Origin of the sequence: Streptomyces sp. CA-251247 (assembly GCF_050952975.1) — a bacterium.
GTDB lineage: Bacteria > Actinomycetota > Actinomycetes > Streptomycetales > Streptomycetaceae > Streptomyces > Streptomyces achmelvichensis.
This window is the reverse complement of sequence record NZ_CP191861.1, coordinates 4486905-4600116: the sequence shown is the minus strand read 5'-3', so window position 1 is coordinate 4600116 and position 113212 is coordinate 4486905. Positions and strand designations below refer to the sequence as shown.

Sequence of the window (113212 nt, the reverse complement as noted above, 5' to 3'; positions counted from 1 at the left end):
CGGCGGGAGGGCTCGGGTTGCACGTCGGGAAGACGGTTTTCCGTGGAACCACGGAGGGGTGAGGGCTGTCCTATCGCTCGTGACCGAGGAGGAGTTCGACACCTTCTACGCGACCGCTTTCCCCCGGTTGGTGGGGCAGCTGTACGCGCTGACGGGTGATCACGGCGAGGCGCAGGATGTCGTCCAGGAGGCGTTCGTCCGTGCCTGGGACCGTCGTGCCTCCTTGCTGGTGGACGAGGCTCCCGAGGCGTGGATCCGTACGGTCGCGATGCGGCTCGCGGTGAGCCGGTGGCGCCGGGCGAAGCGGTGGGTGGAGCTGGTGCGCCACCAGGCGCCTGCGGACCGGGTGCCGGGCCCCGGTCCGGAACACACCATGCTGGTGCAGGCGTTGCGGCAGCTGCCGGAGCCGCAGCGGCACGCGGTGGTACTGCATCATCTGTGCGATCTGAGCGTCGAGCAGATCGCGGCCGAGACGGGGTCCCCGACGGGGACCGTCAAGGCCCGGCTGTCGCGTGGGCGTGCCGCTCTCGCCAAACTGTTGTCTCCGGGTGAGCCCGCGGACGAGAGGGAGGGCAGCCGTGTCTGAGCACGAGCCGGACGAGCTGGGTTCCGCGCTGCGGGTGCTGGCCGCCGACGCTTCGGTGCCGCCGACGCTGTCGGGCGGGCAGATCCGGCGGCGCGGTGAGGCGCGCGGGCGACGCCGGCGGGCTCTCGTGGCGACGGCCGCGGTCGTGGTGCTGGGCACGGGTGCCGCGGTGGGGGTGCCGTGGGTGATGGACGGGAGCAAGGAGGGCCGGCGGCCGGTGGCGATCGATCCGTCGATCCCGTCGTCGGCTCCCGTGTTTGTGTACGCCCCTCCCCGCATCGACATCCGTACGAAGGTGCTGACGCTCCGGCCGGCCGGTGAGAAGGCCCGGTCCTTCCGTCTGACGATGAGTGACGACGTCACCGCGGGCAAGGCGAAGGTCGCGTTCAAGAATCCGAAGATGAAGCTCCCTGCGTTGCTGTCGACCCCGCCGGAGACCGCGTACGAGGTCGAGGTGAGCTGGGCGGTGAATCTCTCGCTGCCGAACGGTGAGGCGCTGTATCTGGTCGCGGACCACGTCTCGGGCATCCGCATGCACCCGAGCGTGCTGCGGATGCCGGCCGCCGATGCCAAGTGGGTCTACGACCGGCTGAAGGTCGGCGACACCGTCACTCTGACGTAGGAGCGTCAGGCCGTACGGCGGCGCAGCGTGGCCGCGCCGAGTGCCAGCACCAGGACCGCGCAGGCCGCCACGATCAGCACGTCGCGGATGAAGTCGCCGGTGGCGTCCGGGTGGTGCAGGACCTCGGTCATGGCGTCGACGGCGTACGACATGGGCAGGACGTTCGAGATTCCTTCCAGGACGGGCTGCATCTGGTCGCGCGCGGTGAACAGACCGCAGAGCAGCAGCTGCGGGAAGATCACCGCCGGCATGAACTGCACCGCCTGGAATTCGGAGGCGGCGAAGGCCGAGACGAAGAGGCCCAGTGCCGTGCCGAGCAGGGCGTCGAGCAGCGCGACGAGGAGCAGCAGCCAGGGCGAGCCGACGACGTCCAGGCCCAGCACCCACAGCGCGAGGCCGGTGGCGAGGAGGGACTGGACGACGGCGACGAGGCCGAAGGCCAGGGCGTAGCCGGCGATCAGATCACCCTTGCCGAGCGGCATGGCGAGCAGTCGTTCCAGGGTTCCTGAGGTGCGCTCGCGGAGGGTCGCGATGGAGGCCACCAGGAACATCGTGATGAGCGGGAAGATGCCGAGCAGCGAGGCGCCGATGGAGTCGAAGGTCCGCTCGCTGCCGTCGAAGACGTAGCGCAGCAGGAAGAGCATCACGCACGGGACGAGGACCATCAGGGCGATGGACCGGCGGTCGTGGCGCAGTTGGCGCAGGACGCGGCCGGCGGTGGCGAGGGTGCGGGCGGTGCTCATCGGGCGTTCTCCTGGATGGCGTCGGTCTGTGCGGTCCCCTGCCGGGCGTCACCGGCGGGCCCACGGGCGTCGGCCTGGTCGACCAGATGCAGGAAGGCGGCCTCGACCGTCTCGGAACGGGTACGGAACCGCAGGTCGTCGGGGGTGTCCTCGGCGAGGATCTCGCCTTCGCGCATGAGCAGGAGGCGGTGGCAGCGTTCGGCCTCGTCCATCACATGGGAGGAGACGAGGATCGTCGTGCCGCGTTCGTCGGCGAGGCGATGGAAGAGGTCCCACAGATCGCGGCGCAGGACGGGGTCGAGGCCGACGGTCGGTTCGTCGAGCACCAGCAGTTCGGGGGTGCCGAGGAGGGCGACGGCGAGCGAGACGCGGCTGCGCTGGCCGCCGGAGAGCCGTCCGGCGAGGGAGTCGGCGTGGGAGACGAGGTCGACGTCGGCGATGGCCCGGCCGACGTGCTCATGGCGGGCGTCGCGGTGCCGGCGCCCGGGTTCCAGGACGGAGGCGAAGTACTCCAGGTTCTGGCGCACCGTCAGGTCGTCGTAGACCGACGGTGCCTGGGTGACGTAGCCGATGCGGGAGCGGAGGGCCGCGTCGCCCGCGGGCCTGCCGAGGACGTCGAGCGTGCCGGTGACGTGAGCCTGTGTTCCGACGAGTGCGCGCATGAGAGTCGATTTGCCGCAGCCGGACGGTCCCAGAAGGCCGGTGATCCGGCCGGGCGTGACGGTGAAGTCGATACCGCGCAGGACGGTGCGGTCCCCTCGTACGACGGTGAGGCCGCGGGCCAGTACGGCAACCCCAGAAGAATTCATCATGTGATGAATAATGCTCGCGGCAGTGCCCTCCGTCAAGAGACCGGGAGCGGCCGCCACCGAGAGATGGGGGGCGGGTCAGGGCGATCCCTTATGGCGATTCGGGGGAAGGGCGGACGACCGTGGGCATATGAGCCACAACAGTGAGATCTCCAGGGCCGAGCAGCGGCGGCTCGCCGTCGCCTCGGCGACACTCGGGCCGTGGCGTGCGGCAGCGGCGGTCGGCGGACTGGGCGGCGGTGTCGCGCTCGCGCTGGGCGCGATCAGCGACGGCATCGGGCTCGGCCTGGTGGCCGGCTCGCTGTCGGTCGGGCTGATGCTCTTCTTCATGGTCGGCGGGGCGGGCGCGGTGCTCGGCGGCCGACCGGAGACGGGCCATCCGTCCGACCGGCGGATACGGCGCTGGGCTGCGGCCCACCCGTGGCGGGTCGCCGTCGTGCCCGGCGCGCTGATGGCGGCCACCGATGTGGTGGTGCATCAGGCGCTCACGTCACAGGGGTTCTTCTCCGGCGTCTGGGACAGCCTGTGGAGGGGCCTGCTGGTGACGGGAGTCGTGGGACTGGTGGGGCGGTTCTCGCACCGGAAGGGGTGAGGAAGCGGGCGGGCCCGCTGGAAACGTGCGGCTGACCGCCGGGGCCCCTGCGTGGCGGCCTCCTGCCGGCACGGCCGCGTACTGCCTGTGCGCCTTCGCCCCTACCGGCGGCGGGGCTTGCCGCCCTTGCTCTTGCGGGCGGCAGGGTTACCGGTGCGCGTGGCGCGGCGCTTCTCGTACTGGGCGCGGGCCGTCTCGTACTCCTCGCGGTGCAGCTTCTCGCCCGGCGCCTCGACGAGCGAGCGGAGGAAGTACGCCAGGAGGACGCCGACGAAGCCGATCGCCCGGAGGCTGCGCAGCGCGTCCGGGGTGGCCGCGCCGGTGGGCCGGCTGCTGAAGCCCTCCCACGTCTTGCGGAACGCGATGGCGCTGCAGACCGCGAACATGACGACGACCAGCATGTTCACGAAGCCGCCGACCGCGGCGATCTCGAGGCCCTGGTAGGCGAACCGCAGCACCAGACAGGCGGCGACGGCGGCGAACAGCGAACCGGCGGCCGCGCCGACCCGGCGCAGCCCGTAGCCCCCGTCGTGGCAGACCCAGGTCGTGCCGAAGAAACGGATGGGCTCGGGCTGCGGACCGGCGCCGGCCTGCACACTGCTGTCATCCTGCATGCCGCCGCCGGTCTGCACGCTGCTGTCGCTCTGCTCGCTCACGAGGTCGATTATCCCCTCGGATCCGCGCGGTCAGGAGCAGCGGATGGTCACATATCCGTCGCTGCCAGTCCGTACATAGGCGTCGGAGACGAACTGGCCGTTGGCGATGTTGTCCCAGAGGTTGGTGGTGCCGTAGGGGCCGCTGATCCGCTCCCCCGGCTTCTGGCAGTTGATCGGGACGCTGGCGCCGAGCGGCAGCACCTTCACGAGGCGGTAGTTCGTGCCGGGGCCGCTGCGGACGTTCACACGGTGGCCGGGCGCGACCGGGTAGCGCTTGGCGGACCGGGCACCGGCCGCGTCCCCTTCGGCGTCCGCCTCCGCGTCCGCGTCTGCTTCCGGTGCCGACGGCGCCTCCGGCGCTTCCGTGCCGAGCGCGCCGAGGCTCACGACCGTGTCGAGGCCGGCGACCGCCGTGGTGGTGGTGTCCGACGGCGTCTCGGCAAGATCATCGATTTCAGGACGTACTTCCTCAAGTGCCATGAAAATATCCCCCGTTGCTGTATGTGCACTGTTCGGGCACTGTACGCCGCGCAGGCTAACAAGCCACACCTGTATCGCACGCACCATCGACTAGGCTCCGTGAGTCGCGCGTGCGCACCACGAACACGGGGGTGGGAGATGCCACCGCTGCGCAGCACCGGGCAGTCGCCGGAAGCGGAGCATCCGGAGTATGCCGGGCAGTACCGCCTCGAGGGATGCCTCGGAACAGGCGGCATGGGGGTGGTACATCTGGCCACATCCGCATCCGGGCTGCGGCTCGCCGTCAAGGTCATCCATGCCGAGCATGCGTCCGACCCGGAGTTCAGGGCCCGCTTCCGCCAGGAGGTCGCCGCCGCCCGCAGGGTCAGCGGTGCCTTCACCGCGCCCGTCGTGGACGCCGACCCGGAGGCCGAACGGCCGTGGATGGCCACGCTGTTCATCGACGGGCCCACCCTCGCCGAGCAGGTGAAGCGGAACGGTCCGCTGAGCGCAGACGAGCTGCGCAGGGCCGGGGCCGGACTCGCCGAGGCACTGCGCGACATCCATCGCGCCGGTGTGGTGCACCGCGATCTCAAGCCGAGCAATGTGCTGCTCGCGCCCGACGGACCGAAGGTGATCGACTTCGGGATCTCCCGACCCTCGGACAGCGATCTGCGGACGGAGACCGGGAAGCTGATCGGCACGCCGCCGTTCATGGCCCCCGAGCAGTTCCAGCGGCCGCGCGAGGTCGGCCCCGCCGCGGACGTGTTCGCGATGGGCGCGGTGCTGGTGCACGCGGCGACCGGACGCGGGCCTTTCGACTCCGACAGCCACTACATCGTCGCGTACCAGGTGGTGCACAACGAACCCGAACTGGCGGGGGTGCCGACCGATCTCGTACCGCTGTTCCGGCGTTGCCTGGCGAAGGATCCGGCGGACCGGCCGACGCCGTACGAGGTGATGGTCGCGCTGCGGGAGTCCTCGCCCTCCTCGTCGTGCGACACCCAGGCGTACATTCCGGGGCCGCGCACCCCGGACCCCCGCGAGAGCGCGCCGCAGGTCGCGGACGGGGTGCCGCCGAGCGCGGACGAGCGGCCGGAGGCTCGGCGGCCCGGCCGCAGGCTGCGGTGGGCGGCCGCGGGCCTGGCGGTGCTGGTCACGGCCGGGATCGCCGTCGTGAACGCCGTGGCGGACGACGACCCGTCGCCGCCGGTGTCCACCACGCCCCGCGCGGAGCAGGCCTTCCGGGCCTGGAGTGTGCCGCTGGCCGGCGGTGACGCGGAGAACAAGACCCCGGCGTGCGGTGCGGCAGGCGGCCTTCTGTACTGCGCGGCTCCCGGCATCAGGGCCGCTCGTCTCGACCCCGCCGACGGCACGAAGGACTGGTCGCTGCCGGCCGGCAAGGCGTCCGCACAGACCGACGAGGGCATGACGCCCGTGGCCGCGGGCGGGCTGCTGCACGTCGTCGCACCCGGCGGGGACCGTCTCTACGCGCTCGACCCGGCATCAGGTGCGGTACGGCGGCAGACCGACATCTCCCGGTACTCGACCGTGCGGTACGCCGGTGACGTGGTGATGCTGGTGACCGACAGCGGACTGGTGCGGGCGGTCGACGCCGCGACGGGTGCGGAACGCTGGACCCGCAAGCGCGGCGGTGTCGGCACCCAGTGGGTCTCGTCGCCGGGCGCGAAGGGCCCGGCGATGTCCGCGACCCCGTCGGCGGACGGGACGTCCACGCTGGTGGCCGCGGTCGACCCGGCGAGCGGCGACCAGCTGTGGGAGAAGCGGATCAAGGGGTCGCTGACGCCGGTCCAGACCGTGGACGGCGTCCTGTACCTGCTCTCCGCCGACCTCGACGGCTTCACGGACGCGGTCGTACGGGTGGGGGTGGGGGCCGGCGAGAACCGCACGGTCCGCCGTGTGCCGCTGGGCGCCCCGGTCGACCAGGCGCAGGCGTCGGTCCACGGCGGCTCGGTCTACGTGAGCGGGTCAGGCGGTTCGCTGCTCGCGGTCGGCGAGAAGGGGGTGCGGTGGCGGCTGGAGACGGCGGTGACGCATCTGTCGCGTCCGGCCGCGGACGGGCGCGGGGTGTACGTCTCGGCCGGGGACGGGCGACTGCTGGCGGTGGACGCGGCACGCGGGGTACTGACCGGTCAGACGAAACCGCGGATGGACGACGGGCGGTTCACGTTCGCCTCCGCCCTGCCGGCGCCGGTCGTGATGGCGGGTCGGGTGTTCGCGACGGCGCCGGACGGGTCGGTGTTCGGGGTGAAGGCGGGGGACGCGGGGCGGTGGTGAGGGGCCTGCGGCCGTGTCCTCGAACGCCGGACGGGCTGGAGTAGCTCTCCGCGGCGCCGGATCAGCCGAGGCGGCAGAACGCGAGCCGGCCGCGGCCTGGCATGCGGTTGTCGGCATCACCCGCGTACGGCCACAGACCCGCCGTGACGGTGCACGGCCTGCGGCCGCGCCTTCGAACGCCGGACGGGCTGAGATGGCTCGCCCCGCACTGCGGGTTCAGCCCGGTCGGAAGACGTTCCGGACCCTCAAACGCCGGACGGGCCGGAATGGCGCGCCCGGCCCGCGCTGAGGCAGAAGACGTCCTCCCGAACCGGGGCGGGGCGGGCTGAAGTGCCCGCCCGGCACCCAGACTCAGCCGAGGCGCGAGACGTCCCGGACCGCGCCCTTGTCCGCGCTGGTCGCCATCGCCGCGTACGCCCGCAGCGCCGCCGACACCTTCCGTTCGCGCTTCTTCGGCGCGTACGTGCCGGCCAGGGCCTCGCGGCGGGACGACAGTTCCTCGTCCGTGACCAGCAGGTCGATCGTGCGGTTCGGGATGTCGATGCGGATGCGGTCGCCGTCCTCGACGAGCGCGATCGTGCCGCCCGACGCCGCCTCGGGTGAGGCGTGGCCGATCGACAGGCCCGAGGTGCCGCCCGAGAACCGGCCGTCCGTCACCAGCGCGCAGGCCTTGCCCAGGCCGCGGCCCTTCAGGAACGACGTCGGGTAGAGCATCTCCTGCATACCCGGGCCGCCCTTGGGGCCCTCGTAGCGGATGACGACGACGTCGCCCTCCTTGATCTGCTTGGTGAGGATCTTGTCGACCGCGTCTTCCTGCGACTCGCAGACGACGGCCGGGCCCTCGAAGGTCCAGATCGACTCGTCCACGCCGGCGGTCTTCACGACACAGCCGTCGACAGCGAGATTCCCCTTCAGCACGGCGAGACCGCCGTCCAGCGAGTACGCGTGCTCCAGGTCGCGGATGCAGCCGCCGGCCGCGTCGACGTCCAGCGAATCCCACCGCTCGGACTGCGAAAAGGCCTCCGCGGAACGCTTGCAGCCCGGTGCCGCGTGCCACATTTCGACCGCTTCCTCGGACGGGGAGCCGCCGCGCACGTCCCAGGTGCCGAGCCATTCCTTGATGCCCGGGGAGTGGACGGTGTGCACGTCCTCGTTGAGCAGGCCCGCCCGGTACAGCTCGCCGAGGATCGCCGGGATGCCGCCGGCGCGGTGCACGTCCTCCATGTAGTACGTGCCGCCGGGCGCGACGTTCGGCGCCACCTTGGCCAGACAGGGCACACGCCGCGAGACGTCGTTGATGTCGTCGAGGTCGTAGTCCAGCTCGGCCTCCTGCGCGGCGGCGAGCAGGTGCAGGATCGTGTTGGTCGAGCCGCCCATGGCGATGTCGAGCGCCATGGCGTTGTCGAAGGCCGCGCGGGTGGCGATGTTGCGCGGCAGGACGCTCGCGTCGTCCTCGGTGTAGTACCGCTTGGTGATGTCGACGACCGTGCGGGCGGCGTTCTCGTACAGCGCGCGGCGGGCCGTGTGGGTGGCGAGCACCGAGCCGTTGCCCGGCAGGGAGAGGCCGATCGCCTCGGTCAGGCAGTTCATCGAGTTGGCGGTGAACATGCCGGAACACGAGCCGCAGGTCGGACAGGCGTTCTCCTCGATACGGAGGATGTCCTCGTCCGAGACGTTCTCGTTGACCGCGTCCGAGATCGCGTTGATCAGGTCCAGCTTGCGGACCGTGCCGTCGACGAGCGTCGCCTTGCCGGCCTCCATCGGGCCGCCGGAGACGAAGACGGTGGGGATGTTGAGGCGCAGGGCGGCCATCAGCATGCCCGGAGTGATCTTGTCGCAGTTGGAGATGCAGATCAGCGCGTCGGCGCAGTGCGCCTCGACCATGTATTCCACGCTGTCGGCGATCAGGTCGCGCGAGGGCAGCGAGTAGAGCATGCCGCCGTGGCCCATCGCGATGCCGTCGTCGACCGCGATCGTGTTGAACTCACGCGGCACCGCGCCCGCCGCCAGGATCGCCTCGGAGACGATCCGGCCGACCGGGGCGAGGTGGGTGTGGCCGGGCACGAACTCGGTGAAGGAGTTGGCGACCGCGACGATCGGCTTGCCGATGTCCGCGCTCGCTACGCCCGACGCCCGCATAAGGGCGCGGGCACCCGCCATGTTGCGGCCGTGAGTGACTGTGCGGGACCTCAGCTCGGGCATCGTCGCTCGCTCCTCAATAGGGGTAGGACTCATTCGAGCGTACGCCGCCGATCCAAGATCTGGACACACCGTCCGCTATGCGGGACGCACGGCTCACGCTTCGGTCAGATACCGCTGCAGCGTGGGAGCCACCATCTCCACGATGGTCTCGGGATCGGCCGAGGCCAGGGGCTCCACCTTGATGACGTAGCGCAGGATCGCGATGCCGATCATGTGCGAGGCCGCGAGCTCCGCGCGGAACTTCGGGTCCGGCACGTCGAGCTCCCCGGCGATCTTCTCCAGCAGCCGCCGCAGCAGGAAGCCGCGCAGTACCGTCGCCGCCGCGTCATGGGTGAGCGCGGAGCGGATGATCGCCAGCAGCGGACCCCGGGTGGCCGGGTTCTCCCACACGCCGATGAAGAAGCGGGCGAGCCGCTCGCCGATGCCGTCGGTGCCCTGTCCCAGGATCACCGGGACGACCAGGCTCGGTTCGAAGGACACCTCGATGGCGGCCGCGAAGACCTCGTCCTTCGTACCGAAGTAATGATGGACCAGGGCCGCGTCCACGTCCGCCGCCCTGGCGATGCCGCGGACGGTCGTCTTGTCGTAGCCGCGTTCCGCGAACTCGGTGCGGGCGGCTTCCAGGATCCGCTCCCGGGCCCCGGGGCCCTCGGCCGCCTCCTTACGGGCCGGGCGGCCGCGGCGCCGGGGCGCCGTCGGGTCCGTCATGAGCCGCGCACTCCCGACGAGGTGGCGGACGCCAGATGCAGCCGGGTGAAGGCGAGGGCCTCCGCGAGGTCGGCCTCGCGTTCGGCCGCGGACATCGCGCGCCGGGTGTTGACCTCGATGACCACATGACCGTCGAAGCCGCCGCGGGCGAGCCGCTCCAGCAGCTCGGCACACGGCTGGTTGCCGCGGCCCGGCACGAGGTGCTCGTCCTTCGCGGACCCCTTGCCGTCGGCCAGGTGCACGTGTCCGAGCCGGTCGCCCATGCGGTCCACCATCGCCATGGTGTCCACGCGGGAGGTCGCGGTGTGCGAGAGGTCGACCGTGAAGTGGCGGTAGTCCTCCTTGGTGACGTCCCAGTCGGGGGCGTACGCGAGCATCTCGCGGTCGCGGTAGCGCCACGGGTACATGTTCTCGACGGCGAAGCGCACATCCGTCTCGTTCGCCATCCGCCAGATACCGCTGACGAAGTCCCGGGCGTACTGGCGCTGCCAGCGGAACGGCGGGTGCACGACGACCGTGGACGCGCCCAGCTTCTCGGCGGCGGCCTGGGCGCGCTGGAGCTTCACCCAGGGGTCGGTGGACCACACCCGCTGCGTGATCAGCAGACACGGGGCGTGGATCGCGTGGACCGGCACCTGGTGATAGTCGGAAAGGCGGCGCAACGCCTCGATGTCCTGACTGACGGGATCGGTCCAGACCATGACCTCGACGCCGTCGTAGCCCAGGCGCGCGGCGATCTCGAAGGCCGTCGCCGTCGACTCCGGATAGACGGAAGCCGTCGACAGGACAACCTTCGCATCCGGGATGCGCACCACTGGTTCTGCCACGGAGACAGGGTACGGGCCCTCACTAGGCGGTGGGGAGATGATCCAGACGCCGCAGGATCACGCCCTCGCGCAGCGCCCAAGGGCAGATCTCCAGCACCTGCGCGCCGAAAAGCTCCATCGCACCCTCCGCGACCAGGGCTCCCGCCAGCAGCTGAGGGGCGCGGCTCTCGGAGACCCCGGGCAGGGCGCAGCGCTGTTCGGCGGTCATCCCGGCGAGTTTCGGGACCCATTCCTGCAACGATTTATGACTTAGTTCACGCTGCACGTACAGACCCTCCGCGGAGCGCGCGGCTCCCGCGATACGGGCCAGCTGCCGGAACGTCTTGGACGTCGCCACGATGTGGTCGGGCTTGCCGAAGCGGCTGAACTCACCCACCGTACGGGCGATTTCAGCACGCACATGGCGACGCAGCGCTCGAACATCCTCGGGGTCCGGCGGATCTCCCGGCAGCCGCCCGGCAGTGAGCCGGCCCGCGCCGAGCGGCAGCGACACCGTGGCGTCGGGCTCCTCGTCGATCCCGTAGGCGATCTCCAGCGAGCCCCCGCCGATGTCGAGGACGAGGAGCTTGCCGGCGGACCAGCCGAACCAGCGGCGAGCGGCCAGAAAGGTGAGCCGCGCCTCTTCCTCGCCGGTGAGCACCGTGAGGTCGACGCCCGTCTCGGCCTTGACCCGGGCCAGCACCAGGTCGGCGTTGGTGGCCTCCCGTACGGCGGAGGTCGCGAAACTCAGCACCTGCTCGCAGCCCTGGTCCTCGGCGGCCTGAGCGGCGGCCGCGACGGTCTCGATCAGCCGGTCCACACCCTCGGGGCCGATGGCGCCCGCCTCGTCCAGCAGCTCGGCGAGCCGCAGCTCCGCCTTGTGCGAGTGGGCGGGCAGCGGACGGGCACCGGGGTGCGCGTCCACCACCAGAAGGTGCACCGTGTTCGAACCGACGTCGAGAACTCCGAGTCTCATGGACTGAACGCTACTGCCGGTGCGCGCATACGCTGGACCTGTGCCAAAGACGAAAAAGGCGAAGCAGGGCAAAGCCCTCCCCCCGAAGAAGATCCAGGCCGACGAGAAGGGTCTGGACTTCGCTCGCGCATGGGTGGAATTCCCTGATCCCGCCGACGACGAGCAGGTGTTCCGCTGTGACCTGACCTGGCTCACCTCCCGCTGGACCTGCATCTTCGGCAGCGGCTGCCAGGGCATCCAGGCGGGCCGCGCGGACGACGGCTGCTGCACGCTCGGGGCGCACTTCTCCGACGAGGACGACGAGAAGCGGGTCGCGGAGCATGTCGCGCGGCTCACGCCGGAGCTGTGGGAGTTCCACGACGTGGGGACCGAGACGGGCTGGGTGGAGGTCGACGACGACGGCGAACGCCAGACGCGCCGCTGGAAGGGCTCGTGCATCTTCCAGAACCGACCGGGATTCGCGGCGGGGATGGGCTGCTCGCTGCACATCCTGGCGCTGCGGGAGGGCCGGGAGCCGCTGGAGACCAAGCCGGACGTGTGCTGGCAGCTGCCGGTGCGCCGTACGTACGAGTGGATCGAGCGCCCGGACGACACGAAGGTGCTCCAGGTCTCGATCGGCGAGTACGACCGCAGGGGCTGGGGCCCGGGGGGCCACGACCTGCACTGGTGGTGCACGTCGGCGACGTCGGCGCACGGGGCGGGGGATCCGGTGTACGTGACGTACGGGCCGGAGCTGACGGAGCTGATGGGCAAGGAGGCGTACGGGGTCCTGACGGAACTGTGCGAGGCGCGGCTGGCTTCGCAACTGCCGTTGGTGGCACCGCATCCGGCGGATCCGAAGTAGGGGGCGGGTTCTTGGGGTGCGGGTTCTTGAGCGGGCGCCGGGGGCTTGGGGCGCGGGCTCTTGAGCCTCGGGCCCTTGTGCGGCGGCGGGTGCCTGGGGCGCGGGGGGCGCGGGCTCTTGAGCCTCGGGCCCTTGTGCGGCGTCGGGTGCTTGAGGCTCGGGTCCTTATACGGCGTCGGGTGCCTGGGCGCGGGTTCTTGAGCCTCAGGCCCTTGTCCGGCGTCGGGTCCGGGGGCCCTCCGGGCTCGACTCCTCGGGGTCGGCGGCGTACAGCTGTGTTGTCTTGGTCACCCGGGTCCTGCCGCCGATCCCCTGCGGGGACGACCCTGCACGCCCCCTCCCGAGCGGTCGAGGACCCCTTCCGCGGCAGCGTAGGACCCGAACCCGTTCGGGGGCCGGGGACCTTGAGCCCCAGGCCCTTGTCCAGCGTCGGGTCCGGGGGCCCTCCGGGCTCGACTCCTCGGGGTCGGCGGCCTACAGCTGTGTTGTCTTGGTCACCCGGGTCCTGCCGCCGATCCCCTGCGGGGACGACCCTGCACGCCCCCTCCCGAGCGGTCGAGGACGCAACTCGCCGGCGCGCCCCCGGAAGCGAACCCGAGCCTGTTCGGCGCAGGTGCCCGGGCCTTCGCGGCGCGTAGCTGCCGCCCTGGGGGGCCTGGGGCGCCAGCCCCACGTGAACCTCGTCTTCTCACCCGCACCGGACAGGTGCGCGGGTCCGGACGGCGCCGTAGCTGCCGCGTTGGCCTGGCCGTGGGCCGCAGCCCTACATGCCCCTTGGTCTTCGCGGCGCGAAGCTGCCGCAGGTGAGGGGGCGTGGGGCGCCAGCCCCACGTGCACCCCTCTCCTCACCCGCACCGGACAGGTGCGCGGGTCCGGACGGCGCGTCGCTGCCGTAGCCAAGGGGGCGTGGGGCGCAGCCCCACCAACGACTTCTCCCCACCCCACCGGACAGGTGGCGTCATCCACCCCGGGCCGGCCTGCAACCGGCAGAACGGGCCCGGCGGCGGGCAGCGGCGCGAAGCTGCCGCAGGTGAGGGGGGCGTGGGGTGACAGCCCCACATGAACCGGTCACCCCCGTCCACCCGCCCCGCGTAAACGCCCGCGCTCTCAGGAGCTCGGTGGGGAGTCCGACAGGGTCGGGTCCGGTGGGGACGAGGGCGGCGGGGTCGGGGACGGGGTCTCCTCCGAGGGCGTCGGGGACGGGGGGTCCGACGGTGGTGGGGTCGAGGGCGGCGTCGGCGGGGGCTCCGATGTCGGGGGGTGCGGCGTCGGCGGGTGGGGGCGGCCGTGGCCGCGGACCGAGATCACCGCTCCGGACGGGTCCACTCCCACCCGCGCGCTCCACGCCCCGACCGGCTCCCGCGCCCGGTCCACCGTCACGTAGATCGTCACCGATTCGCCCGGGCGCAGGGTGCCCGAGGTGTGGCTCACGTAGAGCCAGCGGGCGTTCGTCCAGGCGGACCAGGTGACGGGTGAGCCGCCCGAGGCGCGGAGGGTGATGCGGGTCGTGTCGCCGGAAGGTTCCGCCTCGACCGTGAGGCGGCCCGGGGCCGGCATGCCGGGGCGGGACGGCGGCGGGGGTGTGCCCGCGCTGATGACCTCGACCGAGACGTCCGGCGACGTGGAGGGCGCCGTGAACGGGGACGCCGGTTCGGCCTGGGCGTTGCCCGCGTTCTCGTAGTGGTCGTAGGGCCGGCCCTCCAGCCCCCCGTCCTCCGCGGCGTCGCTCGCGGTGACCGCGGTTGCGCCGTGTTCGCCCTCGCCCGTCACCGGCGCCCCGCGGTACGCCGCCCACAGCGCGAGGACCGGCGCGGCGACGACCGTCGCCACGACGGTGGTGGTCACCGCGCGGGCCCGCAGCCGGTCGCGCCGCGCGGCGTGGTCCTTCGGGTCGAGGGGGAAGCCGCTGGGCCCGAAGCGCGGTGCGGTCGCTCGCGCCCGGGGGACGTGGAGCATCGCGATGTACGCGGCGGCCCGCGGTGCCTCGACCAGGGGCAGCGTGGCCGGGCTGACGGCCGACCCCGGCCACGGCCCGCCCGCGCCGGCCCGTTCGGCGGCGCGGCGGCAGCGGGGGCAGTCGTCGACGTGCCGGACGAGTTCGGTGCGCAGCGCCGCGGAGAGCAGCACCCGGTGGTCGCCGGTGAGACGGGCGACGGAGGGGCAGTTGCCGCTCTCGACCACCGCGAGGGCCGCGCGGGTGCGCTCGACCTCGCAGGCGGCGGCGGCGAGAAGTTCGCGGGCGGCGGTCGCGTCCATACCGAGGACCGCGGCGACCTCACGCGCGCCGAGCCCGTGGCGTACGGCGAGTTCGAGTGCCTCGCGCTGTTCGGGCGTGGTGCCGGCTGCCTCCGGCCAGGCCAGCAGGGCCAGTTCGGAGCGGCGGCGCTCCGCGGCCTCCTCGGAGACCCGGGGCCGCTCCTCGGAGACGGCGGGTCTGCCGGTGTGCGCCCCCTGCCGGCTGCGCCGCTGTTCGGCCAGCCGGCGCAGACACGCCCAGCGCGCCAGCGCGTACAGCCACGCCTTGCGTCCGGGCTCGTCCGCCGGGCTGCGCCCGTACTGCCGCTCCGCCATGGCGAGCACATCACCGAGCAGCGCGGTCGCGGCGTCGTGGTCGCAGAGCACGGAGAGGCAGTAGGTGAACAGGCCGTCGAGGTACGGCTCATAACGCGCGGGCGGCTGTTGCGTGAGGGTGTGGGGCGTGCGCCGGTGCGCCCGTCGTGCGCCGGTGGTGTGGGTGGGTGGTTCCAGCCTGCTGCTCGTCACGCCGTGACCGTAGGCGCAGGAACACACCCACTTCGTACCCCTTGAACACTTTTAATCCTTACGGGTGAACAGTTCGCTCGAAGGGGGACAGGAATCGTTTATTCATCTCGGGACGGACGGGCGTGTGCCGATGGGTTCCGCCGCTGTCCGCGCGGCCGTTCGCGCCCGGTGCGCGGCAGCCCTCCGGGGACGGCGGTGACCTCGTTGTCAGTGGCCCCCGCTACGGTTCACCGCATGGCTGCCCGTACGAAATCCGCGAAGGACCGGCCGTCCTACCGCTGCACCGAGTGCGGCTGGACGACCGCCAAGTGGCTCGGCCGCTGCCCCGAATGCCAGGCCTGGGGCACGATCGAGGAGTACGGCGCGCCCGCCGTCCGCACCACCGCCGCCGGCCGCGTCTCCACCGCCGCGCTGCCCATCGGCCAGGTCGACGGACGACAGGCGACGGCCCGCTCCACCGGGGTGGACGAGCTCGACCGGGTGCTCGGCGGCGGGCTGGTGCCCGGCGCCGTCGTGCTGCTCGCCGGTGAGCCGGGCGTCGGCAAGTCCACCCTGCTGCTGGACGTCGCCGCCAAGGCCGCGAGCGACGAGCACCGGACCCTCTATGTGACGGGCGAGGAGTCGGCGAGCCAGGTCCGGCTGCGCGCCGACCGCATCGGCGCCCTGCACGACCATCTCTATCTGGCGGCCGAGACCGATCTGTCCGCCGTTCTCGGTCACTTGGACGCGGTCAAACCGTCGCTGCTGGTCCTCGACTCCGTCCAGACCGTCGCCTCCCCCGAGATCGACGGCGCGCCCGGCGGCATGGCCCAGGTCCGCGAGGTCGCCGGCGCGCTGATCCGCGCGTCCAAGGAGCGCGGGATGTCCACGATCCTGGTGGGCCATGTCACCAAGGACGGCGCGATCGCCGGACCGCGGCTGCTGGAGCACCTCGTCGACGTCGTGCTCTCCTTCGAGGGCGACCGGCACGCGCGGCTGCGTCTCGTACGGGGCGTCAAGAACCGTTACGGAGCGACGGACGAAGTCGGCTGCTTCGAGCTGCACGACGAGGGCATCACCGGACTCACCGATCCCTCGGGCCTGTTCCTCACCCGCCGGGACGCGCCCGTGCCCGGCACCTGCCTGACGGTCACCCTGGAGGGCCGGCGCCCGCTCGTCGCCGAGGTGCAGGCGCTCACCGTCGACTCGCAGATCCCCTCCCCCCGGCGCACGACCTCGGGTCTGGAGACCTCCCGGGTCTCGATGATGCTCGCCGTCCTGGAGCAGCGCGGCCGCATCACCGCTCTCGGCAAGCGCGACATCTACAGCGCGACGGTCGGCGGCGTGAAGCTGTCGGAGCCCGCGGCGGACCTGGCGATCGCGCTCGCCCTGGCCTCCGCCGCCAGCGACACCCCGCTGCCGAAGAATCTGGTCGCGATCGGCGAGGTCGGCCTCGCGGGCGAGGTGAGACGCGTCACGGGCGTGCAGCGCCGGCTCTCCGAGGCCCACCGTCTCGGCTTCACCCACGCCCTGGTCCCGTCCGACCCGGGCAAGGTGCCCGCGGGCATGAAGGTGACGGAAGTGGCCGATGTGGGAGACGCTCTGAGGGTGCTGCCGCGCGGGCGGCAGAGGGGTTCGGAGGGCGCTCCGGTCACGGCACCGCGCAAAGAGCGTGCCGAGGCCCCACGGGACGACGACACGCGCCGGTAGACTTTGCCCTGGTCTCGCCCATCCGTACGAGCCGGAGGAGTGCAGTGGCAGCCAACGACCGGGCAGCAGCACCCGGAAAGTCCGGCGGAGGCTCCGGCAACGAAGCACTGATCCGCGCCGCCCTGAGCGCGGTGGCGCCCGGCCAGGCCCTGCGCGACGGCCTGGAGCGGATCCTCCGCGGCAACACCGGCGGCCTGATCGTCCTCGGCATGGACAAAACGGTCGAATCGATGTGCACCGGCGGCTTTGTGCTGGATGTCGAGTTCACCGCGACCCGGCTGCGCGAGCTGTGCAAGCTGGACGGCGCGCTGATCCTCGACAAGGACATCACCAAGATCCTCCGGGCCGGCGTGCAGCTGGTCCCGGACGCGTCCATCCCCACCGAGGAGACCGGCACCCGCCACCGCACGGCGGACCGGGTGTCGCGCCAGTGCGGCTTCCCCGTCGTGTCCGTGTCGCAGTCCATGCGTCTCATCGCGCTGTACGTGGACGGGGAGCGCCGGGTCCTGGAGGAGTCGGCCGCGATCCTGTCCCGTGCGAACCAGGCCCTTGCGACACTGGAGCGCTACAAGCTCCGCCTCGACGAGGTCGCGGGCACGCTCTCCGCGCTGGAGATCGAGGACCTGGTGACGGTCCGGGACGTCACGGCCGTGGCCCAGCGTCTGGAGATGGTGCGCCGGATCGCCACCGAGATCGCCGAGTACGTGGTCGAGTTGGGCACCGACGGACGGCTGCTCTCCCTCCAGCTCGACGAGTTGATCGCGGGCGTCGAGCCCGAGCGCGAGCTGGTCGTGCGTGACTATGTGCCCGAGCCCACCGCGAAGCGGTCCCGTACGGTCGACGAGGCCCTGTTCGAGCTGGACTCCCTGACCCACACAGAACTACTGGAACTACCCATAGTCGCCAGGGCATTGGGCTACAGCGGCTCGCCCGAGACCCTCGACTCCGCGGTCTCCCCGCGCGGCTACCGACTGCTGGCGAAGGTGCCGAGGCTGCCGGGCGCGATCATCGAGCGGCTGGTGGAGCACTTCGGCGGGCTGCAGAAGCTGCTCGCGGCGAGCGTCGACGACCTTCAGACGGTCGACGGCGTGGGCGAGGCACGCGCACGCAGCGTCCGCGAGGGCCTGTCGCGGCTCGCGGAGTCCTCGATCCTCGAGCGGTACGTCTAGGGCCTCGCGTCTGGATCTCGCCGGGGCCTGTCGTCGAAGTCTGCTTGCGGGCAGGCGGCTACTCCGAAGCCTGTCGTTCAGCCTGAGCCGAACGGCAGGCTTCAGTCCTTCTCCAGGCGGAACGACGCCGGCAGCACGGTCACGCCCGGGAACTTCGCCTCCACCAGATACGTGCCCGCGGGCGCGGCCCCCGGCCGCGGCGTGGCGCACTGAGGCTCGCTCTGCCTGCGGTCCCACGGCACGGTGTACGTGATCGTCTGACCCGCCGGCACCCTCAGCAGCACACTCCCCGCACCCGAGGGGCAGTCCTTCGACGACCACACCTCGTCGTCACCGTTGTCGGTGACGGTGAGCACCGCTGCCCGGGGACCGAAGTCCGCCTTGCACGTCGCGGACGACGAGTTGGAGGCGACCAGCTGGAACATGGGCTTCTCGCCCGGCTCGTACGACACCTTGAGGCTGCGCAGGGTCAACTTCAGTGCACCGGGGGTGCAGTTGGGCAGGGTCGAATCGGCCGGTACCTGCTGGCCCGTCGAGCCGCCCGCGGCTCCGCCGGCACCGCCCGCGCCACCGGCACCACCCGCGGCGTCGCCTCCACCGGTTCCCGCGCCACCGTCGCCGCCGGCTCCGCCGTCCGCGCCCGTACCGCCGGTTCCGCCACCGCCGTTGCTCTCACCGGTTCCGCCGGTGTCGCGGCCACCGGGCTGTTCACTGATCGCGGGACCCGAGGACGTGGGCCCAGGAGTGATCGAAGTGGCGGGCGAGGGACCGCCGTTGGCGCCGTCGTCCTGGTCTCCGCCGCCTCCGCCCGATGTGAGGGCCCATACGACCAGGAGCAGGAGCAGCGCGACCAACGACAGCGCGACTGCCCTCCGTCGCCAGTAGATGGAGGAGGGGAGTGGCCCGATCGGATTGCGCAGAGATCCCACGACCCAAACTCTACGAGAGATCCGGGCCAACTCCCGTCCCACCCGCCGCTCTACTTGCAAGTTCTGCGGATCATCATCACGGCAGGACGTTTCGGCGCGGCCCGCAGTCGTCGGTCCCGCTCGGGGCCGGTAGCAGCGGGTGACCGACCCGCCCGAGAGGCGCACGCTGCGTGACCACCGGTTGCGGAGGCCGGCGTCGCGGTCAACTCGGCGCTGTGGCAGGGGTCCTGGCCTACGGACCGCCTCCACCGCTTACAGACAGCGGGAGTTGGCGTGCGTTACGGAGAGGCCGGCCCTCGCCACCCCGCGGCTCTTTCACCGCCGTCACGACCGACGGTGTCCTGCGTCGGCCGCGACCCGCCGCCGGAGGTCTGGACACCACGGGCGGAGACGGTGCCCGGTCCGGGCGCCCCGCCACGCACGAGCGGCGGCCGGACCGGGCCGGGCCGGACCTGGAGGGAACACGCCACCCGGCCCGGCCCGAAGAACCCGTCTCCCGGGAGCTCCGCCACCCCCGCCTCCCGCCGGCACCACCACCGCCCCCGCGCCGGGCCACCGGTGGATGCGCCCTCCGTCCGCTCGGACGTGCCAGGATCGGAGTGCCATGACTGACACCACCACACACACCGCCCGCGCCGACGCGGCGTCCCTCCACTCCCCCGTCATCGACTGGTTCGACGAGCACGCCCGTGATCTGCCCTGGCGCCGCCCCGATGCGGGAGCCTGGGGCGTGATGGTGAGCGAGTTCATGCTCCAGCAGACTCCGGTCAGCCGGGTCCTGCCCGTGTACGAACAGTGGATGGCCCGCTGGCCCCGGCCCGCCGACCTCGCGGCCGAGGCGCCCGGCGAGGCCGTTCGCGCCTGGGGCCGGCTCGGCTACCCGCGGCGCGCGCTGCGGCTGCACGGAGCCGCGCAGGCGATAGCGGAGCGGCACGGCGGCGATGTGCCGAGCGACCACGGGCAGCTGCTCTCTCTCCCCGGGATCGGCGAGTACACGGCGGCCGCGGTGGCCTCCTTCGCCTACGGCCAGCGCCACGCCGTCCTCGACACCAATGTGCGCCGGGTCTTCGCGCGGGCGGCGACCGGCGTCCAGTACCCGCCGACGGCGACCACCGCGGCCGAACGCAAGCTGGCCCGCGCACTGCTGCCCGACGACGAGAGGACGGCTGCCCGGTGGGCGGCAGCCTCCATGGAGCTCGGCGCGCTGGTGTGCACCGCGCGGAACGAGGACTGCTCCCGCTGCCCGATCGCCGGGCAGTGCGCCTGGCGGCTGGCCGGCAAGCCCGCACACGAAGGCGCGGCCCGCCGGGGCCAGACCTATGCGGGCACCGACCGTCAGGTGCGCGGCAGGCTCCTCGCCGTTCTCCGGGAGGCGCTGACGCCGGTGCCCCAGTCGGCGCTGGACGCGGTCTGGCACGAGCCCGTGCAGCGGGCACGCGCCCTCGACGGACTCGTCGCCGACGGGCTCGTCGAGCCACTGGACGACGGTACGTACCGACTGCCGGGTTGAGCACCGGCCGACCGGACGGGGGGCTTTCCCACCCGAACCGGACCTGAAACATCGGCTGTTACACAACCGATGGATGGCCGTGCGCCGTCCGACGGCTGCTCCGCACAGGCCCGTGACAACCGCTCCGTAGCTTCTGTGGCGTAACGGAACACGGTTGCTTGTCACGGGGACGGAGGCGGTTGGAATGGCGCACGGCGAGGTGCTCGAATTCGAAGAGTACGTACGCACACGGCAGGAGGCTCTGCTGCGCAGTGCCCGGCGTCTCGTGCCCGACCCGATCGACGCCCAGGACCTGCTGCAGACCGCTCTGGCCCGTACCTACGGCCGCTGGGACGGCATCGCCGACAAGTCGCTGGCCGACGCCTACCTCCGCCGCGTCATGATCAACACGCGTACCGAGTGGTGGCGGGCCCGCCGCCTCGAAGAGGTGCCCACCGAGCAGCTGCCCGACGCCAGCGTCGAGGACGGCAGCGAGCAGCGCGCCGACCGCGCCCTGCTGATGGACATCCTGAAGGTGCTGGCTCCCAAGCAGCGCAGCGTCGTGGTGCTGCGACACTGGGAGCAGATGAGCACCGAGGAGACGGCTGCCGCCCTGGGGATGTCGGCAGGTACCGTGAAGAGCACACTGCACCGGGCACTGGCCCGCCTCCGTCAGGAGCTGGAGAGCCGGGACCTGGACGCGCGCGCTCTGGAGCGCGGCGAGCTGCGGCGTGACGGTGAGCAGCTGAAGCATCTCCCGTGCCCGAAGGGCAACGGGGGAGATCGGGGGCAGGAGAGGTGCGCGGCCTGACAACCAGGGGCGGCAGGGCATCACTGGCGGCGAGCGGCACGGCGATTGCCGGGCTCGCCGCCGTCGGCCTGTTCACCGTCGCGTGTTCCACCGGCGGCACCGGAGTGCAGGACGAGGGCGCGGCACACGCGGACGCCGTCGCCAAGGCCACCCCGTCCGCCGGGGCCTCCTCGACGGGCGAGACGCAGTTCGCCAAGACCGTGGACGCGGTGGAGCTGATCAAGAGCGACCCGAAGGTCAGCGAGCGGGTGAAGGCCGACCTCAAGCCCTGCAGCCGCGACTCGTACCCGGTGGACACCTCGTACGGGAACCTGACCGGCGGCACTGTGCCCGATGTCGTCGTCAACGTGATGACCTGCGGCGACGCGGTGGGCATGGGCACGTATGTGTACCGCGAGAACGGCAGCAAGTACGAGAATGTCTTCGCGGCCGAGGAGCCCGCGGTGTACTCCGCGATCGACCGGGGCGACCTGGTCGTGACCAAGCAGGTGTACGCCAAGGGTGATCCGGTGGACGAGCCGTCGGGCGAAGAGATCACGACGTACCACTGGACGAGCGGCAAGTTCACCCAGCAGTACTGGGTACGCAACGAATTCAGCAGAGCGGTGGGCGAGGGCGACGTGGTCGCCACCGAGGCGCCGCAACCGGACGGGAACTGAGAGCAGCGGATGGCCGACACCCATGTCCTCTTCGTCGAGGACGACGACGTCATCCGTGAGGCCACCCAGCTGGCCCTGGAGCGCGACGGCTTCGTCGTCACCGCCATGCCCGACGGACTGCTCGGACTCGAAGCCTTCCGCGCGAACCGGCCGGACATCGCGCTGCTCGACGTCATGGTGCCGGGACTCGACGGGGTGAGCCTGTGCCGGCGCATCCGCGACGAGTCGACCGTCCCGGTGATCATGCTGTCGGCGCGGGCCGACTCCATCGACGTGGTGCTGGGCCTGGAGGCGGGCGCCGACGACTACGTCACCAAGCCGTTCGACGGCGCGGTGCTGGTCGCCAGGATCCGCGCGGTGCTGCGCCGCTTCGGTCACGCCGGTGGCGCGGCGGGCGGCGAGCTCGCGTCCGGCGGCCAGGACGGCCAGGACGCGGTGCTGACCTTCGGTGAGCTGGTGATCGACACCGAGGGCATGGAAGTGCGGAAGGCCGACCAGCCCGTGGCGCTGACACCGACGGAGATGCGGCTGCTGCTGGAGTTCTCGTCCGCGCCGGGCACGGTGCTCTCCCGCGACAAGCTGCTCGAACGCGTCTGGGACTACGGCTGGGGCGGTGACACCCGCGTGGTCGACGTCCATGTCCAGCGCCTGCGGACCAAGATCGGCCAGGACCGGATCGAAACGGTCCGCGGCTTCGGCTACAAGCTCAAGGCATGAAGCGTTTCGCCCTGCGCACCGGGGTCCGCTGGAAGATCAGCATCGCGATCGCCGCCGTCGGCGCGCTCATCGCCATGGCCCTGAGCCTCGTCGTGCACAACGCCGCCCGCGTCTCGATGCTGGACAACGCGCGCGATGTGCAGATGGACCGTGTCCTGCTGGCCCAGCGCTGGTACGAGACGTCCAAGAACAAGGACCCGCGCTTCAGCACCAAGATCAACGACCCCGCGCTGCCCAAGGCCCTCCAGAGGCTGATGCACGAGAAGCGCCGCGGCAGCTATGTGCAGGACCACCACGACGGGCCGCCCGAGATCTGGGCGGCCGTTCCGCTCTCCAACGGCGACGTGCTCTCCCTGCACTCCCAGTTCGCCGGCCGCAGCGCCACCGTGATGAAGGACCTGGACCGGGCGCTGATCATCGGCTCGGTCTCCGTGGTCTTCGGCGGCTGCGCCCTCGGCGTACTGATCGGCGGGCAGCTCTCACGGCGGCTCCGCAAGGCCGCCGCGGCGGCCCATACCGTCGCCCAGGGCAATACGGACGTCCGCGTCCGGGACGCGATCGGCGGTCTCGTACGCGACGAGACCGACTCGCTCGCACGGGCCGTCGACGCCCTCACCGACGCGCTGAACGCGCGCATCGAGGCCGAGCGCCGCGTCACCGCCGACATCGCGCACGAGCTGCGCACCCCGGTGACCGGGCTGCTCACGGCGGCGGAGCTGCTGCCGCCCGGCCGCCCCACCGAGCTCGTACGCGACCGGGCCCAGGCCATGCGGACGCTGGTCGAGGACGTCCTGGAGGTGGCGAGGCTCGACAGCGCCTCGGAGCGGGCCGAGCTCCAGGAGATAGCCCTCGGCGAGTTCGTCGGCCGCCGGATCACCGCGCTCAACCCCGACGTGGTCGTACGGATCGTCCACGAGTCGTGGGTGAGCACCGATCCACGGCGGCTCGAACGCATCCTCCTCAATCTGCTGACCAACGCCGCCAAGTACGGCAAGGCGCCGATCGAGGTCACCGTCGAGGGACGGGTCGTGCGCGTACGGGATCACGGCCCCGGATTCCCCGAGGCGCTGCTGCGCGAGGGCCCGAGCCGCTTCCGCACGGGCGCGAGCGACCGCGCCGGGACGGGCCACGGCCTGGGCCTGACGATCGCGGCGGGCCAGGCGCGGGTCCTGGGCGCCCGGCTCACCTTCCGCAACGCGGCTCCGGGGGGCACGACGCCTCTCGGGGAGTCGGGCGGCGCGATCGCGGTGCTGTGGCTGCCCGAGCACGCGCCGACGAGCACGGGCAGCTTCCCGATGCTGCTCGCCGACTAAGGGCTGTCGGCAGGCCCCGCTAGCAGGACCAGTCCTTGTCGACGTCGAGTGCGCCCTCGCGCCGCTGCGTGAAGGAGTACCAGTTCCCCGAGTCGTCGCGCAGGATCGCCTCGATGCCGTACGGCCGCTCCTGCGGGGCCTGGAGGAACTCCACACCCCGCTCCTTCAGCTTTTCGTAGTCCCCGTGGATATCGTCCGTGGCCAGCACGCCCGCGCCCATGACCCCCTTGGACACCAGCGTCTTCAGCGCCTCGGCCGCCTCCGGGTCCATCGTCGACGGGTCCGGGACCATCAGGGTCAGCTCCACGTCGGGCTGATCCTTCGCGCCCACCGTCAGCCAGCGCATCCCGCCCTCGCCCATCGTCATGTCCGTGCGGACCTCGAGGCCGAGCTTCTCGGTGTAGAACTCCTTCGCCCGGTCCTGGTCCAGGACCCAGACGGTGGAAATGGCGAGACCTTTGATCATGAGGTGCTCCTCGAGCGGTGATTCCTGCTTGCCCTGCCACCGTAGGCAGCGGCCCCGTCAGCCGGCTTCTTCAGAATTGCGCAGCTTGCGGGGGTCGTCGCGGGAGTCGTCCGCGGAACCGTCGCAGGAGGCGGAGCCGGAGCCGGTGTCCGCGCCGCCGGAATCGCCGTCGGGCCCCGTGGCGCCCCCGCCCGGCCCGCTGTCGGTCTTCCTCCCCGGGAAGCCGCCGGCGTACAGCAGGGCGTAGCACCCGGGGATCAGCGCGGCTCCGCGACCGACGTGCTTGGCGCGGTACTCGCTCGGGGTCAGCCCGGTCTGCTTCTTGAACCGGGTCGAGAAGGTGCCCAGGCTGCTGAAGCCGACGAGCGTGCAGATCTCGGTGACCGAGAGGTTCGCCGAGCGCAGCAGCTCCTCGGCGCGGTCTATGCGTCTGCGGGACAGGTACTGACCGGGCGTCTGCCCGTACACGGCCTTGAAGGCGCGGACGAAGTGATAGCGCGAATACCCGGCATGCGCGGCCACCGCGTCCAGGTCGAGCGGCTCGGCCCAGTCGCGGTCCATGGCGTCCTTGGCGAGGCGCAGCTGCCGCAGATGGGCAAGGCGCGCCGGCGCCGCGGTGGTGCTGTCCACATCCCCGATGCTGGCACGCGCCACTGACAACGGCCCCCGGTGTGCACACACCGGGGGCCGTGAGCCGGGCAGCGGGCCGGGCGGAGTCTCAGCCTCACGCCGGGCCGGCCGCGATCAGACGCTCTCCGCGACCTTGTCCTGCGGCGCCGGGTCCTTCTCGGGGGCGGCACCGCGCAGCGGTACCTCCTTGACGAAGAAGGCCGCGACGAAGCCGAGCACGGCGACCGACGCTCCCAGGAGGAACGCCCCGTGCGTCCCTGACGACACCGCGAACTCGTACGCCTCACGGAGCTTGTCCGGCAGTTTGGCCAGGCTGGCCGCGTCCAGCTGGGCGGAGTGCTCGGTGAGGTCCGCGTTGCCGCCGGCGGACATCTCGTGATTCACCCGGCTCGTGAACAGGGCGCCCATGATCGCGACGCCGAAGGAGCTGCCGAGGGTACGGAAGAGGGTGGCCGCGGAGGAGGCGACGCCCATGTCCTTGAGCTCGACGCTGTTCTGCGCGACCAGCATCGTGATCTGCATCAGGAAGCCCATACCGGCACCGAGGACGGCCATGTAGACGCCGGAGGCGAGACGCGAGGTCTCGGTGTCCATCTGGGCGAGCAGGAACAGACCGGTCACCATCAGTCCGGCGCCGATGATCGGGAAGATGCGGTACCGGCCGGTGTTGGTGGTCACCCGCCCGGCGATCATCGAGACGACCAGCATGGACATCAGCATGGGCAGGAGCAGCAGGCCGGAGTTGGTCGCCGAGGCGCCCTGGACGGCCTGCTGGTACAGCGGCAGGAAGAGGACCGCGCCGAACATGACGAATCCGGCGATGAAGCCGATCACCGACATCAGTGTGAAGTTGCGGCTGCGGAAGATGTGCAGCGGCATGATCGGCTCGGCGGCCTTGGTCTCGACGAAGAAGAAGCCGGTGAGCGCGGCAACGCCGATCGCGATGAGCTCCATGATCACGGCGGAGCCCCAGGCGTACTCCGTACCGCCCCAGGTCGTGACCAGCACGATCGAGGTGATGCCGACCGTCAGCAGGGCCGCGCCCAGGTAGTCGATGCGCGGCTTGGTGCGCTCGCGCTTCGGCAGGTGCAGGACGGCGGTGACCATCGCCAGCGCGACGGCGCCGAGCGGGAGGTTGATGTAGAAGGACCAGCGCCAGCCGAGGTGGTCGGTGATCGTGCCGCCGACCAGCGGTCCGCCGATCATGGCCACCGCCATGACGCCGGCCATCATGCCCTGGTACTTGCCGCGCTCCCGGGGCGGGACGAGGTCACCGATGATCGCCATGACGCCGACCATCAGACCGCCGGCGCCGAGGCCCTGGACGGCCCGGAAGCCGATCAGCTGGCCCATGTCCTGGGCCATGCCGCTCAGCACGGAGCCGATCAGGAAGATCACGATCGACAGCAGGAAGATGTTCTTGCGCCCGTACAGGTCGCCGAGCTTGCCCCAGATCGGGGTCGAGGCCGCGGTGGCCAGCGTGTAGGCGGTGACGACCCAGGACAGATGCTCCAGACCGCCGAGGTCGCCGACGATGGTCGGCATCGCGGTGCCGACGATCATGTTGTCGAGCATGGCCAGCAGCATCGCGATCATGAGCGCGAAGATCACGATCCGTACGCTGCGCGGCTCTTTCTCGGCCCGCCCCTGGTTCTTCTCGGGCTCCTCGGGATCCCGCTTGCTGGTGTCCATCGGTTCCACTCCCCCACGCACTTACTTGCCGCCCGGCTAGCTGACTACACTGGGGAAGGTAGACCGCGCGCTAGCCGGGCGTCAAGTAAGTTTGAGCGTTCTTGGGGAGAGACCATGGCCAGAGGCAACACACGCCAGCGCATCCAGGACGTCGCCCTCGAACTCTTCGCCGAGCAGGGTTACGAGAAGACCTCGCTGCGCGAGATCGCCGAGCGGCTCGATGTCACCAAGGCGGCGCTGTACTACCACTTCAAGACCAAGGAAGACATCGTCATCAGCCTCTTCGAGGACCTGACGAGCCCGATCGACGAGCTGATGGAGTGGGCGCAGGCGGAGCCGAAGACCCTCGCCACCAAGAAGGAACTGCTGCGTCGCTACAGCGAGGCCCTCACCCAGGCCGCTCCCCTGTTCCGCTTCATGCAGGAGAACCAGGCGACGGTCCGCGAGCTGAGCATCGGCGAGACCTTCAAGAAGCGCATGCTCGGCCTGCTGGACCTGATCAAGGAGCCGGGCGCCCCGCTGCCCGACCAGGTCCGCTGCGCCAGCGCGCTCTTCACGATGCACGCGGGGATGTTCTTCCTCCAGACGATCGAAGGCGACCTCGAGGACAAGCGCCAGGCTGTCCTCGAGGTCGCGATCGATCTGGTGAGCCAGGCCCACCGCGTCACCGGGTGACGTACCGCGGAGCGGATGTCAGAAGGTGACACCCACAGTGCGCAGGAACGAGGCCGGGTTGAGCGCCGAGCCGTAGTTCGGGGTCGTACGGATCTCGAAGTGCAGGTGCGGGCCGGAGGAGTTTCCGGTGTTGCCGGACTTGGCTATGGCCTCGCCGGTCTTCACGTGCGAACCGACATTCACGTCGATCTTCGACAGGTGCGCGTACTGCGAGTACTTGCCGTTGGCGTGCTTGATCACGATGGCGTTGCCGTACGCGGAGCCGTCGCCGCCGCCGTACGGGCCGGCCTTCACGACGGTACCGGCGTTCGCGGCCTTGACCGTGGTGCCGACCGGGACGGCGAAGTCCTGGCCGGAGTGCTTGTGCGCCCACATGGCGCCGCCCTGGTTGAAGCTCGCGCTCAGCGTGTACTTGCCGACGGGCTTGACCCAGGCGACCTTCTTCGCGGCCTTCGCCTTGGCAGCCTTCGCCGCGGCGGCCTTCGCGGCCTCGGCCTTGACGGCCTTCGCGTTCACAGCGGCCTTCGCCTGGGCGTCGGCCTGCGCGGCCACGGCGGTCGCGGGGTCCGCGGCAGCAGTGGTGCCCGCAGTCGCGGAGGCGACACCCGCACCGGCTCCGACGACCATCACGGCGCCGAGTCCGGCGGCCACGACGGTGCCACGGGTACGGAGCACGGACGGACGGAGACGGTGGTTGATGCGCTTCGACATACGGGAGAACCTCCGGGCGTGAATGGACCCGGCACTCTCGCACCGGGCTGGCTCCACATTGGTAACCGAAGCGCCCATCCGTCATCAAACCCCCCATCTACGACATTGCGTCGTAGCTCCGGCGCCGGGAATCGGACTCTTGACACCCCTTGAGCATGATCGAGAAGTGCGCCGGAAACAGGGGGAGATATCCCCTCGAAAACGGGTTTAACCGCATGTACCGGCGGAGCGGGGGCCCCATGGGGACCGGATCCGACCCATTCGTCCGCCGATGGGCCGAAGGTCCCCCCGCCGCCAGGACCGACGGGCCCGGCCGGGTGGCGCACCACGCTCCTATTCCGGCTAGTAGAGCCGGATGGGCCTGTGTGCCTTGTCACGGGCGAGGGGCCCTCCGGGGCCTGCGAATGTTGCCCAGGCCACACCAACACCCAAGTCCCGCATGTCCGTTTCGCCCATAAAACGCCCCTCACAAGGGGGCTCACCGGGCCGACCGGCCTCCTTCCCGCGCGAGGCCTCCTCCGGGATGCTCCTGTGCCATGAGTAGACCCGTGATTCGCTCGAACCGCCGCGGACAGCGCCGCGCCCGGATCCGGCCCGTCGTCATCGGGCTCGCCTGCATCCTCACGTCCACACTCACCTGGAGCGCGCCCGCCGGAGCCGGGCCCTCGGACGACGGCCTCAAGGGGGCCATCGACACGATCCTCGCCGACGCCCGGATGGACGGCGGCGCCGCGAGCGTGGTGATCGCCGACGCCACCACCGGCGAGCGGCTCTACCAGCGCACCGGCGCGGACCGTCTGATGCCCGCGTCCAACACCAAGCTCGCCACCTCCGTCGCCGCGATGGCGCTGCTCGGGCCCGACTACCGCTACCGCACCGACGTGCTCGCCGGCGGCCCGCGGTCCGGCTCCACACTCCGCGGCGACCTGTATCTGCGCGGCAGCGGCGACCCCACCGCCCTCGCGCAGGACTACGACCGGCTCGCCGCCGATGTCGCCGCGACCGGCATCAGACGCGTCACCGGCAGGCTCGTCGCCGACGACACCCGCTTCGACACCCAGCGGCTCGGGCGCTCATGGGCCTCGGACGACGAGTCCTCGTACTACTCCGCGCAGATCTCACCCCTCACGGTGGCCCCCGACACCGACTACGACTCGGGCACGGTCATCGTGGAGGCCCTCCCGGGCTCCCGGCCCGGCGCCCGGCCCCGGATCAAGGTGACACCGCCGACGGACTACGTACGCCTCGACGTCCGCGGCACCACCGTCCCCGCCGGGCAGCCGGACACCCTCGCCGTCGAACGGCAGCACGGCACCAACACGATCACGGTCAGCGGCAACATTCCCGTCGGCGCCGGCGCCACCAAGGAGTGGATCACCGTCTGGGAGCCGACCGGCTACGCGGCCGCGGTCTTCTCCGACGCGCTCGCCCGCCACGGCGTCCGCGTCGCCGGATCGCCCCGGCTGGGCCGGCCGACGCCGGCCGGCGCGAAGGAGCTCGCCTCCCACCGATCCATGCCGCTGCGGGAGTTGATGATCCCGTTCATGCAGCTGTCCAACAACATGCACGCCGAGACGCTCACCAAGACCATGGGCTGGGAGACGTCGGGCCGCGGCACCTGGGCAGCCGGTCTGGCGGCGGTGGACGGCTATCTGAAACAGGAAGGCGTCGCTACGGCGGAGCTGCGCCAGGTCGACGGCTCCGGTCTGTCCCGGATGAACCTCTTCCCGGCCGAGCAGCTGACCACCCTGCTCCTGTCCGTCCGCGACGCTCCCTGGTACGCGGACTGGTACGCCTCCCTGCCCCTGGCGTGCCACCCGGACCGCTTCACCGGCGGAACACTGCGGACCCGCATGTGCGGCACCGCCGCGGCACTCAACGCCCGCGGAAAGACCGGCTCGCTCACCGGCGCATCCGCGCTGTCCGGCTATGTGAAGGACGCGGCCGGCCGTGAGCTCACCTACAGCGTCGTACTCAACAACTACCTCGCGTCCTCGGTGAAGAGCATCGAGGACGCGATCGTGGTGACGCTGGCGAAGTCCGACACGGCCAAGGACACGGTCACGGCCGTGCCTCCGAAGCCGCGCCGCGCCTCGGAGGCCCCGGCCGATCTCGAATGCTCCTGGCGGAAGCCGGCGCTCTGCTGACACCCGCCCCGGGGCGGCAGACCCCTGAGCAACGCACGGAAAAGGGGCTGCCCCGGACCTCAATGGTCCGGGGCAGCCCCTCTGTCAGGCCTTCGGGCGCTTACGCGTCCTTCGACAGGTTCGGGCCTGCGCCGCCTGCCGCCTGCTCGATCGGCGGGACGTCCGGCAGAGCCGACTTCTCCTCGCCGCGGAAGGTGAACTTCTTCTCCTCACCCTCGCCCTCGGTGTCCACGACCACGATGTGACCGGGGCGCAGCTCACCGAAGAGGATCTTCTCGGAGAGGATGTCCTCGATCTCGCGCTGGATCGTCCGGCGCAGCGGCCGGGCGCCCAGAACCGGGTCGTAGCCCTTCTTGGCGAGCAGCGACTTGGCCGTGGGGCTGAGCTCCAGACCCATGTCGCGGTCCTTCAGGCGCTCGTCCACCTTGGCGATCATGAGGTCGACGATCTGGATGATGTCTTCCTCGGTCAGCTGGTGGAAGACCACGGTGTCGTCGACACGGTTGAGGAACTCGGGCCGGAAGTGCTGCTTGAGCTCTTCGTTGACCTTGGTCTTCATCCGCTCGTAGTTCGTCTTGGTGTCACCCTGAGCGGCGAAGCCCAGGTTGAATCCCTTCGAGATGTCCCGGGTCCCGAGGTTGGTCGTCATGATGATGACCGTGTTCTTGAAGTCCACGACGCGGCCCTGGGAGTCGGTCAGGCGACCGTCCTCCAGGATCTGCAGAAGGGAATTGAAGATATCGGGGTGGGCCTTCTCGACCTCGTCGAAGAGGACGACGGAGAACGGCTTCCGGCGCACCTTCTCGGTGAGCTGGCCGCCCTCTTCGTAACCCACGTATCCGGGCGGGGAACCGAAGAGACGCGAAACCGTGTGCTTCTCGCTGAACTCCGACATGTCGAGGGAGATCAGCGCATCCTCGTCGCCGAAGAGGAATTCGGCGAGCGTCTTGGAGAGCTCGGTCTTACCGACACCGGACGGGCCGGCGAAGATGAACGAGCCACCGGGGCGCTTCGGGTCCTTCAGACCCGCTCGCGTACGGCGAATGGCCTGCGAGAGCGCCTTGATGGCGTCCTTCTGACCGATGACGCGCTTGTGGAGCTCGTCCTCCATGCGCAGCAGGCGGGAGGACTCCTCCTCGGTGAGCTTGAAGACGGGAATGCCGGTCGCCGTGGCGAGGACCTCGGCGATGAGCTCGCCGTCGACCTCGGCGACGACGTCCATGTCGCCGGCCTTCCATTCCTTCTCACGCTTGGCCTTCGCGGCGAGCAGCTGCTTCTCCTTGTCGCGGAGAGAGGCCGCCTTCTCGAAGTCCTGGGAGTCGATCGCCGACTCCTTGTCGCGGCGCACGCCCGCGATCTTCTCGTCGAACTCGCGGAGGTCCGGCGGCGCGGTCATCCGGCGGATACGCATCCGGGAACCGGCCTCGTCGATCAGGTCGATCGCCTTGTCCGGCAGGAAGCGGTCCGAGATGTACCGGTCGGCCAGCGTCGCGGCCTGGACGAGCGCCTCGTCCGTGATGGAGACCCGGTGGTGGGCCTCGTACCGGTCGCGCAGACCCTTGAGGATCTCGATGGTGTGCGGCAGCGACGGCTCCGCGACCTGGATGGGCTGGAAGCGGCGCTCGAGGGCCGCGTCCTTCTCCAGGTGCTTGCGGTACTCGTCCAGCGTCGTGGCGCCGATGGTCTGCAGCTCGCCTCGCGCCAGCATCGGCTTGAGGATCGAGGCGGCGTCGATCGCGCCCTCGGCGGCACCCGCACCCACGAGGGTGTGGAGCTCGTCGATGAACAGGATGATGTCGCCGCGGGTGCGGATCTCCTTGAGGACCTTCTTCAGACGCTCCTCGAAGTCACCGCGGTACCGGGAGCCCGCGACCAGCGCGCCCAGGTCCAGGGTGTAGAGGTGCTTGTCCTTGAGGGTCTCGGGCACCTCGCCCTTGACGATGGCCTGCGCCAGGCCCTCGACGACCGCCGTCTTGCCGACGCCGGGCTCGCCGATGAGCACGGGGTTGTTCTTCGTACGGCGGGACAGCACCTGCATGACCCGCTCGATCTCCTTCTCGCGCCCGATGACCGGGTCGAGCTTGGACTCACGAGCGGCCTGGGTGAGATTCCGGCCGAACTGGTCCAGGACGAGCGAGGTCGAGGGGGTGCCCTCGGCCGGGCCGCCTGCCGTGGCGGCTTCCTTGCCCTGGTATCCGGAGAGCAGCTGGATGACCTGCTGCCGCACCCGGTTGAGATCGGCGCCCAGCTTCACGAGGACCTGGGCTGCGACGCCCTCGCCCTCGCGGATCAGGCCGAGCAGGATGTGCTCGGTGCCGATGTAGTTGTGGCCCAGCTGAAGAGCCTCGCGGAGCGACAGCTCCAGGACCTTCTTGGCACGGGGCGTGAAGGGGATGTGCCCGGACGGGGCCTGCTGGCCCTGGCCGATGATCTCCTCCACCTGCTGGCGGACCGCCTCGAGCGAAATCCCGAGGCTCTCCAGGGCCTTAGCGGCGACACCCTCACCCTCGTGGATAAGGCCCAGGAGGATGTGCTCGGTGCCGATGTAGTTGTGGTTGAGCATCCGGGCTTCTTCCTGAGCCAGGACGACAACCCGCCGCGCGCGGTCGGTGAACCTCTCGAACATCGTTAATCGCTCCTCAGAGCGGTCAGGCAGTAAGGGGTCGGTCCCCTCCCTGTCCTTCCGCAGCTTAGTCCCGCAAGCGGGGACCGCTCATTCCAACTGCCGACACCCGTAAGTGGCCTCCTGACCCCAGAACGCCGACAACTGCTCCAACCCGATGGTGCGAGACGATGTTCCCGCAGGCCAGGCAGATACCCTCACCTTGACTACGCCGATGGCGAACGTGAGACGGCCTGGCGAGCGTGTCGCCCCTCCCCACTAGGAATGTCTTACCCGCAAGCACTGACACTCCATGCGGCGCGCACGGGTTCCCTCAGCTACGGGCGAACAACCTTGCGCCCCCGACTGCGCCCGGACGCCCCCGATGCTGCTACCAGGCGCATTCGCACGCACACTCTGCGTAACTCTCGCACCGTCCCGGGAGTTCCCGGGGTATGGCCCTCACCGTTCCGCTCCCCCGCACGCCCGCCGACGACGGCCGCGCCCAGTGGTACGAGACCGAACTCGGCTGGGCCGCGGCGGACTGCTTCCCCGTGCAACTGCTCACCGGGCTGCGCTTCGACGTACTGGAGCTGCCGGCCGATGCCGGGGCGGCCGCCCTGCGCCGCACGGGCCTCGCGAGCCCTGTGGCCCTGATGGGGCACAGGATGCGCCTCCTGGTGGCAGCGGGGAGCGCGGACGAGGTGCCCGGACTGCTCGACTGGCTGGGATGGGGCGGAATCGCCCTGGACCTCACGGCCGCCGGCACGGGAGGACGGATGACCGCCCCGCCGCCGCCCGGATGGCCCGGCTCGCGGGGGGCCGCTGTGTGGCTGCGACCCCCCGTGCCCGGGCGCGAGGTGGAACCGACACTTCCGGCACTGGCGCCCTTCGGACGCAGCGCGGGAACCGGCCGGGGCCCCAGCCCCGATCTCGTACGGCTCCTGGACACGATGGCGACGCAGTGCCACCGGGCCCGATTGCTGCGCAGGAATACGCAGCGGGTGAATGCAGGGCCGTTTACTCAGCCGTTGGCCTTCTCGTAGGCATCGCGCACCGTGGCGGGCACCCGGCCGCGGTCGTTGACCTCGTAGCCGTTCGCCTTGGCCCAGGCCCGGATTTCCGCCGTGTCCTTGTTGCCGCTCGCGGCCGCACGGCCCTTGCCACGGCCGGACGCGGCGCGGCCGCCGGTACGCCGGCCGTTCTTCGCGTAGGGCTCCAGCAGGCCGCGGAGCTTGTCCGCATTGGCGGTGGTGAGGTCGATCTCGTAGGTCTTGCCGTCCAGCGCAAACGTCACGGTCTCGTCCGCCTCGCCGCCGTCGAGGTCGTCGACAAGAAGGACCTGAACCTTCTGTGCCACCGGATTTCCTTTCATCGAAAATGCAGTACGCGGAAAGGAAACCGCTTTTCCTTGGAAAACACAAACCCTTGGCAGAGGTTCAGAACCTCGAGAACGCGGGAAACGTGCGCGATTCGGACATAGGGTTCCGGCTCTTCCCGGTGATCACAGGTGCAGAAGCATCCGGCTGTTGCCCAAGGTGTTCGGCTTCACTCGTTCGAGCCCGAGGAACTCGGCGACACCCTCGTCATAGGAACGCAGCAGCTCGGCGTAGACATCTCCGTCGACCGGAGTCTCACCGATCTCCACGAAGCCGTGCTTGCCGAAGAAGTCCACTTCGAAGGTGAGACAGAAAACCCGTCGCACCCCCAGCCAGCGGGCGGTGTCCAACAGCTTGTCGAGCACCAGATGCCCGATGCCGGCGCCCTTGTGGGCGGGATCCACCGCGAGAGTGCGGACTTCCGCGAGGTCTTCCCACATCACGTGGAGCGCACCGCAGCCGACGACCGTGCCGTCCTCGTCGTGTTCCGCGACCCAGAACTCCTGGATGGCTTCGTAAAGAGTGACCGTCGCTTTGTCGAGGAGGATGCCTTCACTCACGTACGGATCGACGAGACGGCGGACCTCGGGCACATCGGACGTCCTGGCCCGCCGGACGGTGATGGCATTTGCTGGGGCATAAGGCATGTCATGACGCTATCGCCCCGCGGAGGTACCGCCGTCGGCGACCTCGTCGCCCTGAACGATCCGGACGGCGGCTTGCAGGGACTCCCGCTGCTCGGACGACATCATGCCGAAGAAGGCGACAAGTGCGGCCGCGGGGTTGTCGCTCTTCGACCACGCCTCGTTCATCAGGGCGGCGGAGTAGGCGGCTCTGGTCGAGACGGCCGTATATCGATAGGCGCGGCCCTCGACTTCCCTCCGGACCCAGCCCTTCTGATGGAGATTGTCCATTACGGTCATGACGGTCGTGTAGGCGATGGACCGTTCCTGCTGAAGGTCTTCCAGGACTTCCCGGACGGTGACCGGCCGGTTCCATTGCCAGACGCGTGTCATGACGGCGTCTTCCAGGTCTCCCAATTGGCGGGGCACATCGCCACCATAGTGGGAGAAGCAGGAATGAGCGGTAATGACGTACAAAAAGGACGTACGGCTGGAGCTCTGCCGTACGTCCTGGTCGCGCGGGTGCGCGGGTGCTGCGTCGGGCCGGGTCAGACGTCCCGGCCGGCCTGGCGGGTGGACTCCGCACGAGCGATCGCGGCGTCCACGATCGCGTCCTCCTTGGCCTTGTTCGGGCCGCCCTGGCTCTTGACTATCGTCACGACCAGGACGGTGAAGAAGACGGCCATCACCACGGGGGGCAGGAGCGCGGATACGTAGTCCATGCCTCCCAGAGTAGCTAGCCGGCCGCGAGCTGTTCCGGCGGGGGCATCGGGCGGCGGCGTGGCGGAAACACCTCGGACGGCTTGGGCACCGGACGCTCCCCCGGCTCGGGCTTGCTGGGCTGCGGCTTCCTCGGCTCCGGCCGGGGCTGCTGCTTGGCGTCCCCCGAGGCACGGCCGCCGGGGAGAGCCAGCAGACGGGTACGCGGCGCGGGGGTGCTGCGGCCCGCCAGCCTCGCCCGTACGGACTGCTCGGCGAGCGCCTGACAGCGGTGCAGCACGGCCACGCCGACCGGATTGCCGCGCAGGGTGCGCAGGGCGGCGAGGTCCTCGGGACGCGGGTCGTAGCCGGTGGCCAGAGCGTCCTGGAGGAGTTCCAGATAGCTCGCCGCGGTGCCGGGGAGCGCGGAGCGGTACCGGCCGAGGTCGGCGAGGAGGAAGGCGCGCAGCCGGCCTGCCTCGCAGGACGCCTCGTCCACCGAGTCGGCCAGACGCAGGCAGTCCTGGACGTCCTCGTCGGGGAGGGGGACGGGATGGAGGGCAACGGCGAGGGCGCGTCGGAGCACACGCAGCTCGTCTGCGCTGAAGGCCATGCCGCCGCGGGAACCGTATGGCGTGGGCATGCACTGACGATACGTGCGAAATCGCTCAAATCGGTTTATTCACCCAACCCGGGCGTGCCACTGTTCTTGTGCGGCTGCGCTTGGTCCGGTGGGTGGGTGCGGGGGCCGGGTTCTCCGGAGGGGGGTGTCCGGACTGCTTTCTCACCGCGCTTCGCGCGAGTTGCTGAAGCTCTGACGTCCGGACACCCCCCTCCTGCGCCCCCGTCCCCCTCCCGCCCGTCAGCGATCCCCCGACCGTTCGGGACGAGGTCCAGTGGACCGGGGTGCGCTGCGAGGGTGCGGATACGGGTCCGGCGGGAGCGAGGGCTCGGGTTCAGGGACGGGGACGTGCAGGGGTCGTGTCCGGGACGTCAAAGCGCCCGCAACTCGCGCGAAGCGCGGTGAGGACCGCAGTCCCGGACACGACCCCGGAACGGCACCGGGACAGCAACCGAACCAGGGGCTGAGCCACAACCACCCGCGGCCGCGCCACAAGGGCCCGGGCCGAACAACCGGCTGAGCCACAAGCACCCGCGGCCGCGCCACAAGGGCCCGCACCGAACAAGCGGCCCAGCCACAAGCACCCGAGCCACAAGCACCCGCACCGAACCAGGGCCCGAGCCGAAGGCGCAACCCGCACTACATTCGCGACACGTTCCGCTCGTACACCAGCCGCAATCCGATCAGCGTCAGCCACGGCTCATGCTCGTCGATCTCCGACGCCTCGCCCAGCACCATCGGCGCCAGACCTCCCGTCGCGATCACCGTGACCTCGTCCGCCTCGTCCGCCAGTTCGCCCTTCATCCGGCGCACCACGCCGTCCACCTGGCCCGCGAACCCGTAGACGATGCCCGACTGCATCGCCTCGACCGTGTTCTTGCCGATCACGCTGCGCGGCCGGGCCAGCTCGATCTTGCGGAGCTGCGCGCCCTTGACGCCCAGCGCCTCGACCGAGATCTCGATGCCCGGGGCGATCACACCGCCCGCGTACTCCCCACGCGCGCTCACCGCGTCGAACGTCGTCGCCGTACCGAAGTCGACCACGATCGCGGGCCCGCCGTAGAGATCGACCGCCGCGACCGCGTTGATGATGCGGTCCGCGCCGACCTCCTTGGGGTTGTCCATCAGGATCGGCACACCGGTCTTGATGCCGGGCTCGACGAGGACCGCGGGCACGTCGCCGTAGTAGCGGCGGGTCACCTCGCGGAGCTCGTGGAGGACGGAGGGGACGGTCGAGCAGATCGCGATGCCCTCGATGCCGTCGCCCAGCTCGTCCCCGAGCAGCGGGTGCATACCCATCAGGCCCTGGAGGAGGACGGCCAGTTCGTCGGCGGTGCGGCGGGCGTCCGTGGAGATGCGCCAGTGCTCGACGATCTCTTCCCCGTCGAACAGCCCCAGCACGGTGTGGGTGTTGCCGACGTCGATGGTGAGCAGCATCAGACGTCAGCCTCACGGAGGTCGAGGCCGATGTCGAGGATCGGGGAGGAGTGGGTCAGGGCGCCCACCGCGAGGTAGTCGACGCCCGTCTCGGCGTACGCCCGGGCGTTGTCGAGGCTGAGCCGGCCGGACGATTCGAGCGCGGCGCGGCCGGCGACGATCGCGACGGCCTCCTCGGTCTCCGCCGGGGTGAAGTTGTCCAGCAGGATGAGGTCCGCGCCCGCGTCCAGGACCTCGCGGACCTGGTGGAGGGTGTCCACCTCGACCTCGATCGCGAGGTCCGGGTAGGCGTTCCGTACGGCCTTGAAGGCCGCCGCGACGCCGCCCGCGGCCACCACGTGGTTGTCCTTGACCAGGGCCGCGTCCGAGAGGGACATGCGGTGGTTGACGCCGCCGCCGCAGCGGACGGCGTACTTCTCCAGGGCCCGCAGTCCCGGGGTGGTCTTGCGGGTGTCACGGACCCGCGCCTTCGTGCCCTCCAGCGCGTCCGACCACGCCCGGGTCGCGGTCGCGATGCCGGAGAGGCGGCACAGGATGTTCAGCGCGCTGCGCTCGCCCGTCAGCAGGTCACGGGTGTCGGCGGTGACGGAGAGCAGCTTCTGGCCGGCCTCGACGCGGTCGCCGTCGTCCACGTGGCGCTCGACGGTGAACGCGTCCGAGCACACCACCGACAGCACCGCCTCGGCGATCTGGAGTCCGGCGACCGTGCCGGCCTCGCGGGCGGTGAAGTCGCCGGTGGCGACGGCGTCCTGGGGGACGGTCGCCAGACTGGTCACGTCCGCGCCGCCGTCGAGGTCCTCGCTGAGGGCGAGGTGGGCGATGTCCTCGACCTGTACGGGGTCCAGGCCCGCGTCGGCGAGCATCGCGGCGAGGGCGGGGTCGAGCCCGCACTCCAGCTCGTCGTACCCCTCCTCCCCGCCGGCACAGCCGCAGGCGTCCCCGCAGCCCCCGGAGGACTCGGCCGGGGCGCCGATCTGGATCAGGGGTACGTCCACGGGACGCGGACGTTCTTCGGGCGTGCTCACGGTTGGTGCTCCCTGGGGGCATCGGGGACGGTGGCGGCGGAGGTGGCGGGGAACGCGGTGCTCTCGGTGCGGCGGACGACGAGGCTGCGGTCGGGCTCGATGCGGATCACCAGATGGCGGCGCCAGGTGGTGTCGTCCCGGTCGGGCCGGTCCTCGCGCCAGTGGCAGCCGCGGGTCTCCTCGCGTTCGAGGGCGGCGGCGGTCAGGACGCGGGCGACGCACAGCAGGTTCGAGGTCTCCCAGGACTCCACGCCCGGCTCGGCCGTCTTGGCGGGGCCCTCCTGGCCCTCGACGGCCGCGCGGTGGACACCTTCCAGCGCGGCGGCCGCCTCCGTCAGGCTGGCGGCGGAGCGCAGGACGCCCGCGCCCTGCGACATGATCCGCTGGATCTCGACGCGGGCCTCGGGGGCGATCAGCGGCAGTTCCGACGGGCTGGCGGGGGCGACGGGCTCGCCGGCGGACAGCGGTGCGCGCGAGGCGATGTCGGCCGCGATGCGCTCCGCGAAGACGAGGCCCTCCAGCAGGGAGTTGGAGGCGAGGCGGTTGGCTCCGTGGACGCCGGTGCAGGCGACCTCGCCGCAGGCGTACAGCCCCGGGACCGTGGTGCGGCCGCGCAGGTCGGTGCGTACACCGCCGGAGGCGTAGTGGGCGGCGGGGGCGACCGGGATCGGTTCGGTGACCGGGTCGATGCCGTGGGCACGGCAGGCCGCGAGGATGGTCGGGAAGCGGTGCTCCCACATCCGGGCCCCGAAGTGGCGGGCGTCCAGATACATGTGGGCGGCGCCCTGTTCGTGCATCCGGCGCATGATGCCCTTGGCGACGATGTCGCGGGGCGCCAGTTCGGCGAGTTCGTGTTGGCCGAGCATGAAGCGGGTGCCGGCGGCGTCGACGAGGTGGGCGCCCTCTCCGCGGACGGCCTCCGAGACGAGCGGCTGCTGGCCCTCCGAGTCCGTCCCGAGGAACAGCACCGTCGGGTGGAACTGGACGAACTCCAGGTCGGAGACCTCGGCCCCGGCCCGCAGCGCGAGTGCCACACCGTCGCCGGTGGAGACCGCGGGGTTGGTGGTGGCGGAGAAGACCTGGCCCATACCGCCGGTGGCGAGGACGACGGCCGGGGCGTGGACGGCTCCGACGCCGTCGTGCTGGCCCTCGCCCATGACGTGCAGGGTGACTCCCGCCGTACGGCCTTCGGCGTCCGTGAGCAGGTCCAGGACCAGGGCGTTCTCGATGGTGCGCAGGCCCCCGTCGCGGACGGCCTCGACCAGTGCGCGGGAGATCTCGGCGCCCGTCGCGTCGCCTCCGGCGTGCGCGATACGGCGGCGGTGGTGGCCGCCCTCGCGCGTGAGCTCTATCTCGCCGGCGGCGGAGGTGTCGAAGTGGGCGCCGGTGGCGATCAGCCGCCGCACGGCGTCCGGGCCTTCGGTGACCAGCGCGCGCACCGCCTCCTCGTCGCACAGACCGGCGCCCGCGACGAGGGTGTCGTCCAGGTGCTGGTCGGGGGTGTCGCCCTCGCCCAGCGCGGCGGCGATGCCGCCCTGCGCCCAGCGTGTGGAGCCGTCGTCCAGGCGGGCCTTGGTGACCACGACCGTGGAGAGCCCGGCGGCGGCGCAGCGGAGCGCGGCGGTCAGGCCGGCGACGCCCGAGCCGACCACGACGACATCGGCGGCGATGGCCCAGCCGGGCGCGGAGGCGTTCAGCCGTATGCCGGTCACGTGGAGACTCCGAACGTCAGGGAAATGTTGTCGATCAGGCGGGTGCCGCCGACCTTCGCCGCGACGGCGATGATCGCCTCGCCGTGGTGGTCGTCGGGGATCTCGGCGAAGGTGGCCGGGTCGACGAGGGCGAGGTAGTCGAGGGCGAGCGGAGGGGAGAGCCGCGCGGCCTCGTCCAGGACGGTGCGCGCCGCGGTCCGTACGGCGTCGGCGCAGCCAGGACCGGCCTGGGCGACGGCCGCCGTGTCGGCGGCGGCGCGCGCCTCCCCTATGGCCGAGAGCGCGGCGGCCCGGGCGAGCGTGCCGGCGGTCGCCTCGGCGCGGGCGTGCAGTGCCTGCTGGGCGGCGAGGCGGTCACGGGCCGCGAACAGGGCCCGGGACAGGGAGAGCGCGGTGACCCGCTCGGCCGAGGAGAGGTAGCGGTTGCGGCTGGAGAGGGCGAGACCGTCCTCCTCGCGCACGGTCGGTACGCCGACGATCTCGACCGGGAAGTTCAGGTCCCGCGCCATCCGGCGGATCAGCGCGAGCTGCTGCGCGTCCTTCCGGCCGTAGAGAGCGATGTCGGGGCGCGTGAGGTGGAGGAGCTTGGCGACGACGGTGAGCATGCCGTCGAAGTGGCCCGGGCGGTACGCCCCTTCGAGACGCTCGCCCATGGGGCCGGCGGAGATCCTGACCTGGGGCTCTCCGCCGGGGTAGACCTCGTCGACGGAGGGCGCGAAGACGATGTCGGCACCGGCGGCCTCGGCGGTCGCGAGGTCGGCGTCGAGCGTGCGGGGGTAGCGGGCGAGGTCCTCGCCCGCGCCGAACTGGAGCGGGTTGACGAAGACCGTGACGACCACCGAGCCGGCCGGGCCGACGAGGTCGCGGGCGGTGCGTACGAGGGAGGCGTGGCCCTCGTGCAGGGCGCCCATGGTCATCACGACGGCGCGGGTGCCGGTGACGGCCCTCAGCGCATGCAGTTCGTCCGCGGTCGTCACCATTCGGAAGCTCATCGCGCGTCGTCCTCCGCCAGCACACCGAGGAGGTCCTCGGCCAGCTCCGGCTTGAGCAGCCCGTGGGCGAGCGCCCGGTCGGCGGTGGTGCGGGCCATCGCGAGATAGCCGGCGACGGTGCCCGGCGCGTGCTTGCGCAGCTCCGCGACGTGCGCCGCGACAGTGCCGGCGTCTCCGCGGGCTACGGGGCCGGTGAGGGCGGCGTCACCCGATCGCAGGGCGTTGTCGAGGGCCGCGCCGAGCAGCGGGCCGAGCATCCGGTCGGGGGCGGCGACCCCCGCCGTACGCAGCAGCTCCATCGACTGGGCCACCAGGGTCACCAGGTGGTTGGCGCCGAGGGCGAGGGCCGCGTGATAGAGCGGGCGGGCCTCCTCCTCGATCCACTCGGGCTCGCCGCCCATCTCGATGACCAGCGCCTCGGCGGCGAGCCGCAGCTCCTGCGGGGCGGTCACCCCGAACGAGCAGCCGGCCAGCCGCTGGACGTCCACGCTCGTGCCGGTGAACGTCATCGCGGGGTGCAGGGCGAGGGGCAGCGCGCCGGCCCGCAGCGCCGGGTCCAGCACGCCCACGCCGTACCGCCCGGAGGTGTGCACCAGCAGCTGGCCCGGCCGGACGGCGCCGGTCTCGACGAGGCCTTCGACGAGGGCGGGCAGTGCGTCGTCGGGGACGGTCAGCAGGACCAGATCGGCGCGGGCGAGGACGTCGGCGGGCGTCACGATGGGCACGTCGGGCAACAGGACGGCGGCTCGTCGCACCGAGGCGTCCGATACTCCGGAGACCGCTACCGGGCGGTGCCCGGCGAGCTGGAGCGACGCCGCCAGCGCCGGTCCGACACGGCCCGCTCCGACGACGCCGACGGTCAGGCGTGCGGGGCGGTCCCGCGGGTCGAGCGGTTCCTGTGGTGCTGTGGCATTCACGCGGTGGGGGCCTTCCGTTCCAGTCCGCGGGGGGTACCGGACGATTTCCCGTCATGCTACGCCAGCAGGGCCCCCACCCTTCCGGGTTGTCCACAGGCTGTGGGGAATGATCGAGGGGTGACTGACACCGGCGAACAGGACGAGCGGCGGCGCAGGCTGGCCGCGTGGCGCGGATCGGACCGGGTGCTCTGGCGGGCGTCCGCCGACCACCGGATCCAGGAGCGGCTGACGGCCCTCGCGGCGGACGCCGGCCAGGTCTACGACCTGGACGACTGGACCGATGTGTACGGCAACGGGGTGGTCGCCGAACTGGAGCGGCGGGTGGCGCGGCTGCTCGGGTTCCCCGAGGCCGTGTTCTTCCCGACCGGGACGATGGCACAGCAGGTCGCGCTGCGGTGCTGGGCGGGCCGGACGGGGAACAGCACGGTCGCGCTGCATCCCACGGCCCACCCGGAAATGCACGAACGCGGCGCCTTCACGGCGGTGAGCGGGCTGCGGACGGTCCACCCGACGACGGAGCCGAGGCTGCCGACGGCGGAGGAGGTCCAGGACTTCGAGGAGCCCTTCGGGGCCCTGATGCTGGAACTGCCGCTGCGGGAGGCGGGCTTCGTCCTCCCGTCGTGGGACTCGCTGGTCGATGTGACGGAGGCGGCGCGTGAGCGGGACGCCGTCGTCCACTTCGACGGCGCGCGGCTGTGGGAGTGCGTGACGCATTTCGGCCGCCCGCTGGACGAGATCGCCTCGCTCGCGGACAGCGTGTACGTGTCCTTCTACAAGTCGCTCGACGCGCTCTCGGGCGCCGCGCTGGCAGGCCCCGCGGACCTGATCGCGGAGGCCCGCGCCTGGCGGCACCGGTACGGGGGCCTGATGTTCCAGCAGTACCCGGCGGTGCTGTCGGCGCTGCTCGGGCTGGAGCGCGAACTGCCGCGGCTGCCGTCGTACGTGGCGCACGCGAAGACCGTCGCCGCGGCGCTGGACGAGGGCCTGCGCGAGAGCGACGCCCCCTGGTTCCGTGTGCACCCGCAGATCCCGCACACGCACCAGTTCCAGGTCTGGCTCCCGTACGACGCGGACACGCTGAACGAAGCGGCCGTGGCCCAGGCGGAGGAGACGGGGGTGACGCTGTTCCGCAGATGGTTCTCGGACGGCTCTCCGCCGGGGCTGTCGGTCACGGAGGTGACGGTGGCGTCGCAGGGGCTGGAGTGGTCGGCGCAGGACGTGAGAGAGGCGCTGAAGGGGTTTCTGGGGCGGGTGGGGTAGGAGCGGCGGACGGCACGCTGCCGCGGGGCCTCAGACCGGCCCGAGTGCCCTGCGGCGGACGGGTCCGCGGCCAGGCCCGGGCGCCCCTGCGGCGGAGGGAACCGCCCGCGACGCCCGGTACGTCAGCCGCTCGGTGTCCCCGGCCGCTCCGCCGCCCGGTGGAGCCTCGCCCGCAGGGTCCGAAGGAGTCCCGGACCGCGGGCCATCTCCGCTCCCAGTTCACGGGCGACCTGCCAGTCGTGGACGCCCGGCTGCGGCGGAAGCGGGGTGCCGAGGACGGAGGCGCGGTAGCTGTCGATCATGTGCTGCTGCATGGCGTTCATGTCCTCAACGCTGCGCCGGGCCCCCACCGCCCGTCGCGTCGATTGACGAGCCGCGTCAACCGGCGGTCCGCCGGTTGCGCGGACCCCGCACCATGGGACCTGTGAGCGTGACCATCGACATCAGCGGGCTCCCTCAGGAGCGCATCGTCTTCGACATCTCTCCCCTCGCCGAGCTCGGCGTCGCCCTGCACGCGCTGGCCGAGCCGGCGCACCATCCGGGTCTGCACGGCTGGGCCACGGCCACCGCCGCCGGGCTCAAGCCCGATCTCGCGGACCGCCTGCACGAGGCGGACTTCCTGTGGCGGTCCACCTTCTCCGACGTCTTCATGCCGTTCGCGGGGCTGCCCGCGACCCTCGGCGGCGCCGCCGGCCGCACGGGCGCGACGATCGCCGAGGAGCTCGACCTGCTCGACCGTCTCGACGACGAGCGGTTCGTGTCGGCGGCGCTGGAGTTCACCTGCGCCAGTACGTACGGAATCGCCGGCCCGTCCGCCCTGACCGACCCCGCCCGGCGGGAGCGGGCGCTCGAACTCGCCGCCACCCGCGGACCCAAGCAGCTCGACTTCACGCGGCGGCTGCTGGACGACCCGGCGTCCGTACGCGCCTGGGTGCGCAGGCTCTTCGAGGACTGCGACCAGGCCTTCTTCGCCGACACCTGGCGCCGCGTCGCACCGCAGCTGGCGGCCGACGCCCGGCACAAGACCGAGCTGCTGCGCCACAAGGGCCTCGCCGAGGCGCTGTACGACGTCTCCCCGGCGCTCACGGTGGACGAGGACCGGACCCGTATCAGCGCCGACAAACTGGCCGAGGGACGGACGACGGCCGTCGACCCCTCGGTGGGCGCCGGACTCTCGTTCGTGCCGTCGAGCTTCGGCTGGCCGCATCTGATGGTGCTGCACGCGCCGGGCTGGCGGCCGGTGATCCACTACCCGGTCGGCTCGCCCGGACTGCCCGGCCCCGCACCCGTCGAGCTGCTGAAGCTGCGGATGGAGGCGCTGGCCCACCCCATGCGGATGCGGCTGTGCCGCAACCTGGCGCGTGCCGCGTACACGACGAGCGAGCTGGCGGACGCGTACGACATCACCGCGCCGGAGGTCTCACGGCATCTGTCGGTGCTGAAGAAGGCCGGGCTCGTCTCCACGCGCCGGCGCGGCCGGTACGTCCTGCACCAGCTGGACGTCGCCGCGGTGGCCCGGCTGGGCAGCGACTTCCTGGAGACGGTGCTGCGCTGACACGGTCCGGGCCGTGCGGCAGCGGCGTCCTGCCGCCGCCGAACGGGCCGTTGATCCACAGCGGCATCGCGTCAGGAAGCTGCTCCGCCGCCCGCGCGCACCAGGCCCGTCTCGTAGGCCAGCACGACCACCTGCACCCGGTCGCGGAGGTTCAGCTTCGTCAGGATGCGGCCCACATGGGTCTTCACCGTGGCCTCCGACAGCACCAGCCGGGCCGCGATCTCACCGTTCGACAGGCCCTGGGCGACCAGCAGCATCACTTCGCGCTCCCGCTCCGTGAGCCGCTCCAGCTCCTTGTGCTGCGGCTCGCTGCCGCTGCTCGGCAGCATCGGGGAGAAGCGGTCCAGGAGCCGGCGGGTCGTCGAGGGTGCGACGACCGCGTCACCGCTGTGGACCGAGCGGATCGCGCCGAGCAGTTCGGCGGGCGGCACGTCCTTCAGCATGAAGCCGCTCGCGCCCGCCTTCAGCCCGGAGAACGCGTACTCGTCCAGGTCGAAGGTGGTCAGGATCAGCACCTTCGGGGGGTTGGGCGCGGCACAGATCCGCCGCGTCGCCTCGACACCGTCGAGCCTCGGCATACGGACGTCCATCAGCACCACGTCCACGGCGGTGGCCCGCAGGTTCTCGATCGCCTCGGCCCCGTCGCCCGCCTCCGCGACGACCTCCATGTCGGGCTGGGCGGCGAGCACCATGCGGAATCCCGTGCGCAGCAGCACCTGATCGTCGACGAGCATCACACGGATGGACATGGCAGCGGGGTCCTCGGTCTCTCGGGGCTGTGGGTCTGGAGCGGGCCGGTGCGGGTCGGGCGGTCGGGGCGTTCGGCTCAGGTCGGGTCGCGGAGCTAGTGGGCGGGCTTGAGAGGGAGCAGGGCGCTGATCCGGAAGCCGCCGCCGGGCCGCGGGCCGGCGTCCAGCGTGCCGCCGACCATACCGACGCGCTCCCGCATGCCGATGAGCCCGTGGCCGCGCCCGTCGGCGCCACCGTCCTCGTACAACTCGTGCGCCGAGCCCCGGCCGTCGTCCTCGACCAGCAGTCCGAGACCGTCGTCGAAGTAGACCAGCCGCACACTGGCTCCGGCCTCCGGGCCACCGTGCTTGCGCGTATTGGTCAGCGCCTCCTGCACGATGCGGTACGCGGTGAGCTCGACGCCGCTCGGCAGCTGCCGGGCCGTTCCTTCGATCTTGAAGTCCACCGTCAGGCCCGAGTGGCGCACCTGCTCCACGAGGTCCTCGATCTGCTGCACATCGGGCTGCGGGACGTACTCACCGCTCTCCGGGGCGTCCCCGGTCCGCAGGACTCCCAGCAGCCGGCGCATCTCCGCGAGCGCCTGACGGCCGGTGGTCGAGATCGTCTCCAGCGCCTGTTTGGCCTGGTCGGGCGCGGCATCCAGCACATAGGCCGCGCCGTCGGCCTGGACGACCATCACCGAGACGTTGTGCGCGACGACGTCGTGCAGTTCACGGGCGATCCGGGCGCGTTCCGCCGCGACCGCGACCTTCGACTGCGCCTCGCGTTCCTTCTCCAGCCGCGTCGCACGCTCCTCGAGCTGGTCGAAGTACGCGCGACGGGTGCGTATCGAGTCGCCGAGCACCCAGGCCAGCGCGAACGGCACGCTCAGGACGACGGTGAAGAACACCTTGCCCCAAGTGCCGGTCTCCTCCATCGGCCAGCGCAGCTGCGCCAGGGTGGCCGCGGAGAGCCCGCCGACGAGGGCCAGCCGGGACGCCCAGGGCGACCGGTCGTGCGCGGCGACGGTGTAGATGATCACCAGCATCGCGAAGTCGGCCGGGTTGACCTGGATGTCCAGCGCGAGCTGGGCGACACCCAGCGCGGCGGTGAGGACCAGCATCTTCTCCGGCATACGACGGCGCAGCGCCACCACCAGGCTGAGCAGCAGCACGACCAGTGCCGCCGTCCACTTGTCGCCGACCCCGACCGGAACCGTGGCCGCCCACAGGAGGGAGATCCCGAAGAGCACGACAGCCCAGAAGGTGTCGACGCCCGTCGGGTGTCTGCGGATGAAGTCATAGAGGCGCTGCACGTAACCCAGAGTAGGGAACGTACATAGGTGCGGGGGTCAACCGGCAGAGCGATCCGGTGGGCGGAGGCGTACTCCGCAAGGTGGAGACTTGGGCCCGTGACGGATGAGACGTGTCAGTGGCCGGGCTGGCGGGAAGCCGCGCGGAGCGCGCTCTACGGGCCGGGCGGCTTCTATCTGCGGCCCGAGGGACCGGTGGGACATTTCCGTACCTCCGTGCACGCTTCCCCGCTCTTCGCCTCGGCCGTCGCGGCACTGCTGCGGCGCACGGCGGACGAACCGGGGACATCCGGGGAGCCGGCGTTCGTCGACATGGGCGCGGGCCGCGGCGAGCTGGTCACCGGTGTGCTCGCGGCGCTTCCGGCGGACTTCCCGGTACGGGCGTACGCCGTGGAGAAGGCGCCACGACCCGAGGGCCTCGACGACCGCATCGCGTGGGTGGCCGAGCCCCCGGCCGGTGTCCGGGGCCTCCTGTTCGCCAACGAGTGGCTCGACAACGTGCCCGTCGACATCGCCGAGGCGGACGAGGAGGGCGTGCCGCGGCTGGTCCTCGTGGGACCGGACGGCAGCGAGCGGCTCGGCCCGCCGGTCACCGGCGCGGACGCCGCATGGCTGGACCGCTGGTGGCCGTTGAAGGAGCCCGGCAGCCGGGCGGAGATCGGCCGGCCGCGCGACGAGGAGTGGGCGCGGGCGGTCGGCACACTGCGGGCGGGGCTCGCGGTCGCGGTGGACTACGCCCACACCGCCGGGTCACGGCCGCCGTTCGGCACCCTGACGGGCTTCCGGGAGGGCAGGGAGGTACGCCCGGTCCCCGATGGCAGCTGCGACCTCACGGCCCATGTGGCGCTGGACGCGTGCGCCCTGCCGGGCGCGGAACTGACCACGCAACGCGAGGCGCTGCGCACGCTCGGCGTCTCGGGCACCCGCCCGCCGCTGTCCCTCGCCTCGACGGACCCGGCGGCGTACGTGCGTGCGCTGTCGCAGGCGGGCGAGGCGGCGGAACTGACGGCCTACGGCGGCCTGGGTGACTTCGGCTGGCTGCTCCAGCGCGTGCCGTGGGCGGCCGGGGCCGGTGGGGACTGAGGCGCGGGTCCGGGGCGCGGGTCCGGGGCGGCCGGGGACTGAGGCACGGTCCGAGGCCGACGGCTACCGAAGCGCCGGGCGCGGCCGGGCGTGCGGGCGGGATCCGGCCCGTCGGCGGAGGGGATCCAGCCCGGGGCCGCCGGGACTGAGGCACGGTCCGAGGCCGACGGGTACCGAAGCGCCGGGCGGCCGGGCATGCGGGATCCGGCTCGGGGGCGGAGGGGATCCGGCCCGGGGACTGAGGCGCGGGTCCGGGGCGCGGGTCCGGGGCGGGCGGGCCGTCGGCGGAGCGGATCCCGGCCGGGGCCCGGGGACCCGTGAGGTCCCGCACCCCGTCGGGGATACTGGCGCCATGACGGAGACGACGGTCGGCATCGGCGGCGCGGCGGAAAGCACCGACATGGTGCTCAACATCGGCCCGCAGCACCCCTCCACGCATGGCGTCCTCCGCCTCCGCCTCGTTCTCGACGGCGAGCGCATCCAGCAGGCCGAACCGGTCATCGGCTATATGCACCGCGGCGCCGAGAAGCTCTTCGAGGCCCGCGACTACCGCCAGATCGTGATGCTCGCCAACCGCCACGACTGGCTCTCCGCCTTCTCCAACGAGCTCGGCGTCGTCATGGCCGTGGAGCGCATGCTCGGCATGGAGGTCCCCGAGCGCGCCGTGTGGACCCGTACGCTCCTCGCCGAACTGAACCGGGTCCTCAACCATCTGATGTTCCTCGGCTCGTATCCGCTCGAACTCGGCGGCATCACCCCGGTCTTCCACGCGTTCCGTGAGCGCGAGGAGCTCCAGACCGTGATGGAGGAGGTCTCCGGCGGCCGGATGCACTACATGTTCAACCGCGTGGGCGGCCTCAAGGAGGACCTCCCGGCGGGCTGGCTCGGCCGCGCCCGGCACGCCGTCGCCGATGTCCGCTCGCGGATGGACATCTACGACAACCTGGTGCTCGGCAACGAGATCTTCCGCGGCCGTACCCGCAAGGTGGGCGTCCTCTCGCCCGAAGCGGTCCACGCGTACGGCGTGAGCGGTCCGATCGCCCGCGCGTCCGGCGTCGACTTCGACCTCCGCCGCGACGAGCCCTATCTGGCGTACGGGGAGTTGCAGGACACCCTGAAGGTGGTCACCCGTGGCGAGGGCGACTGCCTGGCCCGCTTCGAGGTGCTGCTGGAGCAGACGCACAACGCACTGGCCCTGGCGGACGCCTGCCTGGACCGCATCGACACGCTCCCGCCAGGGCCGATCAACCAGCGGCTGCCCAAGGTGCTGAAGGCGCCCGAGGGCCACACCTACGCCTGGACCGAGAACCCGCTGGGCATCAACGGCTACTACCTCGTCTCCAAGGGCGAGAAGACGCCCTACCGCCTCAAGCTCCGCTCGGCGTCGTACAACAACATCCAGGCGCTCACCGAACTGCTGCCGGGCACGCTGGTCGCGGACATGGTCGCGATCCTCGGCTCGCTGTTCTTCGTCGTCGGCGACATCGACAAATGAGACGGACGGCCGGCGGAAACCGCCGGCCGCCCGTGAGGCTCAGGACCGCGTCGTCAGGAACTGACGGCCTTCCGGAGCTTCGTGATGTCCACCTGTTCCGTCTCGTCGTGCTCGGTCAGGTCGATGACCTTGCCGACCGCGCGGGAGCCGTCCGTGCGCTGCGCGGCGAGGGCCTCCTCGCCCACCACGTCGGCGAGGTCTTCCTGCTGCGCGGCCTCGATCGCCTTCTGCGTGTTCTCGCCGTCGGTCCCGTCGGCCGGCGTGGCCGCGATGGCGTTCCCGAAGAAGTCGAAGCCTCCCTCGGGGCGGCGCTTGCCGGGACGGCGCCTCGGGCCGTACGGCACGATCGCCGCCGCCACCGGAACGGGACGCCTGGCGGGGAGGGCGGACGTCGGACGGGAGTGCTGCTCCCCGCCGGCGGCCGCCGCGTGCTTCCCCTGCGGCTCGTCCGCCTCACGGGCCCGTTCCGCGAGATCCCGCTTGCGGGCGTCTTCGACGGTGCGCTTCGCCTCCTGGGCGGCGGCGTTGCGGGAGAGGTTGTCCAGCGCCATGGAGGCGCGCAGATAGGTCGAGGGGGTGGGCGTGGAGCCGGCCGGCATCAGCGCCTTGGGCGCGGACGCCTCGATCGCGAGCTGGCGACGGTCCTCCAGGACGCCGGCCCGCTCGGTCTCGGCGGTGGCGTAGCGGCGCAGCAGGGCAGCGTGCTCCCCGCGCAGGGCGGCGAGCTCGACGCGTTTGGCGCGCAGCCGCGCGTCCAGCTTGGTGCGCAGATCGCGTGATTCCTCGAGGTCCGCCTCGAGTTCGGCTATCTGCTCCTCGGTGCTCCAGGCATCGCTGGCACGGCCGCGGGTGAGGTCGGCGACCTGTCGGCCGGCCGCGCGGTCCCAACTGCGCATCAGCACCGCACCGGTGATCGCGGCGGCCGTCGCCGCCGTGACCAGGGTGCGGAGCACGACGGGCTCCGTCAGAAACCACGCGCCGGCGGCACACAGCACCGACGCTCCGGCGACGGCCGACGGCGGCAGCAGCCTGTGAAGGGGCGGGGAATGGCGGTGGCGTCCACGTGGCATGGCCTGAAATTTACCGTGCGTAGACGCCGAATGGGGTGTCGGCCCGGCAAATCTCTCGTTCGAGAACGCCGGGCCGCCCACGGCCTACTTCGTGAGGAGTCCCTTGGACTCCAGGTAATCCTTCGCGGCGTCCTGCGGCTTGGCCCGCTCGGCGTCCACCTTGCGGTTCAACTCCGCGAGATCCTCGGTGGTCAGCGCCTTGGTGAGCTTGTCGAGAGCGGCCGCCACCTCCGGTGCGCCGGCGTCCTTGGCATTGACCACGGGCAGGACGTTGTCGGCGTTCTGGAGCTTCTTGTCGTCCTCGAGGAAGACCAGGCCGTCCAGTACGGCGTCGGTCGTCGTGGTCAGCACCAGCTGGTCGGTGCCGTCCTTGACCGCCTGCTTGGCCTGCGGGGTGCCGACGCCCTTGGGGTCGATACCGGTGACATCGATGCCGTACGTCTTCTTCAGACCGGGCGCGCAGAACGGGCGGACCTCGCACTCGTCGCCCGCCGCGATCTTCACCTTCAGCTTCGACTTCCCGAGATCGGAAAGGGTCTTGAGCTTGTTCTTCTCCGCGAATTCCTTGCTGACCGCGAAGGCGTTCTGGTCGACCGCCCCGCCGGCGGGGAGCACCTTCAGACCGCGCGGCTCGGCGAGCTTGGTGAGCGCGGCGACGGTGGCCGTGACATCGCTGGAGGCGACGGGCTTCTCGTCGGGTGCCTTCGGCCCGTTCACCTTCGCGTTGAGGAATTCGGCGATCGTCGCCGCGTATTCGGGTACGACGTCTATTTCGCCCTTCTCCAGCGAGGGCTGATACAGCTCACGGTTCTTCACCGTGGTGACCGAGGTCTTGTATCCGGCGTCCGCCAGGATCTGCGCATAGAGCTCGGCGAGGACCTTGGACTCGGTGAAGGCGGCGGCGCCGACGACGAGCGTGCCCTTCCCGCCCGAACCGGCCGGTTTCGAGCCGGAATCGTCCGACTTCTCCAGGCTGTCTCCGCCGCACGCGACGAGGGAACCCGTCAGCGCCGCAACCGCCAGTACTGCTCCCGCGATGCGCGAGGTCTTGCTCATCAGGTTCTCCGTCCAGGGTTCACAGAATGCACAGTGAGGAAGGCACCGCAGTCACAGGGGCGACACGGTCGACACGGACTTGCGGAGGGGATCGATCAGCCGGTCGGCCACCACCAGAGCCCCTTCCACCAGCAGGGCCAGCAGCGCGGCGAGCAGTGCGCCGGCCACCACTTGCGGGGTGTTGTAGGTGTTGAATCCCGCGGTGATGATGCGGCCGAGGCCGCCCTGGCCGACCATCGAGGCGATGGTGGCCGTGGCGACGACCTGCACCGCGGCGGACCGCAGCCCGGTCATGAGCAGCGGGTAGGCGAGGGGCAGTTCGACGCGGAAGAACAGCTGGCCGCCGGACATCCCCATGCCCCGCGCGGCCTCCACGACCGCGCGGTCCACCTCTCGCATACCCACGTAGGCGTTGGTGAGCAGCGGCGGCACGGCGAACAGCACCAGGGCGATGATCGTCGGTGCGTAACCGGCGCTGCGCAGCGGTGTGAGCATGAAGAGGGCGAGGACCGCGAAGACGGGGATGGCGCGGCCCGCGTTGGAGATGTTGACCGCGAGCGCGCCGCCCTTGCCCAAGTGCCCGAGCCACAGCGCGATGGGCAGGGCTATCGCGCAGGCGAGAGCGAGGGCCACCCCGCTGACGTACACATGCTCGCCCAGCCGGTGCCAGGCGCCGCTCTCGCCGGACCAGTTGGCTCCGGTGGTGAGCCAGGTCCACGCGTCGGCCATGACCCCCATCAGACGGCCTCCTTCGCCGTGCCCTGCCGGGCCGTGACCGGATGCGCCGGGCCGGGACCGGCAGTGCCCGCGGGCGCCGAGCCGGGCGACTTCGGGCCCGGGCGCCCGGCGCCCGGCTGCGCCGTGGGTATGCGGGTCCAGGGCGTCAGCAGCCGCTGGACGCCGAGCAGCAGCAGATCGGCGACGGCCGCGAGGAGCACGCAGAGCACGGAGGCGGTGAGCACCTGAGCCTTGAAGACGGTCTGCACGCCGTCGTCTATGAGATTGCCCAGGCCGCCCTTGCCGACCAGTGCGCCGACGGTCGTCAGGGCGATGGTCGAGACCGTGGCGATGCGCAGGCCGGCCATCAACGCGGGGAGCGCGAGAGGCAGTTCGACCTCCCACAGCAGCCGGCCCGGTCCGTATCCCATGCCGCGGGCGGCCTCCCGAGCCTCGGCCGGCACGGCTTCCAGACCGGCCATGATGTTCCGCACGAGAATGGTCAAGGAATAGAGCACGAGACCGGTGACGACCAGCGCGGCCGACAGCCCGAAGACCGGCAGCAGCAGCGAGAACATCGCCAGCGACGGAATGGTGTAGAGCAGGGTCGTCAAACCGAGCACCGGACCGGCGAACGCCGGTTTCGCGCGGGCGAGCAGCGCCAGCGGAAAGGCGACGGCGAGACCGATCAGGACCGATGCCACGGTGATCCAGACGTGCTCGACCGTCGCGTCGGTCAACTCCTGGCTGCGGGTGCGGAGGTATTCCCCGCAGATCCAGTCATTGGCCTCCAGACAGCCCTGCGCGGCCTGCTGCATGCTCATGCACCCCCACCTCCCCACCTCTGCCGAACGTATGTCTGGCGACCATATCCCTGACCACTGACAATCGCCGAGGGCCGCCACATTGCAGCAACATGGCTTTCACACAACACCCGTCACAATGGGGAACCATGATCCGTTTCGAGCACGTAGCCAAGCGATACCCGGACGGGACGACAGCCGTCGACGACCTGTCGTTCGAGGTGGCCGAGGGTGAACTGGTCACGCTCGTCGGACCGTCCGGCTGCGGCAAGACCACCACGATGAAGATGGTCAACCGCCTCATCGAGCCCAGCAGTGGCCGGATATTCCTGGACGGGGAGGACATATCGACCATCGATCCCGTCCAACTCCGCCGCCGTATCGGCTATGTCATCCAGCAGGTCGGTCTCTTCCCGCACAAAACGGTCCTGGAGAACACCGCGACCGTCCCTCATCTCCTCGGCTGGCAGCGCTCCAAGGCCAGGGCCCGCGCCGCCGAGCTCCTCGATCTGGTGGGCCTGGACCCCACGACGTACGGCGGGCGCTACCCGGAGCAGCTCTCCGGCGGCCAGCGCCAGCGCGTCGGCGTCGCACGTGCCCTGGCGGCCGATCCGCCCGTGCTGCTGATGGACGAACCGTTCGGCGCGGTCGACCCGGTGGTCCGTGAACATCTCCAGAACGAGTTCCTGAGACTCCAGTCCCAGGTGCGCAAGACCGTGCTGTTCGTCACGCACGACATCGAGGAGGCCGTCCGCCTCGGCGACCGTATCGCCGTCTACGGGCAGGGCCGGATCGAGCAGTTCGACGCGCCGGCCGCGGTGCTCGGCACCCCCGCGACGCCCTATGTCGCCGACTTCGTGGGCGCCGACCGCGGCCTCAAGCGCCTCTCGGTCACCCCCATCGAGGAGGGTGACCTGGAGCAGCCCCCCGTCGTCCACCTCGACGACACCCTGCCCCGGGAGCTCGGTTCACGCTGGGCCGTCGTCCTGGACGGCGACGACAACCTGCACGGCTGGCTCTCCGCCGAGGGGGCGCTCAGGAAGGGCTCCGTCCGCGAGCACGCGCGCCGGATGGAGGCATGGCTGCCGGTCGGCGCCTCCCTCAAGCAGGCGTTCTCCACCATGCTCCAGCACGACGCGGGCTGGATCGCGGTGATCGACAAGGAGGAGACGGGCCGCTTCCTCGGGGTGCTGACCCCGGCCCGGCTGCACGAGGCGCTGCGCCGCTCGATCGACGCGGACGCGCAGGCCATTCCCCGTACGGAGGTCGACCTGGAGTCGATCGCGACGATCACGGAAGCCGCCAAGAGCTGAGCCGGGACGCGCGTCGCGGCGACCCGCACAGGTCCACCGCGGCGCGCACCCCGAGCCGCAAAGCACCGTCGACGCGCGATCCCGGCCTCGTGAAGCCTTCAGCCGCCCGGCCTCACGAAGCCTTCAGCCGCCCCGACATCCACACCAGCGCGGGCGAAATCTCGCGCCGCCACGTGTTGAAGTTGTGCCCGCCGCTGTCGAGGGTGATCGACGAGACCCGCGCGGGCGCCTTCACCTTCTTGATGAAGTGCCCGGTCGGCTTGAGATTGCCCTCGCCCGACTTCGACGTCGTCACCAGGAACGACGATGCGCCCTGCGGCAGGTGGTCCAGGCTCCACAGCAGATTGGCGCGGTTCTTCGCCTTCTTGTCGCCGTGGAAGAGGTCGCCGGTGGTCGGGTCGTCTGCGGCCTTGTAGTACGCCGAGAGACCGGCGCCCACGGAGAACTGCCCCGGGTGGTGCAGCGCGATCTTCAAGGCGCAGTAACCGCCGGTCGAATTCCCGATGAGGCCCCAGTTCCTGGGCTTGGCCCCGACCCGGTACGTCTCGGAGACCGCCTTCGGGAGGTCCTTCGCGAAGAACGTCTCCGTCTGCGGACCACCGGGAACGTCCACGCACTCGGTGTCCCGCGGCGGGGCGACGGTCGGCCGCATCATGACGAGAACCGTCGGCTGCATCCGGCCGCTCTTCGCCTCCTGCCAGGCGGTCTGCGGATACTTCAGCCCTTTGAGCAGGTTCTCCGCGGTACCCGGATATCCGGTCAGCACAATCGTCGCGGGAAAGGTCTTCTTGCGGAATTCGGGCTGGAAGTACTCCGGTGGCAGATAGACGTACGCCGGGCTGTCGATCTTCGACTTCTCGCCCGAGACGACGATCTTCTGGATCTGGCCGCCGACCGCCGGCCGCGCGCCGCCCGGCACGTCCAGCCGCTTCCGCTCGACCACCTTGATGCGCTTCGCGCCGGCCGAGTGGTCGACCACCACGCCCATGTCCTGCTCCCGGCCGAAGAGGTCGGACCACGAGCCGTAGAAGAGGAAGGAGTTGTTCGCGGCGAGCCCCACCGCCGCGAAGAGAGCGAGCTGGGTCACCAGCAGCATGCCGACCCTTCCCGTGACGGCACGCCAGTTGCGGCCGGCCAGCCGCGGCCACAGCCAGATGGTGGCGGCGAACAGCAGAACGGCCACGAGGACGGCCAAGGCCAGAACTTTGTTACTGGTCAGACCCATGAGTCGCGTGAGCTTTCTTCCTTGAGAATTTCCTGTGAGTGAGTGAACCCGCCCCCTGGAAGTCCCGTCCTAGAGAGCGCAAATCGTCCGGAGCCCACCGACCTGCGGCCCTCGGACACAGGATCTCTCGCGGAGTCACGGGAAGCGATGTCTGCAACGGTAGATGGGGACAAATCAGGATTGGTTCCGAATCGGGTACGCCGCCTCCTGCGCGGCCCCCGGCCGGAGGCGGTCCCTTCGCTGGTCGGTACGGCCTGCACACTCGTCGGCCTGATCGACATTGCCGCCGGGGTGTTCCCCCGGTTCCGGCACAGCCGCATGCACACGCTGGCCGAAGTGCTCCCCGGAGCCACCGGCCCGTTCGCCGCCGCGCTCTCGCTGAGCGCCGGCGTCCTGCTGCTGCTGCTCGCCCACGGGCTCAAGCGGCACAAGCGCCGGGCCTGGCGGGCCGCGGTGATCCTGCTGCCCGTGGGGGCGGTCAGCCAGTTCGTCTACCGGCACTCGGTCATCGGCGCACTGGTCTCCCTGCTGCTGCTGACCCTGCTGCTGCGCCACCGAAGCGAGTTCGCCGCGCTGCCCGATCCGCGCAGCCGCTGGAAGGCGCTCGCCAACTTCGTCCTGATGGGCGCCGGCTCGCTCGGCCTCGGTCTGGTCATCGTCAGCGCGCACCCCGGCAGGACCGTCGGCAGCCCTGGCCTGGTGGACCGTCTGGAGCACGTGCTCTACGGACTCTTCGGCTTCGAGGGCCCCGTCGACTACTCCGGCAGCGTGTCCTGGACCGTCGGCTACTCGCTCGGCGCCCTCGGCCTGCTGACCGCCGTGACCACGATCTACCTCGCCTTCCGGCCCGAGCACCCGGCGGCCCGGCTCACCGAGGACGACGAGCGCCGGCTGCGCGACCTGCTCACCCGGCACGGCGGCCGCGACTCGCTCGGCCACTTCGCGCTCCGGCGGGACAAGGGCGTCGTCTTCTCGCCCAGCGGCAAGGCCGCGGTCTGCTACCGGGTGGTGTCCGGCGTGATGCTCGCCAGCGGCGACCCGATCGGCGACGTCGAGGCCTGGCCGGGCGCCATCGAGCGCTTCATGGACGAGGCCAAGGCGCACTCCTGGACCCCGGCCGTGATGGGCTGCTCGGAGACCGGCGGCGAGGTCTGGACCCGTGAGACGGGCCTGGACGCCCTGGAGCTGGGCGACGAGGCGGTGGTGGACGTCGCGGATTTCTCGCTCACCGGGCGCGCGATGCGCAACGTACGCCAGATGGTGAAGCGCATCGAGCGCAATGGCTACACGACCCGCGTCCGGCGCGCCCGTGACATCTCCGCCGAGGAGCTGGAGCAGATCCGCCGGGCCGCGGAGGCCTGGCGGGGCACCGACACCGAGCGGGGCTTCTCGATGGCTCTGGGCCGCATCGGCGACCCGGACGACGGCGACGCGGTGATAGCCACGGCGCACAAGACGGACGACGAGCCGGGGGCCTACGGCGACCTCAAGGCGATCATCCACTTCGTCCCGTGGGGCACCGACGGCATGTCACTGGAACTGATGCGGCGCGACCGCTCCGCCGACCCGGGCATGAACGAACTGCTCATCGTCGCGGCGCTCCAGGCCTCCCCCGCACTCATGATCGAACGCGTCTCGCTGAACTTCGCGATGTTCCGCTCGGCACTCGCCCGCGGCGAGAAGATCGGCGCCGGCCCGGTGCTGCGGCTGTGGCGCGGACTGCTGGTGTTCCTCTCCCGCTGGTTCCAGATCGAGTCGCTGTACAAGTTCAACGCCAAGTTCCGGCCGCGCTGGGAACCGCGCTTCGTGGTCTTCCGCAACACCCGCGACCTGCCCAGGATCGGCTTCGCCGCGATGCAGGCGGAGGGCTTCGTCACCCTGGCGCTCCCCCGCCTCTTCCCCCGGCGCAGGGCCCCGCGCCCGGCCCGCCCGTGCGCGCACATCGCACCGATGACGCAGGAACGGGAGATCCGCGCGGCATGAGGGGCCCGCGGCGGGCCCCGGCCGGTGCCCCGCGGCACGGCCGCGCGGGGCGAGCCGTCGGCCCGCGGCCCTAGGCTGGGCGTATGAGTACGTTGCGCGGGCTGCCGGAGTGGGATCGCTGTGCCGTCATGGGGGTCGTGAACGTGACGCCCGACTCCTTCTCCGACGGCGGCCGCTGGTTCGACACGACCGCCGCCGTCAAACGCGGCCTCGACCTCGTCACCGCGGGCGCCGACCTCGTCGACGTCGGCGGTGAGTCCACCCGGCCCGGCGCCAGCAGGGTCGACGAGGACGAGGAGCTGCGCCGCGTCATCCCCGTCGTCCGGGGTCTCGCCGCCGAAGGGGTCACCGTCTCCGTCGACACCATGCGCGCCACCGTCGCCGAGCGGGCCGTCGCCGCCGGAGCCGTACTCGTCAACGACGTCAGCGGCGGTCTCGCCGACCCCGCGATGGTCCCGGCCGTCGCCGCCGCCGGTGTCCCCTTCGTGGTGATGCACTGGCGCGGCTTCAGCGAGGACATGAACAGCCGCGCCGTCTACGCCGACGTGGTCGCCGAGGTCGTCACGGAGCTCCGGGAGCGCATGGACACCGTCGTCGCCGGCGGCGTCGCCCCCGAGCAGATCGTCATCGACCCCGGCCTCGGCTTCGCCAAGCAGGCCGAGCACGACCTCGCCCTCGTCGCCCACCTCGGCGAACTGCGGGCCCTCGGCCGTCCGCTGCTCGTCGCCGCGTCCCGCAAACGGTTCCTCGGCCGGGTCCTCGCCCAGGACGGCGACGCCCCGCCACCCGCGCGGGAACGGGACGCCGCCACCGCCGCGATCTCCGCGATCGCCGCCTACGAGGGCGCCTGGGCCGTGCGCGTCCACGAGGTGCGGGCGACGGCCGACGCCGTCCGCGTCGCGCGCGCCGTCGGGGCCGCCCGGTGAGCCGTACCGACATCGAGCTGGTCGAAGAGGCCAACACGACGTTCTACGAGACCATGGAGCGCGGCGACTTCGAGAAGCTCTCCGGCCTCTGGCTGGACGACGAGATCTCGTGCATCCACCCGGGCTGGCCGGTCCTTTCGGGCCGCGGCGAGGTGCTGCGCTCGTACGCCCTGATCATGGCGAACACCGAGTACATCCAGTTCTTCCTGACCGACGTCAAGGTCAACCTGGCGGGCGACACCGCCCTCGTGACGTGCACGGAGAACATCCTCAGCGGCGGCCCGGCCGAGGACGGCGGCGAGCTCGGTCCTCTCGTCGGGCAGCTCGTGGTCGCCACGAATGTGTTCCGTCGCACAGACGAGGGATGGAGGATCTGGTCACATCATGGATCACCCGTCCTGACGGAAAGCGACGACGCGGAGGACGAGGAGTCCCCCTCGTAACTGGGTAGGCGCACCGTTGGAAGCGGGGAACCGGACGCTCCGGCCAGGAGCGGGCGGTCCGGCCTCCGCAGCTCCGCGCGGCCCCATGGGCGAGTGGGGCCGGTGCTCGCAGGTAGATTCGCAGGGGCACCCGGCCCGCCCGCACGCGGCGCCGGTGCCCGCATCCCGCCAAGTACAGGAAGCAGGAGTGATTCGCGTGGATCGTGTCGCGCTGCGCGGCCTCAAGGCCCGCGGGCACCATGGCGTCTTCCCCCGGGAGCGCGAGGAGGGCCAGACCTTCATCGTGGACCTGATGCTCGGCCTCGACACCCGGCCCGCGGCGGAGGCCGACGACCTGGCGAAGACCGTGCACTACGGCGTGGTGGCGGAGGAGGTCGTCGCGGTCGTCGAGGGAGAGCCGGTCGACCTGATCGAGACGCTGGCGGAGCGCATCGCCCAGCAGTGCCTCAAGCACGACGGTGTCGAGGAGGTCGAGGTGGTCGTGCACAAGCCGGACGCCCCGATCACCGTGCCGTTCGACGACGTGACCATCACGATCACCCGGAGCCGAGTATGACCGCGTTCTTCCCGCACGGGACGCAGAGCGACCCGACCGTGCAGCCGGTGCCCGCCTCCGTCGTGGAGCAGGTGGACGCGGCGGACGTCACCCTGTCCAACCCCAAACGGGCCGTGATCTCCATCGGGTCCAACCTGGGGAACCGGCTGGAGACGCTCCAGGGCGCGATCGACGCCCTGGAGGACACGCCGGGCCTACGGGTCAAGGCCGTGTCCCCGGTGTACGAGACGGAGCCGTGGGGTGTGGACCCCGGCTCGCAGCCCTCGTACTTCAACGCCGTGGTCCTCGTGAAGACCACCCTCCCGCCGTCCTCGCTGCTGGAACGCGGCCAGGCCATCGAGGAGGCCTTCGACCGGGTACGGGAGGAGCGCTGGGGGCCGCGGACGATCGACGTCGACATCGTGGCGTACGCGGACGTGGTCTCCAACGACCCGGTGCTCACCCTGCCGCACCCGCGGGCGCATCAGCGCGCCTTCGTCCTCGTGCCGTGGCACGACGTGGAGCCGCAGGCCCAGCTGCCCGGCCGCGGGCCGGTCGCCGAGCTTCTGGACGGCATCGGCCAGGACGGTGTGCTTCCCCGCGCCGACCTGGAACTCCGTCTGCCCGAGTAGTCGTTAGGCTCTGCGGAGCGGTGCACGGTGTGATGCAACAGGTGTGATGCAGCAGGACGGAAGGGCGGCTTACTCGGTGAAGCAACTACGGCTCGGTGTACTGGCCGGTCTCTTCGCCGCGGCCGGAGTGCTGTCCTGGGGCGCTGCCCGCCTGTGGGAGTCGTTCGGCACCCTGCCGAGCGTCCCGCTGGCCGCACCCATCGTGCTGGCGGTGATCGCGGTCGTCCTGACCGCCACCGCCCTCTCCCTGCGGGCCCGCCTCCGCGCCCAGCGCGAGCGCCGCCCCGGCGCCAAGGGCGTCGAGCCGCTGATGGCGGCCCGAGCGGTGGTGTTCGGCCAGGCGAGCGCGCTGGTGGCGGCGCTGGTGAGCGGGATGTACGGCGGGACGGGAGTGTTCCTGCTGAGCTCCCTGGACATCCCGGCGCGCCGTGACCAGGCGGTCTACGCGGGCTTCTCGGTGGTCGCCGGCATCGCGGTGATCGCGGCGGCGTTCTTCCTGGAGCGGGTCTGCAAACTCCCCGAGGACGACGACGAGGGCCCGGCCCCGGCGTAGGGCCTGCCGGCGGCCGCGCCCACGGGGCGGGGAGCAGGTGCCGGCACCTTGTCCCGTGACGGGCAGGTGGGCCGCACCAGATTTCTTGGGGCGCGGCGCCTCGTCCGGTGGCAGGCCCGGGAGCCCTCCGGGCTCGACTCCTCGGGCTCGACTCCTCGGGCTGGGCGGCGTAGCGGCACTTGCCTTGGTCACCCGGGACCTGCCGCCGATCCCCTGCGGGGCCGACCCTGCACGCCCCTCCACCCGAGCGGGGAAAGGGGCCCGCGTGGCGGGGCCACGGGAGCGGCCCAGCGTGGGCGGACTGTCAGCGCGCCATGATCAGGCTCATCGCCTCGTTGCGCGTCGCCGGGTGACGCAGCTGTCCCCGCACCGCGGACGTGATCGTCTTCGCGCCCGGCTTCCGGACCCCGCGCATCGTCATGCACATGTGCTCGCACTCCACGACCACGATCACACCTCGCGGCTCGAGGATCTCCATCAGCGAGTCGGCGATCTGTGTCGTCAGCCGCTCCTGCACCTGCGGCCGGCGGGCGAAGACGTCGACGAGGCGGGCGATCTTCGACAGCCCGGTGATCTTCCCGTCGACGGACGGGATGTAGCCAACGTGCGCGACCCCGACGAAGGGCACCAGATGGTGCTCGCAGGAGCTCATCACCTCGATGTCCTTCACCAGGACCATCTCGTCGTGACCGATGTCGAACGTCGTCGTCAGCACGTCCTCGGGCTGCTGCCACAGTCCCGCGAATATCTCCCGGTACGCCCGTGCCACGCGCGTCGGTGTCTCCCGCAGGCCCTCCCGGTCCGGGTCCTCGCCGACCGCGATGAGCAGTTCGCGTACGGCGTTCTCTGCACGCTTCTCGTCGAATTCGCCGATCGTGCCCTCGCCGTCCAGCGTCACCGGGTCGGTCATCTGTGCCTCGTTCCTCTTGCTCTGGCCTGCGGTCATACGAATGCCGCGCCCCCAGGCTAGAACCTGGTGGGCGCGGCATCCATTCCGGGCTTGGTACCCCGGGCGGGTCAGCTCTCCGGGCGCTCCTCCGGGACCGCCTCCACGGAGGAGGAGTCCGTCGGGACGGCGCCGATGGCACCGACGGCGCCATTGGTCAGCGCCAGCTCCTTCGGCGAGAGCACCGGCGGCCGCGTGGACGGCGTGCGGCGGGTGGAACCCGTCCACGCCGGGCGGGCCGGGCGCCTCACGATCGGGGCGAAGATCTCGGCGATCTGCTCCTTGCCGAGGGTCTCCTTCTCCAGCAGCTGAAGCACCAGGTTGTCGAGGACGTCGCGATTCTCGACGAGGATCTCCCACGCTTCGTTGTGGGCGGTCTCGATGAGCTTCTTGACCTCTTCGTCGACCAGGGCCGCGACCTCTTCCGAGTAGTCGCGCTGGTGACCCATCTCACGGCCCAGGAAGGGCTCGGAGTTGTCGCCACCGAACTTGATCGCGCCGAGACGCTCGGTCATGCCGTACTGCGTGACCATGGCGCGAGCCGTGGCCGTGGCCTTCTCGATATCGTTCGCCGCGCCCGTGGTCGGGTCGTGGAAGACGAGCTCCTCGGCCGCGCGCCCGCCCAGCATGTATGCCAGCTGGTCGAGCATTTCGTTGCGCGTGGTCGAGTACCTGTCCTCGTCCGGCAGGACCATCGTGTAACCCAGGGCTCTGCCGCGGGACAGGATGGTGATCTTGTGGACCGGGTCGGAGTTCGGTGAAGCCGCCGCGACCAGGGCGTGTCCGCCCTCGTGGTAGGCGGTGATCTTCTTCTCCTTGTCCGACATGATCCGGGTCCGCTTCTGCGGGCCCGCGACCACACGGTCGATCGCCTCGTCCAGCGAGTCGTTGTCGACGAGCTTCTTGTTGCCGCGCGCCGTGAGGAGCGCCGCTTCGTTCAGCACGTTCGACAGGTCCGCACCGGTGAAGCCCGGCGTACGACGGGCGACAGCACCCAGGTCGACGTCCGGAGCGACCGGCTTGCCCTTCTGGTGGACCTTGAGGATCTCGAGACGGCCCTGCATGTCGGGACGGTCGACCGCGATCTGCCGGTCGAACCGGCCCGGACGCAGCAGCGCCGGGTCGAGGATGTCCGGCCGGTTGGTGGCGGCGATCAGGATGACGCCGCCCTTCACGTCGAAGCCGTCCATCTCGACGAGCAGCTGATTGAGCGTCTGCTCGCGCTCGTCGTGGCCACCGCCGAGACCCGCACCGCGGTGCCGGCCGACGGCGTCGATCTCGTCGACGAAGACGATCGCCGGAGCGTTCGCCTTGGCCTGCTCGAAGAGGTCACGGACTCGGGAGGCACCGACACCGACGAACATCTCGACGAAGTCGGAACCGGAGATCGAGTAAAACGGGACGCCCGCCTCGCCCGCGACAGCGCGAGCGAGCAGCGTCTTGCCCGTACCGGGCGGGCCGTAGAGCAGCACACCCTTCGGGATCTTGGCGCCGACAGCCTGGAACTTGGCCGGCTCCTGCAGGAACTCCTTGATCTCGTGGAGTTCCTCGACGGCTTCGTCGGACCCCGCCACATCGGCGAAGGTCGTCTTCGGAGTGTCCTTGGTGATCAGCTTGGCCTTGGACTTCCCGAAGTTCATGACTCGGGAGCCGCCGCCCTGCATCTGATTCATCAGGAACAGGAAGACCACGACGATGAGGACGAAGGGCAGCAGCGAGAGCAGCACCGAGACGAACGGGCTCTGCTTCGACGGCGAGACGGTGTAACCCTTCTCGATGTCACCGGCCTCGAACTTCGTCTGCAGCGTCTGCGCCAGATCGGCACCCTGGGTGCCGATGTAGCTCGCCTGGATCTTGTCGCTGCCCTTGACCTTCTGGCCGTCCTTCAGATCGACCTTGATGATCTGTTCGTCGCCAGTGGTCAGCTTGACCTGGTCGACCTGGTTCTTGTCGATCGCCTGGACGACCTCGCCGGTGTCCACCGTCTTGTAGCCGCCGGACGAGCCGACGACCTGCATCAACACGACCACGGCGAGGACGGCCAGCACGATCCACATGACCGGCCCACGGAAGTATCGCTTCACGTCCATCCATACGGAGCGAATTCGCTCCGTCCCTCCTGCCCGTAGTGAATGCTGCTCTGAGACTGCTCTGTATTTAAAGCTAACTGTTCTTCGGACGGTACCCCAGCATCGTCACCGTGACCGCACGGTACGGCTGACACTCCCGCCCTCCCATGCTCCAACGGCGGGAGGGGGGTGAGGGTTCCCGTTGGCGTCAGCCGCCGTAGACGTGCGGTGCGAGGGTGCCGACGAACGGCACGTTGCGGTACTTCTCCGCGTAGTCCAGCCCGTACCCGACGACGAACTCGTTCGGGATGTCGAAGCCGATCCACTTCACGTCGATCGCGACCTTTGCGGCATCCGGCTTACGCAGCAGCGTGCAGACCTCGAGGGAGGCCGGCTCGCGCGATCCGAGGTTCGAGAGCAGCCACGAGAGCGTGAGGCCGGAGTCGATGATGTCCTCGACGATCAGGACGTGCTTGCCCTTGATGTCGGTGTCCAGGTCCTTGAGGATCCGGACGACACCCGATGACTGGGTGCCCGCGCCGTAGGACGACACCGCCATCCAGTCCATGGTGACCGGCGTGGACAGCGCGCGCGCCAGATCCGCCATCACCATCACGGCGCCCTTGAGCACACCGACGAGGAGCAGATCCTTGCCCGCGTACTCCGCGTCGATCTTCGCGGCGAGCTCCGCCAGCTTCGCGTCGATCTCTTCCTTGGTGATGAGCACCGACTGAAGGTCGGTGCCCAAGTCCTTCTCGTTCACGCGGTCGCTTTCTGTCTGCCGGGTCCCGGGGTCGCCCCCGGGGTGACACAGCCTGGTGCTTGCGCCGCTGCGTCAGCCTTGCCGAATGACCAGTCTGCCACCCTGCCGTCGCGCCTCGACGCGGCCGGGCAGATTGATGGCCCCCTGGCCGCGCCAGCCGGTGATCAGCCGGTCGACCTCTTCGACGTGACGGGCGAACAGCGAACCGGCGGGCGCACCGGCCTCGATCACGGCCCGGCGCAGCACCCGGCGGCGTACGGCGGGCGGCAGGGCGTAGAGCTTGGCGCACTCCAGCCGGCCCGAGTCGTCACGCACGGAGGCGTCCGCGTCGGCGGCCCAGGTGTCGAGGGCGTCGGCGTCGTCGCGGGAGAGCTGGGCGGTACGGGCCAGGGCCTCGACGACGCCCTTGCCGAGCGCCTTCTCCAGCGCGGGCAGGCCCTCGTGGCGCAGCCGGGAGCGGGTGTAGGCCGGGTCGGCGTTGTGCGGGTCGTCCCAGACGGGCAGCGACTGGACCATGCAGGCCTTGCGGGCGGTCTGCCGGTCGAGCTGGAGGAAGGGTCTGCGGTAACGGCCGGCCGCCCCCGAGACGGCCGCCATTCCGGACAGCGAGCGGGTCCCGGAGCCGCGTGCCAGGCCCAGCAGGACGGTTTCGGCTTGGTCGTCACGGGTGTGGCCGAGGAGCACGGCGGCAGCGCCGTGGCGTTCGGCCGCGTCGTCCAGCGCCGCATAGCGCGCGTCGCGGGCCGCGGCCTCGGGTCCGCCTTCGCGGCCGACGCGGACGGTGATGGACTCGACGGGATCGAGACCCAGCGAGCCGAGGCGGGCGGCGACTTCGGCCGCGCGGAGGTCGGAGCCGTCCTGGAGGCCGTGGTCGACGGTGATGCCGCCGGCCCGGACGGAGAGCTTGCGTGCCTCGAAGGCGAGCGCGGAGGCGAGCGCCATGGAGTCGGCGCCGCCGGAGCAGGCCACGAGCACGAGGGGCTCGTCGGCGGGCAGGGCGGACCGGCCGGGCAGGTGGGACCCGGAGGGTGCCGCGGCCGCATGGCTCAGGGTGCGCTCGAGCCGGGCTGCGTGTTCGTGTGTCTCGGTGTGCTCGGTGAGTACGTCGTGGAGTACGCGGCGGACCGCCAGGCGTATCGCCGCGACCGCAGGATGGGGACCCATGTCCGGTGCCCTTCGTGGAATTGGGGGGTGCCTCGGTCGGAGTCGGGAGGAGGTTCAGTCACTCAGAGTGCGTCGATGGTGACAGAACCGAGCCGTTCTCCGAGCATTGCACGCCTGCCAACGGCCCACGGTCCCTCGGATGGGTGATTACCAGGGCGTGCGGCTGCCTCCTCTTCAGGACTCTGCTTTACGGTGCACCCGCGCGACCCAGTCCGCCGGTTTGGCGATCTCCGCCTTGGTCGGGAGGGTGTTCGGGGACGTCCAGACCCGGTTGAACCCGTCCATACCGACCTCCTCCACGACAGCCCGGACGAAACGCTCACCGTCGCGGTACTGACGCAGCTTGGCGTCGAGTCCGAGGAGCTTGCGCAGCGCCTGGTCCAGCCGGCTCGCGCCACGCGCCCTGCGCTGCTGGAACTTCTCCCGGATCTCCGCCACGGAGGGCACGACGTCGGGACCCACGCCGTCCATCACGAAGTCGGCATGACCCTCCAGGAGGGACATCACGGCGGTCAGCCGACCGAGGATCTCCCGCTGGGCCGGGGTCTGCACCAGCTCCACGATGGAGCGGCCCTCGTCCTCCTCGCCCTCGGGACGGGCGCCGGACAGCGACTGGGCCGCCTCGCGCAGACGCTCCAGAACGGTCATCGGGTCGACCTCGGTCTCGCCGAGAAATGACTGGATCTCGCCCTCGAGGTGGTCGCGCAGCCACGGCACGCCCGTGAACTGCGTGCGGTGGGTCTCCTCGTGGAGACAGACCCAGAGCCGGAAGTCGTGCGGATCGACCTCGAGCTCGCGCTCCACATGGACGATGTTCGGCGCGACCAGCAGGAGGCGTCCGCCGCCGTTGGACCCGGCGGGCAGCTCACGGGTGGCGGGGGCGAAGGTCTCGTACTGACCGAGGACACGCGAGGCCAGGAAGGAGAGCAGCATGCCCAGCTCGACGCCGGTGACCTTGCCGCCGACCGCGCCCAGGACCGCGCCGCCCGGGCCGCCGGGGCGGCGCTCCTGCATCTTCTCCAGCAGCGGCTTGAGCAGTTCGCGGAAGCCCGCGACGTTCGCCCGCACCCAGCCCGCCCGGTCCACGACCAGGACCGGGGTGTCCTCGGGCTGATGGCTTTCGGGAATCATTTGCGTGAAGCCGCGCACATGCTCTTCCGAGGCCTTGGCATGCCGTCGCAGCTCGGCGACCACGGCCCGCGCCTCCTCCCGGGTCACTTCGGGCCCGGGCCGCACGAAGCGGGTCGCGGTCGCCACGGCGAGGTTCCAGTCGACCATCTCGGCACCACCGATGCTCGTCATGCGTCAACCGTACGTGGTGGGCCCGCGGGACGGTGAGGTGTCGGGAGGCGCCGGTCGGCCACGGACCTCACGTGGCGAGTGCCGCCGCGAGCCGGTCCAGGGCCGGTTGGGCGGAATCCGCACCGGCGGTGCCGCCCGCCATGAAGGCGAACGCGAGGAGTCGTCCGTCCGGGGTGACGACCGTCCCCGCCAGGGAGTTCACCTGGCTCAGGGTGCCTGTCTTGGCGCGGATGAGGCCGGTGCCCGGTGAGGTGGCGCCGTAGCGGCCCGACAGCGTTCCGGTGAAGCCGGCGACCGGGAGGCCCGTGAGTACCGGCCGCAGTCCGGGACGGTCCGGGTCGGCCGCGAGGGCCAGCAGGGCGGTGAGCTGCCCCGCGGAGAGCCGGTCGGCGCGGTTCAGCCCGCTGCCGTCGGCGAAGCGGGCGCCCGCCAACGGCAGCTTCAGCTTCTTGAGTTGTGCGGTCACGGCCCCCTCGGCACCCGCGAAGCTCGCCGGCCGGCCGGTGGCCAGGGCGGTCTGACGGGCGACGGCCTCCGCGAGGTCGTTGTTGCTCTCGGTCAACAGCCGCTCGACGAGGGCGGAGAGGGGATCCGAGAGCACCTTGGCGACGGTCGTCGAACCCGCCGCGGGCCGGCCGGGCGCGGGCTCGGCCGCGACCGTGAGGCCGCGGTCCTTCAGCAACTGCGCGAAGACGCGGGCCGCCTCGCGGGCGGGGTCGTCGAAGCGTTCGGCGTCCTTCGTGCTCCGCTCGTCGATCCGGCCCTCGTGGAGCATCAGCGGGGTGACCGGCGCGAGGTTGCCGTTCTCGCCGATGGGGTGGCGCACCGGGCCCTTGTAGAGCGAGACGTCGTAGGCGAGACGCACCGCGGTGGTGCCGCGCGCCTTCAGCGCACGCGCCGCGCGCTCGGCGAGCGCGCCCAGGCGGGCCCGGTCCAGACTGGCGTCCCCGCCGCCGACCAGGGTGAGCACCTTGCCGTCCTTGGAGGCGGTGACCGTGGTGGGGATGCGGTGGTCGGGGCCGAGCGCGCCGAGGGCGGCGACCGAGGTCGCGATCTTGATCGTGGAGGCCGGGGTCATCTGGGTGGCGGCCCCCTTCCCGTACAGCGCGCGGCCGGTGGCGAGGTCGACGACGGAGGCCGTCTGCACCGTGCCGAGGCCGGGGTCGCCGAGCAGCGGGAGGAGTTCCTCGGCGAGGTCGGCCGGGGCGGCCGCCGGCGCGGTGGCGGGAGCCGTCGCCGGGATGCCGAGCGCCGCGAGGACGCCGGGTGCGCTGGGTGCGGGCTGCGGGCGTCCCGGCACCGGCCTGGGGTGATGTGCGCCACCACCCGGGCTCCGGGCGGCCGCCCACTCCCTCTCGGCCTTACGCTGACCGGAGTCCCAGGGGCCGGCCGCGGCCACCGCCCCGGCAGCCAGGGCGAGCCCGACCACGGCCGCGCCCGCGGTGAGCTGCCATGTCCTGACCACTGGCACCTCGCACCAGCCCCTTTCGCGATCACACACGTGCGTGAGGGACACTTAACCACCAGACCTATGTGTTGATCATGGAGGAGCCACCCGTGGAGTTCGACGTCACCATCGAGATCCCGAAGGGGTCGAGGAACAAGTACGAGGTGGACCACGAGACCGGTCGTATCCGCCTTGACCGTCGACTCTTCACCTCGACCAGCTACCCGGCCGACTACGGGTTCGTGGAGAACACCCTCGGCGAGGACGGTGACCCGCTGGACGCCCTGGTCATCCTCGACGAGCCGACCTTCCCCGGCTGTCTCATCAAGTGCCGCGCGATCGGCATGTTCCGGATGACCGACGAGGCGGGCGGCGACGACAAGTTGCTGTGCGTCCCGGCTTCCGACCCGCGGGTCGAGCACCTGCGCGACATCCACCACGTCTCCGAGTTCGACCGCCTGGAGATCCAGCACTTCTTCGAGGTCTACAAGGACCTGGAGCCCGGCAAGTCCGTGGAGGGCGCGAACTGGGTCGGCCGTACCGAGGCCGAGGCCGAGATCGAGGCCTCCTACAAGCGCCTCGAGGCGCAGGGCGGCGCGCACTGATCATCCGGCGCGCATAACGCTGCCGACAGCGGTCAGAAGACGGCGGGCGGGACACCTCAGGGTGTCCCGCCCGCCGTGCGTGTGCCCGGGGGTCCATGCACATACTGGGTGACAGGCCGGAACAAGAGGGAGCGAGGGCAGCACGTGGTGGCGGAGCCGGAGGGTCCGGAAGACCGGAAGCCTCAGTCCGACGAGGCGCACAGCGCCTTTGCCCCACCCACGGGACTGGGCCAGCCCGATGCGGTCGACGAGGATCCGACCACCACATCGGAATTCGCGGTTCCGGCCGGGTTCGCCCCGGAGGCCCCGGGCGAGCCGGAAGGTTCCGCTTTCGCTCCGCCGCGCACCTACAGAGCCCGGCACTCACCGCCCGCCTTCACGCCCGCGCAGGGCATCCCGATGGTCCGGCTGACCAAGGATGTTCCGTGGCAGGACCGCATGCGGGCCATGCTGAAGATCCCGGTGGGCGAACGCCCGGTCCCGGACACGGTCCAGAAGCAGGACGACGCCGGCCCGGCCGTGCCGAGGGTGCTCGACCTGACGCTGCGTATCGGCGAGCTGCTGCTGGCGGGCGGCGAGGGCGCCGAGGACGTCGAGGCGGCGATGTTCGCCATCTCGCGTTCGTACGGTCTCGACCGCTGCGAGCCGACGGTCACGTTCACGCTGCTGTCGATCACGTATCAGCCCTCGCTGGTCGACGACCCGGTGACGGCGAACCGGACCGTACGCCGGCGGGGCACCGACTACACCCGTCTTGCGGCCGTCTACCGGCTGATCCACGACATCAGCTCGGAGGAGACCGAGGTCTCCCTGGAGGAGGCGTACCGGACGCTCGCGGAGATCCGCAGGAACCGGCACCCCTTTCCCGGCTGGGCGCTGACGCTGTCCGGCGGACTGCTGGCCGGGGCGGCGTCCGTACTGGTCGGCGGCAATGTGCTGGTGTTCCTGGCGGCGGCGATCAGTGCGATGCTCGGCGACCGGCTGGCCTGGCTGTGTGCGGGCCGCGGGCTGCCGGAGTTCTACCAGTTCGTGGCGGCGGCCATGCCCCCGGCCGCGATGGGTGTCGCGCTGACCCTGTCCCCGCTGGAGGTCCGGGCGTCGGCGGTGATCACCGGTGGACTGTTCGCCCTGATCCCCGGGCGGGCGCTGGTCGCCGGCGTCCAGGACGGCCTGACCGGCTTCTACATCACCGCGGCCGCCCGGCTCCTGGAGGTCGGCTACCTCGTCGTCGGCATCGTCGTCGGGGTGCTCAGCGTGCTCTACATGGGGCTGGCGCTGGACGCGGCGCTCAACCCCGAGACGGCCATCCACAGCGTGGAGCGGCCGGTGATCCAGACGCTGGCCGCGATGGCGCTGTCCTTGTGCTTCGCCGTGATGCTCCAGCAGGAGCGGGACACCGTGTTGCTGGTGACGCTCAACGGCGGTGTCGCCTGGGTGGTCTACGGCGCGCTGGCGGACACCGCGAACGTCCCGCCGGTCGCCGCCACGGCCGCCGCGGCCGGGCTGGTGGGCCTGTTCGGGCAGGTGCTGGCGCGCTACCGCTTCGCCTCCGCGCTGCCCTACGTCACCGCCGCGATCGGGCCGCTGCTGCCCGGTAGCGCGACGTACTTCGGGCTGCTGGAGATCGCGCGGGGCGATCTGAACGCGGGTCTCGCCTCGCTGTCCACGGCGGCGGCGCTGGCCCTGGCCATCGCGATCGGGGTGAACCTCGGAGGCGAGGTCTCCCGGCTGTTCTTCCGGCTGCCGGGTGTCGCGGAACCGTCGGAGCGCCGCGCGGCCAAGCGGACACGCGGCTTCTAGCCCGTACGACATTGGGGTGCGCGGGTGGCATGACTGCGCGGCCGGTCCTCATCGCCGGCCGCGCGTTCGGCGCTCAGCGCTTGGCGTGGCGGCCGCCGCGGGCCGGCGGGATGTCCGAGTCGGGCGCGGAGACCGCGGCCTTCTTGTTCTTGGAGCGGGCCCGCAGGAACTCGATCGCGATCGGCAGCACCGAGACGAGCACGATGAGGATCAGGATCGCCTCGATGTGCTGGTGCACGAACTCGACCTTGCCCAGCGCGGCACCGAGCAGCGTCACGCCCGCACCCCACAGGGTGCCGCCGATGATGTTGAAGGTGATGAACGAGCGGTAGTTCATCCGGCTCACACCGGCGATGATCGGCGTGAACGTCCGCACGATGGGCACGAAGCGCGCGAGGACCAGCGACTTAGGGCCGTACTTCTCGAAGAAGTCGTGCGCCTTCTCCACGTTCTCCTGCTTGAAGAGCTTGGAGTCCGGGCGCTTGAAGAGCGAGGGTCCGACCTTGCGGCCGAAGAGATAGCCCACCTGGTCACCGATGATGGCCGCCAGCACGATGAGCAGACAGACCAGCCACAGCGGATAGTCGAGCTTGTTCGTCGTCACCAGCAGACCGGTGGTGAACAGCAGCGAGTCGCCGGGCAGGAAGAAGCCGATGAGCAGTCCGGACTCGGCGAAGACGATGACCAGGACGCCGATGAGGCCGAAGGTCCCGATCAGATAGTCCGGGTCCAGCCAGCTCGGTCCGAGCGCAAGGGTAGTCACGAGGTCCGGGCTCCTGAGTAGGTAGTCGTCGATCGGCTATCGGCTATCGGCATGTCGCCCGCCCAAAACTATCAACGCATCGGGCAGGTTCCGCGTTCCGCCGGTGCGCTCAGGATGCACTGTGCCCCGGCTGGGACAAAGCTGTGCGTCATAGCTCCCGTCACCGGCTCACGAAAGGTGGACAAGATGGGCATCGAGGACTACGGCGGCGGCCAGGGCCCGCACGCGGACGTCATCGTCGTCACCACGAACGACGTACCCGGGTACCAGGTGCAGGAGATCATCGGCGAGGTCTTCGGCCTCACCGTGCGTTCGCGTCACCTCGGCAGCCAGATCGGCGCCGGCCTCAAGTCGATGATCGGCGGTGAGCTGAAGGGCCTCACCAAGACGCTCGTCGAGACCCGCAACCAGGCGATGGAGCGACTGACCGAGCAGGCGCGTGCACGGGGCGCCAACGCCGTGCTGATGTTCCGCTTCGACGTCTCGGAGGCGGCGGACGTGGGCACGGAGGTCTGCGCGTACGGCACGGCCGCGGTGATCGCGCGCCTCTGACGCGCGGGACAGGGAGCGTCCGGGCCCGGGAACGACCGCCGGGTCCGGGACCGCCGGTTCGGGACTGCCGGTTCCGTGACCGCCGGTTCCGTGACCGCCCGGGCCGCGCGAACGCCGATCCGCGACCTCCCGTCACGCATCCGGACCGTCGCCTCACGTTGCGTGAGTGCGTCGCCCGTATGAGCCTGGAAGCCGAGCGCACTGGGCGCGAGACACGAAGGGCGGCGAGCGCATGGCACTCCACAAGGGTGCGGACGAGTCCTCCGACAAGGGCGAGGAACACCGCAGGCTCTCGCTGAACCCGTTCTACGGGACGGCCGACCCGGTCAGTGGCATGACGACGGCTCCGCCCACGCACCGGCTGCCGGACGGCCCTCTGCCGTCCATGACCGCCTACCGCCTGGTGCACGACGAGCTGATGCTCGACGGCAACTCCCGGCTCAACCTCGCCACCTTCGTCACCACCTGGATGGAACCGCAGGCCGGTGTGCTGATGAGCGAGTGCCGGGACAAGAACATGATCGACAAGGACGAGTACCCGCGGACGGCCGAGCTGGAGCGGCGCTGTGTGGCCATGCTCGCCGATCTGTGGAACGCACCGGATCCCGCCAACACCGTGGGCTGCTCGACGACCGGGTCCAGCGAGGCCTGCATGCTCGCCGGCATGGCGCTCAAGCGCCGCTGGATGACGCGGAACGCCGATCGCTATCCCGGGGCGCGTCCGAACCTGGTGATGGGCATCAACGTCCAGGTCTGCTGGGACAAGTTCTGCAACTTCTGGGAGATCGAACCGCGGCTGGTGCCGATGGAGGGCGAGCGTTTCCACCTCGACCCGCAGGCCGCCGCCGATCTGTGCGACGAGAACACGATCGGTGTGGTGGCGGTCCTCGGCTCGACCTTCGACGGGTCCTACGAGCCGGTCGCCGAGGTCTGCGCCGCCCTGGACGCGCTCCAGGAACGCACGGGCCTGGACGTGCCGGTCCATGTCGACGGGGCGTCCGGCGCGATGGTCGCACCGTTCGTCGACGAGGACCTGGTGTGGGACTTCCGGCTGCCGCGGGTGGCCTCGATCAACACCTCGGGACACAAGTACGGGCTCGTCTACCCGGGCGTGGGCTGGGCGCTGTGGCGCTCGCCGGAACTGCTGCCCGAGGAGCTGGTGTTCCGGGTCAACTATCTGGGCGGCGACATGCCGACCTTCGCCCTCAACTTCTCCCGGCCCGGCGCCCAGGTCGTGGCGCAGTACTACACCTTCCTCAGGCTCGGACGGGCGGGCTACCGGGCGGTGCAGCAGACGACCCGCGACGTGGCGCGCCTGCTGGCGGACCAGTTCGAGGCCATCGACGACTTCCGCCTCCTGACCCACGGTGACGAGCTGCCGGTGTTCGCCCTCACGACAGCGCCGGACGTGAAGAACTTCGACGTCTTCGACGTCTCCCGCCGGCTGCGCGAGCGCGGCTGGCTGGTGCCCGCGTACACCTTCCCCAAGAACCGTGAGGACCTGTCCGTCCTGCGCATCGTCTGCCGCAACGGCTTCTCGTCGGACCTGGGCGCGCTGCTGATGGAGTCCGTGCACGACCTGCTGCCCGAACTGCGCCGTCAGTCGCATCCCCTGGAGAGGGACACGACGACGGCGACAGCCTTCCATCACTGAGCCGGATCGCGCGGTCGGGGTCAGTGGCTGAGCCGGCGGAACCTTCCTACGGCCGGCGGGAAGAAGACCCCGACCAGCAGCACCGGCCACAGCACGGCGAGGAGTTGGGCGTGCTCGGCCGCCCACCCGCCGTCGACCGGGATGCCGGACAGGTCGCGTACGGCGGTGGCCGTCGCGGACATGGGGTTCCACTGGACCGCCGCGCCCAGCCAGCCCGGCATCGACTCCGGTGCCGCGAACGCGTTGGAGAGGAAGCCGACCGGCCACACCAGGATCTGCACGGCCTGCACCATCTCGGGTTTTCCGGCGACCATCGCCAGATGGATGCCGATCCACAGCATCGCGAAGCGCAGCAGCAGGAGCAGTCCCAGTGCCCCGAGGAACGCGACGAACGAGCCGTGCCAGCGCCAGCCGATCGCGTATCCGACGCCGACCATCACCAGCAGGCTGAGCGCCGACTGGAGCATGTCCGCCGTGCTGCGGCCGACCAGCACCGCCGAGTCGGCCATCGGCATCGAGCGGAACCGGTCGATCACGCCCTTGTTGAGGTCCTGTGTGACCGCGAGCATCGTCGACTCCAGGCCGAAGGCCATGGTCAGCGCGAGCATGCCGGGGACGAGGTAGTTGACGTAGGCGCCTTCGACGCCGCGCCCGCCGCCGATGAGATAGCCGAACATCAGCAGGAGCATCACCGGGAAGACCAGGCCGACGACGACCTGCACCGGCTGCCGGGCCCAGTGCGCGAGTTCGCGCCGGGTCATGGTCCAGGAGTCGGTGAGGGCATAGGTGCTCATGCCGAGGCCTCCTTCGTCAGATGCAGAAAGACCTCGTCGAGGGTGGGCCGGCGCAGGGCGACGTCCTCGGCCTCGACGCCGGCCGCCTCCAGCGCCCGTACGGTCTCGGTCAGTGCGGCCATCCGGTCGCTGACGGGGGCGCTGATCAGCCGCCGGTCCTCGTCGATGGTGGTCTCGCCGGGCAGCAGCGGTGCGACCCGGGCCAGGTCGGCCGCATCGTGCAGGACCACGTCGATGCGGTCGCCGCCGAGCTTGGCCTTGAGCTGGTCGGCTGTGCCGTCCGCGACGACCCGTCCGGCGTCGATGACCGAGATCCGGTCGGCCAGTTGGTCGGCCTCCTCCAGATACTGCGTGGTCAGCAGAACGGTGGTGCCGCCGCCGACCAGTGAGCGGACCGCGCTCCACACCTCGGCCCGGCCGCGGGGGTCGAGCCCGGTCGTCGGCTCGTCGAGGAACAGCACCTTCGGGTCCGTGATCAGCGAGGCGGCCAGGTCGAGCCGGCGGCGCATACCGCCGCTGTACTGCTTGACCGCCTTGCGCCCGGTGTCGGCGAGCCCGAACCGCTCCAGCAGTTCGTCGGCCCGCACGCCCGCCCTGCGCGCGCCCAGATGATGCAGCCGCCCGAACATCTCCAGGTTCTGCCGGCCACCGAGTTCCTCGTCGACCGCGGCGTGCTGCCCCAGCAGTCCGATCCGCCGCCGGACGGCCGCCGCATCGGTCCGTACGTCGTGCCCCGCGACCCGCACCGTGCCCTCGTCGTGGCGCAGCAGGGTCGCCATGATGCGCACGGCGGTGGTCTTGCCCGCGCCGTTGGGCCCCAGCACGCCGTGCACCGTGCCGCCGGCCACCGTCAGGTCCAGTCCGTCCAGTGCCTTCTTCTCCCCGTACCGCTTGCGCGCGCCCTCGACGACGATCGCGTCCGTCATGCGTCTCCTCCAGCACCCTCAACGCCAGTAGTCAAACTTGACTACGGAATCGACGGTATCCCCGGATCCGCGATTGGTCAAACTTGATTAGCCGATGAACCCTGTCGGCCGGGGCCGTCAGCCCAGATCGCCCTCGTGCGGCTCGCCCGTCGCATACGGGTTCTCCTCACCCTCGGCGAGCACTCCGACGAACGGCTCGCCCTCACCGGCGAAGGTGTACGCACCGGCCTCGATCCGCCGGATCAGACCCCGCGTCCACTCGGCACCGAAGTCGGCCGAGGCGACCCAGAGATTCATGATCTCGCCGATGTGGCCGAGCGACTCGGGCCCCTCCTCCGGGGTGTAGTACTCGGTCACCGCCGAGCGCCACTCCTCCATGCCGCGCACCCGCTCCTCCAGGAGGGCCACGGCCTCCGCACGCTCCAGGTCGACGATGAAGCCGACCGCCGCCGACAGGACGTCCATCTTCTGGTCGTACGAGGTCAGAGACTCCCGCAGCAGCTGAAGGAACTCCTCGGTGCCCTTCTCGGTGATCTCGTACTCGGTGCGCGGCGGGCCGCCGGCCGTGGACGGCGCGATCTCATGGGCGTGCAGCAGCCCTTGCTTCGCCATCTGCTTGAGCGCGTGATAGATCGAGCCTGGCTTGGCGTTGGACCACTCGTGCGCGCCCCAGTACTCCAGGTCGTTGCGGACCTGGTAGCCGTGCGCCCGCCCGTGCTGACGTACCGCACCGAGGACCAGCAGACGGATCGCTGACATCAGCCGGGACTCCCTTCTATTCAACTTTGACTAGACTACGCCGCATGACCGAGAAGACCATCCCGCTCCTCCCGTGCCGGACGATCCAGCCGGTGGTCGACTTCTACACCGCCCTGGGCTTCGAGACGACTTTCCTTCAGAAGAGCCCTTACGCCTACGCGGTCGTCGTGCGCGGGCCCGTCGAGCTCCAGTTCTTCGGCATGAAGGCGTACGACCCGAAGGAGTCCTACTCCGGCTGCTACATCCTCACCGACGACGTCGACACGCTGCACACGACGTTCCGCGCCGGCCTCAAGGAGGCGTACGGAAGGATCCCGCTGCGCGGGCTGCCACGCATCGGACCGCTCAAGGACATGTCGTACGGGGTACGGCAGTTCCTGATGACCGACCCCGGCGGCAACTCCATCCGGGTCGGCCAGAAGACCGACGAGGACCAGAGTCATCGGCCGGCTCCCAAGGAGACGTTCGCCCGGGCCCTGCACATGGCGGACCTGTTCGCCGACTCCAAGGAGGACCTGCCGGGCGCGGCGAAGATCATCGACCGGGTGCTTGAGCTGGACAGCGAACGGCCCACCCCCGTGCAGTTGTTGAGGCTGCTCGTCCTGCGCGGCGACATCGCCCTGCGGCTCGGGGAGGAGGAGACGGCGCGGTCGCTGCTGGAGCGGGCGGCGGCGGTCCGGCTCACCGACGAGGAGAGCGCGTCTGCGCGGGACAGCCTGGAGCGGCTGGCGGAGCTGCGGTCCTGACCTCGATGCTCTCGCGGAGCTGAGGGCTTGACGCTTGAGGCTCTCGCGGCTCTCGCGGAGCTGCGGCTTGGCTGCTTGAGGTTCCCACGGAGCTGCGGACCTCACCGTCCCGGCCGCAGCTCCGGCCCGCCTCTCCCCGCGTGCGGGCTCAGCCCCAGCTCTGGCCGCTCTCCAGCGCCACCAGGTCGAACGCGCCCTTGCCGTCCAGCGATTCGCGGATGATGTCCGCGTGGCCCGCGTGCCGGCCGATCTCCTCCACGAGGTGCACCAGCAGCCAGCGCATCGAGACCCTTCCGTCCGCGGGGAACCAGGGTGCCTCGGGCAGCGGGAAGGTGTCGTCCAGGCTCGGGACCGAGCGGATGAACTCCTCGGTCTCCTTGGCGACCAGTTCCCAGAAGGCCAGCGTCCCCGGGATCGTCTCGTCGTCGACCAGGCGGAAGCTGTCGCCCCACGTCTCCTCGGTGCGCGCCTTTTCGTTCGGGCGCTCCTGCGCCATGCGCAGCCAGTTCAGCTCCGTCTCGGCGACGTGCTTGAGCAGTCCGGAGAGCGTGAGCTCACTGGCGCTCGGGCGGCTCGCGGCCTGCTCCTCCGTCAGCCCGAGGACCGACCGGCGGATCGCGCCACGCTGCGCCTCGACGAAGGAGAGGAGCGCACCGCGCTCGTCTCCACGGACCTCTGCGGGGACGTGAGTGACCATGGTGTCCGCCTTTCCGGCTGCTGCGAGGAGACGGGCGGCGTCCGCCTCCTTCCGACACCCCAGACACTACGGACCCTTGCGGACAGGTTCTGTCCTCAAGGGTCCGCGGGATGGAAGAGTCCTGTACCGGATCACCCGGGCGGGAGGAGGCGACCCGCGCCCGGGCCGGTACTCGCCTAGAACGGGAAGCGCGAGCGCCCGTGCTGCACCGAGATCCACTTCTGGGTGGTGAACGCCTCGATCATCGACTCGCCGTTCAGCCGTCCGCTGCCGGAGTGCTTCTCGCCGCCGAAGGGCACGATCGGCTCGTCGTGCACGGTGCCGTCGTTGATGTGGATCATGCCGGTCTCGATGCGCTTGGCGATCCGCACGCCCCGCTCGATGTCCGCGGTGTGCACGGCGCCGGACAGCCCGTACGGAGTGTCGTTGGCGATCCTGACCGCCTCGTCCTCCCCGTCGAACGGCACGATCAGTGCCACCGGGCCGAAGATCTCCTGGCCCAGGATCGGCGAGTCGGTGGCGATGCCCGTGAGCACGGACGGGGAGACCAGATTGCCCTCGGCGCCGCCGTGCAGCAGAGCGGTCGCGCCGGCCTCGACCGTCTGGTCGACGAGCGCCGTCACCGCGTCGGCCTGCTGGGAGTTGATGAGCGGGCCGATGTGGGTCGCCGGGTCCGCCGGGTCGCCGACCTTCAGCGTGCGCACCTTGGCGACGAACTTCTCGGTGAACTCCTTCTCCACCGAGCGGTCCACCAGCACCCGGTTGGCGGCCATGCAGACCTGGCCCTGGTGCACGTACCGGCTGAAGACCGCCGCGTCGACCGCGTAGTCGATGTCCGCGTCGTCGAGCACGATCAGCGCGCTGTTGCCGCCGAGTTCGAGGATCGCGCGCTTGAAACTGGCCGCGCAGACGGTGGCGACATGACGCCCGACCTTGTCGGAACCGGTGAAGGAGATGGCCCTCGGCACCGGGTGCTCGAGGAGCGCGTCACCGATCTCGGCTATGTCGGTGATGACGACGTTCAGCACGCCGGGCGGCAGACCTGCGTCCTCGAAGAGCTTGCCCACCAGCGAGCCGCCGCAGATCGGCGTGTTCTGGTGCGGCTTGAGGACCACCGCGTTGCCGAGCGCGAGCGCGGGGGCGACCGACTTGATCGACAGCAGGAAGGGGAAGTTGAAGGGGCTGATCACACCGACGACACCGACCGGGAGGCGGTAGACGCGGTTCTCCTTGCCGTCGACCGGCGAGGGGAGGATCCGGCCCTCGGGCCGGAGCGCCAGCTGCATCGCCTCGCGCAGGAACTCCTTGGCGAGGTGGAGTTCGAAGGCCGCCTTGACATGGGTGCCACCGAGCTCGGCGATGATCGTCTCGGTGATCTCCTGCTCACGGTCCTCGATGACGCGCAGCGCCTTCTCGAACACGGTCCGCCGGGCATAGGGGTTGGTCTCGGCCCAGGCCACCTGCGCACGCTCGGCCGCGCGGTAGGCCTGGTCGACCTCGACAGCTGTGGCGACGGGTATCGAGGCGAGCTTCTCGCCGTCGTACGGATTGAAGTCGATGATGTCCCAGGAGCCGCTGCCAGGCCTCCACTCGCCATCGATGTACTGGTGGGCCAGCTCGGTGAAGAAGGACATGTGATCCGATTCCCATCGCAGAAGCAGATGCCTGACGTCACGTCATCGTACTGTCGTTTCAGATCAGTTGGAGTAGACCACGCAGAACGTCACGGCTCTCGGCCGAATCCGGGCTGTCCTCCTGCAGACGCTTCATGACCCGCTCGTACTGGGCGACTTCCTCGCGCTTGTCGAGATACAGGGCGCTGGTCAGCTGCTCCAGATAGACGATGTCCGAGAGGTCCGACTCGGGGAACCGCAGCAGGGTGAACGCACCGCTCTCGCCCGCGTGCCCGCCGAAGCTGAACGGCATCACCTGAAGGGTGACGTTCGGGTTCTCGGAGATCTCGATCAGATGCCTCAACTGGCCCTGCATGACCTCGCGGTCGCCGTACGGCCGGCGCAGCGCCGCCTCGTCGAGCACCGCGTGCAGATGCGGGGCGCGCTCCGAGACGAGCACCTTCTGGCGCTCCAGTCGCAGGGCCACCCGGCGGTCGATCTCCGCCCGCGGTGCGTTCGGGATGCCACGGGCGACGACGGCGTGGGCGTACGCCTCGGTCTGCAGCAGACCGTGGACGAACTGGACCTCGTAGATCCGGATGTGCGAGGCCGCGCCCTCCAGTCCCACATATGTCTGGAACCAGCCAGGCAGCACGTCGCCGTAACTGTGCCACCACCCGGCGACGTTGGCCTCCTTCGCGAGGCCGAGCAGGGGTCCGCGTTCGGATTCGTCGGCGACTCCGTAGAGCGTGAGCAGGTCCTCGACGTCCCTCGCCTTGAAGCTCACCCGTCCCAACTCCATGCGGCTGATCTTTGACTCCGATGCGCGGATCGAGTAGCCGGCTGCTTCGCGGGTGATGCCGCGCGATTCGCGCAGCCTCCTCAGCTGCGAGCCCAACAGGATGCGCCGCACCACGGAACCGCCACCTGGCCCTTCGGCCCACGACTCACCTGCGGTCACGACTCCAACCCTCCCCATCCATCGCCGTTCATCGCGTTCCGTCCCCTACAGCCTGGAGCACCCCCGAACCCCAAGTGCCGGATTCTGCCACCAAAACGCTTCAGCCCGTACTCATTCGATTACGGAAATGAGAAGCCCTTGGGAAGGCCATGGGAGAGATCCGTGGAAGATATGGTCAAGAAACGGCACGGGGTCGGACAGGTCCGGCGCGTGCACGTGCATCTGCCCTTGCATCTGCCGTACGCATTCGGAACCATGGTCCTCGCGCACCTGCGTGCTCGTTCGTGTTGAAGCGTCACAGCCGCGATTCCCGGGAGTGCCTCGCATGGGGACGAATGGATCGACCATGCTCGAGCCGTTACGGCAGGGGCTTCCCCCTTTCGATCCCGCGGCAGTCTCCAGCAGCGCCTCGTGCTCCCTGCCCGCCCGCTACGAAGCGGTGCGCGGCGCACGCCAGTTCACGAAGGCCACGCTCGGGCAGTGGGAGCTGGCGGACCGTTTCGACGATGTCGCGCTGGTCGTCTCCGAACTTGTCACCAACGCCCTGCGGCACGCCCTGCCCGACGAGGCGCCGCGCGAGGTCCAGGACCCGCCGGTACGGCTGCACCTGATGCGCTGGACGAGCCGCCTGGTGTGCGCGGTGCGCGACCCGAGCCACGAGGGTCCCGGCGCGCGCGCCGGCGACGACGCCTCGTTCCCCGACCCCTGCGGCGCGGCCGAGTCCGGCCGCGGCCTCTTCCTGGTGGACTCCTTCAGCGACAGCTGGGGCTGGCACCCGCTCGCCGGAGCCCTGCACGGCAAGGTCGTGTGGGCGCTGTTCCGGCTCGGGTGACACGCGCGGACCGGCGAGACCGGGGGCGGACCCGCATCGGGGGGCGGGCCCGCCCCTGTTTGCTGTGACTCTCCGGGCCGTCCGCTCGTGGGGTACGCGCTGGGGCGTGGCCTAGGCGGGTGCGATCAGGTGGTCGAACTCGCCGTCCTTCACACCGAGAAGCAACGCTTCTATCTCGGCGGGCGTATAGACGAGTGCGGGTCCGTCGGGATGCCGTGAGTTGCGCATCGCCACATTTCCCCCGGGCAGCTTGGCGAACTCGACACAGGAACCCTGGGAGTTGCTGTGCCTGCTCTTCTGCCAGACGACCCCGCGGAGCTCCGTGGCCGCCATGCCGTTGTACGCGTGGTGCACGTGTCGCTCCCGGGGTACAAGGTGCATGTGTCAACTGTCCCGGATCATAGCTCTGTTCATATGCACTTGCATGAGCGCCCGCACGGGCAGATGCACGTGCACGCGGGGTGGCGCTTCGGTTACAGCTCCGAGGACGTCCTCCCCCGGGCCGAACACCTCGCGCACAGGGAAGAGACGCAATCCGCGCCCTTCCGGCTCCGGTGAAACGCCGCCAGTCTCATGAGGTGTGCGTCACGCCCCCGCCGAGGCAGGACTGCGGCCGCGTCGGGCCGCCGGATTGCCGCCGGGAGCGCGGCAGTTGTCCCTGGTAGCTTGGCGCGGTCTTGCAATCGACAAGGGGGAAGTCACGTGCACCAGCGAGTACGCATGTCGATGGCCGCCGCCGGCCTCGTCGCCGCAGCAGCTCTCGTACTGACCGGATGCGGCAGCGACGACAGCGCCGACTCGGGCGAGAAGACGTCGTCCGGCGCGCCGACACCGTCGGGCGGCGGCGACAAGCCGAGCGGTGACATCGAGGGCGCGTGGACCGGCAAGACCGACGGCAAGTCCGTCGACCTCGCCGTCACCGGGAAGAAGGCCGTCCTGATGGCGGACGGACGCGCCTGCACCGGCGACCTGGCGGACATGGGCGGCGAGCCGATGCTGTCGCTCAAGTGCTCCGACGGCAACACCGACCGGACAATGGGATCGATCGAGTCCAACGACGGCAAGACCCTCGTCATCGCGTGGGACGCCGGCAAGAAGGACACGCTCACCAAGTCCGCGAGCGGCAAGCTGCCCGAGGGACTGCCCAGCACGTTCCCGACGGGCATCCCGACTCCCTGACCCCCGCGTCACCGCCACGGGCCGCGGTCCCCGGCCTCACCGGTCACGGGTTCGCGGCCCGGCCCCTCCTCGCACCCCCTCGTCCTCCGGTTCCAGCGCCTCGGTCAGATCGTCCAGCGCCTCCGCCACCAGCCCGGCGCCGGTGCGCAGGACCGTGTCGGGTGCGCTCTCGCGGTCCCAGTGGTCGAGGGCCTCGTGCACCGCGTCCCACTGCGGGGTCCTGCGCTCGCGTACCGCTGTGGCGGCACGCTCGGTGTCGCGGCGCAGCGCCTCGGCCAGGTCCGCCGCCGCGGGCACGGGGGCGGCGCCGCTGTCGGGCAGATGCGCCTCCATCAGCAGGGCGCCACGGCCGAGTTGGGAGATCGCCTCCCCTGCTCTCTCCGCGGCGTCGCGGGACAGCCCGCGGTTCCGCACGGGCTCGTGCTCAGCCCTCTTCACCGACTCCCGCCAGGCGATACGGGCGTCGCGCGCGTCGAGCAGGGTCTGACGGATGTCCCCGCCCGCCCGGCCCGCCGGGTCGGCGTAGTGGTCCACGACGGCTGCCGCGTAGTCGCCGTTGGCGTGCAGCCAGTCGGCGAGGCGATGACGCAGCCGTGGGGTCTCCCAGGCCGGGTAGACCGCGTAGGCGATCATCGCGAGCACTCCGCCGGCGAGGGTGAGCAGGACCCGTTCGGGAACGGTCTGGTTCCAGTCCTCGCCTCCCATGCCCAGCAGGAGGACGACGTAAGCAGAGATGAAGACGCTGGAGGCGACGTACCCGGTCCCCAGGACGAGGAAGGCGCAGAAGGCGCACAGGACGGCGAGACCACCGGAGAGACAGGTGCCGGGGCCGGCCCCCTGGACGACGGCCGTGGCCGCGCCGACCCCGACCAGTGTGCCGCCGAACCGGGCGACGGAACGGGCGTACGTCTGCGAGAAGTCCGGGCGCATCACCATCACGCAGGTCATCGGCGCCCAGTAGCCGTGCCCCAGTGGCAGCACGGTGCCGACGATGTAGCCGACCGCCGTGACGGCCGAGACCCGGCAGGCATGGCGCAGAACCGGGGAGTCCCGGTGGAGTTCCTCCCGCAGGATGCGCAGCGATCCCGGGACGAGCCGGAGCAGCGGGGGCCGGTCGCGGTGCGGGCCCTCGGTGGTGCCGGCACCGCGGGCCGTCTCCGTCACGTCGTCGAGCAGGGCGGCCAGCCGGTGAGCCCCGCGGCGCGCGGGGCCGGTGAGAACCGCGGCGGTGTCCGGGGTCTTGAGCGCGGCCACCGCGGACGGCGGAAGTCGCAGCGGCTTGTTGTGCCGCACGGCGCGGGCGGCCTCGGTCAGTACGGACGCGGCGGCGGAGAGGAGTTCGCGCACCCGGTCGCGTTCGGGGCCCTCGGCGGGAACCCCGACGGCCGGGTCGGCGAGCGCGGCGAGCACCGGGCGGATCCGCTCGGCGACGCCGCGCATCCCGTGCAGTTCGGCCGGGCGGCGGCGGGCCTGCCGACGGGTGACGGCGGCTGCCCGGCGGGCCTGCATGAGGGGTGCGGGATCGAAGGGGGCGGTCGGGTCGTGGCGCAGCCGCCGTGCGTAGTCGGCCTCCGCGGCGAGGGCGTCGGCGAGCGCGTCGCGCTGGGCACCCCAGCGGCGTACGGGCAGCAGGACGACGAGCGCGGCCTGGACGACCCCGCCGGCCGCGATCACGGCGGCATGGCCCGCCGCGGCCGCGATGGACGTCGGGAGGGTGACCGTGACCAGCATGATCGCGACGTTGGAGGCGGCGATGATGCCGACGGTGGGGCCGAGGGCCCAGGCGAGCCCGGCGAGGAAGGTCCACAGCGCGAGCATCGCGACGAAGAACACGAGGTGGAAGGCGGTGAGGTAGCCGATGAAGGTGGACACGGCGAGGCTCGCGCCGGACGCGAGGGCGAGCACCGGACGCGGCCGCCAGCTGCGTTGATAGGTGGCGATGGCGGCCTGGAAGGCTCCGAAGGCCGCGCTGACGGCGACGACGGTCCCGAAGAGGGAGAGCGCACCCGCGACGACGAGGGCGAGTCCGAGTGCGCCCCGCAGCGCGACGAGGGGCTCGAGCCGCTGCCGTTCGAGGGTGAGCCCGGAGCGTGCGGTCTCCTTCAGGGCCCGGAGCCAGGACATGGGGCGAGAGTATCGGCACGACGGGATGATTCAGACGATTCGGGCGACTCAGGCCTTCCGCTGCCGAAGCTGTCGGCGGTCACGCGAGACCTGCGCCCGGCCCGCCTGCGCCTGACGCCTCACCCCGCACGACCGAAGCCGCCCCCGCCTGCGCCTGGCGCCTCGCCCCGCACGACCTGCGCACGGTCCGCCTGCGCCTGGCGCCTCGCGCCGCACGACCGAATCCACCCCCGGCCCGCCTGCGTCTGACGCCTCGCCCCGCACGACCGAAGCCGCGCCCGGTCCGAGCACGCCTCGGCCCTCACTGCCGCAGCTGTCCCCGCTCCCGTGACACCTGCGCCCGGTCCGCCGCCGCCCTGCCGTCGAGCCAGCCCGCCTCGTCCGTCACGCCCCGCACCCGTGTGGTCGTCGTCCGCGGGAACATCTCCTCCGTCCTGCCCGCCACCGCCACATCGCGGGAGGCCAGAACCGGCAGGAGGTCCTCCGGGGCGGCGACGCTCTCGGCGGCCGCGGCGAGGCGTTCGCCGACGCGGCTCGCGTAGGACATCAGGAAGGACTGCCGGAACGTCTTCGTACGCTTCCGGCCGCCCGCCCGCTGGGACGCCTCCGCGCGGGTCATCGCCGCGTGGCCCTGGACCAGCAGCGAGGTGTGGAGCAGCTCGACCGACTCCAGGTCGCTGTCGTAGCCGACCACCGTGGAGAAGCCGAACGCGCCGTTCCAGACGGCGCGGCAGCGGTTCGCCGTGGCCACCGCGTCCAGCAGGATCGCCTTCGCCGTCTCGTAGGGAGCGTCCACCCCGATACGGCAGGCGGTCGGAGCGTCCTTCGCGTGGGTCCGGTGCGACACTGCGGCCTCGTCCACGCTGTGACGCGCCATCAGCTCCTGGGCCTTGGCGGTGAGCGCCTCCGCCTCCTCCGGGAATCCCGTGGCCTCGGCCTTGGCGAGGAGGGCGCGGATACGGCCGAGCATCCGCGGCTCGTGCGGCGACGGCGGCGCCGTGAAGGGCGTGCCCGGTACCGGGCCGACCGGCTCGATCGCGGGCAGCCCGACCAGCAGGCGGTAGAGCTCCAGCACCGCTGTGGCGTACGAGAAGCGGTCCGCGCGCCACTCGGGGCCCGCGAGCTCCGCGAGCTGTGCGGACCAGCGCGGGGGAAGGCGGTCGTAGCGGTGCGACTCCCCGGCGATGAGCCCGGACACCAGCCGCACATGGTGCTCGTCGAGGTCGCGCCGGACCAGCCGTACGACATCCGCCGGCTGCCAGCCGCGCTCCCAGGCACGCCGGACGAACTCCTCGCCGCGCCGGGTCAGTTCACCGTCCGCGCCGGGGTCCGCGGCGAGCAGCGACGCGCCCGTGTCCAGCCCCGCGTCGCCCTGTGCGTACAGGGCGCCCGCGAGCGCCTCGTCCACCGTGCCCACCGGTCCGCCTCCTCCGTCTCCCCCGGCGTCCTCGCCGTCCGTGTCCCCAGCCGGCGTCTTCGCCGCTCGTTGTCCCGCCGGCGTCTCAGTCACTTGCGCCGGTCCATCGCCTGCTCACCGATGATCCCAGGTAGGGCAGGCCCTACCTCCAGGACGCCCCTTGGTGGTCGTGAACCGCGGCCCGCGCCCCGGAAGCCTGGACGCATGACGACGACCTCTTCCGGCGCCGCCGTACGGCTGACCGCCCTGCGCCGCGTCCACCGCGATGTGACCGCTCTCGACGGTGTGGACCTCGCCTTTCCCGCCGGCTCCTTCACCGCTGTCATGGGGCCGTCCGGCTCCGGGAAGTCCACGCTGCTCCAGTGTGCCGCCGGGCTCGACCGGCCGACGTCGGGGAGCGTGGAGATCGGCGGAACGGCGCTCGACGGGCTGAGTGAGCGGCGGCTGACGCTGCTGCGGCGGGAGCGCGTGGGGTTCGTGTTCCAGCAGTTCAACCTCGTCCCGTCGCTGACCGCCGCGCAGAACGTCGCCCTCCCCCTGCGGCTCGCGGGCCGCCGGCCGTCCCGTGCGGAGATCGGCGAGGCACTGCGCCGCGTCGGTCTCGCCGACCGGGCGCGGCACCGGCCCGGCCGGCTGTCCGGCGGCCAGCAGCAGCGGGTCGCGATCGCCCGGGCACTCATCACCCGGCCCGCGGTGCTCTTCGGTGACGAACCGACCGGCGCGCTGGACACCGCGACCGGCCGCGACGTGCTGCGCATGCTGCGGGAGGTGACCGACGCGGACGGTCAGACCGTGGTGATGGTCACCCATGACCCGGTGGCCGCCTCCTACGCGGACCGGGTCGTCTTCCTCGTCGACGGCCGCCTCGCCGGCGAATTGGCCGCGCCGACCGCGGAGCGGGTCGCCGCGCACATGACGGGACTGGAGGCCGTGGCGTGCTGACCGTCGCGCTGAGCGCCCTGCGCACCCGCTGGGTCTCCTTCGCCGGCAGCTTTGTCGCCCTCGCGCTGGGCGTCGGGCTGCTGGCCACCATGGGTCTCGGGCTCGCCTCGACCGTCGGGGCGCCGGAACAGCCGCCCCGGCGCTTCGCCGCCTCGCCGGTGGTGGTGGCGGGCACGGACACCGTCACCGTCGATGGCGCCGGGCCGAAGAAGCTCGACCGTCCACACCCTGTGGACCTCGCACTGCTGCGTGATCTGAAGGCGCTGGGCCCGGTGACCGCGGACAACGCTCCGGACGCCGTCGGCATCGACGCGCCCGCCGACGCCGTGCGGAAGGTCGTCGGCGACCGGGCCCGCGTCCTCACCGGTGCCGACCGACGGCGGGCCGACCCGGAAGCCGCACGGGACGCGGAGGCTCTGACGACCGTCAACGCCCTGCTCGGCACCGCCGGCGGAGTCACCGCCTTCGTCTCGGTCTTCGTCGTCGCATCGACCTTCGCCTTCGCGGTGGCCCTGCGTGCACGGGAGTTCGGGCTGCTCAGGACCGCGGGCGCGACACCTGGCCAGATCCGCCGACTGCTGCTGACCGAGGCCGCCGGGGTCGGCGTGCTCGCGTCCGCCGCGGGATGCGCGCTCGGCGCGTGGGGAGCACCGCGGCTGGCGGAGGTGTTGGTGCGAGGAGACGCCGCGCCACCGTGGTTCGCCATCGGGGACGGGATCGTCTGGCCGTACTGGACGGCGTTCTCGACCGGCCTGCTGGTCGCGCTCTGCGGCGCGTGGGCCGCGTCCCGCCGCGCGGGGCGCATCGGCCCCATGGCCGCCCTGCGCGAGTCGGACGTCGACAGCGGTGTACTGACTCCGGTCCGCCGCATCGCGGGGTGCGCGCTGCTTCTCGTCGGCGCTGGTCTGCTCGTGTGGACCCTCGCCACCGACCCGTCGGAGCTGCTGAAACGCAAGACGTACACCACCCGGCCGATGGTCCTGATCACGGCCGTCGCCCTGCTCGCCCCGCTGCTCGTCCGGCCGTTGGCGCGGGCGCTGCCACTGCCCGGGGCCACGGGGCTGCTCGTGCGGGAGAACACGGCTGCCGCCCTGCGCCGTACGGCCGCCGTCGCCGCACCCGTCCTCGTCACGGTGGGCCTGGCGGGTTCGCTCCTCGGCACGGCGGAGACGGTCACCGCGGCGAAGGCGGCGGAGGCACGACGGCAGACGTCGGCCCATCTCGTCGTGACGGGCGAGGAGTTGCGGCCCGTGCGGGTGCCGGGGGCGACGGTCTCCGCGAGCGCGTCGACCGCCGTGTTCGTACGGGAGGACGGCGCCGCGCTGATCCGGTCCGACGCCCGCGCGGTATCGGACCCGGCCGCCTTCGCCCGTATCGCGCGGCTGCCGGTCGTCGCGGGCGATCCGCGCGACCTCGACGACTCCTCGATCATCGTGAACGAGGAGTGGGAGCGGAACACCGTCGGCGAGCGGGTGACCGTCCGACTCGGCGACGGGCGGCCCGCGTCGCTGCGCATCGCGGCGGTCCTGGCGACCGGAACGGGCAACAACGGGGCGTACATCACCGCGGCCAACGCGACCGCGGCACCCACCGACCGCATCGACGTACGGCTGCGGTCCGACGCCGCCGACCCGGCGGCGGTCCGGGAGGCGTTGCGGGCGAGCGGCGGCGAGGTGCGCACCGTGGACGCCTGGGCTGCGGCGACACATCCTCGCACCAGCCCGAAGACCCGCCTCGGGCTGCTGGTGGTGCTCGGCATCGCCGTCCTCTACACGGTGATCGCCCTCGGCAACACCCTGCTGATGGCGACGGCGGTCCGCTCCCGCGAGTTCGGCTCCCTGCGGTCGGCGGGCGCGACGCGGGCGCAGATCCTGCGGGTCGTGGCGGGCGAGTCGCTGTTCGCCGTCGGGATCGGCGCGTTGCTGGGAGCCGCCGTCACAGCGGTGAACCTCGCCGGGGTCGGGGCGGCACTGGCGTCCCTGTCCGCACCCGTCACGCTGACGGTTCCCTGGGGTACGACCGGTGCGGCGGCAGGCGTGTGCGCGGTCGTCGCGGTGGCCGCGGCGCTGCCGCCCGCGTGGGCGGCGACGCGCCGATGACGCACGGGGCGTGGGGCGAACACGGTCGCGGCGGGACGAGCGCTTCACACCCGGACAGGAACGAGCGCGGACCTGCGCCGGTGGTACGCGACCGCCACGTACACCAGCAGCGGGGGCCAGGCGATCAACGGGAGGTAGCAGACCAGGAGTAGGGCGTTCTGCGCCGGTGAGCCGATGGACCCTTCACCCAGCCCGGCGGCAGAGGCGTAGACCGCCCAGCCGAGCACCGCGATCAGCCCGGCCGCCCCCGCCAGCGCGGCGGTCACCGCCGCCGCCGGACGTACGCGGCGTCCGCCCAGCACGGGGACCCAGGCCGGCACGACCTCGCCCCACGACCGCACCAGTCCGAGCGTCAGCAGAGCAAGCGCCTCGGAGACGACGCTCAGCATGACGACGTAGACCCCCTGCCCCCAGTCGGGCACGGAATCCTCGGCCACCGGCAGCCCGGCGGCGAGGGCCAGCCGCCACAGACCGGACGGCAGAGTGATCAGCGGTACGGCGTGGGCGGCGACGGCGACGCGGTACGGAACATTCGGCAGAGCTCGGATTTTCGGCATGTGTCGAGACTCGCCGGGGCGACCCGTCCGTCGCGTCGGCGCCGAGGAGAGTCCTGATCCGCCGTACGGGGGAGGCCGGGCGGTACCGGAGGCGGGCGTTGTGCACCCCGACGACGAGCCAGGGCCCGAACCGCGCGTGCGTACGCCAAGAACCGGGCCCGGACCGCCTGTTCAGGCACCGGCCCGACAGCGCTTCCTCTGCCCGACAGCGCTCCCTCTGTCCGGCAACCCGCCCCGGCCGCCCGCCCGTTCAGACCCCGTGCACGCTCTTCTTCGCCAGCTCGTACGCCGGCAGCATCTGCTCGTGCTCCTCGCTGTCCATCCCGCCCAGGTGCAGCACGACCAGACCCCGCGGGGCGGCGAAGGCGAGCGCCCGTTCCTTCTTCGGCGCGTCGAGGAACTCGTCGGTGTTGAGGTAGGTCACCTCGGCCGCCGCGAAGCCGCCCACCGTGGTCTTCGTGTACGCGACGTCCTTCTTGCTCTTGGACTCCTCGGCCACGAAGGCCTCCAGCGCCGCGCGCGGATCCGTGGACCCCGCGCCGCCGGTCCACACCCGCAGATAGCCGATGTTCCCGGCCGGCTTGGCGTCGATCTCACAGACGAGGGTCACCGGGCCGTGCTTCAGCGCACCGAACTCGGCGTCGATCCTGACCGCTTCCGGCGACCAGCCGGAGGCGAGGTCGAAGGCGACGGGCAGCACACACGCCGAGCCCGTGCCTCCGATCGAGCCGCCCTTCGCGACGGTTCCCGCCGGGGCGCCCGCCTCGCTCTTCCCTGTCGCCGTGCTCTTCGCCCCGGCCGCGGGCGCCTTCGGCTCCTGCTCCGCACATCCCGTCACCACACCCAGCAGCAGCGCTGCCGGGAGCGCTCTCGCTCCCACGCGCCGCACCACACCTCGTACCACGAATCCCCACCCCTGGTTCCGTTCGGACCGACATGATCGATCCTAGAGAGGCCGTCGGACCGCATGGGATCCGGGAGGCCGGGAGGCCGGACTGCACGGGATCCGGGTGGGCCGGGAGGCCGGGAGGAGCTGACGTGGGCGAGAACAAGGACCGCATGCTGGCCGGTGAGTGGTACCTCCCGGACGACCCCGAGCTGGGGGCGGACACCGAGCGGCGCTTCGCGCTGTGCGCCGCCTACAACGCGAACGGCGGCGCTGCGCCCGCGGACCGGGCGCGGATCCTGGCCGAACTGCTGGGCTCGGTGGGCGAGAACGTGAACATCCGGCCGCCGTTCCAGTGCGACTACGGCCACCACATCTCCATCGGGGACCGGACGTTCATCAACTTCAACGCGGTCTTCCTGGACCCGGCGCCGATCACCGTCGGCGCGGACGTGCAGATCGGCCCGAACGTCCAGCTCCTCACCGCGACCCATGAGATGGACACCGAGCGCCGCCGCGCCGGCTGGGAGCGGGCCGAGCCGGTGACCATCGGGGACAACGTCTGGCTCGGCGGCGGGGTGATCGTCTGCCCCGGTGTGACGATCGGCGAGAACACCGTCGTCGGGGCCGGCTCCGTGGTCACCCGGGATCTCCCGGCCGGGGTGCTCGCGGTCGGCAGCCCGGCCCGGGTGGTCCGCACCCTCACGGACGCTACGGAGTGATCACGATCTTCCCGGGCGCATGACCCGTCTCGCTCAGCGTCTGCGCCTTGGCCGCCTCCGCCAGCGGGAAGGTCTCCACGATCGTGACGCGCAGCGTGCCGTCGGCCGCCAGCCGGGCGTGCTCGGCGAGCGCGGGCTCGGGTGCCTCGACGCTGTTCGCGGAGAACGTCACCCCGTAGGTGCCCGCCTCCGGATCGGCGATGGTGACGATCCGCTCGGTCGTACCGCCGCGCAGCTCGATCGAGTCGGGCAGCGCGCCCTTGCCCGCCGCGTCGAACACGGCGTCCACACCCCGGGGCGCCACCGCGCGTACCCGTCCGACGAGCCCCTCGCCGTACGCCACCGGGGTCGCACCGAGACTCCTGACATAGCCGTGGTTGGCCGGGGACGCCGTGCCGACGACCTCCGCACCCGCCGCCACCGCGAACTGCACGGCCGCCGCGCCGACCACGCCCGCGGCGCCGTGCACCAGCAGGGTCTCGCCGGAACGGACACCGAGCAGGCCCAGTACCCGCCCGGCGGTCTCGGTCGCGACGGGCAGAGCGGCCGCGGCCGTCCAGTCGAGACCGGCCGGCTTGTGCACATAGGACGAGCTCAGGGCGTACTGCGCATACGCGCCGGTCACGGTCCACCCCAGGACCTCGTCACCGACCACGGCGTCCGTGACGCCCTCGCCGACCGCATCGACGGTCCCGGCGAACTCCGCCCCCGGGGTCGCTGGCAGCGGGGTCGGGAACACCGCCTGCATCCAGCCGTTGCGGATCTTGTGGTCGAGCGGGTTGACGCCCGCCGCCGCGACCCGGACCCGCACCTGGCCGGGTCCGGGCTGCGGCTTCGTGGTCTCCACGAGGCGCAGCACCTCGGGTCCGCCGAACTCCTCGAAGACGATCGCTTCCATGTCTGGCTCCTTCCGCCGGAACCAAGCCTTGCTCGCGGGACGGCCGGGCCCGGCCCGCCCTTGGGACGGTTGGACCTGGCCGAAAGGACAGCCGGCCCGGCCGGCCCCGGTCGTACGCTGGCACCCATGGAACTCACCGGGTCCGCGTCCGCCGTGCCCGCGCTGGCCGCCGCCTACGACGTGGTCCGGCAGCCGCTCGGGCAGATCCTGCCCCGCCTGTCCCGGGCGCTGGGCAGTGTCGTCCCCCATGTGGCCGCGGCCGAACTGTCCACGCACTGCGCGCACTCCCCCTTCAAGACGGCCGGTGACAGCGCGCAGGCCGGGCGGATCAGCGTGGCCGAACTGCATCCCCTGGCCGCCTCCGTCACGGCGGGTGAGCCCTGGCAGGGCACCGTCCGGATCGGCGGGGCCGAGCACCCGGTGCTGGCCGTGACGAGCGACGCCACTCCGCGCGGGGCTCTGCTCGTCCTCGTACGCGGCGACGACAGCCCGGTGGCGGAGCAGGACTCCGCCGTCGTCCAGGCCCTGTGGGACCTGGTGACCAGCCACTTCGACCGGCTCGCCACCGAGGCGGTGCCCGGGCCGCTGGCCCAGTCGCGGGCGGCCGCGGGTGAGCGGGCACGCGTGATCGCCGAGCTGACGGAGGCGCACGCCACCGCGCTCTCCGGACTGCTCGGGGTCCTGCGAAGCCGCGGCCTGGACGATGCCGCGGCCCGCGCGGCCGCCGTCGACCTGGCGGTCAACGCCCTGGTCGATCTGCGCTCGGAGCGCGAACTCGACCAGGCCGTCGCCGAGGAACCCGCCGGTCAGGCCTTCGCCCGCCTCGCCGACTCGCTGCGGCCGATGCTCCGCTACAGCCCGGTCCGGCTGGAACTGGGCGCGCCCGACTCGGCGCGGCCACTGGCCAACGACGTGGCTCACGCGGCACGCGCCGTCGTCCGGGCCGTGGTGCTGACCGTGCTGGAACAGGACGGGCTGAGCCGGATGCACGTCGGCTGGACGCTCACCGAGAACGAACTGCGCGCGACGGTACGGGACGACGGCCCGGGCAGGATCTCGTCGTGCACGCTCGGACCGCACCGGGTCACCGAACGTCTGGAGGCGCTGGGCGGCCGGCTGGACATGGACGCGGTCCCGGGCTGGGGCACGACGGTCACGGCGACGATCCCGCTGGGGACACCGCAGTCGTCCCCCGAGGATCCGCTGGGAGCGCTCGGGGCGAGGGAGCTGGAGGTGCTGACGCATCTGGCCCGGGGGCACCGCAACCGGGTGATCGCGCAGGAGCTGCACATCAGCGAGTCGACGGTGAAGTTCCACGTCGCGAACATCCTGACCAAGCTGGGAGTGGCCTCGCGGGGAGAGGCGTCGGCGCTGTTCCACACGGTGGCGTAGGTCAGTCGGGGCGACCTGCCCGAGGGGGGTTCCTCGCGGCGGCCCGGGGGTGGTTCGGGCGCAGGTCGGCCCGGGGGTGGTTCGGGCGCAGGTCGGTCCGGGGGGGTGGTTCGGGCGCAGGTCGGTCCGGGGGCTCGTTCGGGCGGCGGTCGGTCCGGGGGCCGGCTCGGGCGGCGGTCGGTCCGGGGGCCGGCTCGGGCGACGGTCGGTCCGGTCGGGCGGTGAGGCGGGGGCGTCCACTCGGCGGGCCCGGGGGCCCGTTCGCGCGACGGTCCGCCCCGGGCCGCCCCGGGCCGCCCCGGGCCACGGTCCTTCCCGGGCCACGAGTCGATCCGGGTCCGGCCCACGGGTCGATCCGGGTCCGGCCGCTCGGCGGGTCCGCGGCCGTTGTCACACCCGCCTGCCACACTCGAATCCATGAGCGACCGATGGGCTCTGGCGGCTGCGGAAGGCGGCGGGGCGCAGCTCGTGCCCCTCGGCCCCGGCGGCCTGCCCGCCGGGCCCGTCCTCACGGAGCCCGACCTCGCCGAGGCCGTCCGCTCCCGGCCGAAAGTCGGGCGCTGGGTGTGGCGCTCGACCGCCGACATCTACCCCGGTCTGCTGTCCGCCGGCGTCCGGGTCGAGCGGTGCTACGACATCGAGGACGCGGAGCTGCTGCTCCTCGGCCACGAGGGACGGCTCGGGGAGCCCCACTCGGCGGCGGCAGCCCTGGCCCGGCTGCGCAAGGGCCCCGTACCTCCCGATCCGCCTCCGCGCGCCGCCGAACCGGGCTCGCAGTCCTCGCTGTTCGAGCCCCAGCCGGTGCCCGTGCCGCTGGAGTCCCTGCTGGAGGTGTACGCCGACCAGCTGCGCCGGCACGACGCCGCCGAGCACCCCGGCCGGATGCGACTGCTCACCGCCGCCGAGTCGGCGGGCATGCTCGTGGCGGCGGAGATGAACCTCGCCGGGCTGCCGTGGCGGGCCGACGTCCACCGCGGCGTTCTGCATGAACTGCTGGGCGAGCGGTACGCGGGCGGCGGCGAGCCGCGCCGGCTGGCCGAGCTGGCGGACGAGGTGTCGGCCGCGTTCGGCCGGCGGGTGCGTCCCGATCTGCCCGCGGATGTCATCAAGGCCTTCGCCCAGGCGGGCATCAGGCTGCGGTCGACGCGCCGCTGGGAACTGGAGGAGATCGACCACCCGGCCGTGAAGCCCCTGATCCAGTACAAGAAGCTGTACCGGATCTGGGTCGCGCACGGCTGGAGCTGGCTCCAGGACTGGGTGCGGGACGGCCGCTTCCGGCCCGGGTATCTGCCGGGCGGGTCCGTCTCCGGCCGCTGGACGACCAACGGAGGCGGCGCCCTCCAGATTCCGAAGGTGATCCGGCGGGCGGTGGTCGCTGACGAGGGCTGGCGGCTCGTCGTCGCGGACGCCGACCAGATGGAGCCGCGCGTGCTGGCCGCCATCTCGCGCGACCCGGGTCTGATGGACGTCGCCGGCCACGACGGCGATCTGTACTCGGTCCTGTCCGACCGCGCCTTCTCCGGCGACCGCGACCACGCCAAGGTGGCTCTCCTGGGCGCGATCTACGGCCAGACCTCGGGCGACGGACTGAAGAACCTGGCGGCCCTGCGGCGCAGATTCCCGCTGGCGGTGGCGTATGTGGACGATGCGGCCCGGGCCGGCGAGGAGGGCCTCCTCGTCCGCACCTGGCTCGGCCGCACCAGCCCGCGCGCGGCCGGCGCGGCCGAGGCCGACGAGGCGGGCATCCCCCAGGAGACCACGGAACAACCGTCCCAGGAGGGCGAGTTCACCCCGGGCTACGCCTCGTCCAACGCCCGGGCGCGCGGCCGGTTCACCCGCAATTTCGTGGTGCAGGGCAGCGCGGCGGACTGGGCACTGCTGCTGCTCGCGGCCCTGCGGCAGGCGACCGCGGGCATGCGCGCGGAGCTGGTCTTCTTCCAACACGACGAGGTGATCGTGCACTGCCCCGCGGAGGAGGCGGAGGCGGTGGCGACGGCGATCCGCGAGTCCGGAGAGCTGGCGGGGCGGATCGCCTTCGGGCAGACGCCGGTGCGGTTCCCGTTCAGCACGGCGGTGGTGGAGTGCTACGCGGACGCGAAGTGACGCCTCACCGCGGCCGCGCGCCGACTGACCGGCAGCTGGGGGACGGAGGACCGACCGGGAGCCGCTACTTGAGCGTCTGCCACACCTCGTCGGTCGCGATCGCGGACAGCTGGGCCTTGGTGAACGGAGGCACGGAGACCACGGGCGGCTTGTGCGGATACTCCGCGTTGTAGGACGTGACCGTCACCCGCAGGCCCTTCGCGGTCACGGTTTCGGCCGTCCACCCCACGGTGCCCGCGTGCTTGCCGGCCTCGTCCCGGGTCACGACCTTGCCGCCGTCCGGGGCGCCGTGGCCCAGCCGCACCCTGAGGAACGTCTTGGTGTTCGTCTTCTTGTCGCGCACGATCACATAGCCTTCGTCACCGCCGCCGCCCTGGCCGACCGCCGCGTGCCCGGCGGGCACCAGGCCGCTGAGCGTGTCGAAGACCTCCCAGCTGTTCTGGACGGGGCGCGGGCTGGTGAACGCCTCGGCGTCCATGACGCCGTACTTGGTGAACGCCCCCTCCACGCTCGCCGCCAGCTCGTCCAGTTGGAGAGGGCTCAGCGGGGGTTCGTTCCGGGTGGGAGTACCCGTCGGGGAAGGCGCGTTGTACTCGACCGCCTGAAGCACGTAGCCGTCCGCCGAGAGCCGGGTGGACTTCCAGACCTTCACCCCCGCGGATCCGCCGCCCACATGGCCCTGCTCGTTCTTCTCACCGAAGGCATTGACCTTGCACACGGAACCGGGCGTGGTCTTCGGGCACTTCAGCGACTGCCGGACCTTCGGATCCTTGGGGTCGACGCGCCGGGCGGAGATGGAGACGAGCGAGGCCCCGTAGCTGTCGTCGTAGACGAGCGAGGCATCGGCCGCACCGGGACCGCCCATGTTGCTGGTGCCCCGCTGCTTGCTGAACTCCCCTTTCGGAAGGACCGGGAGACTGATCTCGAGCAGCTTGATCATCTGGTCGGCGTGTGCCCGCATGAAGGACGTGGGGTCCTCCTTGGGGCCTTCTCCGCCGGAGGGGCCCGGGGTGCGGGATGCGCCGTGCTGCGGCGCCGAGGAGTGCGTCCGCGTCGGCGCCGCGTCGGCCACCGCCGCGCTGTCGTCCCCGGATCCGCCGCTGACATACACCCCGGCCGTCCCCAGCGCGGCCAGCGTCAGCACCCCTCCGGTCAGGACCGTGGCACAGCGGCGGGCAACCTTGCGGCGGCCCCGGAGTGCCCCCGCGGTGAGCAGGCCCCGCCGGTCGGCGACGAACGTGCCACCGGTGCGCCGCATGATCTCACCGAGGTCGTTCTCGAAGCGGGTGTCGGGTGTGTCTTCGGTGTCGTTCTCGAGGGGCATGGCGGTTCACCATCTCCAGTCGGCGCCGGTGGGCCGGAGTTGAGGGAGGTCTTGGCTGGTAGGGATACGGCGGTGGAATCGTGACGGCGGTGCAGACGGAACACCTGGCCGAGGCATCGACAGCGAAGGCCGGCGAAGGCTCAGGTGGCGGCGACGAGTTCGGCGAGACTGCCGCCGAGCTGGGCCCGTAGCCGTGCCAGCGCCCGTGACGCCCGGGTCCGTACGGCGGCCGAGCTGACGTTCATGGCGTCGGCCGTCTCCTCGATGCTGCGGTCCTCCCAGTAGCGGAGCACCACCACGGCCCGGTCCTTCGGCGGCAGTTGCCCGAGCGCCTGGAGCAGCGCCAGCCGCAGCAGCGGATCGCTTCCCGTGATGACCGGGACGTCGGGCAGATCCGCCACCGGCCGTTCGTCCGCGGAACGCCTGCGCCGGTAGGTGAGGAAGGTCCGCACCAGAACGGTCTGGGCGTACGCGGCGGGGTTGTCCACCTGGGAGATCCGCCCCCACTTCAGGTACATCCGGCCCAGTGTCTCCTGCACCAGATCCTCGGCGAGGTAGGTGTCACCACTGGTGAGAAGGCATGCGGAACGAAACAGATGTCCCGTGAGCCCGCCTGCGAACTCCATGAACCCGTCCTCGCGGGACTGTCTCATGCCTTCCCGTCCCCCCTGTTTCCCACCGCGATCGAAGGGCTCCGGCCCCCCACCTCATCGACGCGCCACCCTGGGCGAAATGTTGCACCGCCTTCTTCCCGGGTGGTGGCGGGGGTGCCTCCATCCGCGGTTCACCCCTCCAGATACGCCTCCGTCACCGCCAGTGCCGCCGCCATGATGCTCAGCTGCGGATTGACCTCCGGGCAGCCCGGCAGTACCGAGGCGTCGGCGATCAGCACGCCCGTCACGCCCCGCAGCATCCCGGTCTCGTCCGCCGGGGCACGCTCCGGGCTGCTTCCCGCCGCGACCGTTCCCGTCGGGTGGTACGCCGACAGATGCAGCTGCCGGGCCGTCACCCCGGCGAGGACGGCGTCCAGCTCCGCGAGGCCGCGGGCCCGGGGCGCGGCGGGGATGCCCGTGAGGACCTCCTCCGCGCCCGCCGCGAACAGGAGCCGGCCCATCGCCCGTACCGACCGCATGAGCCGGCCGGCGTCCCGCCGGTCCAGGTCGTAGCGGATCAGCGTGCGGTCGCGGCCGATGACCCGGCCCGAGGGGCGGTCGGCGATCATCGCGCCGAGGGTGGCGAGGCGGTCGGTGGCCTCCAGTTCGCGGCGCAGTTCGCCGCCGAGGCCCGGGAGGACGAAGGAGCCCATCCCCGGCGGGGTCGCGGTCGCCTCGATCAGGACGCCGCCGTCGTGGAGTTCCTCGACGCCGACGCTCTGGAGGACGCCCTCCCACGCGGTGACCGGCTCGGCGAAGCGCCCGGCCACGCTGGTGGCGGGGTGAACGCTCAGGTTCCGGCCGAGGCGCGGATGTCCGCCGAGTCCCGAGCGGCGCAGCAGCGGCGGTGACTGCAGGGCGCCCGCCGCGACGACCACCAGCGGGGCGAGGATCTCCAGCTCGCCGCCGTCCTCGCGGCGTACGAGAACTCCCGCGGCCCGCGCACCGCCCGGACGGTCGGCGTCCACCAGGATCCGCCGGACCCGGGCGCCCGTGACGATCCGCGCGCCCGCGGCGCACGCATCGGGCAGCACGGACAGCTGCACACTCTGCTTCGCGCCGGTGGGGCAGCCCACCACGCACTGGCAGGAGCCCTTGCATCCGGGGGCGTTGCGCCGAAGCGGCGAGGCCGCCCAGCCGAGGGCCTCGGCGCCGGCGAGTGCGAGCCGGCCGTTGTTGCCGAGGACGTCGAGGGGCTGCGGCGCGACCCGCAGTGTGCGTTCGGCCTCGTCGAGACAGGGACCGAAGCGCTCCGCGGGCGAGAAGCCGAACTCGCTCGTCCAGCGGTCGAGCACATGGTCCGGAGTGCGGTAGCAGGTACCGGAGTTGACGACCGTCGTACCGCCGACGGCGCGGCCCACCGGCAGCAGCAGGGGCGGGTTCCCAAGCGCGACCGTGGCGCCGCCGTCGCGGTAGAGCTCGGCGAACCGGTCGAGGGGGGTGCGGCGGCCGAAGGAGGCCGTGGAGTGGTGGTGCCCCTCCTCCAGGACCACCACGTCGAGGCCCGCGCGGGCGAGTGTCCGCGCGGCGGTCGCGCCGCCCGCCCCCGAGCCGATCACCACGGCGTCGGCGGTCGACCGGGCCGGCCACTCCCCGGCGGGTGTGCAGTCCAGGGGCGGATCCTCGGGTGCCGGGAAGCGCGGCCGGGCGCCCTGGTGCAGCATCCGCTCCGTGCCCGCGGCGAGCAGGACCGGCACCTTCAGGACATCGAGCAGCGGCAGCAGCGCGGGCCGGGCGCCGAGCGATCCCAGCACCGATTCCCGTTCCCTCACGGTCAGTTGGGCGAGTCTGCGCCCGTCCCGTGCCAGGGCGTATGCGTCGAGGGCACCGGCCGCCGCCCGCAGTCCGGCGCGCGCGGGCAACGGCATCGAACCGAGGACGGTCTCCAGCCGCCGGGGCACCCGCGCGGGCCACCCCTCGGTGCCGTCGTCGGCGATGAGCGCGGCCACCAGACCGTCGAGGCTCATCGGGTGCCCACCTCGGCGTGCGCCGTACCGTCGAGGTGCCACTCGCGCTCCGTACGCCAGCCGCCCCACCACCGTTCCAACAGGACGTGGGCGTCGGCGCGTTCACTGTTGCGGCAGACGGCCTGCGCGCCGTCCGGGTCGGTGTACCCGAGCGCGAGGGTGCGCTCGTCGGGCTGGGTGACCTCGACCCGGATACGCCGCAGCCCGGCGCGGCCGGTGACCGTCCAAGTGGGCAGGCCGATCTGCGAGCGGAACCGCCCGAGCCCGCCCCAGCCGACCGCCGAGCGCTCCGCCCGCCGCGGCCAGGTCCGGCCGGCGCGGCGCAGCCGCAGAAAGACCAGCGGCGGCAGCCGGCGCAGACCGGGGCGCCGGGACACGGCGGTGACGATCTCCAGGACGTCTCCGCCGCCGAGGTCGGCATGCAGCCAGGCCCAGCGGTGCGCGTTGCCGTGGCCGTAGATCCGGGCGGACGCCCCGGGTGCGCCGGCCAGTTGCAGGGTCGTGCTCCCGTACGAGACGGTGCCGCCGTACGAGGCGCGCGCGGCCGGGAGGATCTGGGCGGCCGGCAGCAGCGGGCGGCGCCAGGACCAGCGGGGAAAGGTGAACAGGGGTGTGTCGGCCGCCTGTTCCGTCAGATCCCAGCGCAGCTCGCCCGCCGAACCGGTCAGCCGTCCGGGCACGGCCGAGATGCCGTCGGCGCTGAACCCGTGCTCGCCGCCCGCCCACTTCTCGGGGCCGAAGCGGGCGTGCCGTACCGGCTCGTCCTTGGGGAAGACCGCGGCCCAGCCGTGGGCATACGGCTCCGATCCGTCGGCGGGCGCGGTGAGTTCGTGGTGGAGCCACAGTCCGGTGCCGGTGGCCGGGTCGGTCGCCGTGGTGTACCAGACCTCGGTACGGCCGGGCTCGCCCCGCCACCGCGGCGCCATCAGACCGCCCCCGTCCGCAGCGCGGGGGAAGCGGAAGCCGGCGAGGAAGGGCAGCAGGCCGGTCGCCACGGGGAAGCGGAGCGTCCCCTCGCCGACCGGGGCCCCGTCCTCGTGGAGCGTGAGGGGCAGGACGGTCATCGACTTCACCGGGCGGCGCGGATTCACGGACTTCCAGCCGTCGAGGGTGAGGCGCCGGCCGTCGGCGGTGAAGGAGAGCCGGTAGCGGATGCGCCGCCTGGCCAGCGGCGATATCTCCAACTCCCCTGCGGCGGCGGGATCGTCGGCCAGCCCGGCGATGCGGACACGGCCCGAAGCGTGCGCCTCGGTGGTGCCGAGGGGGCGCAGCACGTGGTCGGCCGTGACACGCAGGTCGAGCCGGATCGGGCGGCTGCGGTCCTCGCCGTCGAGGCGGACCGTGCCGAGCATGGTCTCGCTGAACGACGTTCCCCGTGAGCTCGTGCCGGGGGTGCGTGTGGTACCCGTACGAGATGCACGGGTGCCGGTGTGCGGTGTGCTCCTGCGCGGTGTACTCATGCGAGTCCCTCCAGCATGATCCGTTCGGTGGCCGTCAGATATGCCTCGGCCGCCCGCCTGGCGGCACTCTCGTCACCGGCCGCGACGGCCTCGACCACCGGCGCCAGCCGGCCGTGTGCCGCCCGCGGTTCGGTGAACGGGCCGACCAGAGCGGCCCGTACGGGCACATAGGCGTTGAACAGGGTGTTGGTGAGCAGCACATAGACGCGGTTGCCGGTGGCGCGGGCGAGCGCCCGGTGCACGTCGATGTCGGCGAGCTGGACCGCGTCGCCGCCCTCGGCCGTACGCACCGCCTCCAGCAGCTCCCGCAGCTCGGCCCGCTGCTTCCCGGTGGCTCTCCCCGCGGCACGTTCGGCGATCAACGCGCCGATGCTGCGCCGGACTTCGAAGATCTCACCGATCCAGTCGGGACTGTGCCGCACCAGCATCGGCAGCAGATCGGCGCCGCCGAGCCGTGCGTAGTCGCGCACCCGGGTGCCGACCCCGTGCCGGGTCTCCAGCAGCCCGGCCTGGACGAGCCGGCCGAAAGCGTGCTTGAGGGTGGTGCGGGTGACGCCGTACCCGTCGGCGAGCTGCCGCTCGGGCGGCAGATAACTGCCGGCGGGGTGGCGTCCGTCGAGGATGTCCTCGCGCAGCCGGGACTCCAGGACGTCGACGATGGTTTCGCGGGGCAGTGCCTCCACGAGATCCCTCCCCGGGATTGAGTGGCTCAGTGGATGAGCCACTCAACCAATGTCGGGTCACCGCCGTCAATGGCCCGGACAGCACCTGCCGTTGAGGAGCCCTCGGCGCAATCCCCGAATCGGGTACGGATGACCGTCCGGGTGATTCGAACTGTGCATCACGGCCGGCCCGCCCGGACCCCACGGGCCCACCGGCCGCATGATCGAACTTTTGCTCGGCATGCACCCCGTTACGCCTCGCTGATCAGCAGCGTTGGTCAGGCTCCAGCGCAGCACCCGACGGCCGAGGAGAGTTGATGCATCCCTCTACCCCTGTGTTCGGCGTTCACCTGGCGTTCGAGTGGGACAGAAAGGAACTCCTGGGAGCGGGGTGGCGCGCATGAGGCGCCGCTCGGCCCGCACGGCGGACACATCGGCGGGTACCACCGACACCACGGGCACCTCCGACACGGCGGGCACCACGGACACCACGGGCACCACCGACACCACGGGCACCACCGACTCGACGGACGCTTCGTCGGACGGCTCGACAGACACATCGACGGGCGCATCGGCGGACGCGGAGGACGTGTCGGAGTCCGAACGCCTCCTCTTCGGCGGCCCCCTCCGCTACGACATGGGCTGGAACCAGCATCACGGCTCCTTCCTGGAGCTCGGCCTGCGCACGATGGTGGCGCGCATGCCCCGGCTGATCGCCTCCACGATCCGACTGGCGCACCGCGCCGACCCGCGCGCACTGCGCTGGGTCGCCGGCGCGGAACTCGGCGGCGGCATCGCCCAAGCGGTCGGGCTCGTCGCCGTCAGCCAGGTCCTCACGCACGTCCTGAACGGCGGCAGGACCAGCGAACGGCTCACCGATGCCCTGCCCGCGTTCCTCGCCGTCGCGATCACGGCCCTGATCGGCGCACTGCTGCGGTCCGCCTCCACCGCCGGCACGGGCCGGCTGGAGCCCAAGGTCTACCGGGTGGCCACCGAGGAGTACCTGGAGCGGGTGGCGCGCGTCGAACTGGCCGCCGTGGAGGACGAGGAGTTCCACAAACTGCTGGACTCGGCGCAGTGGGGCGCCGAGTCGGCCCGCCGGATGATCAAGTTCTGTACGTCGGTGGTCACCGCGGCCATCTCGTTCATCGCCGCGGCGGGCGTACTGACCGTGCTCCACCCGGCCCTGCTTCCCCTCCTCGCCCTCATGACCCTGCCCAGCGCCTGGAGTTCACTGACGATCGCGCGCCGGCGCTACATCTCCTTCCACACCTGGATCCAGCACGCCCGCGCCGGACAGCTCCTCGGCCGTCTGCTCATCGACGCCCAGGCCGCGCCCGAGGTACGCGTCCACAACATCGGCCCGTTCCTGCTCAGGCACTTCCGGACGATGGCCGAGACGGGCGAGAAGGAACAGACCCGCCTGGCCTCCCTCGCGGCCCGCACCGGCCTGGTCGCCTCCGGCTGGACGGGCATCACCACCGCGGCGACGTACGCCACCCTCGGCGCACTGCTGTGGACCGGAGCCATGGACCTGGCCGTCGCCGGCACCGCGGTCATCGCCGTCCGCACGGGCTCCGCCAACCTCGAAGGGCTGGTTGTGCAGCTCAACTTCCTTTACGAGGAAAGCCTGTTCGTCGCCGACCTCGACCGCCTGTGCCGCGAGGCCGACCGCCGTCTGATCCCCGCGGCCGGACTCCCGCTGCCGGACAAGGTCCGCACGATCCGCTTCGAGAACGTCTCCTTCACCTATCCCGGCACCACCGACGACAAGCCGGCGCTCATGGGCGTGGACGTCACGATCCCCGCCGGCCGGATCGTCGCACTGGTCGGCAACAACGGCAGCGGCAAGTCCACCCTGGCCAAACTGCTCTGCGGCCTGTACGCCCCGGACTCGGGCCGCATCCTGTGGGACGACGTGGACACCACCGAGGCCGACCGGACCGCGCTGTTCGACCGTGTGGCGGTGGTGGCCCAGGACTTCTACCGCTGGCCGTTCACGGCCCGTATCAACGTGGCCATCGGCCGCCCGGAAGCCCCGCACGACGAACCGCTGCTGGACGCGGCGGCCGAGTACGCGGGCGCCGACGAGACGGTGGCCTCGCTCCCGCGCGGCTGGGACACCCTGCTCGCCCGCGGCTACAAGGGCGGCCACCAGATCTCGGGCGGCCAGTGGCAACGCCTCGGCATCGCCCGCGCCCGCCACCGCGACGCCCAGATCCTGGTGGTCGACGAACCGACGAGCGCACTGGACGCGGAGGCGGAACAACGGGCCTTCGACCAGATCCGCGCGCTGTCGGCGAAGGGGCAGACGGTCATCCTGATCACCCACCGCCTGCACAGCGTCCGGCACGCGGACGAGATCTACGTCCTGGACGAGGGCAGCGTGACGGAACACGGCTCGTTCGACGAGCTGATGGCGGTGGAGGAGGGGGCGTTCCGGAAGATGTACCTGATCCAGTCGAGGCAGTACGTGCACGAGGGACCGGCACAGGTCCCGGGGCAGCGGGGGGAGGGTGTGCGGGAGGCGCCGGGGCGGGGGGACTGAGCCCGGCGGGGGCTGAGCAGGCTGGTCCGGCTTCAGCGCCGTGATGTGCTGGTGCGCGCGCGGGAGGACACCGAGCGCCGCCGCCGCAGGGCCCGGACCAGCCGTCGGCACCCCGCTTCAGACGCTCGCGGGCTGCTGGCCGGAACGAGGTGCCCGGCGAGCGGGGATTCCTCGATCCCGGGGAGGAACCCCGCCGGCACCTGCTCGCGGCCATGAGCCAGTGGTGAGCCAGTCGTATGTCAGGCGTTTGTCAGTTGTAGTACTGCTCGCCCGCGACCAGGACCGAGGTCACGTGGATCGGAAGCCCTTGTGCGGTGCGGGGCACCTCTTGGCTGGTCTGCCGGGTGAAGCCGAGGGAGACGCCGGGAATGTAGGGGTACTCGGCCTCCGAGGTGTTGACGGTCCAGCCACGCTCGGCCGCCCGGCGGAACAGGTCCTCGGCGGGGGTGGCGAAGACGTCGTCGCCGTCGAGCAGGACCCGCGCGTCCGCCTCCCGGCCCTCACCCGGCCACCACAACTCGACTGCGGTGACTGCCTTGCCGGAGTCCTCCAGCAGGATGTTGACGCGCACATTGCCGCAGGAGGTGTAGATCGTCCTCTCGTCGTCGTCCTGCTCGACCTCGTGGGGTCCCCACGGGGACACCGCCGCGACCGCTTCGTCGAGGGACATTCCCAGCCGTACAGGGCCGGCGCCGTGGGGCGGGTCCAGAACAATGTCCACAGGTGCTCCTTCTGCGCTCTACTTGAGAATGTCGTAGTCGATCGTCCAGCCGCGCTTCGTGAGCATCTTCTGGAACTTCCGGTTGTTTTCCAGACTGGAGATCATGTCGGCGATGTGTGTGTCGTACTTGGAGCCGAACTTGCGGCGGCATTCGTCGATGTCCATCTTCATCGCCTTGTCCCACCGCCCCGCATCGATCAGCGCTCTCTGATCGGCGCGCCACTTGATCGACTTGTGGCTCGATCCGGTGCTCGTCATTTTACGGTGATCGTCGTACTCCATCCTGATGGCCGGGCCCATTCCGGCGCCGCCACCGTCCGCGTTCGTCCGGAAGCCGGGCTCGTCCAGATGTGCGTAGGCATTCTTCGCCGGGATGTGGTTGATCTCCATGTCGACGTCCGTGCGCCGATTGCCGTCGTCGTCCTTGAGGTTGGCGGGGGTCATCCCGCTGTACCAACCGCCTGACTCGGTGCAGCCCTTGGCGATCTTCAGACCCTCGGGGTCCATCCAGGCATGCGGGTTGGTGACGTAGGCGACCGGGTTCGGCGCCGCTGCGAGCCCGAGCGGGTCGGGGCTGGCATAGCGCGCGGTGGTGGGGTCGTAGTAGCGGAAGCAGTTGTAGTAGAGACCGGTCTCCGGGTCGTCGTACTGGCCCGGCAACCGCAGCGGTGTGTACGCCACGGCATCCCGGTTCCACAGCGTGCTGCCCCACACGGTGGTTCGGGCATGCCATCCGACGTTGCCCTGCTCGTCGACGAGCTCGCTCGGGGCACCGATCAGGTCGGTGACGATCGCGAAGAACCGGGAATCCGTCTCCGCGCCCGCCCCGGGGACGCCGTCCCGACGGGCTCGGCACTCTCGCTGGGCCAGCGGCACGCGCCCGTTGTAGTCCCAGGTGTGCGTGGTGTCGTTCGCGGTGTCCGTCTGCTCGACGAGCCGCGTTCCGTCCCAGGTGAAGAGCACGGAGTGGACGACGCTGCTGCCGTCTTCGGACATGCGGTGCTTGGCGGTTCGCCTGCCGAGCGGATCGTAGGTGTACCGCCACAGTGCCCCGTCGGGGGTACGGCAGGCGACCAGCCGGCTCTCTGCGTCCCAGGTGTAGTGCCAGGTGTCGGGCTTGCGGGACAGGCGCGTCCGTTGGCGCAGCACCGTACGTCCGGCGGCGTCGTACTCGCAGCGCACATTGCCGGCGGCCAGCAGCCGCGTGCCCTCGAAGGTGCGTGTGCCCCGGGCCTCGGTCCGGCGAGCGGCGTCGGGCCACGTGCCCTCGGTCTGGTTGCCTGCCGCGTCGTACGCGTAGGTCTCGGTCCAGTTGTCCGCCGTCACCCGGACCGGGCGTCCCACCGTGTCGAGTGCGAAGTGCGTGCTCGTGTTCCTGACCTCGTCGGTGATCCGCTCGAGAAAGCCGTCCGCGCGATAGGCGAAGGAACGCGCGCGTACGGTCTCCCCGGGCCTGGAGAGCAGGTGCGAGGCCAGCCGTCCCGCCGCGTCCCAGGCCGATGTGAGCGTCACCGCGGGGGCCTCCCGGCCGATGGTGCGGGTCAGTTCCCGGCCGCAGGGGTCGTGGGTGAACGCCAGAGTGTGGCTGCCGCCGCGCAGGACGGTGCGATTGCCCACGGCGTCGTAGACGGACTCCGACACCGCCCCGGAAGGAGTCGTCCGCCGCACGGTTCGCCCCGCGGCGTCGTACTGGAACCGCATGGTCCGCCCGTCGACGGTTTCCGCCACCACGCGGCCCAGCCCGTCCCGTTCCCACACCACCGTCGACGTGGCCGAGGCCGCACTCAGAGGTTCACCGTCGGCGTCATAGGTGTAGTGCGTGACGTGGCCGGCCACGTCCTTGGACACGACCCGGCCGCACACGTCGTACGCGGTGCGGATCTCGTCGCCCTGCGGCGTCGTGTGCCGCACGAGGCGGCCGGCTGCGTCGTACGCGTAGGTGGCGGTCCGGTCGTCGAAGTCGGTCTCGGAGACGGTGTTGCCGGCCGCATCGTAGACGTATGTCCAGGTGAGGCCCTGCGGGTTGCGCACCTCGGTGAGCCGCAACTCGGTGTCGTACACGAACTCGTAGCGTGCTCCGTCCGCTCCGGTGCGGGCGGAGAGAAGGTCGAAGTGGGTGTACTCGAACCGCGTCGTGTCGCCCCGGGGGTCGGTGTGCGAAAGGCAGTTGCCTTCGGCGTCCCAGGTCCAGGACTCCTCCGCGCCGTCGGGGTGGACACGGCGGGAGAGCCAGCCCTCCGCCCGCCATTCCATGACGGTGACGGCCCCGTTCGGGTCGGTCGTGCGCAGGGGGTGGCCGAGGGCGTCCCGTTCGACCGTCGCGCGCTGTCCGAGCGGGTCGGTGACCGCCAGGGCGACGCCGACGCTGTCGTGCTCGATGCGGCGGACCGCGCCGGTGGGGTCGGTCTCCTCGACCACGGCGCCCTGGGCGTCGAGGCGGTAGGAGGAGGACGTGCCATTGGGGGTGGTGAGGGAGATGCGGTTGCCGCGGCCGTCGAACCGCTGCCGCCATACCGCACCGTTGGGATGGGATATCTCTACCGGCAGGTCGAAGTCGTTGTAGACGGCGGAGGTGACGGTGCCGTCAGGGCGTCGGATCGACGTCAGATTCCCGCGCTCGTCCCAGGTGAACTCGGCGACATTGCCCAGTTCATCGGTGCGGGAGAGCAGATTGTCGTACGGGTCCCACTGGCGCAGGACGGTGTTCCCCAGGGGATCGGTTTCCGCGATCACCTGGCCGGAGGCGTTGAGCCGGGAGACCGTCACCGCGCCGGTCGAGTCGGTGAAGCGGGTGACGCGCGCGGTGTCGTCGTAGGAGAAGTGGGAGGACAGCGCGCCGTCCGGACCGATGGTCTGCACGACACGGCCGGCCGCGTCGTAGACGTACCGGTAGGTGTAGCCGTTACGGTCGGTCCACGACGTCACACGCTGCTCGTCGTCATAGGTGAACAGCAGCGGATCCCCGGAGAAGTTCCGTACGGCTTCCAGTCGTCCCTGATCGTCGTATCCGAACGCGGCGACCTCGACCGGTCCGTCCGGCGTCTGCAGACTCAGCCCGGTGATCCGTCCCAGTGAGGCGTCCGACGACACAGCGAGCCGGTACCCGCCCTCGTGCACCACCATCGACGGCAGCCCGTTCTCAGCGCGCCCTATGCGGAAGACATTGCCGTTGCGGTCCTCCACTTCGGACAGCCAGTACAGGCCACCCCCCTTGAAGGGGTTGCCGGTGAACCGCCGCGAGTGGCCCGAGTGCCGGTCCAGGGCTTCATACGTGACGTCACCCAGCGCCGTACGTTCGACGAAGGCGAGCGGTATCCGGTCTCCCTCCAGGGGGAGGACCTCGTCGCCCTCCTCCGCCGGCAGGTGGGGGTAGAAGAGGACCGAGCCGTCCTCGCGGGCCCAGGCTGCGCCCGTGCCGGCCGGCTCCAGGCGTTCGTCCAGGGTGGAGGTCCAACTGGCTCCGAAGCAGTGCCCGAACCGGTAACTCGAGATGTGCGTGCGCTGAAGCACCAGCGGCAGCACTCCCGGAAGCGAGACGTCGGTCTGGGTGAGAACCATCTCGCCCGACGCGACGTCCACGGGGTCGGTCTTGCATCGCCGCTTGAACAGCGAAGCCGCGAGTTCGCGGGCCCGTTCTCCCGCCTCCCGCAGCGACTTGGGACGGCGGCGGCCCTCCTCGGACCTGTCTCTCCGGCCTTCGAGGCCGCCTTTGTCCTTGCCGTCCTTCGCCGCGATGGCTTTGACGCGGTCGCGGACGTCGCCGTCCGTGTCCTTGTGCTTCTTGGAGCCGCCCCTGATCGCGTCGGGGACCTTCTTGCCGACGTGGTCGCCCAGGTCGTTGAGTGCCTTGGTGAGTTTCTCGGTGATGCCTTCGATGGTGGTGTCGAGAACGGCGGTCAGGGAGTCCTTGCCCTTGGCGCGGCCGTGGTGCCCCTTGGCCTTGCCGAGCTTGCTGCCCGCCCGGGTCTTCATGGAGATCTGCACGTTGGCCAGATGCATGCCGGCGTTGCCGTGCGCGTCGTGGTCGATCTTCGGGCCACCGCCGGGTCCGGGGCCGGTGGGGCCGCCGGCGGAGTTGATCTGCATTCCGTCCTTGCCGGCCTGGACGGTCTGGTCGGTGTTGTAGCCGTCCTGTACGCCTGCCACGTTCAGCGCGGTCTGGATGGCCAGGTCGGCGACGATGTTCTCGATCGCGGCGACCGCGGGCTCGGTGAGTGTCGCGACGATCTCGGAGACGGCGGCCTCCACCATCTCCTTCAGAATCCTCTTGAAGGCGATGCGGGTGGCGGCGATCTTCGCTCCGGCGATGAGGGTCGACAGGCCGGCCGTCACCGGTGCGAACGCGAGCGTGATACCCACCGTGGCGCACAGATCGGCCAGTTCGCCGACCGCGGCGATCTTCCGGGCGACGATGATGTCGGCCACCCGGTCGAGCGCGCCCGCGACGAGCCGGGCCGCCTTGCCCAGGTCCTTGTGCTTGCCCTGCACCTTCGACCAGTGCTGGTCCAGAGCGGTCAGCGATTCACTCTGCCCGCTGGAGAGCAGCTTCTGGATGTGCCCGTACGCGGCCCCCGCGTCGTCGTCAGCGTCGTCCGCGAACTCCCGCAACGAGTCCGCCATGTCGCGGTACGCGTCCTCGTCCACGTTCGGCCAGCCCACACCGACCACATCGAGCATCGTGTCGACGCCCTCGGGAATCGTGTAACCCACGACGCACCAGCCCCCGTTCCCACCTGCAAGCTCAAAATCCTATGATCACTCTTGCATGTGACGCCCCGTCGGGTCCCACCGGTTCCCGGCCCTTCGCGGCGCACGCTGGTGCCATGCGCACCGCAGGAAACCCCCTCGCTCGTGGAGTGCGCGCCCTATCCCCCCGAGGGTCGACGACAACTGCACGACAGCTCAACTGCTTTGCGTGGCAGTGGGGTTGGCGCGCTGGGGAGCCCGGACTGCGGGCGAAGAGTGCCCAGCAGCGAGCAGCGGCCGAGGAGTTGGCGACCGTGCCGCGGAAGGGCAGCGAGAACCGGCACCGCCGCAAGGCGAGGAAGGTGGCGATCGACGCGATGTCTCTGCTCGGGGATCCTCCGGCATACCCGGACCACCCGGATCCGGCGATGGGTGCGGGGCGGATCACACCTGCCGAGGGACGCCCTGCGGTGCAAGGGCGAGTGCTTCGCACCCGTTCCCCCGGCCCGTCTCGGGCCCACTGGGACCAGAACGGAGACCACCGACACACGCACGGCCCGCTCCCGCGCCCGCCGCCGCATCCCTTAAAAGCAAAAGCCCCAGGTCACGGCGAGTGAGTCCTGAGGCTTCCACAGAGCCGCCTTCGGGATTCGAACCCGAGACCTACGCATTACGAGTGCGTTGCTCTGGCCAACTGAGCTAAGGCGGCAAGCTGCCTGCGGCGATACCTGTCCTCGCGAGAACACGTTCGCATCAGCAGCGGCGCCAAGTCTACAGGGTTGTTCCGGGTGCCCCGAACCACCCCCGGGAGCCCCCGCCACGGCCCCCGGGTCCCCCGCCCGGCGTCAGCTGCAGGTCTTGTTCTTCGGTGGGGTGGTGCCCTCCAGCAGGTAGGTGTTGATCGCCGTGTCCACGCAGTCGCTGCCCCGCCCATACGCCGTGTGACCGTCGCCCTCGTACGTCAGCAGCGTGCCCGACGAGAGCTGGCCGGCCAGGCCCTGCGCCCACTTGTAGGGGGTCGCCGGGTCGCGCGTCGTGCCGACGACCACGATCGGGGCCGCTCCCTTCGCCTCGATGCGGTGCGGCTTGCCCGTGGCGGGGACCGGCCAGTAGGCGCAGTTCAGCGAGGCCCAGGCGAAGCCGCGACCGAAGACCGGGGACGCCTTCTCGAACTCCGGGAGCGCCGACTGGACCGCCGACGGGCCGCCGAAGGCCGGCGGCAGGTCCACGCAGTTCACGGCGGCGTTGGCGTACATCAGGTTCGCGTACGAGCCGTCGCCCTCACGCTCGTAGTAGCTGTCCGCCAGGGACAGGAGCGGCGCGCCCTGGCCCGCCATCGCGTCGGTGAGGGCCTGGCGGAGCTGCGGCCAGGCCGCCTCGTCGTACATCGCGGCGATCACTCCCGTCGTCGCCAGCGACTCGCCCAGCGCGCGGCTCTCGCCGGTCGGGACGGGCTGGGCGTCGAGCCGGGTGAAGAAGGCCTTGAGCCGAGTGGACGCGTCCGCCGCGGACGTGGTGCCGAGCGGGCAGTCCGGCTGCTTGACGCAGTCCGCGGCGAAGGACTGGAACGCCGTCTCGAACCCGGCGGTCTGGTCGCGGTTCATCTGCCGCGACGGCAGCGACGGGTCCATCGCACCGTCGAGGACGAGACGGCCGGTGCGGTCGGGGAACAGCTCGGCATACGTGGCGCCGAGGAAGGTGCCGTACGAAGCGCCGACGTACGAGAGCTTCTTGTCGCCCAGCACGGACCGCAGGATGTCCATGTCACGCGCCGCGTCCACCGTGGACACATGCGGAAGGATCTTGCCGGAACGCTGCTCGCAGCCCGCCGCGAAGTTCTTGAGCGCCCCGGACAGCTCGGTGGCCTCGGCGGCGTCGTCGGGGGTCTGGTCGACCTGCGTGTACGCGTCCATCTCCTTGCCCGTGAGGCACTCGACGGGTTCGCTGCGGGCGACCCCGCGAGGGTCGATGGCGACCATGTCGTACTGGGCGCGGACCGGCGCGGGGTAGCCGACGCCCGCGTAGCTCTGGAGATAGCCGATCGCCGAGCCGCCGGGCCCGCCCGGGTTGACCTGGAGCGAGCCGAGGCGCTTGCCCGGGCCCGTGGCCTTCTTGCGGGCGACAGCCAGCTTCACGGAGTCGCCGTCCGGCTTCGCGTAGTCGAGGGGCGCCTTCATCGTGGAGCACTCGAAGCCCTCGACTCCGCAGGCCCGCCACTTCAGCTTCTGCGCGTAGTACGGCTGGAGAGCGGCGCTCGGGGCCGCGCCGCCGCTCGGTGTGGACCCGGCGGCGCTGGAGGACGAATTCCCGTCCGTACAGCCGGAGATCAGCAGGCCGGCGGTCGCCAGCGCGAGGGCGGACTTGCGGAACCAGCGCCTTGTGTCCATGCCCGGAGCGTAGGCGACGAGACCGGAAGATGCCCGTCCGCGCGCGTACGAGTGAGCCGGTCAACCACGGACGGCCCCACCGTTCGGGACACGTCGTCCGGTGCGATGACGCGCCACCGTCCCGCCCGGTCAGCCGGCCCGCAGCGCCATCGTCATCGCCTCGACCGCCAGCAGAGGCGCCACATTCGCCTCCAGCGCCTCGCGGCACGCGGTGATCGCCTCGATACGGCGCAGGGTGCGCTCGGGGGTGGACGATCCGGCGATCCGGTCCAGCGAGTCCTGTACGTCTCCGTTGGCGATCGCAATGCCGGAGCCGAGCTGGAGCGCGAGGACATCGCGGTAGAAACCGGTCAGGTCACTGAGGGCGAGGTCCAGGGTGTCGCGCTGTGTACGTGTCTTGCGGCGCTTCTGCCGGTCCTCCAGGTCCTTCATCACGCCCGCGGTCCCGCGTGGCATCCGTCCGCCCTGCGCCGCGCCGAGGGCTGCCTTCAGCTCCTCGGTCTCCTTGGTGTCGACCTCGTCCGCGACCTGCTTGGCGTCCTCGGCCGCGGCGTCGATCAGTTCCTGCGCGGCCTTCAGACAGCCTCCGACGTCGTCCACACGCAGCGGCAGCTTGAGCACGGTGGCCCTGCGCGCCCGGGCCTTCTCGTCGGTCGCGAGCCGGCGCGCCCGACCGATGTGGCCCTGCGTGGCCCGCGCGGCCGCGGCCGCCACGTGGGGCTCGATGCCGTCCCGCCGGATCAGCACATCGGCGACGGCGTCGACCGGCGGCGTACGCAGGGTGAGGTGCCGGCAGCGCGAGCGGATGGTCGGCAGCACGTCCTCCAGCGACGGCGCGCACAGCAGCCACACCGTGCGGGGTGCGGGCTCCTCCACGGCCTTCAGCAGAACGTTGCCGGCGCCCTCGGTGAGCCGGTCGGCGTCCTCCAGGATGATCACCTGCCAGCGGCCGACAGCAGGAGAGAGCTGGGCGCGGCGGACGAGCTCGCGGGTCTCCTTGACGCCGATGGACAGCATGTCGGTGCGGACGACGTCGACGTCGGCATGCGTGCCCACGAGGGCGGTGTGACAGCCGTCGCAGAATCCGCATCCGGGGGCCGCGCCGAGGGCCCGGTCGGGGCTGACGCACTGGAGCGCGGCGGCGAACGCGCGCGCCGCGGTGGACCGTCCCGATCCCGGCGGACCGGTGAACAGCCAGGCGTGGGTCATCTTCGAAGCCTCGGGGGCGGCTTC

At 71.3% G+C, this 113212-nt stretch carries 100 protein-coding genes and 1 tRNA gene (1 of these 101 running past the window's edge); 39 read left to right on the top strand and 62 right to left on the bottom strand.

Annotation, left to right across the window (positions count from 1 at the left end; translation table 11 throughout):
- The first annotated feature begins 79 nt into the window (after positions 1-79).
- Both ACQPWZ_RS20345 and ACQPWZ_RS20340 read left to right on the top strand, forming a co-directional pair.
- A complete protein-coding gene (locus ACQPWZ_RS20345; RefSeq protein ID WP_384444554.1) occupies positions 80-586 on the top strand; it encodes a SigE family RNA polymerase sigma factor in 507 nt (168 codons plus the stop codon).
- Positions 579-1208, top strand: coding sequence for a hypothetical protein (locus ACQPWZ_RS20340; protein ID WP_433572059.1), 630 nt, complete (start codon positions 579-581; stop codon positions 1206-1208). Before ACQPWZ_RS20345 ends, ACQPWZ_RS20340 begins: the two co-directional genes overlap by 8 nt.
- 5 nt (positions 1209-1213) lie before the next feature.
- Here ACQPWZ_RS20340 and ACQPWZ_RS20335 read toward each other — a convergent pair whose 3' ends face one another.
- Positions 1214-1951 carry an ABC transporter permease gene (locus ACQPWZ_RS20335; protein WP_313944906.1) on the bottom strand — a complete coding sequence of 246 codons (738 nt, stop codon included), beginning with the start codon at positions 1949-1951 and terminating at the stop codon, positions 1214-1216.
- The gene (locus tag ACQPWZ_RS20330) at positions 1948-2763 is read right to left on the bottom strand and encodes an ABC transporter ATP-binding protein (protein ID WP_433572058.1); all 816 of its coding nucleotides are present in this window, start codon (positions 2761-2763) and stop codon (positions 1948-1950) included. The genes ACQPWZ_RS20335 and ACQPWZ_RS20330 overlap by 4 nt, the downstream gene beginning before the upstream one ends.
- 127 nt (positions 2764-2890) lie before the next feature.
- Between ACQPWZ_RS20330 and ACQPWZ_RS20325 the strand changes: the two genes are divergently transcribed.
- Positions 2891-3352, top strand: a complete 462-nt coding sequence (locus ACQPWZ_RS20325; RefSeq protein ID WP_313944908.1) for a hypothetical protein — start codon at positions 2891-2893, stop codon at positions 3350-3352.
- A gap of 101 nt (positions 3353-3453) precedes the next feature.
- Here the strand turns inward: ACQPWZ_RS20325 and ACQPWZ_RS20320 are convergent, their stop codons facing one another.
- Both ACQPWZ_RS20320 and ACQPWZ_RS20315 read right to left on the bottom strand, forming a co-directional pair.
- Positions 3454-3966: a hypothetical protein gene (locus ACQPWZ_RS20320; RefSeq protein WP_433573844.1), complete on the bottom strand. Its 513-nt coding sequence runs from the start codon at positions 3964-3966 to the stop codon at positions 3454-3456.
- Between the two features lie 72 nt (positions 3967-4038).
- Complete coding sequence (locus ACQPWZ_RS20315) at positions 4039-4395, bottom strand: hypothetical protein (protein WP_340477942.1); 357 nt, start codon at positions 4393-4395, stop codon at positions 4039-4041.
- 231 nt (positions 4396-4626) lie between these two features.
- Between ACQPWZ_RS20315 and ACQPWZ_RS20310 the strand changes: the two genes are divergently transcribed.
- Positions 4627-6765 (top strand): serine/threonine-protein kinase, encoded by a 2139-nt coding sequence (locus tag ACQPWZ_RS20310; protein WP_433572057.1) that lies wholly within the window; start codon positions 4627-4629, stop codon positions 6763-6765.
- 351 nt (positions 6766-7116) lie between these two features.
- Here the strand turns inward: ACQPWZ_RS20310 and ilvD are convergent, their stop codons facing one another.
- From ilvD to ACQPWZ_RS20290, 4 genes are all read right to left on the bottom strand, one after another.
- Entirely contained in the window at positions 7117-8967 is a 1851-nt protein-coding gene (gene ilvD / locus ACQPWZ_RS20305; RefSeq protein WP_433572056.1) for a dihydroxy-acid dehydratase, read from the bottom strand.
- A gap of 93 nt (positions 8968-9060) precedes the next feature.
- Positions 9061-9675, bottom strand: coding sequence for a TetR family transcriptional regulator (locus ACQPWZ_RS20300; protein ID WP_340474527.1), 615 nt, complete (start codon positions 9673-9675; stop codon positions 9061-9063).
- Positions 9672-10502, bottom strand: coding sequence for a sugar phosphate isomerase/epimerase family protein (locus tag ACQPWZ_RS20295; protein WP_313944912.1), 831 nt, complete (start codon positions 10500-10502; stop codon positions 9672-9674). Before ACQPWZ_RS20295 ends, ACQPWZ_RS20300 begins: the two co-directional genes overlap by 4 nt.
- Positions 10503-10524: 22 nt before the next feature.
- Positions 10525-11457, bottom strand: coding sequence for a Ppx/GppA family phosphatase (locus ACQPWZ_RS20290; RefSeq protein WP_433572055.1), 933 nt, complete (start codon positions 11455-11457; stop codon positions 10525-10527).
- Positions 11458-11497: 40 nt separating this feature from the next.
- On the opposite strand from ACQPWZ_RS20290, the gene ACQPWZ_RS20285 reads away from it, so the two are divergent.
- Positions 11498-12301, top strand: a complete 804-nt coding sequence (locus ACQPWZ_RS20285; RefSeq protein ID WP_433572054.1) for a hypothetical protein — start codon at positions 11498-11500, stop codon at positions 12299-12301.
- A 1107-nt stretch (positions 12302-13408) separates the two neighbouring features.
- Here the strand turns inward: ACQPWZ_RS20285 and ACQPWZ_RS20280 are convergent.
- Entirely contained in the window at positions 13409-15064 is a 1656-nt protein-coding gene (locus tag ACQPWZ_RS20280; protein WP_356706063.1) for a BACON domain-containing protein, read from the bottom strand.
- A 234-nt stretch (positions 15065-15298) separates the two neighbouring features.
- Between ACQPWZ_RS20280 and radA the strand changes: the two genes are divergently transcribed.
- Positions 15299-16753 (top strand): DNA repair protein RadA, encoded by a 1455-nt coding sequence (radA, locus tag ACQPWZ_RS20275; RefSeq protein WP_340474523.1) that lies wholly within the window; start codon positions 15299-15301, stop codon positions 16751-16753.
- 44 nt (positions 16754-16797) lie between these two features.
- Positions 16798-17922 (top strand): DNA integrity scanning diadenylate cyclase DisA, encoded by a 1125-nt coding sequence (gene disA, locus ACQPWZ_RS20270; RefSeq protein WP_313944917.1) that lies wholly within the window; start codon positions 16798-16800, stop codon positions 17920-17922.
- Between the two features lie 101 nt (positions 17923-18023).
- Here disA and ACQPWZ_RS20265 read toward each other — a convergent pair whose 3' ends face one another.
- A complete protein-coding gene (locus ACQPWZ_RS20265; RefSeq protein ID WP_433572053.1) occupies positions 18024-18851 on the bottom strand; it encodes a hypothetical protein in 828 nt (275 codons plus the stop codon).
- A 604-nt stretch (positions 18852-19455) separates the two neighbouring features.
- On the opposite strand from ACQPWZ_RS20265, the gene ACQPWZ_RS20260 reads away from it, so the two are divergent.
- From ACQPWZ_RS20260 to cseC, 5 genes are all read left to right on the top strand, one after another.
- The gene (locus ACQPWZ_RS20260; RefSeq protein WP_340474521.1) at positions 19456-20361 is read left to right on the top strand and encodes an A/G-specific adenine glycosylase; all 906 of its coding nucleotides are present in this window, start codon (positions 19456-19458) and stop codon (positions 20359-20361) included.
- 184 nt (positions 20362-20545) lie between these two features.
- The gene (locus ACQPWZ_RS20255) at positions 20546-21151 is read left to right on the top strand and encodes a SigE family RNA polymerase sigma factor (protein WP_356706061.1); all 606 of its coding nucleotides are present in this window, start codon (positions 20546-20548) and stop codon (positions 21149-21151) included.
- The gene (locus tag ACQPWZ_RS20250) at positions 21139-21810 is read left to right on the top strand and encodes a hypothetical protein (RefSeq protein ID WP_356706060.1); all 672 of its coding nucleotides are present in this window, start codon (positions 21139-21141) and stop codon (positions 21808-21810) included. The genes ACQPWZ_RS20255 and ACQPWZ_RS20250 overlap by 13 nt, the downstream gene beginning before the upstream one ends.
- A gap of 9 nt (positions 21811-21819) precedes the next feature.
- Positions 21820-22527: a two-component system response regulator CseB gene (cseB, locus tag ACQPWZ_RS20245; protein WP_327681658.1), complete on the top strand. Its 708-nt coding sequence runs from the start codon at positions 21820-21822 to the stop codon at positions 22525-22527.
- The gene (gene cseC / locus ACQPWZ_RS20240) at positions 22524-23840 is read left to right on the top strand and encodes a two-component system sensor histidine kinase CseC (RefSeq protein ID WP_433572052.1); all 1317 of its coding nucleotides are present in this window, start codon (positions 22524-22526) and stop codon (positions 23838-23840) included. The genes cseB and cseC overlap by 4 nt, the downstream gene beginning before the upstream one ends.
- A 19-nt stretch (positions 23841-23859) precedes the next feature.
- Here cseC and ACQPWZ_RS20235 read toward each other — a convergent pair whose 3' ends face one another.
- The 3 genes from ACQPWZ_RS20235 to ACQPWZ_RS20225 form a co-directional block, all read right to left on the bottom strand.
- The gene (locus ACQPWZ_RS20235; RefSeq protein WP_433572051.1) at positions 23860-24306 is read right to left on the bottom strand and encodes a VOC family protein; all 447 of its coding nucleotides are present in this window, start codon (positions 24304-24306) and stop codon (positions 23860-23862) included.
- 57 nt (positions 24307-24363) lie between these two features.
- Positions 24364-24867: a helix-turn-helix domain-containing protein gene (locus ACQPWZ_RS20230; RefSeq protein WP_433573843.1), complete on the bottom strand. Its 504-nt coding sequence runs from the start codon at positions 24865-24867 to the stop codon at positions 24364-24366.
- A 183-nt stretch (positions 24868-25050) separates the two neighbouring features.
- Positions 25051-26628: an MDR family MFS transporter gene (locus ACQPWZ_RS20225; RefSeq protein WP_356706058.1), complete on the bottom strand. Its 1578-nt coding sequence runs from the start codon at positions 26626-26628 to the stop codon at positions 25051-25053.
- 114 nt (positions 26629-26742) lie between these two features.
- Between ACQPWZ_RS20225 and ACQPWZ_RS20220 the strand changes: the two genes are divergently transcribed.
- On the top strand, positions 26743-27303 hold the full coding sequence (locus ACQPWZ_RS20220) for a TetR/AcrR family transcriptional regulator (protein WP_340474515.1): 561 nt from the start codon (positions 26743-26745) through the stop codon (positions 27301-27303).
- An 18-nt stretch (positions 27304-27321) separates the two neighbouring features.
- Here ACQPWZ_RS20220 and ACQPWZ_RS20215 read toward each other — a convergent pair whose 3' ends face one another.
- Positions 27322-28014, bottom strand: a complete 693-nt coding sequence (locus ACQPWZ_RS20215) for a M23 family metallopeptidase (protein ID WP_340474514.1) — start codon at positions 28012-28014, stop codon at positions 27322-27324.
- A gap of 536 nt (positions 28015-28550) precedes the next feature.
- Between ACQPWZ_RS20215 and dacB (ACQPWZ_RS20210) the strand changes: the two genes are divergently transcribed.
- Positions 28551-30161, top strand: coding sequence for a D-alanyl-D-alanine carboxypeptidase/D-alanyl-D-alanine endopeptidase (dacB, locus tag ACQPWZ_RS20210; protein WP_433572050.1), 1611 nt, complete (start codon positions 28551-28553; stop codon positions 30159-30161).
- Positions 30162-30261: 100 nt separating this feature from the next.
- Here the strand turns inward: dacB (ACQPWZ_RS20210) and ACQPWZ_RS20205 are convergent, their stop codons facing one another.
- Positions 30262-32787 (bottom strand): ATP-dependent Clp protease ATP-binding subunit, encoded by a 2526-nt coding sequence (locus tag ACQPWZ_RS20205; protein WP_313944929.1) that lies wholly within the window; start codon positions 32785-32787, stop codon positions 30262-30264.
- 431 nt (positions 32788-33218) lie between these two features.
- On the opposite strand from ACQPWZ_RS20205, the gene ACQPWZ_RS20200 reads away from it, so the two are divergent.
- Complete coding sequence (locus tag ACQPWZ_RS20200; protein WP_433572049.1) at positions 33219-33809, top strand: SCO3374 family protein; 591 nt, start codon at positions 33219-33221, stop codon at positions 33807-33809.
- Here the strand turns inward: ACQPWZ_RS20200 and ACQPWZ_RS20195 are convergent.
- From ACQPWZ_RS20195 to ACQPWZ_RS20150, 10 genes are all read right to left on the bottom strand, one after another.
- On the bottom strand, positions 33788-34123 hold the full coding sequence (locus ACQPWZ_RS20195; RefSeq protein WP_313944931.1) for a histone-like nucleoid-structuring protein Lsr2: 336 nt from the start codon (positions 34121-34123) through the stop codon (positions 33788-33790). The two genes, ACQPWZ_RS20200 and ACQPWZ_RS20195, sit on opposite strands and share 22 nt — an antisense overlap.
- A gap of 144 nt (positions 34124-34267) precedes the next feature.
- Positions 34268-34789 (bottom strand): amino-acid N-acetyltransferase, encoded by a 522-nt coding sequence (locus ACQPWZ_RS20190; protein WP_313944932.1) that lies wholly within the window; start codon positions 34787-34789, stop codon positions 34268-34270.
- Between the two features lie 9 nt (positions 34790-34798).
- Positions 34799-35194: a BlaI/MecI/CopY family transcriptional regulator gene (locus ACQPWZ_RS20185; RefSeq protein ID WP_327681669.1), complete on the bottom strand. Its 396-nt coding sequence runs from the start codon at positions 35192-35194 to the stop codon at positions 34799-34801.
- A gap of 119 nt (positions 35195-35313) precedes the next feature.
- Complete coding sequence (locus tag ACQPWZ_RS20180) at positions 35314-35487, bottom strand: hypothetical protein (protein WP_313944934.1); 174 nt, start codon at positions 35485-35487, stop codon at positions 35314-35316.
- A 14-nt stretch (positions 35488-35501) separates the two neighbouring features.
- Positions 35502-36077: a hypothetical protein gene (locus ACQPWZ_RS20175; protein WP_340477940.1), complete on the bottom strand. Its 576-nt coding sequence runs from the start codon at positions 36075-36077 to the stop codon at positions 35502-35504.
- Positions 36078-36725: 648 nt separating this feature from the next.
- Entirely contained in the window at positions 36726-37523 is a 798-nt protein-coding gene (locus tag ACQPWZ_RS20170; RefSeq protein ID WP_327681671.1) for a type III pantothenate kinase, read from the bottom strand.
- On the bottom strand, positions 37523-38548 hold the full coding sequence (gene nadC / locus ACQPWZ_RS20165) for a carboxylating nicotinate-nucleotide diphosphorylase (RefSeq protein ID WP_340474510.1): 1026 nt from the start codon (positions 38546-38548) through the stop codon (positions 37523-37525). The genes ACQPWZ_RS20170 and nadC overlap by 1 nt, the downstream gene beginning before the upstream one ends.
- Positions 38545-40260: an L-aspartate oxidase gene (locus tag ACQPWZ_RS20160; protein ID WP_433572048.1), complete on the bottom strand. Its 1716-nt coding sequence runs from the start codon at positions 40258-40260 to the stop codon at positions 38545-38547. Before ACQPWZ_RS20160 ends, nadC begins: the two co-directional genes overlap by 4 nt.
- Positions 40257-41252, bottom strand: a complete 996-nt coding sequence (gene panC / locus ACQPWZ_RS20155; protein WP_433572047.1) for a pantoate--beta-alanine ligase — start codon at positions 41250-41252, stop codon at positions 40257-40259. The genes ACQPWZ_RS20160 and panC overlap by 4 nt, the downstream gene beginning before the upstream one ends.
- The gene (locus tag ACQPWZ_RS20150; protein WP_313944939.1) at positions 41249-42169 is read right to left on the bottom strand and encodes a Rossmann-like and DUF2520 domain-containing protein; all 921 of its coding nucleotides are present in this window, start codon (positions 42167-42169) and stop codon (positions 41249-41251) included. Before ACQPWZ_RS20150 ends, panC begins: the two co-directional genes overlap by 4 nt.
- Positions 42170-42286: 117 nt before the next feature.
- On the opposite strand from ACQPWZ_RS20150, the gene ACQPWZ_RS20145 reads away from it, so the two are divergent.
- The gene (locus tag ACQPWZ_RS20145) at positions 42287-43429 is read left to right on the top strand and encodes a threonine aldolase family protein (RefSeq protein ID WP_433572046.1); all 1143 of its coding nucleotides are present in this window, start codon (positions 42287-42289) and stop codon (positions 43427-43429) included.
- Between the two features lie 122 nt (positions 43430-43551).
- Here the strand turns inward: ACQPWZ_RS20145 and ACQPWZ_RS20140 are convergent, their stop codons facing one another.
- Positions 43552-43752 carry a hypothetical protein gene (locus ACQPWZ_RS20140; protein ID WP_340474504.1) on the bottom strand — a complete coding sequence of 67 codons (201 nt, stop codon included), beginning with the start codon at positions 43750-43752 and terminating at the stop codon, positions 43552-43554.
- A 107-nt stretch (positions 43753-43859) separates the two neighbouring features.
- Between ACQPWZ_RS20140 and ACQPWZ_RS20135 the strand changes: the two genes are divergently transcribed.
- Positions 43860-44984 (top strand): DUF5937 family protein, encoded by a 1125-nt coding sequence (locus ACQPWZ_RS20135; protein WP_340477939.1) that lies wholly within the window; start codon positions 43860-43862, stop codon positions 44982-44984.
- Between the two features lie 71 nt (positions 44985-45055).
- Here the strand turns inward: ACQPWZ_RS20135 and ACQPWZ_RS20130 are convergent, their stop codons facing one another.
- Both ACQPWZ_RS20130 and ACQPWZ_RS20125 read right to left on the bottom strand, forming a co-directional pair.
- A complete protein-coding gene (locus ACQPWZ_RS20130; RefSeq protein ID WP_327681683.1) occupies positions 45056-45733 on the bottom strand; it encodes a response regulator transcription factor in 678 nt (225 codons plus the stop codon).
- Between the two features lie 95 nt (positions 45734-45828).
- Positions 45829-47028, bottom strand: coding sequence for a sensor histidine kinase (locus ACQPWZ_RS20125; protein ID WP_340474503.1), 1200 nt, complete (start codon positions 47026-47028; stop codon positions 45829-45831).
- A 96-nt stretch (positions 47029-47124) separates the two neighbouring features.
- Here ACQPWZ_RS20125 and ACQPWZ_RS20120 point away from each other — a divergent pair, with 96 nt between their 5' ends.
- On the top strand, positions 47125-48108 hold the full coding sequence (locus tag ACQPWZ_RS20120) for an SAM-dependent methyltransferase (protein ID WP_433572045.1): 984 nt from the start codon (positions 47125-47127) through the stop codon (positions 48106-48108).
- Between the two features lie 352 nt (positions 48109-48460).
- Positions 48461-49603 carry an NADH-quinone oxidoreductase subunit D gene (locus tag ACQPWZ_RS20115; RefSeq protein WP_433572044.1) on the top strand — a complete coding sequence of 381 codons (1143 nt, stop codon included), beginning with the start codon at positions 48461-48463 and terminating at the stop codon, positions 49601-49603.
- A 53-nt stretch (positions 49604-49656) separates the two neighbouring features.
- Here ACQPWZ_RS20115 and ACQPWZ_RS20110 read toward each other — a convergent pair whose 3' ends face one another.
- The 4 genes from ACQPWZ_RS20110 to ACQPWZ_RS20095 all read right to left on the bottom strand — a co-directional run bounded on the left by ACQPWZ_RS20110 (position 49657) and on the right by ACQPWZ_RS20095 (position 53270).
- Positions 49657-50673 carry a hypothetical protein gene (locus tag ACQPWZ_RS20110; protein WP_433572043.1) on the bottom strand — a complete coding sequence of 339 codons (1017 nt, stop codon included), beginning with the start codon at positions 50671-50673 and terminating at the stop codon, positions 49657-49659.
- Positions 50674-50757: 84 nt separating this feature from the next.
- On the bottom strand, positions 50758-51729 hold the full coding sequence (locus tag ACQPWZ_RS20105) for an ABC transporter substrate-binding protein (protein ID WP_433572042.1): 972 nt from the start codon (positions 51727-51729) through the stop codon (positions 50758-50760).
- A 51-nt stretch (positions 51730-51780) separates the two neighbouring features.
- The gene (locus tag ACQPWZ_RS20100) at positions 51781-52467 is read right to left on the bottom strand and encodes an ABC transporter permease (protein WP_356706045.1); all 687 of its coding nucleotides are present in this window, start codon (positions 52465-52467) and stop codon (positions 51781-51783) included.
- Positions 52467-53270 carry an ABC transporter permease gene (locus ACQPWZ_RS20095; RefSeq protein WP_433572041.1) on the bottom strand — a complete coding sequence of 268 codons (804 nt, stop codon included), beginning with the start codon at positions 53268-53270 and terminating at the stop codon, positions 52467-52469. Before ACQPWZ_RS20095 ends, ACQPWZ_RS20100 begins: the two co-directional genes overlap by 1 nt.
- 128 nt (positions 53271-53398) lie before the next feature.
- On the opposite strand from ACQPWZ_RS20095, the gene ACQPWZ_RS20090 reads away from it, so the two are divergent.
- A complete protein-coding gene (locus tag ACQPWZ_RS20090) occupies positions 53399-54562 on the top strand; it encodes an ABC transporter ATP-binding protein (RefSeq protein ID WP_340474496.1) in 1164 nt (387 codons plus the stop codon).
- 112 nt (positions 54563-54674) lie between these two features.
- Here the strand turns inward: ACQPWZ_RS20090 and ACQPWZ_RS20085 are convergent, their stop codons facing one another.
- Positions 54675-55787, bottom strand: coding sequence for an alpha/beta hydrolase (locus ACQPWZ_RS20085; RefSeq protein WP_340474495.1), 1113 nt, complete (start codon positions 55785-55787; stop codon positions 54675-54677).
- A gap of 147 nt (positions 55788-55934) precedes the next feature.
- On the opposite strand from ACQPWZ_RS20085, the gene ACQPWZ_RS20080 reads away from it, so the two are divergent.
- The 6 genes from ACQPWZ_RS20080 to ACQPWZ_RS20055 all read left to right on the top strand — a co-directional run bounded on the left by ACQPWZ_RS20080 (position 55935) and on the right by ACQPWZ_RS20055 (position 60859).
- Positions 55935-57770 (top strand): phosphatidylglycerol lysyltransferase domain-containing protein, encoded by a 1836-nt coding sequence (locus ACQPWZ_RS20080; RefSeq protein WP_340474494.1) that lies wholly within the window; start codon positions 55935-55937, stop codon positions 57768-57770.
- A gap of 83 nt (positions 57771-57853) precedes the next feature.
- On the top strand, positions 57854-58696 hold the full coding sequence (gene folP, locus ACQPWZ_RS20075; RefSeq protein ID WP_405571673.1) for a dihydropteroate synthase: 843 nt from the start codon (positions 57854-57856) through the stop codon (positions 58694-58696).
- Positions 58693-59139, top strand: a complete 447-nt coding sequence (locus ACQPWZ_RS20070) for a nuclear transport factor 2 family protein (protein ID WP_313944953.1) — start codon at positions 58693-58695, stop codon at positions 59137-59139. The genes folP and ACQPWZ_RS20070 overlap by 4 nt, the downstream gene beginning before the upstream one ends.
- Before the next feature lie 196 nt (positions 59140-59335).
- Complete coding sequence (gene folB, locus ACQPWZ_RS20065) at positions 59336-59695, top strand: dihydroneopterin aldolase (protein ID WP_340474492.1); 360 nt, start codon at positions 59336-59338, stop codon at positions 59693-59695.
- A complete protein-coding gene (gene folK, locus ACQPWZ_RS20060; RefSeq protein ID WP_433572040.1) occupies positions 59692-60306 on the top strand; it encodes a 2-amino-4-hydroxy-6-hydroxymethyldihydropteridine diphosphokinase in 615 nt (204 codons plus the stop codon). Before folB ends, folK begins: the two co-directional genes overlap by 4 nt.
- Positions 60307-60382: 76 nt before the next feature.
- On the top strand, positions 60383-60859 hold the full coding sequence (locus ACQPWZ_RS20055) for a DUF3180 domain-containing protein (RefSeq protein ID WP_313948921.1): 477 nt from the start codon (positions 60383-60385) through the stop codon (positions 60857-60859).
- A 304-nt stretch (positions 60860-61163) separates the two neighbouring features.
- Here the strand turns inward: ACQPWZ_RS20055 and folE are convergent, their stop codons facing one another.
- The 6 genes from folE to dacB (ACQPWZ_RS20025) all read right to left on the bottom strand — a co-directional run bounded on the left by folE (position 61164) and on the right by dacB (ACQPWZ_RS20025) (position 68574).
- On the bottom strand, positions 61164-61769 hold the full coding sequence (gene folE, locus ACQPWZ_RS20050) for a GTP cyclohydrolase I FolE (protein ID WP_340474489.1): 606 nt from the start codon (positions 61767-61769) through the stop codon (positions 61164-61166).
- Positions 61770-61876: 107 nt separating this feature from the next.
- Positions 61877-63895, bottom strand: a complete 2019-nt coding sequence (ftsH, locus tag ACQPWZ_RS20045; protein WP_340474488.1) for an ATP-dependent zinc metalloprotease FtsH — start codon at positions 63893-63895, stop codon at positions 61877-61879.
- 187 nt (positions 63896-64082) lie between these two features.
- Positions 64083-64637, bottom strand: a complete 555-nt coding sequence (hpt, locus tag ACQPWZ_RS20040) for a hypoxanthine phosphoribosyltransferase (protein WP_313944958.1) — start codon at positions 64635-64637, stop codon at positions 64083-64085.
- Between the two features lie 72 nt (positions 64638-64709).
- Complete coding sequence (tilS, locus tag ACQPWZ_RS20035) at positions 64710-65801, bottom strand: tRNA lysidine(34) synthetase TilS (protein ID WP_433572039.1); 1092 nt, start codon at positions 65799-65801, stop codon at positions 64710-64712.
- Positions 65802-65975: 174 nt separating this feature from the next.
- Positions 65976-67103: a zinc-dependent metalloprotease gene (locus ACQPWZ_RS20030; RefSeq protein WP_313944960.1), complete on the bottom strand. Its 1128-nt coding sequence runs from the start codon at positions 67101-67103 to the stop codon at positions 65976-65978.
- Between the two features lie 67 nt (positions 67104-67170).
- Positions 67171-68574, bottom strand: a complete 1404-nt coding sequence (gene dacB, locus ACQPWZ_RS20025; protein WP_356706038.1) for a D-alanyl-D-alanine carboxypeptidase/D-alanyl-D-alanine endopeptidase — start codon at positions 68572-68574, stop codon at positions 67171-67173.
- An 86-nt stretch (positions 68575-68660) separates the two neighbouring features.
- On the opposite strand from dacB (ACQPWZ_RS20025), the gene ACQPWZ_RS20020 reads away from it, so the two are divergent.
- Together ACQPWZ_RS20020 and ACQPWZ_RS20015 are read left to right on the top strand one after the other, a co-directional pair.
- Positions 68661-69155: an inorganic diphosphatase gene (locus ACQPWZ_RS20020; RefSeq protein WP_108151010.1), complete on the top strand. Its 495-nt coding sequence runs from the start codon at positions 68661-68663 to the stop codon at positions 69153-69155.
- A gap of 144 nt (positions 69156-69299) precedes the next feature.
- Positions 69300-70955 carry a threonine/serine exporter family protein gene (locus ACQPWZ_RS20015; RefSeq protein WP_405571660.1) on the top strand — a complete coding sequence of 552 codons (1656 nt, stop codon included), beginning with the start codon at positions 69300-69302 and terminating at the stop codon, positions 70953-70955.
- Between the two features lie 73 nt (positions 70956-71028).
- On the opposite strand, the gene ACQPWZ_RS20010 is transcribed toward ACQPWZ_RS20015, so the two are convergent.
- Positions 71029-71718, bottom strand: coding sequence for a DedA family protein (locus ACQPWZ_RS20010; RefSeq protein ID WP_356703736.1), 690 nt, complete (start codon positions 71716-71718; stop codon positions 71029-71031).
- Between the two features lie 186 nt (positions 71719-71904).
- On the opposite strand from ACQPWZ_RS20010, the gene ACQPWZ_RS20005 reads away from it, so the two are divergent.
- The gene (locus ACQPWZ_RS20005) at positions 71905-72270 is read left to right on the top strand and encodes a YbjQ family protein (RefSeq protein WP_340474482.1); all 366 of its coding nucleotides are present in this window, start codon (positions 71905-71907) and stop codon (positions 72268-72270) included.
- Between the two features lie 232 nt (positions 72271-72502).
- Entirely contained in the window at positions 72503-73924 is a 1422-nt protein-coding gene (locus ACQPWZ_RS20000; protein ID WP_383231961.1) for a glutamate decarboxylase, read from the top strand.
- A 20-nt stretch (positions 73925-73944) separates the two neighbouring features.
- Here the strand turns inward: ACQPWZ_RS20000 and ACQPWZ_RS19995 are convergent, their stop codons facing one another.
- From ACQPWZ_RS19995 to ACQPWZ_RS19985, 3 genes are all read right to left on the bottom strand, one after another.
- Positions 73945-74718, bottom strand: coding sequence for an ABC transporter permease (locus ACQPWZ_RS19995; RefSeq protein ID WP_433572038.1), 774 nt, complete (start codon positions 74716-74718; stop codon positions 73945-73947).
- Positions 74715-75644 (bottom strand): ATP-binding cassette domain-containing protein, encoded by a 930-nt coding sequence (locus ACQPWZ_RS19990; protein ID WP_340474478.1) that lies wholly within the window; start codon positions 75642-75644, stop codon positions 74715-74717. The genes ACQPWZ_RS19995 and ACQPWZ_RS19990 overlap by 4 nt, the downstream gene beginning before the upstream one ends.
- Positions 75645-75761: 117 nt before the next feature.
- Positions 75762-76403: a PadR family transcriptional regulator gene (locus ACQPWZ_RS19985; protein ID WP_327681733.1), complete on the bottom strand. Its 642-nt coding sequence runs from the start codon at positions 76401-76403 to the stop codon at positions 75762-75764.
- A gap of 44 nt (positions 76404-76447) precedes the next feature.
- Here ACQPWZ_RS19985 and ACQPWZ_RS19980 point away from each other — a divergent pair, with 44 nt between their 5' ends.
- Positions 76448-77149: a bleomycin resistance protein gene (locus ACQPWZ_RS19980; protein WP_433572037.1), complete on the top strand. Its 702-nt coding sequence runs from the start codon at positions 76448-76450 to the stop codon at positions 77147-77149.
- Positions 77150-77297: 148 nt separating this feature from the next.
- On the opposite strand, the gene ACQPWZ_RS19975 is transcribed toward ACQPWZ_RS19980, so the two are convergent.
- From ACQPWZ_RS19975 to ACQPWZ_RS19965, 3 genes are all read right to left on the bottom strand, one after another.
- Entirely contained in the window at positions 77298-77846 is a 549-nt protein-coding gene (locus ACQPWZ_RS19975; RefSeq protein ID WP_433572036.1) for a DinB family protein, read from the bottom strand.
- Positions 77847-78022: 176 nt separating this feature from the next.
- Positions 78023-79480 (bottom strand): aldehyde dehydrogenase family protein, encoded by a 1458-nt coding sequence (locus ACQPWZ_RS19970; RefSeq protein ID WP_340474472.1) that lies wholly within the window; start codon positions 79478-79480, stop codon positions 78023-78025.
- Positions 79481-79538: 58 nt separating this feature from the next.
- Positions 79539-80420, bottom strand: a complete 882-nt coding sequence (locus tag ACQPWZ_RS19965) for a helix-turn-helix domain-containing protein (protein WP_383231943.1) — start codon at positions 80418-80420, stop codon at positions 79539-79541.
- Positions 80421-80745: 325 nt separating this feature from the next.
- Between ACQPWZ_RS19965 and ACQPWZ_RS19960 the strand changes: the two genes are divergently transcribed.
- The gene (locus ACQPWZ_RS19960; protein ID WP_340474470.1) at positions 80746-81252 is read left to right on the top strand and encodes an ATP-binding protein; all 507 of its coding nucleotides are present in this window, start codon (positions 80746-80748) and stop codon (positions 81250-81252) included.
- Between the two features lie 111 nt (positions 81253-81363).
- On the opposite strand, the gene ACQPWZ_RS19955 is transcribed toward ACQPWZ_RS19960, so the two are convergent.
- Positions 81364-81606, bottom strand: a complete 243-nt coding sequence (locus ACQPWZ_RS19955; protein ID WP_313948922.1) for a DUF397 domain-containing protein — start codon at positions 81604-81606, stop codon at positions 81364-81366.
- 348 nt (positions 81607-81954) lie between these two features.
- On the opposite strand from ACQPWZ_RS19955, the gene ACQPWZ_RS19950 reads away from it, so the two are divergent.
- The gene (locus ACQPWZ_RS19950; RefSeq protein WP_433572035.1) at positions 81955-82431 is read left to right on the top strand and encodes a hypothetical protein; all 477 of its coding nucleotides are present in this window, start codon (positions 81955-81957) and stop codon (positions 82429-82431) included.
- 36 nt (positions 82432-82467) lie between these two features.
- On the opposite strand, the gene ACQPWZ_RS19945 is transcribed toward ACQPWZ_RS19950, so the two are convergent.
- Both ACQPWZ_RS19945 and ACQPWZ_RS19940 read right to left on the bottom strand, forming a co-directional pair.
- Positions 82468-84555, bottom strand: coding sequence for an FUSC family protein (locus tag ACQPWZ_RS19945; protein WP_433572034.1), 2088 nt, complete (start codon positions 84553-84555; stop codon positions 82468-82470).
- A 301-nt stretch (positions 84556-84856) separates the two neighbouring features.
- Complete coding sequence (locus ACQPWZ_RS19940; protein ID WP_383231979.1) at positions 84857-85963, bottom strand: DUF2786 domain-containing protein; 1107 nt, start codon at positions 85961-85963, stop codon at positions 84857-84859.
- Between the two features lie 213 nt (positions 85964-86176).
- Between ACQPWZ_RS19940 and ACQPWZ_RS19935 the strand changes: the two genes are divergently transcribed.
- Both ACQPWZ_RS19935 and ACQPWZ_RS19930 read left to right on the top strand, forming a co-directional pair.
- A complete protein-coding gene (locus ACQPWZ_RS19935) occupies positions 86177-86914 on the top strand; it encodes an ABC transporter ATP-binding protein (RefSeq protein ID WP_433572033.1) in 738 nt (245 codons plus the stop codon).
- The gene (locus ACQPWZ_RS19930) at positions 86908-89013 is read left to right on the top strand and encodes an ABC transporter permease (RefSeq protein ID WP_433572032.1); all 2106 of its coding nucleotides are present in this window, start codon (positions 86908-86910) and stop codon (positions 89011-89013) included. The genes ACQPWZ_RS19935 and ACQPWZ_RS19930 overlap by 7 nt, the downstream gene beginning before the upstream one ends.
- A 44-nt stretch (positions 89014-89057) precedes the next feature.
- Here ACQPWZ_RS19930 and ACQPWZ_RS19925 read toward each other — a convergent pair whose 3' ends face one another.
- A complete protein-coding gene (locus ACQPWZ_RS19925) occupies positions 89058-89570 on the bottom strand; it encodes a hypothetical protein (RefSeq protein ID WP_340474462.1) in 513 nt (170 codons plus the stop codon).
- A 250-nt stretch (positions 89571-89820) separates the two neighbouring features.
- On the bottom strand, positions 89821-90450 hold the full coding sequence (locus ACQPWZ_RS19920; RefSeq protein WP_433572031.1) for a lipoprotein: 630 nt from the start codon (positions 90448-90450) through the stop codon (positions 89821-89823).
- Positions 90451-90608: 158 nt separating this feature from the next.
- On the opposite strand from ACQPWZ_RS19920, the gene ACQPWZ_RS19915 reads away from it, so the two are divergent.
- Positions 90609-91178 carry a sugar O-acetyltransferase gene (locus tag ACQPWZ_RS19915; protein WP_356703727.1) on the top strand — a complete coding sequence of 190 codons (570 nt, stop codon included), beginning with the start codon at positions 90609-90611 and terminating at the stop codon, positions 91176-91178.
- On the opposite strand, the gene ACQPWZ_RS19910 is transcribed toward ACQPWZ_RS19915, so the two are convergent.
- On the bottom strand, positions 91168-92076 hold the full coding sequence (locus ACQPWZ_RS19910; RefSeq protein ID WP_433572030.1) for an NADP-dependent oxidoreductase: 909 nt from the start codon (positions 92074-92076) through the stop codon (positions 91168-91170). The two genes, ACQPWZ_RS19915 and ACQPWZ_RS19910, sit on opposite strands and share 11 nt — an antisense overlap.
- A 126-nt stretch (positions 92077-92202) precedes the next feature.
- On the opposite strand from ACQPWZ_RS19910, the gene ACQPWZ_RS19905 reads away from it, so the two are divergent.
- Together ACQPWZ_RS19905 and ACQPWZ_RS19900 are read left to right on the top strand one after the other, a co-directional pair.
- A complete protein-coding gene (locus tag ACQPWZ_RS19905; RefSeq protein ID WP_433572029.1) occupies positions 92203-93468 on the top strand; it encodes a LuxR C-terminal-related transcriptional regulator in 1266 nt (421 codons plus the stop codon).
- A gap of 417 nt (positions 93469-93885) precedes the next feature.
- Complete coding sequence (locus ACQPWZ_RS19900; RefSeq protein WP_433572028.1) at positions 93886-95571, top strand: bifunctional 3'-5' exonuclease/DNA polymerase; 1686 nt, start codon at positions 93886-93888, stop codon at positions 95569-95571.
- A 64-nt stretch (positions 95572-95635) separates the two neighbouring features.
- Here the strand turns inward: ACQPWZ_RS19900 and ACQPWZ_RS19895 are convergent, their stop codons facing one another.
- From ACQPWZ_RS19895 to ACQPWZ_RS19875, 5 genes are all read right to left on the bottom strand, one after another.
- Positions 95636-96895, bottom strand: coding sequence for a hypothetical protein (locus ACQPWZ_RS19895; protein ID WP_433572027.1), 1260 nt, complete (start codon positions 96893-96895; stop codon positions 95636-95638).
- 140 nt (positions 96896-97035) lie between these two features.
- Complete coding sequence (locus ACQPWZ_RS19890; RefSeq protein WP_327681770.1) at positions 97036-97548, bottom strand: SigE family RNA polymerase sigma factor; 513 nt, start codon at positions 97546-97548, stop codon at positions 97036-97038.
- A gap of 131 nt (positions 97549-97679) precedes the next feature.
- On the bottom strand, positions 97680-99515 hold the full coding sequence (locus ACQPWZ_RS19885; protein WP_433572026.1) for a GMC family oxidoreductase N-terminal domain-containing protein: 1836 nt from the start codon (positions 99513-99515) through the stop codon (positions 97680-97682).
- Positions 99512-100975: a hypothetical protein gene (locus ACQPWZ_RS19880; protein ID WP_433572025.1), complete on the bottom strand. Its 1464-nt coding sequence runs from the start codon at positions 100973-100975 to the stop codon at positions 99512-99514. The genes ACQPWZ_RS19885 and ACQPWZ_RS19880 overlap by 4 nt, the downstream gene beginning before the upstream one ends.
- A complete protein-coding gene (locus ACQPWZ_RS19875; protein ID WP_405571614.1) occupies positions 100972-101658 on the bottom strand; it encodes a FadR/GntR family transcriptional regulator in 687 nt (228 codons plus the stop codon). The genes ACQPWZ_RS19880 and ACQPWZ_RS19875 overlap by 4 nt, the downstream gene beginning before the upstream one ends.
- A gap of 616 nt (positions 101659-102274) precedes the next feature.
- Here ACQPWZ_RS19875 and ACQPWZ_RS19870 point away from each other — a divergent pair.
- Positions 102275-104185, top strand: coding sequence for an ABC transporter ATP-binding protein (locus ACQPWZ_RS19870; protein ID WP_433573842.1), 1911 nt, complete (start codon positions 102275-102277; stop codon positions 104183-104185).
- 250 nt (positions 104186-104435) lie between these two features.
- Here ACQPWZ_RS19870 and ACQPWZ_RS19865 read toward each other — a convergent pair whose 3' ends face one another.
- The 5 genes from ACQPWZ_RS19865 to ACQPWZ_RS19845 all read right to left on the bottom strand — a co-directional run.
- Positions 104436-104906, bottom strand: a complete 471-nt coding sequence (locus ACQPWZ_RS19865) for a hypothetical protein (RefSeq protein ID WP_340474443.1) — start codon at positions 104904-104906, stop codon at positions 104436-104438.
- Between the two features lie 18 nt (positions 104907-104924).
- Positions 104925-109616 (bottom strand): DUF6531 domain-containing protein, encoded by a 4692-nt coding sequence (locus tag ACQPWZ_RS19860; RefSeq protein WP_433572024.1) that lies wholly within the window; start codon positions 109614-109616, stop codon positions 104925-104927.
- Positions 109617-110227: 611 nt separating this feature from the next.
- Positions 110228-110301, bottom strand: a tRNA-Thr gene (locus tag ACQPWZ_RS19855).
- Positions 110302-110437: 136 nt separating this feature from the next.
- Positions 110438-111979 carry an alpha/beta hydrolase gene (locus ACQPWZ_RS19850; RefSeq protein ID WP_340474440.1) on the bottom strand — a complete coding sequence of 514 codons (1542 nt, stop codon included), beginning with the start codon at positions 111977-111979 and terminating at the stop codon, positions 110438-110440.
- A gap of 129 nt (positions 111980-112108) precedes the next feature.
- A protein-coding gene (locus ACQPWZ_RS19845) for a DNA polymerase III subunit delta' (protein WP_340474438.1) crosses the window boundary here: on the bottom strand, positions 112109-113212 show its 3' portion. Its footprint extends 102 nt past the window's final position; the window shows 1104 of its 1206 coding nt (coding positions 103-1206); its start codon lies beyond the right edge, outside the window — the gene reads right to left on this strand; it ends in the stop codon at positions 112109-112111.

Excerpts from the sequence above, each read along its gene's own strand:
- ACQPWZ_RS20335 (WP_313944906.1), bottom strand. The coding sequence starts at position 1,951 with ATGAGCACCGCCCGCACCCTCGCCACCGCCGGCCGCGTCCTGCGCCAA.
- ACQPWZ_RS20330 (WP_433572058.1), bottom strand. The coding sequence starts at position 2,763 with ATGATGAATTCTTCTGGGGTTGCCGTACTGGCCCGCGGCCTCACCGTC.
- ACQPWZ_RS20325 (WP_313944908.1), top strand. The coding sequence starts at position 2,891 with ATGAGCCACAACAGTGAGATCTCCAGGGCCGAGCAGCGGCGGCTCGCC.
- ACQPWZ_RS20320 (WP_433573844.1), bottom strand. The coding sequence starts at position 3,966 with ATGCAGGATGACAGCAGTGTGCAGGCCGGCGCCGGTCCGCAGCCCGAG.
- ACQPWZ_RS20310 (WP_433572057.1), top strand. The coding sequence starts at position 4,627 with ATGCCACCGCTGCGCAGCACCGGGCAGTCGCCGGAAGCGGAGCATCCG.
- ilvD (WP_433572056.1), bottom strand. The coding sequence starts at position 8,967 with ATGCCCGAGCTGAGGTCCCGCACAGTCACTCACGGCCGCAACATGGCG.
- ACQPWZ_RS20300 (WP_340474527.1), bottom strand. The coding sequence starts at position 9,675 with ATGACGGACCCGACGGCGCCCCGGCGCCGCGGCCGCCCGGCCCGTAAG.
- ACQPWZ_RS20290 (WP_433572055.1), bottom strand. The coding sequence starts at position 11,457 with ATGAGACTCGGAGTTCTCGACGTCGGTTCGAACACGGTGCACCTTCTG.
- radA (WP_340474523.1), top strand. The coding sequence starts at position 15,299 with ATGGCTGCCCGTACGAAATCCGCGAAGGACCGGCCGTCCTACCGCTGC.
- ACQPWZ_RS20260 (WP_340474521.1), top strand. The coding sequence starts at position 19,456 with ATGACTGACACCACCACACACACCGCCCGCGCCGACGCGGCGTCCCTC.
- ACQPWZ_RS20255 (WP_356706061.1), top strand. The coding sequence starts at position 20,546 with ATGGCGCACGGCGAGGTGCTCGAATTCGAAGAGTACGTACGCACACGG.
- cseB (WP_327681658.1), top strand. The coding sequence starts at position 21,820 with ATGGCCGACACCCATGTCCTCTTCGTCGAGGACGACGACGTCATCCGT.
- cseC (WP_433572052.1), top strand. The coding sequence starts at position 22,524 with ATGAAGCGTTTCGCCCTGCGCACCGGGGTCCGCTGGAAGATCAGCATC.
- ACQPWZ_RS20235 (WP_433572051.1), bottom strand. The coding sequence starts at position 24,306 with ATGATCAAAGGTCTCGCCATTTCCACCGTCTGGGTCCTGGACCAGGAC.
- ACQPWZ_RS20230 (WP_433573843.1), bottom strand. The coding sequence starts at position 24,867 with ATGGACCGCGACTGGGCCGAGCCGCTCGACCTGGACGCGGTGGCCGCG.
- ACQPWZ_RS20225 (WP_356706058.1), bottom strand. The coding sequence starts at position 26,628 with ATGGACACCAGCAAGCGGGATCCCGAGGAGCCCGAGAAGAACCAGGGG.
- ACQPWZ_RS20220 (WP_340474515.1), top strand. The coding sequence starts at position 26,743 with ATGGCCAGAGGCAACACACGCCAGCGCATCCAGGACGTCGCCCTCGAA.
- ACQPWZ_RS20215 (WP_340474514.1), bottom strand. The coding sequence starts at position 28,014 with ATGTCGAAGCGCATCAACCACCGTCTCCGTCCGTCCGTGCTCCGTACC.
- dacB (WP_433572050.1), top strand. The coding sequence starts at position 28,551 with ATGAGTAGACCCGTGATTCGCTCGAACCGCCGCGGACAGCGCCGCGCC.
- ACQPWZ_RS20205 (WP_313944929.1), bottom strand. The coding sequence starts at position 32,787 with ATGTTCGAGAGGTTCACCGACCGCGCGCGGCGGGTTGTCGTCCTGGCT.
- ACQPWZ_RS20200 (WP_433572049.1), top strand. The coding sequence starts at position 33,219 with ATGGCCCTCACCGTTCCGCTCCCCCGCACGCCCGCCGACGACGGCCGC.
- ACQPWZ_RS20190 (WP_313944932.1), bottom strand. The coding sequence starts at position 34,789 with ATGCCTTATGCCCCAGCAAATGCCATCACCGTCCGGCGGGCCAGGACG.
- ACQPWZ_RS20180 (WP_313944934.1), bottom strand. The coding sequence starts at position 35,487 with ATGGACTACGTATCCGCGCTCCTGCCCCCCGTGGTGATGGCCGTCTTC.
- ACQPWZ_RS20175 (WP_340477940.1), bottom strand. The coding sequence starts at position 36,077 with ATGGCCTTCAGCGCAGACGAGCTGCGTGTGCTCCGACGCGCCCTCGCC.
- ACQPWZ_RS20170 (WP_327681671.1), bottom strand. The coding sequence starts at position 37,523 with ATGCTGCTCACCATCGACGTCGGCAACACCCACACCGTGCTGGGGCTG.
- panC (WP_433572047.1), bottom strand. The coding sequence starts at position 41,252 with ATGAGCTTCCGAATGGTGACGACCGCGGACGAACTGCATGCGCTGAGG.
- ACQPWZ_RS20140 (WP_340474504.1), bottom strand. The coding sequence starts at position 43,752 with ATGAACGCCATGCAGCAGCACATGATCGACAGCTACCGCGCCTCCGTC.
- ACQPWZ_RS20130 (WP_327681683.1), bottom strand. The coding sequence starts at position 45,733 with ATGTCCATCCGTGTGATGCTCGTCGACGATCAGGTGCTGCTGCGCACG.
- ACQPWZ_RS20115 (WP_433572044.1), top strand. The coding sequence starts at position 48,461 with ATGACGGAGACGACGGTCGGCATCGGCGGCGCGGCGGAAAGCACCGAC.
- ACQPWZ_RS20110 (WP_433572043.1), bottom strand. The coding sequence starts at position 50,673 with ATGCCACGTGGACGCCACCGCCATTCCCCGCCCCTTCACAGGCTGCTG.
- ACQPWZ_RS20105 (WP_433572042.1), bottom strand. The coding sequence starts at position 51,729 with ATGAGCAAGACCTCGCGCATCGCGGGAGCAGTACTGGCGGTTGCGGCG.
- ACQPWZ_RS20100 (WP_356706045.1), bottom strand. The coding sequence starts at position 52,467 with ATGGGGGTCATGGCCGACGCGTGGACCTGGCTCACCACCGGAGCCAAC.
- ACQPWZ_RS20095 (WP_433572041.1), bottom strand. The coding sequence starts at position 53,270 with ATGAGCATGCAGCAGGCCGCGCAGGGCTGTCTGGAGGCCAATGACTGG.
- ACQPWZ_RS20090 (WP_340474496.1), top strand. The coding sequence starts at position 53,399 with ATGATCCGTTTCGAGCACGTAGCCAAGCGATACCCGGACGGGACGACA.
- ACQPWZ_RS20085 (WP_340474495.1), bottom strand. The coding sequence starts at position 55,787 with ATGGGTCTGACCAGTAACAAAGTTCTGGCCTTGGCCGTCCTCGTGGCC.
- ACQPWZ_RS20080 (WP_340474494.1), top strand. The coding sequence starts at position 55,935 with ATGTCTGCAACGGTAGATGGGGACAAATCAGGATTGGTTCCGAATCGG.
- folP (WP_405571673.1), top strand. The coding sequence starts at position 57,854 with ATGAGTACGTTGCGCGGGCTGCCGGAGTGGGATCGCTGTGCCGTCATG.
- folK (WP_433572040.1), top strand. The coding sequence starts at position 59,692 with ATGACCGCGTTCTTCCCGCACGGGACGCAGAGCGACCCGACCGTGCAG.
- folE (WP_340474489.1), bottom strand. The coding sequence starts at position 61,769 with ATGACCGACCCGGTGACGCTGGACGGCGAGGGCACGATCGGCGAATTC.
- ftsH (WP_340474488.1), bottom strand. The coding sequence starts at position 63,895 with ATGGACGTGAAGCGATACTTCCGTGGGCCGGTCATGTGGATCGTGCTG.
- tilS (WP_433572039.1), bottom strand. The coding sequence starts at position 65,801 with ATGGGTCCCCATCCTGCGGTCGCGGCGATACGCCTGGCGGTCCGCCGC.
- ACQPWZ_RS20030 (WP_313944960.1), bottom strand. The coding sequence starts at position 67,103 with ATGACGAGCATCGGTGGTGCCGAGATGGTCGACTGGAACCTCGCCGTG.
- ACQPWZ_RS20005 (WP_340474482.1), top strand. The coding sequence starts at position 71,905 with ATGGGCATCGAGGACTACGGCGGCGGCCAGGGCCCGCACGCGGACGTC.
- ACQPWZ_RS20000 (WP_383231961.1), top strand. The coding sequence starts at position 72,503 with ATGGCACTCCACAAGGGTGCGGACGAGTCCTCCGACAAGGGCGAGGAA.
- ACQPWZ_RS19995 (WP_433572038.1), bottom strand. The coding sequence starts at position 74,718 with ATGAGCACCTATGCCCTCACCGACTCCTGGACCATGACCCGGCGCGAA.
- ACQPWZ_RS19990 (WP_340474478.1), bottom strand. The coding sequence starts at position 75,644 with ATGACGGACGCGATCGTCGTCGAGGGCGCGCGCAAGCGGTACGGGGAG.
- ACQPWZ_RS19985 (WP_327681733.1), bottom strand. The coding sequence starts at position 76,403 with ATGTCAGCGATCCGTCTGCTGGTCCTCGGTGCGGTACGTCAGCACGGG.
- ACQPWZ_RS19980 (WP_433572037.1), top strand. The coding sequence starts at position 76,448 with ATGACCGAGAAGACCATCCCGCTCCTCCCGTGCCGGACGATCCAGCCG.
- ACQPWZ_RS19975 (WP_433572036.1), bottom strand. The coding sequence starts at position 77,846 with ATGGTCACTCACGTCCCCGCAGAGGTCCGTGGAGACGAGCGCGGTGCG.
- ACQPWZ_RS19970 (WP_340474472.1), bottom strand. The coding sequence starts at position 79,480 with ATGTCCTTCTTCACCGAGCTGGCCCACCAGTACATCGATGGCGAGTGG.
- ACQPWZ_RS19960 (WP_340474470.1), top strand. The coding sequence starts at position 80,746 with ATGGGGACGAATGGATCGACCATGCTCGAGCCGTTACGGCAGGGGCTT.
- ACQPWZ_RS19945 (WP_433572034.1), bottom strand. The coding sequence starts at position 84,555 with ATGTCCTGGCTCCGGGCCCTGAAGGAGACCGCACGCTCCGGGCTCACC.
- ACQPWZ_RS19935 (WP_433572033.1), top strand. The coding sequence starts at position 86,177 with ATGACGACGACCTCTTCCGGCGCCGCCGTACGGCTGACCGCCCTGCGC.
- ACQPWZ_RS19925 (WP_340474462.1), bottom strand. The coding sequence starts at position 89,570 with ATGCCGAAAATCCGAGCTCTGCCGAATGTTCCGTACCGCGTCGCCGTC.
- ACQPWZ_RS19910 (WP_433572030.1), bottom strand. The coding sequence starts at position 92,076 with ATGGAAGCGATCGTCTTCGAGGAGTTCGGCGGACCCGAGGTGCTGCGC.
- ACQPWZ_RS19905 (WP_433572029.1), top strand. The coding sequence starts at position 92,203 with ATGGAACTCACCGGGTCCGCGTCCGCCGTGCCCGCGCTGGCCGCCGCC.
- ACQPWZ_RS19900 (WP_433572028.1), top strand. The coding sequence starts at position 93,886 with ATGAGCGACCGATGGGCTCTGGCGGCTGCGGAAGGCGGCGGGGCGCAG.
- ACQPWZ_RS19895 (WP_433572027.1), bottom strand. The coding sequence starts at position 96,895 with ATGCCCCTCGAGAACGACACCGAAGACACACCCGACACCCGCTTCGAG.
- ACQPWZ_RS19890 (WP_327681770.1), bottom strand. The coding sequence starts at position 97,548 with ATGAGACAGTCCCGCGAGGACGGGTTCATGGAGTTCGCAGGCGGGCTC.
- ACQPWZ_RS19885 (WP_433572026.1), bottom strand. The coding sequence starts at position 99,515 with ATGAGCCTCGACGGTCTGGTGGCCGCGCTCATCGCCGACGACGGCACC.
- ACQPWZ_RS19880 (WP_433572025.1), bottom strand. The coding sequence starts at position 100,975 with ATGAGTACACCGCGCAGGAGCACACCGCACACCGGCACCCGTGCATCT.
- ACQPWZ_RS19870 (WP_433573842.1), top strand. The coding sequence starts at position 102,275 with ATGGGCTGGAACCAGCATCACGGCTCCTTCCTGGAGCTCGGCCTGCGC.
- ACQPWZ_RS19850 (WP_340474440.1), bottom strand. The coding sequence starts at position 111,979 with ATGGACACAAGGCGCTGGTTCCGCAAGTCCGCCCTCGCGCTGGCGACC.